The organism is Candidatus Pantoea bituminis (genome assembly GCF_018842675.1).
GTDB lineage: Bacteria > Pseudomonadota > Gammaproteobacteria > Enterobacterales > Enterobacteriaceae > Pantoea > Pantoea phytostimulans.
In genome coordinates this window covers 2,245,809-2,361,151 of the sequence record NZ_JAGTWO010000004.1, presented here as the reverse complement: position 1 = coordinate 2,361,151, position 115,343 = coordinate 2,245,809, and the positions used below count along the sequence as shown (strand labels likewise).

Annotated in this window: 105 protein-coding genes and 16 pseudogenes (2 of these 121 cut by a window edge); 73 read left to right on the top strand and 48 right to left on the bottom strand. The window is 51.6% G+C overall.

All coding sequences use genetic code 11. From position 1 onward, the window contains the following. The 8 genes from KQP84_RS14890 to KQP84_RS14855 all read left to right on the top strand — a co-directional run. On the top strand, positions 1–115 hold the final stretch of the coding sequence (locus tag KQP84_RS14890) for a DUF3261 domain-containing protein (RefSeq protein WP_215847113.1). 458 nt of this gene lie to the left of the window's left edge; only the last 115 of its 573 coding nucleotides appear in the window; its start codon lies beyond the left edge, outside the window; the stop codon is at positions 113–115. Then, positions 112–1,272 (top strand): beta-ketoacyl-[acyl-carrier-protein] synthase family protein, encoded by a 1,161-nt coding sequence (locus KQP84_RS14885; protein WP_215847112.1) that lies wholly within the window; start codon positions 112–114, stop codon positions 1,270–1,272. Before KQP84_RS14890 ends, KQP84_RS14885 begins: the two co-directional genes overlap by 4 nt. Beyond that, positions 1,262–1,738 carry a hotdog family protein gene (locus tag KQP84_RS14880; protein WP_215847111.1) on the top strand — a complete coding sequence of 159 codons (477 nt, stop codon included), beginning with the start codon at positions 1,262–1,264 and terminating at the stop codon, positions 1,736–1,738. Before KQP84_RS14885 ends, KQP84_RS14880 begins: the two co-directional genes overlap by 11 nt. After that, positions 1,735–2,466: a 3-ketoacyl-ACP reductase FabG2 gene (locus KQP84_RS14875; RefSeq protein ID WP_215847110.1), complete on the top strand. Its 732-nt coding sequence runs from the start codon at positions 1,735–1,737 to the stop codon at positions 2,464–2,466. The genes KQP84_RS14880 and KQP84_RS14875 overlap by 4 nt, the downstream gene beginning before the upstream one ends. Further along, on the top strand, positions 2,463–3,698 hold the full coding sequence (locus KQP84_RS14870) for a beta-ketoacyl-ACP synthase (protein WP_215847109.1): 1,236 nt from the start codon (positions 2,463–2,465) through the stop codon (positions 3,696–3,698). The genes KQP84_RS14875 and KQP84_RS14870 overlap by 4 nt, the downstream gene beginning before the upstream one ends. A gap of 165 nt (positions 3,699–3,863) precedes the next feature. After that, complete coding sequence (locus KQP84_RS14865; protein ID WP_215847108.1) at positions 3,864–6,074, top strand: TonB-dependent receptor; 2,211 nt, start codon at positions 3,864–3,866, stop codon at positions 6,072–6,074. Between the two features lie 137 nt (positions 6,075–6,211). Continuing rightward, on the top strand, positions 6,212–6,355 hold the full coding sequence (locus KQP84_RS14860) for a hypothetical protein (protein ID WP_215847107.1): 144 nt from the start codon (positions 6,212–6,214) through the stop codon (positions 6,353–6,355). A gap of 39 nt (positions 6,356–6,394) precedes the next feature. Further along, positions 6,395–6,592 (top strand): hypothetical protein, encoded by a 198-nt coding sequence (locus tag KQP84_RS14855; protein ID WP_215847106.1) that lies wholly within the window; start codon positions 6,395–6,397, stop codon positions 6,590–6,592. Here KQP84_RS14855 and KQP84_RS14850 read toward each other — a convergent pair. Next, positions 6,561–7,723: pseudogene (locus tag KQP84_RS14850) on the bottom strand (beta-glucosidase). The gene KQP84_RS14855 and the pseudogene KQP84_RS14850 overlap by 32 nt on opposite strands. Positions 7,724–7,878: 155 nt before the next feature. Here KQP84_RS14850 and KQP84_RS14845 point away from each other — a divergent pair. Beyond that, positions 7,879–9,339 (top strand): phospholipase D family protein, encoded by a 1,461-nt coding sequence (locus tag KQP84_RS14845; RefSeq protein WP_215847105.1) that lies wholly within the window; start codon positions 7,879–7,881, stop codon positions 9,337–9,339. Positions 9,340–9,370: 31 nt separating this feature from the next. Here KQP84_RS14845 and mdoC read toward each other — a convergent pair whose 3' ends face one another. Continuing rightward, a complete protein-coding gene (gene mdoC / locus KQP84_RS14840; RefSeq protein ID WP_215847104.1) occupies positions 9,371–10,495 on the bottom strand; it encodes a glucans biosynthesis protein MdoC in 1,125 nt (374 codons plus the stop codon). 279 nt (positions 10,496–10,774) lie between these two features. On the opposite strand from mdoC, the gene KQP84_RS14835 reads away from it, so the two are divergent. From KQP84_RS14835 to KQP84_RS14825, 3 genes and pseudogenes are all read left to right on the top strand, one after another. After that, on the top strand, positions 10,775–12,310 hold the full coding sequence (locus KQP84_RS14835; protein ID WP_215848300.1) for a glucan biosynthesis protein G: 1,536 nt from the start codon (positions 10,775–10,777) through the stop codon (positions 12,308–12,310). Further along, positions 12,303–14,854 (top strand): annotated as a pseudogene (mdoH, locus tag KQP84_RS14830) (glucans biosynthesis glucosyltransferase MdoH). Before KQP84_RS14835 ends, mdoH begins: the two are co-directional and overlap by 8 nt. Before the next feature lie 154 nt (positions 14,855–15,008). Next, positions 15,009–15,248: a YceK/YidQ family lipoprotein gene (locus tag KQP84_RS14825; protein ID WP_215847103.1), complete on the top strand. Its 240-nt coding sequence runs from the start codon at positions 15,009–15,011 to the stop codon at positions 15,246–15,248. Here the strand turns inward: KQP84_RS14825 and KQP84_RS14820 are convergent. The 3 genes and pseudogenes from KQP84_RS14820 to KQP84_RS14810 all read right to left on the bottom strand — a co-directional run bounded on the left by KQP84_RS14820 (position 15,239) and on the right by KQP84_RS14810 (position 17,509). Further along, a pseudogene (locus KQP84_RS14820) lies at positions 15,239–15,639 on the bottom strand (MysB family protein). The gene KQP84_RS14825 and the pseudogene KQP84_RS14820 overlap by 10 nt on opposite strands. Before the next feature lie 124 nt (positions 15,640–15,763). Then, a pseudogene (locus KQP84_RS14815) lies at positions 15,764–16,021 on the bottom strand (hypothetical protein); the annotation flags it as partial. 564 nt (positions 16,022–16,585) lie between these two features. Then, entirely contained in the window at positions 16,586–17,509 is a 924-nt protein-coding gene (locus KQP84_RS14810) for a Kdo(2)-lipid IV(A) acyltransferase (RefSeq protein ID WP_215847102.1), read from the bottom strand. Between the two features lie 254 nt (positions 17,510–17,763). Here KQP84_RS14810 and trhO point away from each other — a divergent pair, with 254 nt between their 5' ends. Further along, complete coding sequence (trhO, locus tag KQP84_RS14805) at positions 17,764–18,813, top strand: oxygen-dependent tRNA uridine(34) hydroxylase TrhO (RefSeq protein ID WP_215847101.1); 1,050 nt, start codon at positions 17,764–17,766, stop codon at positions 18,811–18,813. A 42-nt stretch (positions 18,814–18,855) separates the two neighbouring features. On the opposite strand, the gene KQP84_RS14800 is transcribed toward trhO, so the two are convergent. From KQP84_RS14800 to mdtH, 10 genes and pseudogenes are all read right to left on the bottom strand, one after another. After that, on the bottom strand, positions 18,856–19,428 hold the full coding sequence (locus tag KQP84_RS14800; protein WP_215848299.1) for a YceI family protein: 573 nt from the start codon (positions 19,426–19,428) through the stop codon (positions 18,856–18,858). Positions 19,429–19,432: 4 nt separating this feature from the next. Continuing rightward, on the bottom strand, positions 19,433–20,008 hold the full coding sequence (locus tag KQP84_RS14795) for a cytochrome b (RefSeq protein ID WP_215847100.1): 576 nt from the start codon (positions 20,006–20,008) through the stop codon (positions 19,433–19,435). Between the two features lie 310 nt (positions 20,009–20,318). Beyond that, complete coding sequence (solA, locus tag KQP84_RS14790; RefSeq protein WP_215847099.1) at positions 20,319–21,437, bottom strand: N-methyl-L-tryptophan oxidase; 1,119 nt, start codon at positions 21,435–21,437, stop codon at positions 20,319–20,321. Positions 21,438–21,533: 96 nt separating this feature from the next. Further along, positions 21,534–21,788: a biofilm formation regulator BssS gene (bssS, locus tag KQP84_RS14785; RefSeq protein WP_215847098.1), complete on the bottom strand. Its 255-nt coding sequence runs from the start codon at positions 21,786–21,788 to the stop codon at positions 21,534–21,536. 259 nt (positions 21,789–22,047) lie between these two features. Then, the gene (locus tag KQP84_RS14780) at positions 22,048–22,317 is read right to left on the bottom strand and encodes a hypothetical protein (RefSeq protein ID WP_215847097.1); all 270 of its coding nucleotides are present in this window, start codon (positions 22,315–22,317) and stop codon (positions 22,048–22,050) included. 147 nt (positions 22,318–22,464) lie between these two features. Continuing rightward, positions 22,465–22,710, bottom strand: a complete 246-nt coding sequence (gene dinI, locus KQP84_RS14775; protein ID WP_215847096.1) for a DNA damage-inducible protein I — start codon at positions 22,708–22,710, stop codon at positions 22,465–22,467. A gap of 62 nt (positions 22,711–22,772) precedes the next feature. Next, positions 22,773–23,819: a dihydroorotase gene (pyrC, locus tag KQP84_RS14770; RefSeq protein WP_215847095.1), complete on the bottom strand. Its 1,047-nt coding sequence runs from the start codon at positions 23,817–23,819 to the stop codon at positions 22,773–22,775. Between the two features lie 134 nt (positions 23,820–23,953). Next, on the bottom strand, positions 23,954–24,517 hold the full coding sequence (locus KQP84_RS14765) for a lipoprotein (protein WP_215847094.1): 564 nt from the start codon (positions 24,515–24,517) through the stop codon (positions 23,954–23,956). Positions 24,518–24,633: 116 nt separating this feature from the next. Continuing rightward, positions 24,634–25,281, bottom strand: coding sequence for a glutaredoxin 2 (gene grxB / locus KQP84_RS14760; RefSeq protein WP_215847093.1), 648 nt, complete (start codon positions 25,279–25,281; stop codon positions 24,634–24,636). A 90-nt stretch (positions 25,282–25,371) separates the two neighbouring features. Further along, a pseudogene (gene mdtH, locus KQP84_RS14755) lies at positions 25,372–26,435 on the bottom strand (multidrug efflux MFS transporter MdtH). Between the two features lie 393 nt (positions 26,436–26,828). On the opposite strand from mdtH, the gene rimJ reads away from it, so the two are divergent. The 4 genes and pseudogenes from rimJ (at position 26,829) to murJ (ending at position 30,653) form a co-directional block, all read left to right on the top strand. Next, positions 26,829–27,419 (top strand): ribosomal protein S5-alanine N-acetyltransferase, encoded by a 591-nt coding sequence (rimJ, locus tag KQP84_RS14750; RefSeq protein WP_215847092.1) that lies wholly within the window; start codon positions 26,829–26,831, stop codon positions 27,417–27,419. 16 nt (positions 27,420–27,435) lie between these two features. Then, positions 27,436–28,075 (top strand): annotated as a pseudogene (locus tag KQP84_RS14745) (DUF480 domain-containing protein). A gap of 1 nt (position 28,076) precedes the next feature. Continuing rightward, positions 28,077–28,997 carry a Gfo/Idh/MocA family protein gene (locus KQP84_RS14740; RefSeq protein ID WP_215847091.1) on the top strand — a complete coding sequence of 307 codons (921 nt, stop codon included), beginning with the start codon at positions 28,077–28,079 and terminating at the stop codon, positions 28,995–28,997. Between the two features lie 120 nt (positions 28,998–29,117). After that, positions 29,118–30,653 (top strand): annotated as a pseudogene (gene murJ, locus KQP84_RS14735) (murein biosynthesis integral membrane protein MurJ). Positions 30,654–30,740: 87 nt separating this feature from the next. Here murJ and flgN read toward each other — a convergent pair. From flgN to flgA, 3 genes are all read right to left on the bottom strand, one after another. After that, on the bottom strand, positions 30,741–31,172 hold the full coding sequence (flgN, locus tag KQP84_RS14730) for a flagellar export chaperone FlgN (protein WP_215847090.1): 432 nt from the start codon (positions 31,170–31,172) through the stop codon (positions 30,741–30,743). A 6-nt stretch (positions 31,173–31,178) separates the two neighbouring features. Then, positions 31,179–31,481: a flagellar biosynthesis anti-sigma factor FlgM gene (gene flgM / locus KQP84_RS14725; protein WP_215847089.1), complete on the bottom strand. Its 303-nt coding sequence runs from the start codon at positions 31,479–31,481 to the stop codon at positions 31,179–31,181. A gap of 102 nt (positions 31,482–31,583) precedes the next feature. Beyond that, the gene (gene flgA / locus KQP84_RS14720; RefSeq protein ID WP_215847088.1) at positions 31,584–32,243 is read right to left on the bottom strand and encodes a flagellar basal body P-ring formation chaperone FlgA; all 660 of its coding nucleotides are present in this window, start codon (positions 32,241–32,243) and stop codon (positions 31,584–31,586) included. Positions 32,244–32,396: 153 nt separating this feature from the next. Here flgA and flgB point away from each other — a divergent pair, with 153 nt between their 5' ends. The 11 genes from flgB (at position 32,397) to flgL (ending at position 42,348) form a co-directional block, all read left to right on the top strand. Beyond that, on the top strand, positions 32,397–32,810 hold the full coding sequence (flgB, locus tag KQP84_RS14715; RefSeq protein WP_215847087.1) for a flagellar basal body rod protein FlgB: 414 nt from the start codon (positions 32,397–32,399) through the stop codon (positions 32,808–32,810). Positions 32,811–32,812: 2 nt separating this feature from the next. After that, positions 32,813–33,217, top strand: a complete 405-nt coding sequence (gene flgC / locus KQP84_RS14710) for a flagellar basal body rod protein FlgC (protein ID WP_215847086.1) — start codon at positions 32,813–32,815, stop codon at positions 33,215–33,217. Positions 33,218–33,229: 12 nt separating this feature from the next. Then, complete coding sequence (flgD, locus tag KQP84_RS14705) at positions 33,230–33,901, top strand: flagellar hook assembly protein FlgD (RefSeq protein WP_215847085.1); 672 nt, start codon at positions 33,230–33,232, stop codon at positions 33,899–33,901. A gap of 26 nt (positions 33,902–33,927) precedes the next feature. Then, complete coding sequence (gene flgE / locus KQP84_RS14700) at positions 33,928–35,184, top strand: flagellar hook protein FlgE (protein ID WP_215847084.1); 1,257 nt, start codon at positions 33,928–33,930, stop codon at positions 35,182–35,184. A 20-nt stretch (positions 35,185–35,204) separates the two neighbouring features. Next, a complete protein-coding gene (locus KQP84_RS14695; protein WP_215847083.1) occupies positions 35,205–35,963 on the top strand; it encodes a flagellar basal body rod protein FlgF in 759 nt (252 codons plus the stop codon). Between the two features lie 17 nt (positions 35,964–35,980). Then, entirely contained in the window at positions 35,981–36,763 is a 783-nt protein-coding gene (gene flgG / locus KQP84_RS14690) for a flagellar basal-body rod protein FlgG (RefSeq protein WP_215847082.1), read from the top strand. Positions 36,764–36,826: 63 nt separating this feature from the next. Further along, entirely contained in the window at positions 36,827–37,537 is a 711-nt protein-coding gene (locus tag KQP84_RS14685; RefSeq protein WP_215847081.1) for a flagellar basal body L-ring protein FlgH, read from the top strand. Between the two features lie 9 nt (positions 37,538–37,546). After that, the gene (locus tag KQP84_RS14680) at positions 37,547–38,656 is read left to right on the top strand and encodes a flagellar basal body P-ring protein FlgI (RefSeq protein WP_215847080.1); all 1,110 of its coding nucleotides are present in this window, start codon (positions 37,547–37,549) and stop codon (positions 38,654–38,656) included. Further along, the gene (gene flgJ / locus KQP84_RS14675) at positions 38,656–39,600 is read left to right on the top strand and encodes a flagellar assembly peptidoglycan hydrolase FlgJ (RefSeq protein ID WP_215847079.1); all 945 of its coding nucleotides are present in this window, start codon (positions 38,656–38,658) and stop codon (positions 39,598–39,600) included. The genes KQP84_RS14680 and flgJ overlap by 1 nt, the downstream gene beginning before the upstream one ends. A gap of 124 nt (positions 39,601–39,724) precedes the next feature. Continuing rightward, positions 39,725–41,368 (top strand): flagellar hook-associated protein FlgK, encoded by a 1,644-nt coding sequence (gene flgK / locus KQP84_RS14670; protein ID WP_215847078.1) that lies wholly within the window; start codon positions 39,725–39,727, stop codon positions 41,366–41,368. 14 nt (positions 41,369–41,382) lie between these two features. Next, entirely contained in the window at positions 41,383–42,348 is a 966-nt protein-coding gene (gene flgL / locus KQP84_RS14665; protein WP_215847077.1) for a flagellar hook-associated protein FlgL, read from the top strand. A gap of 169 nt (positions 42,349–42,517) precedes the next feature. Here the strand turns inward: flgL and rne are convergent, their stop codons facing one another. Continuing rightward, complete coding sequence (gene rne / locus KQP84_RS14660; RefSeq protein WP_215847076.1) at positions 42,518–45,871, bottom strand: ribonuclease E; 3,354 nt, start codon at positions 45,869–45,871, stop codon at positions 42,518–42,520. A gap of 570 nt (positions 45,872–46,441) precedes the next feature. Between rne and rluC the strand changes: the two genes are divergently transcribed. Beyond that, positions 46,442–47,398 (top strand): 23S rRNA pseudouridine(955/2504/2580) synthase RluC, encoded by a 957-nt coding sequence (gene rluC, locus KQP84_RS14655; RefSeq protein WP_215847075.1) that lies wholly within the window; start codon positions 46,442–46,444, stop codon positions 47,396–47,398. 11 nt (positions 47,399–47,409) lie between these two features. Here rluC and KQP84_RS14650 read toward each other — a convergent pair whose 3' ends face one another. After that, positions 47,410–47,997, bottom strand: coding sequence for a Maf family protein (locus KQP84_RS14650; protein WP_215847074.1), 588 nt, complete (start codon positions 47,995–47,997; stop codon positions 47,410–47,412). A 139-nt stretch (positions 47,998–48,136) separates the two neighbouring features. Here KQP84_RS14650 and yceD point away from each other — a divergent pair, with 139 nt between their 5' ends. The 14 genes and pseudogenes from yceD to ptsG all read left to right on the top strand — a co-directional run bounded on the left by yceD (position 48,137) and on the right by ptsG (position 60,361). Beyond that, positions 48,137–48,658: a 23S rRNA accumulation protein YceD gene (gene yceD, locus KQP84_RS14645; RefSeq protein ID WP_215847073.1), complete on the top strand. Its 522-nt coding sequence runs from the start codon at positions 48,137–48,139 to the stop codon at positions 48,656–48,658. Positions 48,659–48,672: 14 nt separating this feature from the next. Further along, positions 48,673–48,843, top strand: a complete 171-nt coding sequence (gene rpmF, locus KQP84_RS14640) for a 50S ribosomal protein L32 (protein ID WP_013025362.1) — start codon at positions 48,673–48,675, stop codon at positions 48,841–48,843. 25 nt (positions 48,844–48,868) lie between these two features. Further along, positions 48,869–49,909, top strand: a complete 1,041-nt coding sequence (gene plsX, locus KQP84_RS14635) for a phosphate acyltransferase PlsX (RefSeq protein ID WP_215847072.1) — start codon at positions 48,869–48,871, stop codon at positions 49,907–49,909. Then, positions 49,910–50,863 (top strand): beta-ketoacyl-ACP synthase III, encoded by a 954-nt coding sequence (locus KQP84_RS14630; protein WP_215847071.1) that lies wholly within the window; start codon positions 49,910–49,912, stop codon positions 50,861–50,863. A gap of 16 nt (positions 50,864–50,879) precedes the next feature. After that, complete coding sequence (gene fabD, locus KQP84_RS14625; RefSeq protein WP_215847070.1) at positions 50,880–51,812, top strand: ACP S-malonyltransferase; 933 nt, start codon at positions 50,880–50,882, stop codon at positions 51,810–51,812. Between the two features lie 10 nt (positions 51,813–51,822). Then, complete coding sequence (fabG, locus tag KQP84_RS14620) at positions 51,823–52,557, top strand: 3-oxoacyl-ACP reductase FabG (protein ID WP_215847069.1); 735 nt, start codon at positions 51,823–51,825, stop codon at positions 52,555–52,557. Between the two features lie 152 nt (positions 52,558–52,709). After that, positions 52,710–52,946, top strand: coding sequence for an acyl carrier protein (acpP, locus tag KQP84_RS14615; protein WP_215847068.1), 237 nt, complete (start codon positions 52,710–52,712; stop codon positions 52,944–52,946). Positions 52,947–53,029: 83 nt separating this feature from the next. Further along, positions 53,030–54,271 carry a beta-ketoacyl-ACP synthase II gene (gene fabF / locus KQP84_RS14610; protein WP_215847067.1) on the top strand — a complete coding sequence of 414 codons (1,242 nt, stop codon included), beginning with the start codon at positions 53,030–53,032 and terminating at the stop codon, positions 54,269–54,271. A 122-nt stretch (positions 54,272–54,393) separates the two neighbouring features. Next, positions 54,394–55,206 (top strand): aminodeoxychorismate lyase, encoded by an 813-nt coding sequence (gene pabC, locus KQP84_RS14605; RefSeq protein ID WP_215847066.1) that lies wholly within the window; start codon positions 54,394–54,396, stop codon positions 55,204–55,206. Continuing rightward, a pseudogene (gene mltG / locus KQP84_RS25985) lies at positions 55,203–56,210 on the top strand (endolytic transglycosylase MltG); the annotation flags it as partial. The gene pabC and the pseudogene mltG, both read left to right, overlap by 4 nt. Next, the gene (tmk, locus tag KQP84_RS25980; RefSeq protein WP_309140180.1) at positions 56,211–56,846 is read left to right on the top strand and encodes a dTMP kinase; all 636 of its coding nucleotides are present in this window, start codon (positions 56,211–56,213) and stop codon (positions 56,844–56,846) included. Continuing rightward, a pseudogene (holB, locus tag KQP84_RS14595) lies at positions 56,843–57,831 on the top strand (DNA polymerase III subunit delta'). The gene tmk and the pseudogene holB overlap by 4 nt, the downstream one beginning before the upstream one ends. Positions 57,832–57,849: 18 nt before the next feature. Then, positions 57,850–58,641: a metal-dependent hydrolase gene (locus KQP84_RS14590; protein WP_215847064.1), complete on the top strand. Its 792-nt coding sequence runs from the start codon at positions 57,850–57,852 to the stop codon at positions 58,639–58,641. A 286-nt stretch (positions 58,642–58,927) separates the two neighbouring features. Beyond that, the gene (ptsG, locus tag KQP84_RS14585; RefSeq protein WP_215847063.1) at positions 58,928–60,361 is read left to right on the top strand and encodes a PTS glucose transporter subunit IIBC; all 1,434 of its coding nucleotides are present in this window, start codon (positions 58,928–58,930) and stop codon (positions 60,359–60,361) included. A gap of 50 nt (positions 60,362–60,411) precedes the next feature. Here ptsG and bglB read toward each other — a convergent pair whose 3' ends face one another. Both bglB and KQP84_RS14575 read right to left on the bottom strand, forming a co-directional pair. Beyond that, positions 60,412–61,551, bottom strand: a complete 1,140-nt coding sequence (bglB, locus tag KQP84_RS14580; protein ID WP_215847062.1) for a beta-galactosidase BglB — start codon at positions 61,549–61,551, stop codon at positions 60,412–60,414. Between the two features lie 29 nt (positions 61,552–61,580). Further along, positions 61,581–63,152, bottom strand: a complete 1,572-nt coding sequence (locus tag KQP84_RS14575) for an MFS transporter (RefSeq protein WP_215847061.1) — start codon at positions 63,150–63,152, stop codon at positions 61,581–61,583. Between the two features lie 359 nt (positions 63,153–63,511). On the opposite strand from KQP84_RS14575, the gene hinT reads away from it, so the two are divergent. The 8 genes and pseudogenes from hinT to KQP84_RS14535 all read left to right on the top strand — a co-directional run bounded on the left by hinT (position 63,512) and on the right by KQP84_RS14535 (position 69,666). Further along, positions 63,512–63,862, top strand: coding sequence for a purine nucleoside phosphoramidase (hinT, locus tag KQP84_RS14570; protein WP_215847060.1), 351 nt, complete (start codon positions 63,512–63,514; stop codon positions 63,860–63,862). Positions 63,863–63,883: 21 nt separating this feature from the next. Next, positions 63,884–64,252, top strand: a complete 369-nt coding sequence (locus KQP84_RS14565) for a YcfL family putative periplasmic lipoprotein (RefSeq protein ID WP_215847059.1) — start codon at positions 63,884–63,886, stop codon at positions 64,250–64,252. 10 nt (positions 64,253–64,262) lie between these two features. Next, complete coding sequence (gene lpoB, locus KQP84_RS14560) at positions 64,263–64,856, top strand: penicillin-binding protein activator LpoB (protein WP_215847058.1); 594 nt, start codon at positions 64,263–64,265, stop codon at positions 64,854–64,856. 16 nt (positions 64,857–64,872) lie between these two features. Beyond that, on the top strand, positions 64,873–65,655 hold the full coding sequence (gene thiK, locus KQP84_RS14555; protein ID WP_215848298.1) for a thiamine kinase: 783 nt from the start codon (positions 64,873–64,875) through the stop codon (positions 65,653–65,655). Between the two features lie 40 nt (positions 65,656–65,695). After that, a complete protein-coding gene (gene nagZ, locus KQP84_RS14550; protein ID WP_215847057.1) occupies positions 65,696–66,736 on the top strand; it encodes a beta-N-acetylhexosaminidase in 1,041 nt (346 codons plus the stop codon). A gap of 37 nt (positions 66,737–66,773) precedes the next feature. Further along, a pseudogene (ycfP, locus tag KQP84_RS14545) lies at positions 66,774–67,315 on the top strand (alpha/beta hydrolase YcfP). 212 nt (positions 67,316–67,527) lie between these two features. After that, a complete protein-coding gene (locus KQP84_RS14540; RefSeq protein ID WP_215847056.1) occupies positions 67,528–68,832 on the top strand; it encodes an NAD(P)/FAD-dependent oxidoreductase in 1,305 nt (434 codons plus the stop codon). A 292-nt stretch (positions 68,833–69,124) separates the two neighbouring features. Then, positions 69,125–69,666 (top strand): annotated as a pseudogene (locus tag KQP84_RS14535) (glycine zipper 2TM domain-containing protein). A gap of 127 nt (positions 69,667–69,793) precedes the next feature. On the opposite strand, the gene mfd reads toward KQP84_RS14535, so the two are convergent. Together mfd and KQP84_RS14525 are read right to left on the bottom strand one after the other, a co-directional pair. After that, positions 69,794–73,237, bottom strand: coding sequence for a transcription-repair coupling factor (gene mfd / locus KQP84_RS14530; protein ID WP_215847055.1), 3,444 nt, complete (start codon positions 73,235–73,237; stop codon positions 69,794–69,796). Positions 73,238–73,345: 108 nt separating this feature from the next. Further along, positions 73,346–73,555: a hypothetical protein gene (locus KQP84_RS14525; RefSeq protein ID WP_215847054.1), complete on the bottom strand. Its 210-nt coding sequence runs from the start codon at positions 73,553–73,555 to the stop codon at positions 73,346–73,348. 249 nt (positions 73,556–73,804) lie between these two features. Here KQP84_RS14525 and lolC point away from each other — a divergent pair, with 249 nt between their 5' ends. The 4 genes from lolC (at position 73,805) to cobB (ending at position 77,937) form a co-directional block, all read left to right on the top strand. Continuing rightward, positions 73,805–75,004, top strand: a complete 1,200-nt coding sequence (lolC, locus tag KQP84_RS14520; RefSeq protein WP_215847053.1) for a lipoprotein-releasing ABC transporter permease subunit LolC — start codon at positions 73,805–73,807, stop codon at positions 75,002–75,004. Further along, positions 74,997–75,701, top strand: a complete 705-nt coding sequence (gene lolD, locus KQP84_RS14515; protein WP_215847052.1) for a lipoprotein-releasing ABC transporter ATP-binding protein LolD — start codon at positions 74,997–74,999, stop codon at positions 75,699–75,701. Before lolC ends, lolD begins: the two co-directional genes overlap by 8 nt. Next, positions 75,701–76,945, top strand: a complete 1,245-nt coding sequence (gene lolE / locus KQP84_RS14510) for a lipoprotein-releasing ABC transporter permease subunit LolE (RefSeq protein WP_215847051.1) — start codon at positions 75,701–75,703, stop codon at positions 76,943–76,945. The genes lolD and lolE overlap by 1 nt, the downstream gene beginning before the upstream one ends. A 158-nt stretch (positions 76,946–77,103) precedes the next feature. Beyond that, positions 77,104–77,937, top strand: coding sequence for a Sir2 family NAD+-dependent deacetylase (cobB, locus tag KQP84_RS14505; RefSeq protein WP_215847050.1), 834 nt, complete (start codon positions 77,104–77,106; stop codon positions 77,935–77,937). A gap of 40 nt (positions 77,938–77,977) precedes the next feature. On the opposite strand, the gene potD is transcribed toward cobB, so the two are convergent. From potD to potA, 4 genes are read right to left on the bottom strand one after another with little or no spacing between them, the layout of a single operon-like run. Beyond that, positions 77,978–79,021: a spermidine/putrescine ABC transporter substrate-binding protein PotD gene (gene potD, locus KQP84_RS14500; protein ID WP_215848297.1), complete on the bottom strand. Its 1,044-nt coding sequence runs from the start codon at positions 79,019–79,021 to the stop codon at positions 77,978–77,980. A gap of 12 nt (positions 79,022–79,033) precedes the next feature. Beyond that, positions 79,034–79,810 (bottom strand): spermidine/putrescine ABC transporter permease PotC, encoded by a 777-nt coding sequence (gene potC / locus KQP84_RS14495; RefSeq protein WP_215847049.1) that lies wholly within the window; start codon positions 79,808–79,810, stop codon positions 79,034–79,036. Beyond that, positions 79,807–80,667: a spermidine/putrescine ABC transporter permease PotB gene (gene potB / locus KQP84_RS14490; protein WP_370661487.1), complete on the bottom strand. Its 861-nt coding sequence runs from the start codon at positions 80,665–80,667 to the stop codon at positions 79,807–79,809. Before potB ends, potC begins: the two co-directional genes overlap by 4 nt. Next, entirely contained in the window at positions 80,651–81,766 is a 1,116-nt protein-coding gene (gene potA, locus KQP84_RS14485; RefSeq protein ID WP_215847048.1) for a spermidine/putrescine ABC transporter ATP-binding protein PotA, read from the bottom strand. The genes potB and potA overlap by 17 nt, the downstream gene beginning before the upstream one ends. A gap of 315 nt (positions 81,767–82,081) precedes the next feature. On the opposite strand from potA, the gene pepT reads away from it, so the two are divergent. Beyond that, a complete protein-coding gene (gene pepT, locus KQP84_RS14480) occupies positions 82,082–83,311 on the top strand; it encodes a peptidase T (RefSeq protein WP_215847047.1) in 1,230 nt (409 codons plus the stop codon). 45 nt (positions 83,312–83,356) lie between these two features. Here pepT and KQP84_RS14475 read toward each other — a convergent pair whose 3' ends face one another. The 8 genes and pseudogenes from KQP84_RS14475 to rluE all read right to left on the bottom strand — a co-directional run bounded on the left by KQP84_RS14475 (position 83,357) and on the right by rluE (position 91,242). Continuing rightward, positions 83,357–84,481, bottom strand: coding sequence for a ribosomal protein uL16 3-hydroxylase (locus KQP84_RS14475; RefSeq protein WP_215847046.1), 1,125 nt, complete (start codon positions 84,479–84,481; stop codon positions 83,357–83,359). A gap of 70 nt (positions 84,482–84,551) precedes the next feature. After that, positions 84,552–85,997, bottom strand: a complete 1,446-nt coding sequence (phoQ, locus tag KQP84_RS14470) for a two-component system sensor histidine kinase PhoQ (RefSeq protein WP_215847045.1) — start codon at positions 85,995–85,997, stop codon at positions 84,552–84,554. A 2-nt stretch (positions 85,998–85,999) separates the two neighbouring features. Further along, a complete protein-coding gene (gene phoP, locus KQP84_RS14465; protein ID WP_215847044.1) occupies positions 86,000–86,668 on the bottom strand; it encodes a two-component system response regulator PhoP in 669 nt (222 codons plus the stop codon). A gap of 104 nt (positions 86,669–86,772) precedes the next feature. Continuing rightward, positions 86,773–88,143: an adenylosuccinate lyase gene (gene purB, locus KQP84_RS14460; RefSeq protein ID WP_215847043.1), complete on the bottom strand. Its 1,371-nt coding sequence runs from the start codon at positions 88,141–88,143 to the stop codon at positions 86,773–86,775. Between the two features lie 42 nt (positions 88,144–88,185). Continuing rightward, positions 88,186–88,827: a high frequency lysogenization protein HflD gene (gene hflD, locus KQP84_RS14455; protein WP_215847042.1), complete on the bottom strand. Its 642-nt coding sequence runs from the start codon at positions 88,825–88,827 to the stop codon at positions 88,186–88,188. A 35-nt stretch (positions 88,828–88,862) separates the two neighbouring features. Beyond that, the gene (mnmA, locus tag KQP84_RS14450; protein ID WP_215847041.1) at positions 88,863–90,011 is read right to left on the bottom strand and encodes a tRNA 2-thiouridine(34) synthase MnmA; all 1,149 of its coding nucleotides are present in this window, start codon (positions 90,009–90,011) and stop codon (positions 88,863–88,865) included. A 42-nt stretch (positions 90,012–90,053) separates the two neighbouring features. Beyond that, positions 90,054–90,527: an NUDIX domain-containing protein gene (locus tag KQP84_RS14445; protein WP_215847040.1), complete on the bottom strand. Its 474-nt coding sequence runs from the start codon at positions 90,525–90,527 to the stop codon at positions 90,054–90,056. Positions 90,528–90,574: 47 nt separating this feature from the next. Continuing rightward, positions 90,575–91,242: pseudogene (gene rluE, locus KQP84_RS14440) on the bottom strand (23S rRNA pseudouridine(2457) synthase RluE). A 101-nt stretch (positions 91,243–91,343) separates the two neighbouring features. Here rluE and icd point away from each other — a divergent pair. Together icd and KQP84_RS14430 are read left to right on the top strand one after the other, a co-directional pair. Then, positions 91,344–92,594 carry an NADP-dependent isocitrate dehydrogenase gene (icd, locus tag KQP84_RS14435; protein WP_215847039.1) on the top strand — a complete coding sequence of 417 codons (1,251 nt, stop codon included), beginning with the start codon at positions 91,344–91,346 and terminating at the stop codon, positions 92,592–92,594. Positions 92,595–92,761: 167 nt separating this feature from the next. Then, the gene (locus tag KQP84_RS14430) at positions 92,762–92,929 is read left to right on the top strand and encodes a hypothetical protein (RefSeq protein ID WP_215847038.1); all 168 of its coding nucleotides are present in this window, start codon (positions 92,762–92,764) and stop codon (positions 92,927–92,929) included. Between the two features lie 45 nt (positions 92,930–92,974). On the opposite strand, the gene KQP84_RS14425 is transcribed toward KQP84_RS14430, so the two are convergent. Together KQP84_RS14425 and KQP84_RS14420 are read right to left on the bottom strand one after the other, a co-directional pair. After that, entirely contained in the window at positions 92,975–93,145 is a 171-nt protein-coding gene (locus KQP84_RS14425) for a YgdI/YgdR family lipoprotein (protein WP_215847037.1), read from the bottom strand. Positions 93,146–93,392: 247 nt separating this feature from the next. Then, complete coding sequence (locus KQP84_RS14420) at positions 93,393–93,641, bottom strand: ElaB/YgaM/YqjD family protein (RefSeq protein WP_215847036.1); 249 nt, start codon at positions 93,639–93,641, stop codon at positions 93,393–93,395. 184 nt (positions 93,642–93,825) lie between these two features. Here KQP84_RS14420 and KQP84_RS14415 point away from each other — a divergent pair, with 184 nt between their 5' ends. After that, entirely contained in the window at positions 93,826–94,032 is a 207-nt protein-coding gene (locus KQP84_RS14415) for a DUF2767 family protein (RefSeq protein ID WP_215847035.1), read from the top strand. A 34-nt stretch (positions 94,033–94,066) separates the two neighbouring features. Here KQP84_RS14415 and KQP84_RS14410 read toward each other — a convergent pair whose 3' ends face one another. The 3 genes from KQP84_RS14410 to KQP84_RS14400 all read right to left on the bottom strand — a co-directional run bounded on the left by KQP84_RS14410 (position 94,067) and on the right by KQP84_RS14400 (position 96,049). Next, a complete protein-coding gene (locus KQP84_RS14410) occupies positions 94,067–95,080 on the bottom strand; it encodes a Ppx/GppA phosphatase family protein (protein ID WP_215847034.1) in 1,014 nt (337 codons plus the stop codon). A gap of 17 nt (positions 95,081–95,097) precedes the next feature. Beyond that, the gene (locus KQP84_RS14405; RefSeq protein ID WP_215847033.1) at positions 95,098–95,655 is read right to left on the bottom strand and encodes a hypothetical protein; all 558 of its coding nucleotides are present in this window, start codon (positions 95,653–95,655) and stop codon (positions 95,098–95,100) included. Positions 95,656–95,719: 64 nt separating this feature from the next. Beyond that, on the bottom strand, positions 95,720–96,049 hold the full coding sequence (locus KQP84_RS14400) for a hypothetical protein (RefSeq protein WP_215847032.1): 330 nt from the start codon (positions 96,047–96,049) through the stop codon (positions 95,720–95,722). A gap of 211 nt (positions 96,050–96,260) precedes the next feature. Between KQP84_RS14400 and KQP84_RS14395 the strand changes: the two genes are divergently transcribed. From KQP84_RS14395 to KQP84_RS14380, 4 genes are all read left to right on the top strand, one after another. Beyond that, a complete protein-coding gene (locus tag KQP84_RS14395; protein WP_215848376.1) occupies positions 96,261–96,404 on the top strand; it encodes a hypothetical protein in 144 nt (47 codons plus the stop codon). A gap of 174 nt (positions 96,405–96,578) precedes the next feature. Then, on the top strand, positions 96,579–96,803 hold the full coding sequence (locus KQP84_RS14390) for a YgdI/YgdR family lipoprotein (RefSeq protein ID WP_215847031.1): 225 nt from the start codon (positions 96,579–96,581) through the stop codon (positions 96,801–96,803). Positions 96,804–96,945: 142 nt separating this feature from the next. Beyond that, positions 96,946–97,329 (top strand): hypothetical protein, encoded by a 384-nt coding sequence (locus tag KQP84_RS14385; protein WP_215847030.1) that lies wholly within the window; start codon positions 96,946–96,948, stop codon positions 97,327–97,329. A gap of 21 nt (positions 97,330–97,350) precedes the next feature. Next, a complete protein-coding gene (locus KQP84_RS14380; protein ID WP_215847029.1) occupies positions 97,351–97,764 on the top strand; it encodes a GNAT family N-acetyltransferase in 414 nt (137 codons plus the stop codon). Here KQP84_RS14380 and KQP84_RS14375 read toward each other — a convergent pair. Beyond that, a pseudogene (locus KQP84_RS14375) lies at positions 97,765–98,426 on the bottom strand (MBL fold metallo-hydrolase). A 25-nt stretch (positions 98,427–98,451) separates the two neighbouring features. After that, the gene (gene ldcA, locus KQP84_RS14370) at positions 98,452–99,372 is read right to left on the bottom strand and encodes a muramoyltetrapeptide carboxypeptidase (RefSeq protein WP_215847028.1); all 921 of its coding nucleotides are present in this window, start codon (positions 99,370–99,372) and stop codon (positions 98,452–98,454) included. 166 nt (positions 99,373–99,538) lie between these two features. On the opposite strand from ldcA, the gene emtA reads away from it, so the two are divergent. Beyond that, the gene (gene emtA, locus KQP84_RS14365; protein ID WP_215847027.1) at positions 99,539–100,168 is read left to right on the top strand and encodes a membrane-bound lytic murein transglycosylase EmtA; all 630 of its coding nucleotides are present in this window, start codon (positions 99,539–99,541) and stop codon (positions 100,166–100,168) included. 34 nt (positions 100,169–100,202) lie between these two features. Here emtA and KQP84_RS14360 read toward each other — a convergent pair whose 3' ends face one another. After that, positions 100,203–101,150, bottom strand: a complete 948-nt coding sequence (locus tag KQP84_RS14360; protein ID WP_215847026.1) for a sugar-binding transcriptional regulator — start codon at positions 101,148–101,150, stop codon at positions 100,203–100,205. A gap of 184 nt (positions 101,151–101,334) precedes the next feature. Here KQP84_RS14360 and KQP84_RS14355 point away from each other — a divergent pair, with 184 nt between their 5' ends. The 8 genes and pseudogenes from KQP84_RS14355 to KQP84_RS14320 all read left to right on the top strand — a co-directional run bounded on the left by KQP84_RS14355 (position 101,335) and on the right by KQP84_RS14320 (position 110,293). Beyond that, positions 101,335–102,276: a D-ribose ABC transporter substrate-binding protein gene (locus tag KQP84_RS14355; protein WP_215847025.1), complete on the top strand. Its 942-nt coding sequence runs from the start codon at positions 101,335–101,337 to the stop codon at positions 102,274–102,276. A 12-nt stretch (positions 102,277–102,288) separates the two neighbouring features. Further along, entirely contained in the window at positions 102,289–102,888 is a 600-nt protein-coding gene (locus KQP84_RS14350; RefSeq protein WP_215847024.1) for a DUF2291 family protein, read from the top strand. Next, positions 102,888–104,402 (top strand): sugar ABC transporter ATP-binding protein, encoded by a 1,515-nt coding sequence (locus KQP84_RS14345; RefSeq protein ID WP_215847023.1) that lies wholly within the window; start codon positions 102,888–102,890, stop codon positions 104,400–104,402. Before KQP84_RS14350 ends, KQP84_RS14345 begins: the two co-directional genes overlap by 1 nt. A 2-nt stretch (positions 104,403–104,404) precedes the next feature. Next, positions 104,405–105,510, top strand: a pseudogene (locus KQP84_RS14340) (ABC transporter permease). Positions 105,511–105,599: 89 nt separating this feature from the next. Further along, the gene (locus tag KQP84_RS14335; RefSeq protein WP_215847022.1) at positions 105,600–106,430 is read left to right on the top strand and encodes a transketolase; all 831 of its coding nucleotides are present in this window, start codon (positions 105,600–105,602) and stop codon (positions 106,428–106,430) included. Continuing rightward, a complete protein-coding gene (locus tag KQP84_RS14330) occupies positions 106,423–107,367 on the top strand; it encodes a transketolase family protein (protein WP_215847021.1) in 945 nt (314 codons plus the stop codon). Before KQP84_RS14335 ends, KQP84_RS14330 begins: the two co-directional genes overlap by 8 nt. 2 nt (positions 107,368–107,369) lie before the next feature. After that, a pseudogene (locus tag KQP84_RS14325) lies at positions 107,370–108,856 on the top strand (FGGY family carbohydrate kinase). Between the two features lie 19 nt (positions 108,857–108,875). After that, positions 108,876–110,293: pseudogene (locus KQP84_RS14320) on the top strand (L-fucose/L-arabinose isomerase family protein). A 68-nt stretch (positions 110,294–110,361) separates the two neighbouring features. Here the strand turns inward: KQP84_RS14320 and KQP84_RS14315 are convergent. Then, complete coding sequence (locus KQP84_RS14315) at positions 110,362–111,465, bottom strand: mechanosensitive ion channel family protein (protein ID WP_215847020.1); 1,104 nt, start codon at positions 111,463–111,465, stop codon at positions 110,362–110,364. A gap of 98 nt (positions 111,466–111,563) precedes the next feature. Then, positions 111,564–112,298, bottom strand: coding sequence for a flagellar brake protein (locus KQP84_RS14310; RefSeq protein ID WP_215847019.1), 735 nt, complete (start codon positions 112,296–112,298; stop codon positions 111,564–111,566). Between the two features lie 213 nt (positions 112,299–112,511). On the opposite strand from KQP84_RS14310, the gene KQP84_RS14305 reads away from it, so the two are divergent. Beyond that, positions 112,512–112,760 carry a GlsB/YeaQ/YmgE family stress response membrane protein gene (locus KQP84_RS14305; RefSeq protein WP_215847018.1) on the top strand — a complete coding sequence of 83 codons (249 nt, stop codon included), beginning with the start codon at positions 112,512–112,514 and terminating at the stop codon, positions 112,758–112,760. Positions 112,761–112,877: 117 nt separating this feature from the next. On the opposite strand, the gene KQP84_RS14300 is transcribed toward KQP84_RS14305, so the two are convergent. Then, entirely contained in the window at positions 112,878–114,980 is a 2,103-nt protein-coding gene (locus KQP84_RS14300; RefSeq protein WP_215847017.1) for a TonB-dependent siderophore receptor, read from the bottom strand. Positions 114,981–115,154: 174 nt separating this feature from the next. After that, positions 115,155–115,343, bottom strand: partial view of an alpha,alpha-trehalase TreA gene (treA, locus tag KQP84_RS14295; RefSeq protein WP_215847016.1) — the end only. It continues 1,497 nt past the right edge of the window; 189 of the gene's 1,686 nt are visible here — the last part of the coding sequence; its start codon lies beyond the right edge, outside the window; the stop codon is at positions 115,155–115,157.

Sequence of the window (115,343 nt, the reverse complement as noted above, 5' to 3'; positions counted from 1 at the left end):
CCAGGTCGTGACGGAGATTACCTATCTACAACGCGGCGAGCGCCGTGAGCCGATCACCCTTCAGCAGCACGCGTTTGGTTACCTGATTCAAATTCAACATTTGGATGCATCATGATCTACATTTCTGCATTCGGGATGCTCAATGCGCTTGGGAACAATAATCAGCAGATTGCCGCGAACCTGATCAGCGGTATTGCGCCTGGTATGCGTGAGCATGAAGGCTGGCTAACGACGGACAAACGCTGCTGGCTGGGTGCGGTAGAGGCCAAGTTGCCTGCTATACCCGCTGCCTTTGCTGCGCATGACACCCGTAATAATCAGCTGCTGCTGGCGGCGTTAGCGCAAATTCGTCCAGCGCTGGATGCTGCTGTTGCGAAATATGGTGCCGATCGCGTTGCGATCGTGTTGGGAACCAGCACCTCGGGTGTTGACGAAGGCGATCAGCAGATTCGTGGCGATCGCCAGCACTACCATTACCAGATGCAAGAATTGGGCGATCCATCGCGCTTTCTGGCGCAATATCTGCAACTCAATGGCCCAGCCTATACCATCTCCACCGCCTGTTCTTCCAGCGCTCGTGCGCTGATCAGCGGCGAACGTTTGATTGCTGCAGGGTTGGCGGATGTTGCCCTTGTAGGCGGTGCAGATTCACTAAGCCGCATGCCGGTTAACGGCTTCGCCAGTCTCGAATCACTTTCTGAACGCCGCTGCGTGCCGTTTAGCCGTGAGCGCGATGGCATTTCGATTGGTGAGGGGGCCGCACTGATGCTGTTAACGCGAGAACCGCAGCCGTTAGCGCTGTTGGGCGCGGGCGAATCTTCTGATGCCTGGCATATGTCTGCGCCGCATCCAGAAGGTGAGGGCGCAGAGCGCGCCATGCGCATGGCGCTGCAACAGGCGGGTTTAGCGCCGCAGGATATCGGCTACATCAACCTGCATGGCACCGCGACGCCGCTTAACGATCAGATGGAAGCGTTAGTGATCCATCGCCTGTTTGGCAGTGATGTACCCTGCAGTTCGACGAAACACCTTACCGGGCACACGCTCGGTGCAGCGGGCGTGTGCGAAGCCGCGCTCAGCGCGTTGATTCTCAGCGAGAATCTGCCGTTGCCGGCGCAAGATTTTTCTGTCGCCGCTCGCGACGAAAGCCTGGCAGAGTGCGGCCTGCTGCTGCACTCTCAGCCGCTGGCGCGTCCGATTATCGCGTCCAACTCGTTTGCTTTCGGTGGCAATAATACCTGTTTAATTTTGGGACGGTGCGATGACAATTAAGGGTTGTGCTGCGGATTTTTTGCCGCATGAAACGCCTATGGTGCTGGTCGAACAGCTGATTGCGGTGGATGAAGAAAGCGTGCATTGCCGAGTGACAACGGCCAAAACAGGCGTGCTGGCTCCTTTTCTTAATCAGCAGGGTGAACTGCCCGCGTGGTTTGGCGTAGAGATCATGGCGCAAACCGTTGGTGTCTGGTCTGGCTGGCAAGCGAAACGTGCCGGAGCAATCCTTATCCAGCCAGGCATGCTGTTGGGCGGGCGCGGCTGGCGGGCAACGCAGCCCCATTTCCCGGCTAACGCAACGCTGGATATCACTATGCGGCTACTGATGCGCGACGATCGGATGGGCAGTTTTGAGGGCGAAATCCATTATGGCGATCTGCTGCTGGCCAACGGACGCCTGAATACCTATCAACCGAATGAAGAAGAGCTACAGCAACTGATGTCACAAGGAAATCAGCCATGAGAGGTTCTGTATTGGTAACGGGCGCCAGTAAAGGCATTGGCCGCGCTATCGCGCTGCGCCTGGCGCAGGACGGCTTCGAACTGGTGGTGCATTACAATCGCGACCGTGCGGGCGCTGAACACACGTTGCAGCACATCGTGGAGCAGGGTGGAACCGGGCGGGTGCTGGGTTTTGATGTTGCCGATCGCGCCGCGACCCGCAGCGTTCTGGAGGCGGATATTGAGCAGCATGGTGCCTATTACGGCGTTATCAGCAATGCAGGGATCACCCGGGATGGCGCTTTCCCTGCGCTAACAGAATCTGAGTGGGATGATGTGATTCATACCAATCTCGACAGCTTTTATAATGTGATTCACCCCTGCGTGATGCCCATGATTGGTCTGCGTCGTGGCGGTCGGATCATCACACTGTCGTCGGTTTCTGGCATGATGGGCAATCGCGGCCAGGTCAATTACAGCGCGGCAAAAGCGGGCATCATCGGCGCAACCAAAGCGCTGGCGATTGAACTGGCAAAACGTAAAATCACCGTAAACTGCATCGCGCCCGGCCTGATTGATACCGGCATGGAAGGGCTTGAACCGCGAGTCGTTGAGGAAGCACTGAAAATTATTCCGATGAAACGCATGGGCGCAGCGGATGAAGTGGCGGGATTAGCCAGCTATTTGATGTCTGACATTGCAGGTTATGTCACGCGTCAGGTGATTTCGATTAACGGAGGCATGCTGTGATTCAGCGCGTAGTTGTCACGGGCATGGGCGGTGTCACCGCTTTTGGCGAGCAATGGCAGGCGGTCGCGGCACGTATTCTTGCAGGTAAAAACGCAGTGCGGCAGATGCCGGAATGGCAAGTTTATGATGGGCTGCACACGCTGTTAGGCGCGCCGATTGATGATTTTACCTTGCCTGCGCACTATACCCGTAAACGTATTCGCGCCATGGGCCGCGTCTCGCTGCTGGCTACCCGCGCCACCGAACTGGCTTTGGAACAGGCTGGGCTGATCGATCATCCGGTACTGACCAATGGTGAAACCGGCATTGCTTATGGCTCTTCCACCGGCAGCACCGGGCCGGTGAGCGAATTCGCCACTATGCTGACTGAAAAGCACACCAACAATATTACCGGCACCACCTATGTGCAGATGATGCCGCACACCGCCGCCGTGAATGCCGGTCTGTTTTTTGGTTTACGTGGTCGTGTGATCCCCACTTCCAGCGCCTGTACCTCGGGCAGCCAGGCGATTGGCTATGCGTGGGAAGCGATTCGCCACGGCTACCAAACGGTGATGGTAGCCGGTGGCGCAGAGGAGTTATGTCCTTCTGAAGCGGCGGTATTCGATACGCTATTTGCCACCAGCCAGCGCAATGACGCACCGCAAAGTACCCCTTCGCCATTCGATCAGCATCGTGATGGATTGGTGATTGGCGAAGGTGCGGGTACCCTGATTCTCGAATCGCTGGAACATGCGCAGGCGCGTGGCGCAACAATTTACGCCGAGCTGGTGGGGTTCCACACCAATTGCGATGCGGCACATATTACGCAGCCGCAGCGCGAAACCATGCAAATCTGCATTGAGCGTGCACTGAAAAGTGCCGGGCTGGAAGCCTCACAAATTGGCTATATTAATGCGCACGGCACAGCCACCGATCGGGGTGATATTGCTGAAAGCCTGGCAACTGCAGCCGTGTTTGGCGACCAAACGCCCGTCTCTTCGTTGAAATCCTATTTTGGTCACACGCTGGGCGCGTGCGGTGCGCTGGAAGCCTGGATGAGCATTCAGATGATGCGCGAAGGCTGGTTTGCACCGACGCTGAATCTGACGCAGCCTGCACAAGAATGCGGTGCGCTGGACTACATTATCGGTGAGCCGCGTAAGCTGGAAACCGATTTTATCCAGACCAACAATTTCGCCTTTGGCGGCATTAATACCTCGCTTATCTTCAAACGCTGGCGCGACGCCTGATCAAGTGCGCTGCTTCGGCAGCGCCTTCACTGTTTTTTCATCCGTTATCAGACTGTAAATCCTGCGCTTTAGCATAAGATTTTTCTTGCATTCACTTCCGCCCCGCGCATAATCGCAAACCGCAATAATAATGATTCTCAGTATATTTACCATTAGGGAACGACGATGCGCCAACTTCTTTCAACCCCAGGATTCAAACCGACGCTGCTCGCTATTTTCGTCAGCGCCGGTTGTTTGCCAGTGATGGCTCAGACTACGACGACGAATAACGCTGCCAGTGATGCAGCAGCGGACAATAAAGAACAGACCTTAACCGTGGTGGCGACACCGGAAAATGATTTTAAAGCGGGTGGCAACGATTTGGTGCCCGCTTATCTCGATGGGCAAATTGCTCACGGCGGTCGCCTGGGCATGCTCGGCGAGCAAAAAGCGATGGACGTGCCGTTCAACGTCATCGGCTTTACCTCAAAAATGATCCAGGACCAGCAGGCGCATACCATCGCTGACGTGGTGAAAAACGATGCTGGCGTGCAGAGCGTGAAGGGCTACGGCAACTTTGCTGAAAGCTACCGCATCCGTGGCTTCCTGATGGATGGCGATGACATGACCTTTGGCGGCTTGCCCGGCGTGGTGCCACGTCAGGTAATGGATACGGCGTTGATCGATCGCGTTGAGATCTTTAAAGGTGCAAACAGTTTGCTGAACGGCTCAGCCACCGGCGCGGTTGGCGGTATGATCAACCTTGAACCGAAACATGCAGATGATGTGCCTTTGACGCGCGTCGGCGTGGATTACACCACCTCCTCGCAGGTGGGGACCAATGTCGATATCGGTCGACGCTTTGGCGATAACAACCAGTTCGGTGTGCGGGTGAACGCGGTGCATCGTGAAGGTGAAACCGGCGTAGATGACGAGAAGAAAAGAACCACCGCCGCGTCGATCGGCCTTGATTATCGGGGCGATCGTCTGCGCACGTCACTTGATGTGGGTTATCAGAAAAAGACCTTCCACGACGGTGGATTAGGCGTGAACATCAGCGGTATCGACTTTATTCCTGCGGTGCCGTCAAACTCGCATAACTACAGCCAAAAATGGGTGTACAGCGATATGGAGTCCGAATTTGGTATCGCCAAAGCGGAATACGATATCACTAATAACTGGACAGCTTACGCAGGCTTGGGCGCGCAGCATGCCCATGAAACCGGCAACTACGCCACGCCAAAGATCACCAACAGCAACGGTGATGCAACCATTGCCACCTTCAACACTAACCGCATTCAAGACAACATGAGCGGCATGGTGGGATTACGTGGCAATTTCGATACCGGCTTCGTCTCGCACAAAGTGAACATTGGCTATTCGGCGCTGACCACCAATGCCAAAAATGCTTACGGCATGGCGTTGAGCGGCGCATCAACCAATATCTATCACACCAACGATATCGCAGAACCCGCCGTGAACTTTAGCGGTGGTAATTTCTCTGATCCGCTGACCACCGCACGCTCGCGTACGCAAGGCTATTTGCTCAGCGATACCTTGGGCCTGTTTGATGATTCGCTGCTGTTTACAGTGGGTGCGCGTCATCAGAAAGTGGTGGTGCGTAACTACGCTTACGGCACGGGCGCAGAGGATGTCGCTTCGCGTTATGACAACAGCCGTTGGATGCCAACGTATGGCGTGGTCTACAAGCCGTGGGAGACCGTTTCTCTCTATGCGAACCACACCGAAGCACTGCAACCCGGTGAAGTCGCGCCACAAGGCAGCAGCAACTACGGTTCTGTCACGGGCATCGCGCATTCGAAGCAGAATGAAATTGGCGTGAAAACGGATTTCGGCCGGATTGGCGGCTCGCTGGCACTGTTTGAAATCAAGAAGCCTTCCGGCATTCTCAACGGTGACAACGCCTACGTAATGGATGGCGAACAGCGCCATCGTGGTGTTGAAACCAACATCTTCGGCGAGCCGGTATTAGGTTTTCGCTTGAATGCCAGCGCAACCTGGATCGATCCGGTCATGCAAAAAACCGAGGGTGGCACCTACGACGGCAAGCAGGCGGTGGGCGTTCCTCGCTACGATTACCAGTTGGGCGCAGAATATGATATCAAACCGGTTGAAGGACTGACCGCAACCGCCTTGCTGAACCACACCGGTTCACAATGGGCAGATTCTGCGAATACCAAGAAAATTGACAGCTACACCACCTTGGATCTGGGTTTGCGTTACCGCACCAAAGTTAACCAGAGCGATATGGTTTGGCGTGTCGGTGTTGAGAACGTAACCAATGAGAAATATTGGGCCAACATTGATGACAGCGGCACGTATTTATCACAAGGTGATGGACGTACGCTGAAAGTCGGTATGAGCTACGACTTCTAATCAACCTGAGTTTCATCGCAACGGGGCGCATCATGCGCCCCGTTTATTTTGCGAATAAATCTGATCAATCAAACGGATTCCTTTACACTGTTGCGCGCCGTACCTTAAACAGGTTCATCCCATTCTGTAGAGATTTCATGTCAGCACCTTCACCACCGGACAAACACGACGAACCTTTGCGTCAATCTTTAGACGATGCCCAGTTCGCCATTGTGGTGCTTGTTGTGACCTCAGTGACGTTGATTATCTTCGTATTGATGGTTACGCTCTGGATGAGTTGAGAGGTCAGGCGTGAAAAGGACATTCATCAGGAGAAGGCAATGGAAAACAGAGATGACAAACTGATTGCGATTATTGGCCTGCTGGCTGCGTGTCTGATTGGGGTTACGTTCCTGTTTACCATGACCTGGCTCACCGATGTGCGCCATCCCACCGATCCTTCTCTTGACGTGCAATCCTGCTCCCCAAGCCTCACCCGCCAATCTCTCATCCATCCTGATCGCGTTTTTCATATTTGATCTGTTGGCTACGTAATACCAGCGCCAGCCCCTCATGCAGGGTGCGATTACCATTGGGATCGCCTAATCCCAGCAGCGGATCTGGCGAGCGGCGATCATCAGCCCAGGCGGGATATTCCACCACCGGGTAAAGCGAAACGCCCTCGATGGCAATCCCATTTTCCAGCGCCACCGACACATTTTCACTGACTTCCTGCAACCAGGTTGCGCCTGCATTGCCTTCTGCGCCGGTTTCTGCCAGCAGCATGGGACGTTGATAACGCTGCCAGCACTGCGCGAGCAGCGTATGCAGCGGCACCCTTGAGGGATGATCGGCTTCCATGGGGAGATCCGGGAAAAACCAGTGATTGTCGGGATAATAATTCAAACCCAGGATGTCGAGACACGCTTCGCTGCCGCCTAACTCTTTATCGAGGCGACCCGCTAACATATCCCAGGCTTCGAACTGCGCCTGATGTTGCGCATTGGCATAAGGTTTACTGTCTGGGTTGTCGGGATGTGTGGCGATCTGCACCAGCGGATCGGTTAATACAAAGCGGGCGTCGGGATAGACTTCACGAATAGCGTGAATGGCTGCCAGCGAAGCGCGCACCAGCTGTCGCTTCAGCTCTTTGCCGCGATTCGCCACGTGAGGATTAAACCAGGCAACGTCAGCGCCAGCCCATGACCAAAACGAGATTTGATTGATGGGCGTAAAGAAAGGCTGCTCGATGCCGTGGTCTCGCATTAGCTGTGCCATGGCGCGGGCGAAGCGTTCGAAATGCTCGACAAATTCTGCTTTCCAGATATTGAGATGATCGGGATAGCCAAAATGCGCCAGCTCCCAGATAATTTGCAGATTATGACGCTGTGCCGCCTCGATCATCGGCAGGAAAGAGTGCCAGTCATAGACATCGGGCGTTTTCTCAATCAAATGCCAGCGAGCACCGTCGCGCGCCGTCAAAATGTGCTGTTCCACCAGCGTGGCGTAATCTTTATTTAGCAACATGTCATGACCACTGGAGATCACCATGTCCAGCCTTTTTCCTGGCGCACGACAGGCGGTGGAGCAGGGAAGCTGCCCTGAAAGAAGCTGCGAAACAGGTGGGGATGATGGCGATGTGAACCTTCGGTAAGGGATTGCTGCGTCATTTTCCTCTCCTTCCAGGCAATTGCCGGTCACAGATGGTTCGGCTAAGTCTAGACTAAAAACATCAACAGCCGTGTAGTGAAGTCGGAAGGCTCGCATAGCGTGTTTCCTCAGACCGGTGAATAATAAAAATAACTGCATCATTCAGGGAATTAACATGACCGAAGCTTTTGACCTGCATCCGACCACTCTTTGTGAGAGCTGGCTGGAACAGCGGCTTAAACCGCAGCGAGTGCACCGTGCCGACCTCAGCGGGATTCATCCGCTCAGCGATGGGCTGGACGCCTTCGCCGCCCGCTATATGCTGATTGAAAAAGCTGAACGCTCGCTCGATATTCAGTACTACATCTGGCAAAACGACATGTCGGGGAGATTGCTGTTTAGCGCCCTGTTGGACGCCGCAGAACGCGGAGTAAAAGTCCGTTTGCTGCTGGATGACAACAATACGCCGGGCCTGGATGAAACCCTGGCGCAGCTCGATCGTCACCCCAATATCACCGTCAGGCTCTTCAATCCTTTCTCATTTCGAACCCTGCGCGCGCTGGGTTACCTGACTGATTTCGCACGTCTTAACCGCCGTATGCACAATAAAAGTTTTACCGTTGATGGCATTACCACGTTGGTGGGCGGACGTAATATTGGTGATGAATATTTCGGAACCGGTAATGAACCGCTGTTTGCAGATCTCGATGTTATGGCCATTGGGCCGGTTGTAGAAGAGGTCAGCAAAGATTTTGAGCGCTATTGGAAAAGCAAACCGGTATCGCCGTTGAAAAAGGTGCTGGATGAAACCAGCGATGACAAAAGCGCGGTGCGTTTGCCGGAAGCCTGGCGCCACAGCGAAGCCGTTCAGGTCTACCTCAAACGGCTGGATAATTCTGCGTTTGTCAGCCAACTCGAACAGGGCACCCTGGAGCTGACATGGGCGAAATCTCGTTTGCTCAGCGACGATCCGCGTAAAGGTTTAGGCAAAGCAAAGCGCAAAAGCTTGCTGCCGCAGCGCATGTTGGAAGTGATAGGTACGCCGCAGCATCAATTCGATATTATTTCAGCCTATTTTGTGCCGACGCGAGCGGGCGTGGCGCAGCTACTGGCCTTAAAGCGTAAAGGGGTGAAAATCGCCATTCTGACCAATTCGCTGGCGGCGAATGATGTCTCCATTGTGCATGCGGGTTACGCTAAATGGCGCAAGAAACTATTACGTCACGGTATCGCGCTGTATGAACTTAAACCGCAATCCGCCTTGCAGGATGCGCCACACGATCGCGGTTTGACCGGTAATTCGGGTTCGAGTTTGCATGCCAAAACCTTTTCGGTCGATCAAAAAACGTTGTTTATTGGCTCGTTTAATTTTGACCCACGTTCAGCAGAACTCAACACGGAAATGGGATTAGTGATTGAAAGCGAATCGCTGGCAATGAAAACCCATCAGCGCTTCATTGATTCAATGCGCGATCGTGCCTGGACACTACGACTGGATAAGTGGGGCAGGGTAAACTGGCTTGAGTATCCGAACGAATCAGAAGAAGTGGTGCATAAACATGAACCGGGCTGTTCGCTGTGGCAGCGATTGCAGGTGCGATTAGTCTGGCGTTTGCCTATTGAATGGCTGCTTTAAAAAAGCGATCCCCAACGGGATCGCTTTTTTATTATTTGTTCTGCGGCTTACCGGAGAACAAGAAGCGCAGCAGCGGAATGCGCAGGTGAATCTCATACAACAGAAAGGCGATGCCAAACACCATTATCAGGCCAACGAAAAAGCCCAGCGTGTTGTTGCTGATGTGCGGCGTAATATAAATGCCATACAGCAACGTCAGGGGATGGTGGACCAAATAGATAAACAGCGAAGCATTGACCAGATACATGATGCGCGGCGAATGTGAGTTCAGCAGCTTATGGCCGAAGCAGAAGCAGACGTTGAGCATACACAAGCCCATCAGGGTGGAGATCAGCGCATCCAGTTCATATAACCAACCTTCACCACTGCTCATCCGCTGATTTGCGCAGTAGGCAACAAACACCACAATTGCGCCAAAGCACATCACGGGATTGAATCGTACAAATAACTGCTTCAGCGCCTTATGCTTCCACGACAGCGCGCCAAGCATGAAGAAAGGCATAAAGAACAGTGATTGCATCACCCCAATACTGAACAAGCCATTCATTAACCAGTCAGGCTGGAAAAGAAAGATCGCACGGCGGAACAGGCACCATAACAACGCCCACGCCATAACGCCTAAGGTCAGCGAACCCCAACCCACACGTTGGTAATCAATGGCGTGTTTTTGATCGCGTAACCAGCGGAACGTCAGCATGCCCAGCGTGGTTAGCACCACCAACACCACCAGAAACCACAGGTGAGAGATTAACTCCCACATCAGGTTATTAAATTTCTCGTACAGACTAAAATTATCCCAGCCAGACAATTTCTGCGTCCACTCTTTGAGCATAAAAAATTGCGGCAGAGTGATCAGCGGAATGGCAGTGAGCAGCGGAATGCCGACACGCTCCAACCGTACTTTTAAAAACCGCTGCGGCTGATAGCGCAAATAGAGCATGTAGGAGAAATAGCCGGAGATGACAAAAAAGACCTGCATACGGAAGGCGTGAATAAAATCATTAAACAGCGTCAACCATAATGAAGCGTCGGTACTGTTAACTGCCCATTTTTGCGTGGAATAAATCAGGGAAACGTGAAATGGAACCCCTAATAACATCAAATAAGCCCGAATGGAGTCGAGAAAATATTCACGTTCAGGTTTTGCTGTACTCATAAAGTTCCTGTTCGTTAGTACGTTGTGAGTCTGTTTTAGCCAGTTTCGCCCTGAAACCGGATTATGCCGGAGTGAAATTCTACCTGTGATAAACGAGGTATACTATCAGCTAAATCTGTATCGTTTAATTGTCCTAAAATCACACATCTGGCTTACGAATAAAGGGAACATTCTTGCGCATAAGCTGTCGGAAAACCGAATAATCCTTTAAGATAAGCGGGTTTGATTTAAGCACACGAAAGGGGGGATGTGCTGACTAAAGAGAAAAATAAACCAGAACTGAAAAAGGTGCGTTGGATTGGCGCTGCAGTTCTGCTGGCGTTGTACGCCAATAACAGTTGGGCGTTTAACATCGATGATGTAGCCAAACAAGCCAAAGCGTTGGCAGGGAAAAGCTTCGAAGCGCCTAAAAGCAATTTACCCTCTCAGTTTCGTGAAATGAAATTTGCTGATTATCAGCAGATCCAGTTTAACCACGATAAAGCGTATTGGGGCAAATTGCGTACGCCATTCAAGCTGGAATTTTATCATCAGGGTATGTACTTCGATACGCCGGTACAAATTAATGAAGTCACGGCTAGCGCGGTGCGTGAAATCAAATACAACCCTGATTATTTTAATTTCGGCAATGTGAAACATGACGCCGATTCGGTTAAAAACTTGGGCTTCGCGGGTTTTAAAGTCCTTTACCCATTAAATACCAAAGGTAAAGATGACGAGATCACCAGTTTTCTGGGTGCCAGCTACTTCCGCGTGATCGGTGCGGGCCAGGTTTATGGCTTGTCGGCGCGTGGTTTGGCGATTGATACCGCGTTGCCTTCTGGCGAAGAGTTCCCGCGCTTTAAAGAGTTCTGGATCGAACGTCCGAAACCACAAGATAAGCAACTGGTGATCTACGCCTTACTGGATTCGCCTCGAGCAGCCGGTGCCTACCGTTTTGTTATTCGTCCGGGTAATGAGTCGGTCGTTGACGTGCAGTCTAAAGTCTATCTGCGCGACAAAGTGGGCAAACTGGGTGTTGCGCCATTGACCAGCATGTTCCTGTTCGGTGCTAACCAGCCGTCGCCGGTTAATAATTTCCGTCCTTCGTTGCACGATTCTGATGGTCTTTCCATCCATAGCGGCAACGGCGAATGGATTTGGCGTCCGCTGAATAATCCGCGCCATTTAGCGGTGAGCACATACACCATCGAAAGCCCGAAAGGTTTTGGTCTGCTGCAACGTAGCCGCGACTTCAGCGCTTATCAGGATCTTGACGATCGTTACGATCAGCGTCCAAGTGGCTGGGTTGAGCCTTTAGGCGATTGGGGTAAAGGCCGCGTCGAGCTGGTGGAGATCCCTACTGCGGATGAAACCAACGACAACATCGTTGCCTTCTGGACACCGGAGAACCTGCCGGAGCCGGGCAAAGAGATGAACTTCAAATACCGTCTACACTTCACGCGTGACGAAAGCCAACTGCACTCGGACGACACGGCATGGGTGAAAAACACCCTGCGTTCTGCCGGTGACGTTAAGCAGTCTAATCTGGTGCGTCAACCGGATGGCAGCATCGCCTTTACTCTCGATTTTGTGGGTAAAGCGATGAGCCAAATGCCGGAAAACAGCCAGGTTGCACCACAGGTGAGTGTGGGTAATAACGCGGATGTGGTTGAGCAGAGCGTACGCTATAACCCGGTCAATAAAGGCTGGCGTTTGGTGTTGCGTCTGCGTGTGAAAGACAACAAGCAGCCAACCGAAATGCGTGCGGCGCTGGTTAGCGGCGACAAGACATTGACGGAAACCTGGAGCTATCAGCTACCTGCCAATGAATAAATCGACTTTTACACCTCAAAGTTACGTGGAATCCCTGCCGCTGGATGCGGCAGGAAAAGCCCGTTTAAGCGCCTCGCTGCAAAATGCCGAGGCGTTTCACTTCATACACGAGTCGCTGGGCCAGGATGTGGCAGCCAGCGATCGCCCTGACGATGCGCCACTGAAATCTGTTTCATCGCGGGTGAAAATGGCCTGGCCAGACTCGCTTGCTGATGGCCAACAGCTCGGCAAAGATTATCTCGATCGCACCACGCTGAAGGCCATGCCGAAAGTGAAGCGCTCGCTGATGTTCCCGGAAGCCTGGCGTACTAACCCGTTGGTGCGTGCCTGGTCTTCATTACGTGGACAAAAATCAGTGCCGCGCTACGCCAATCCAGAAGAGCAGCGTGCTGAAGAGAAGTGGCGTCACGTAGGATCAATGCGTCGCTACACTTTGCTGATTTTGACGCTTTTCCAGACCGTTGTGGCAACCTGGTACATGAAAACCATTCTGCCGTATCAGGGCTGGACGCTGCTCGACCCGATGGAGATGATCAATCAGAACTGGCAGCAATCGGTGATGCAGATTCTGCCTTATGTGCTGCAAACCGGAATTCTGTTCCTGTTCGCCATCCTATTCTGTTGGGTCTCCGCCGGTTTCTGGACTGCGCTGATGGGCTTTTTACAGCTGCTTATTGGTCGCGACAAGTACAGCATCTCTTACTCAACAGTAGGCGATGAAGCACTTAACCCTGAGCACCGTACAGCGTTGATCATGCCGATCTGTAATGAAGATGTAGAGCGCGTATTTGCTGGATTACGAGCGACCTGGGAATCCGTCGTCCGTACCGGCAATGCGGAACATTTTGACGTCTACATCCTCAGCGACAGCTACGATCCTGATATTGCCATCGCCGAGCAGAAAGCCTGGATGGAACTGGTACGTGATGTTGGCGGCGCAGGCAAAATCTTCTATCGCCGTCGTCGTCGTCGCGTGAAGCGTAAAAGCGGCAACATTGATGACTTCTGTCGTCGTTGGGGCGTCAACTACAGCTATATGGTGGTGCTGGACGCTGACAGCGTAATGAGCGGGGAATGTCTTACCGGCTTAGTACGCATGATGGATGCCAATCCAAATGCGGGTATCATCCAGTCTTCGCCAAAAGCGTCTGGCATGGACACGCTTTACGCGCGTTGTCAGCAGTTCGCAACACGCGTTTACGGTCCGCTGTTTACCGCCGGTTTGCACTTCTGGCAATTGGGGGAATCGCATTACTGGGGCCATAACGCCATTATTCGCGTGAAGCCGTTTATTGAGCACTGTGCGCTAGCGCCGTTGCCTGGTGAAGGCTCATTTGCGGGCTCAATTCTGTCGCATGACTTTGTTGAGGCTGCGCTGATGCGTCGTGCCGGTTGGGGGTGTGGATCGCTTACGATCTGCCGGGTTCATATGAAGAGCTCCCGCCAAACTTGCTGGATGAGCTTAAACGTGACCGTCGCTGGTGTCACGGTAACCTGATGAACTTCCGCCTGTTCCTGGTGAAAGGAATGCATCCCGTTCACCGTGCGGTGTTCCTGACGGGGGTAATGTCTTATCTTTCTGCGCCGTTATGGTTTATGTTCCTTGCGCTCTCCACCGCCTTGCAGATTGTGCATACGCTGATGGAACCAACTTACTTCCTGCAACCGCGACAGCTCTTCCCGGTTTGGCCGCAGTGGCGTCCTGAACTGGCGATAGCCCTGTTCTCAACCACAATGGTGCTGCTGTTCTTGCCAAAACTGTTGAGTGTGGTGTTGATTTGGTTCAAAGGCGCTAAACCTTACGGTGGCGTAATGCGCGTAACCCTTTCACTGTTTTTGGAAATGCTGTTCTCGGTATTGCTGGCGCCGGTACGTATGCTTTTCCATACCGTGTTCGTGGTCAGTGCATTCCTTGGCTGGGAAGTGGTGTGGAATTCGCCACAACGTGATGACGATGCTACGCCGTGGAGTGAAGCATTCAAACGTCACGGTTCTCAAATGGCGTTGGGTATTGTCTGGGCGGCAGGTATGGGTTGGCTGGATCTCAACTTCCTGTGGTGGTTAGCGCCGATCGTCTTCTCGCTGATCCTTTCACCGTTTGTTTCAGTGATGTCGAGCCGTGCCACGTTGGGTATTAAGAGCAAAAATGCAAAATTGTTCCTGATCCCTGAAGAGTATGAGCCGCCGAAAGAGTTGGTGGATACTGACTTCTATCTGAAGCTCAACCGCGAACGTGCGTTGGAAAATGGCTTTATGCATGCGGTATTCCACCCGGCGTTCAATGCCTTGGCAACGGCGCTTGCGACATCTCGTCACAAGCAAAGCCAGCTGCTGGAGCATGCGCGCGATCGTCGCGTCGATCAGGCATTAAGCGATGCACCCGAGAAACTCAACCGTGAACAGCGATTGCAGCTGATCAGCGATCCGGTGGTGCTGGCACGCGTTCATACCCGTTTATGGGAAAACGCAGAGAAGTATCATCAGTGGGTTGAAAGTTATCAAAAGCTGAAATTGAATCCACAGGCGTTGCCACAAAACGCCTAAGCAAAAAAGCGGCAGGGATGCCGCTTTTTTTATGGCTCAGATTCGGGTTAACGCAGCGATTTAACGCGAACTTTACGTAATTCAGTGGAAATGTGGGTGTTACTTCTGTGTGTGGATTACTAAAATAGCGTCAATTCCATTAAGAGAAACTGTTGTGAATCGTTTCCTGAAACTATCTGTTTTAACCTTGTCCATTTTGCTGTTGAGCGGTTGCGGTAGCATTATCAGTAGAACCGTGCCCGGTCAGGGACACGGTAATCAATATTATCCTGGCGTACAGTGGGATGTTCGCGACAGCGCATGGCGTGTGTTGACCATTATTGATCTGCCGCTGTCGCTGGTGTTGGATACGCTCTTACTGCCTGTTGATGCCAGTCACGGACCTTACGAATAACTGCGGTCTGAATCGCTGTTGTCGTCTTCCCACTCTTGCGCTGCCGCTTCACCTTCTTCGGTGTCCAGCGGCGGCTCCAGTTGAAACTCACCTTCATCCCACTCGTGTAACGTGTTTTCAGCCAGCCATTCCTGACGCAACTCAATCTCTTCAAAGTCACCATCAAAGATAGCCTGCGCTGCTTCTCCGCTGCGGATTGGCAAGCATTCGCCCGGTTCGCCTTCATCTTCAAAAACTCAGCCTGCCACATAATATCGCCGTCCTGCATTACATACTTTTGCAGGCCAAACTGGCTTATCGATGCATCGGCTTCATCGAGTTCGGGATGATTGGCGAGGTATTCCTCACGCGCCGCTTCAATGGCTTCTTCTAATGTACTGAACATGCTCATCGCTATTCTCCATGCCTGTTTAACGGGATTTCACAGAAGGATAGACGAAAAATGGGGGAGGGAAGTTGCTGACAGGACAACCGGCGGGAAAGTAGACGATTCCCGCCGATTCGGATTTACATTGCTTTCTGGGGAAATGCAAAACCGGACGTACTGATTCGCGAATTATCGGAGCAGAATAGCGAATACAGCACTTTATACAGGGTTTAACTTTCTTAAAATTTATCCTGGCGATGGATAATGCCTGATTCAAATTATAGAGCGTGCCGATAAAAATGACGTCTTCCTTAACGGGCATGCGCTTACATTCCTTGCGGTGTAAATAATGATAACCTTCCTGATCGGTGCTGATTGTCACGTAATAATAAATACCTTTATTCATAAAATATTCCTACGAAGGGTTTGCTGTGGGTAATCTTCTTATAATTTTTAAATGCGCAGTTAAATAAAATTAACCGTTAGGTTGAAATTACCGGCAAAAAATTTGATATTCAAATTCCATAAGGATATATAAAAGAGTTAAAAGTTTCTAAAAAAGAATATAGAGCGATGTGCCAGGACAAAGCCTTGTAAAATAAGTTAATTTTACTGGACTGATAAGCGTAGCCAAAGCATTAAGATTAATTAAATCGGAAAAGCCCTGGAATTTTAAAAAACAGGGCCGATGCTCAAGGATATTTATGGTGAATTTAATAAGTTATCTTAACGTTTCACTCAATGTTTTTATGCAAATATCTAAGAATTTGTGCGTGGCATTTAATCTTAAGCGGCAATTTCTTAATTATGATGCATAAATATCAAATATTCTTTGGTTTTTAAAAAATAGTCACTCAATTTAACAATGGACAGTATACGAAGCGGTAAATAAGTTTTTTACAGTGATAGTATAGTGAGTAATTAATTTAAAATGATTCAGGAGATGAAATATTTCCCCTCCTGAATGTAATTAGTACCGTGAAGGTTCACCCTCAGGTTTGGTTTTAAATCGACGGTGCAACCACATATATTGTTCTGGTGCTAACAATACGCCTTCTTCAACCACTTTATTCATGCGCATCGCCGTATCCACATCATTTGTAAGAGGAAAGTCTCCGCTTACGTCAGGCAAAATCATTAACTCATAGCCACGGCCATCCGGTAAACGACGCGGAACGAAAGGGATAACGGCAGGTTTGCTGGTTCGCATCAGCATATGCGTACCCGCTGTGGTTGCTGCATTCTCCACCGCAAAAAAGGGCGCAAAAACACTGCTGCGTGGACCATAATCATGATCTGGTGCGTACCAAATGATATCGCCTCTTTTTAAAGCGCGGATCATCCCCTTGAGATCTTTACGGTCTAACATGTCCTTATTCGAGCGCATGCGGCCACGCACCTGAAGCCAGTCAATCAACTTATTATCGTTCGGTCGGTAAACACCAATACCCGGATTATGAATGCCGAACATGCGTGCACCGATTTCCAGAGTTAAAAAGTGCATGCCAATCAGCAACACACCTTTCTGATCGTCTCGCGCCTGCTGGATATGTTCTAACCCAGAGGGCTTATGCCATTTATGGATGCGCCAGTCTGGCCAAAACCACGCCATACCGGTTTCAATTAACCCCATGCCAACTGATTCGAAATTATGTTTTACCATCGCTTCGCGATCGTTTATGGGCATCTGCGGAAAGCACAATTCCAGATTTCGCCGCGCAATACTGACGCGACGTTTCATAAAACGCATGCCGATACGTCCAATGCCACAACCCAAAACGTAGAGCAGGGGATAAGGAAGTAGCACGAAAACATAAAGAAAAATGACACCCAGCCAGGTAAACCAATAGCGGGGATGAAGAAGTTCACGCGAAAATTGAGGCAATTGGGTCATGTGAAATAGTATTATCCTGCGTCACGCACCTTATGGCGCCGTTATCTCGTTGATTTTCCCTATTGTGCCAGTTTTTGTCCCAGGCGGAAATATTGCGAACCGGCGTAACAAGCAGCTAAGCGTTGCAGATGAAAAGCACAACCGCCAAAAATTTACACTGCATCAAATCAATTTCCTTATGCACTTTGCATCTGGGTGTTTTCAGGTATCATGTGCGCGCTAAATTTCTCCTATTGATAACAGGAACGAACACCATGCCAGTGTTACACAACCTTGTTTCCAATAAAGAGCTGAAGGCGCGCATGTTGGCTGAAACTGAGCCGCGCACCACTGTCTCTTTCTATAAATATTTCCAAATTGCTGATCCAAAAGCCTTTCGTGATGCGTTGTATGTTGGTTTAACCGGGCTAAAAGTGTTTGGTCGTGTCTATGTGGCACACGAAGGCATTAACGCGCAAATCAGCGTGCCCGCCAGCCAGTATGAAAAAATGAAGTCATTCCTTTATGGTTTTGATCCTGCCTTGAATAATCTACGCATGAATGTGGCGCTGGATGACGACGGCAAATCGTTTTGGGTACTGCGCCTGAAGGTGCGTGACCGCATTGTGGCGGACGGCATTGAAGACAATACGTTTGATGCCAGCGACGTTGGCAGATATCTGAAAGCGGCTGATGTGAATGCCATGTTGGACGATCCCGATGCCGTGTTCGTTGATATGCGTAACCACTACGAGTATGAAGTGGGACGTTTTGATAACGCCATGGAAGTGCCCGCTGATACTTTCCGCGACCAACTGCCGATGGCGGTTGATATGTTGCAAGATCAGAAAGATAAAAAAATTGTGATGTACTGCACCGGTGGCATTCGCTGTGAAAAAGCCAGTGCGTGGATGCGTCATAACGGCTTTGAAGATGTTTATCATGTGGAAGGTGGCATCATCGAATATGCTCGCCGTGCTCGTGAGCAAGGCTTGCCCGTACGCTTTAAGGGCAAGAATTTTGTTTTTGATGAGCGCATGGGCGAACGTATTTCAGAAGACGTCTTATCACATTGTCATCAATGTGGAACATCTTGTGACACCCACGTGAATTGTGTGAATGATGGCTGCCACCTGCTCTTTATTCAGTGTCCAGCTTGTGCTGAGACCTATGAAAACTGCTGCAGTCCGCTGTGCCAGGAAGAAGCGAAACTGTCGCCAGAAGAGCAGCGCGCGCGCCGCGCCGGACGAGAAAATGGAAATAAAGTGTTCAACAAGTCTCGTGGATTGTTAAACATGACCATTCCTGCTCCGCTTAAGAAGTGATGTCATCCCGCCTGAAGCTCAGCTTCAGGCGGTTGTTGTGATCTATTGCCGAACACCTTCAACTGAAATCATCAGCTGAACTTTTTGCGAGGCTGGCCCTAAGTCTTTAGTTATGTTGAAATCTTTCAATGCGATTTCACCTTCCGCCTCAAACCCTGCGCGATAGCCGCCCCATGGATCTTTGCCTTCACCTAACAGCTTCGCTTCTAGCGTTACGGGTTTGGTTACGCCATTCAGCGTGAGATCACCAACGATCTCAAGTTCATCGCCCTCTTTTTTAACCGATGTTGATTTGAACATGGCTTGTGGATTTTTACCCACATTGAGGAAATCTGCGCTGCGCAAATGTTTGTCACGCTCCGCATGGTTGGTGTCGACACTATTGGTATTAATGGTGACATCGACTTTGTCGGCTGAAGGATTGCTTGCATCAAAGCTAAAGCTGCCATCGAAATCTTTAAACGTGCCATACAGCCAGCTATAGCCAAGATGTTGAATGCGAAACTGGATGAAGGCGTGCTGGCCTTCCTTATCAATTTTATAATTAGCAGCATTAGCGGTAACAGAACTCAACAACAAGCTCGCAGCGGTTACGGCAAGCAGAGTTTTCTTCAGCATATTAATGATCCTTTTCAGAGGGTAAAGGGATGCGCATACCTAACATCCGTTTCAGAGTGACATCGCGATCGATAAAGTGATGTTTTAGAGCAGCTAAGCCATGCAGCACGGAAAGGATGACCACGCTCCAGGCGAGCCATAAATGAATATCGCCCGCTAAATCGGCCTGTTCTCCGGCCCCACTAACTAAAGCGGGAAGCTCGAACCAGCCAAATACCGAAATCGGTTTACCGTCAGCTGTAGAGATCAAATAGCCACTCACTAAGATGGCCAGCAATAAGCTGTAAAGCAGCCAGTGGGCAACTACGGCGCTTAGGCGAACCCATGCGGTGTAACTTTTAAGGGGAGAAGGTGAGGGCGATACAACGCGCCATATCAGACGGAAAATTAAGATAAGCATTAATATTACGCCGATGCTTTTGTGTATCTCTGGCGCATCGTGATACCAGCTATCGTAATATCCTAAACCCACCATCCATAAGCCCAAAGCGAACATGGCATAAATGACTAACGCCATTAACCAATGCAGCGTGACGCTAATCAATCCAAAGTTTTGAGTGGAATTACGTAACGGCATAATTTTATTTCTGTAGTAATAAGTGGAAATAAGCATCCACAGATTGAAATAAAAAATCAATCAAGCTTACGCTTCTATAACATTATTTTGATGATGTGAAATTCATGAAATGATCATGCTTAATAAACGCAGTTTTATTGAATAAGGCTGAATTAACCCAGTCCGAAATAAATTAAATTTCAATTGGATTCACTTTTTGGGCGGTGCGAAGGCGAGTAGTGTGGGGTAATGTGAATAAGTGTCAGTTAACGTCAGTGTGCAGCATCATATTTAATGATGCTGCACATTTTATTTAAGACAAGAAAAGTCATTAAACGTCGAAACGCGTAAGTGAAAATGGCGTGAGGTCAAACGAGAAAGGTTTATCCTGCGCAAATTCGGCAGCCAGTTCACCTAATACGCTGGCAAATTTGAATCCATGCCCGCTTAGGCCCGTCATAATGAGTCGATTAGGTTCACCAGGTAATGTATCGATAATAAAATCTTCGTCTGGCGTGAAATCATAGCTGCACGCTTCGCCCCGCAGGCAAACGCCTACGCCAGGCAGGAACTGACGCAGAAATCCAAACGTCTCGTTGCCGTCCGCCGCTACGGTACCAAAAGGTTTGCGATCTTCTGGTTTTGTCATCGGTTGGCCGCCATCGTGGCGTCCCACTTTTAGGGCATTATTATCGGCGGGAAAACCGTAATACTGGCTGCCGTTTTCCATCTCAACAGTGAAACCGGGGAAGTGGTTGTTTTCACTGTAGCGGCCATCCGCCTGATACCAGGCAAAGACTTTGCGAGTAGGTGTTACCGGCAAGCCGGAAACCAGTTTAGTTACCCAGGTTCCTGCACTGATTAACATCTTCCGGGCGCGATACACGCCATCCAGTGTTGTGACCTGTTGTAGATCGCCGTCTCGACCTATTTCGCTGACCGGGCAATTAAACAGTTGCGCGCAACCCGCCTGTTCGGCGAGTTGAATATAACTGCGAACCGCTTGCTCGCATTTTAAGTAACCCGATTGAGGTTCAAATACGCCGATATAACCGTCAGGCACATTTATTTGCGGCCAACGTTTGCGCACCTCATCGGCTTGCAGAATGTGTATATCCAGTTGCCAGGCTTTGGCGCTGTCAATGACATTATTGATGAACTCCGATTGCAGCAGCGCCAGATTTAATATGCCGCTGCGGTGCATAATACGCTCGCCAGCCTGCTGTTCCAGTTCGTCCCAAAGCGCTTGCGCTCGCAATACTAATGGTACGTAGCGCTCGCCTTCACCATAAGCGTGGCGAATCAGGCGACTGTCACCGTGATGCGTGCCTTGGTCATGCGGTGGGTGGGCGCTGTCGATCATCAATACCGACAAGCCTGCTTGCGTTGCGTAATAGCCTGCTGCTGCACCGATGGAACCGCTGCCTACCACAATAAGATCGTAAATCATTGAGACGAAACTCCTGAAAGGGTCACACAATCAAAAGCATACCAGAAACAGAGACGAAAAAGGCACCCCTTAGGGTGCCTCTTGATGTGGCAGGAATTAATGTTTCTTGAGAAGTCGTTCTACCTGCTCGGCAGATTCTATCTTGGCGATGCCCGCTTCAAGGATAGAGATGAACTGCCTTGCCACATCCGTTGTTAGCCAATATGTCGGGCCAACGTCCGCCTCTTCTTCTGTTTGCTCTTGTGACGAAAGTGAGTGCAAACGAATCATCATGGCATCGTAGCTGTCAACGGTACTGATGTCCCAGCCCACCAGCGAATGGGTCTGAATCACATCTTTATTTCTGTCCATTATAACCTCCATATTACTCGTTAAACGAAGTGCTTGATGAGGTTCAATGCGGCTTTTTTATTCCAGTAGCGAGACAATTATAACAGTAAAAGACCCGCCTACTGATTAAAAAATGCGTTGAAAAACGGATAAATAGAATAACTGCTTTTATAAGACACGAAATGAAAAATAAAATGCCTGATGAAACAGGCATTTTAACCAGCAATTTGAAAGGATAAAAAATACTATTTTTGCGAGAGAAACGTCGTTCAGTATTGCATTAAATCAGTGGTTCTGACGTTGTGCCACCGTTGCGCTTCTGCAGTGATTCTGCCAGCCGGGCAAAGTGTAGTTGCAATTGCTCATCATGGTTTTGATTTTGTGCTTCAAGAGACAGATTATGCACCAGAAGCTGACTGGCACGATCGTCAAGGCAGAAAATCAGACTGGAGAAGGCATTTTCCAGCACCGTCAATCGACGTTGCTGATCACCTATTAGCGCTAAAAGCTCGCCAAATGTCATCGCTTCTTCAGGTTTATCAGTAGTCATGTTGTCGCACCTCCTGTTAAGCATGACGAGCGCAAGGATAGGGGATTGATCGATCAGAGTCTAGATGCAGCGGAGGCTTATGGCGAGGGAAGAAAAGAGATAAAAAAGCCGGATGGCGACACCCGGCAAAAAACAGCACAGTGGCGGTTAATCGGTGATGAACCAATCATCAGCGCTTTCCCAGGTTTGCTGGAGAATGTCACTGATTTGGTCACGGGACTCTTTATTACCGCCTAATACGCTGAGTTGGTTGGCGGTGGCATAACGTACTTTGACGTGATGCGTTGAATCAGGAAACTGTTCATCAATGCGACGAGCAAGCTCTTGGCTTAACGCTTCCATCGCACCGGCAGGAAGAGGTTGGGTCTTGGCAACGGTAATTTCAACACGCATAAAAGCCTCCAGATAAGATACTGTATATATTTACAGTAATTATCCTCTGGAGGCAAATACTATTACGCTTTGATACGCCAGTTTAAAGTTTCACCTGCCAGGAAAGGCACCAGAGAATGTGCACCCATTTCTATGTGGCTTTCCACTGTCCACGGCTCACGTACCAGTGTGATGGTATCTTCGTTGAGCGGCAAACCATAAAAGCGCGGACCGTTCTCAGAGCAGAAAGCTTCAAGAAGGTGCAGGGCTTCCATCTCCTCAAATACCGTGGCATAAGCCGGCAGCGAGGTTGGCGCATTGAACACACCGGCACAGCCGCAGCTGGCTTCTTTCAGATGCTGCAGATGCGGGGCAGTATCAGTACCAAGGAAGAAACGAGGGTTTCCACCGGCAATGACTTTACGCAAGGCTTCCTGATGAATATTGCGCTTTAAAATCGGCAGACAATACAAATGAGGACGAATGCCGCCCACCAGCATGTGATTGCGGTTAAACATCAAATGTTGCGGTGTAATGGTTGCGCCAAGCTTTTCGTTAGCCGCTTCAACATAATCCGCCGCGTCTTTAGTAGTGATGTGTTCCATTACCACTTTCAGTTCAGGAAACTGTTTACGCAGCGGCTCCATTACCGTTTCAATAAAACGCGCTTCACGGTCAAAAATATCGATATGCGCATCGGTAACTTCGCCATGGATCAGCAACGGCATGCCAAGTTTTTGCATGCGCTCCAGCACATTCGCAATTGAGGCAACGTTGGTTACGCCATGGCTGGAGTTGGTGGTCGCATGGGCAGGATAGAGTTTGGCGGCAGTGAACAAACCTGAGGTAAAGCCGCGCTCGATCTCATCGGGATCCAACGAGTCAGTTAAATAACAGGTCATCAGAGGTGTAAAGGCATGATCGGCAGGTAATGCTGCCAGGATGCGTTCGCGATACGCTTCTCCTGCCGCCACGCTGGTTACCGGTGGCACCAGATTTGGCATCACGATGGCACGACCGTTCACCGCGCTGGTATAAGGCAAGACCGTTTTAAGCATGTCGTCATCACGCAGATGAATATGCCAGTCGTCTGGGCGGCGAAGAGTGAGTTGCTGAGTTTGTGCAGTCATCGATGAGGCTCCGGCAGAAAGGAAACGAAAGGCACGTTTAGGCCGGGGTCTAAGCATAAGGATTCAGGCAACCGTTTGCACCTGGTTTTTTTGGCAGAATCGAGAAAACCGCGCCAAAGGGCGCGGTGAATAAATCAGTGGGTGAAAGGGATAACCAATTGACCCGGCTTTACTTCTAAACCTTTAGCGAATTTTTTCGCCAGCGACTCCGCTTTACTCCGATCTTCACTCAGGACATAAGCCGGTTTTTGGTTGAAATAACTTTTCAGCGATTGATTCAGATAAGGTGTCAGGGTTTTCATGATTGACGCCATTTTTTCTGGCTGAACTTGCGCATCAACGATTTCGAGATCACGCAGGTAGATAGCGCCTTGCTGCTGATCGAAGAACGGTTGCGCTTTCATTTTCAGCTGCATATCTGCCTGTTGAGGGCCAAAAAGAGAGCTCACGTTAATTTTGGCATTGCCTGACAAGGTAATTTTACCGGGTTCTTCACGCCCGATCTGGCTGCTGAGATCGTTTAAAACAATGTGCGCATTCACCAATCCTGCAACGCCAATATCTTTTTCGTAGTTGTTGCGCTTTTGCAGCGCCTGATTGATTTCCTGCTCGCTAATGGTGTACTGCGTAAGTTGATTACAGCCGCTTAAGATGACGGCAATAAACAGGGCGGTGAGCCCAAGAAAAGCCTTTTTCATGTGTTCCTCATCCAGGATGTTGTGGGGCTAAAACTGTATATAGCGTGCCTGAATGCGGAGCGGGTGTCATCAAGGAAGGGATGAGAAACGCGTGTGCGTTTCTCATCAAAGCAGGATTAATGCGCGATCGAAGAGAGCAAATTGACCTGTGTCTGTTTTGCCATGTTATCGCGGTAATCCGCTACGCGACTTGGCCATTCAATGCCGCTCACTAACGTCAGCGAACGCAACAGCGGAAATAAGTTAATGTCATCTTCTGATAATTCACCATTAACTGCATTGGGCTTAACAATCAGTTTGTCCAGTTGTCGCAAATCGTCACTGATGTTTTTAATGAAGCCCGGCGCATGTTGCATGAGTTCATGAAAATCGCCGATATTAGCCTGCTTTTTAACACGGAAATATTCGCGTGCTTCCGGGGTCGCGAACTCAGCAAATGGCGCTTCAGCGATACGCGGTAACAGCAACTTGTTTGCGTAACTGTTGACGTGACGCAGCCAGTCATTGATTGCCGGGTTTGTTTTACCCACAATCAGCGGCTCGCCATCTTGATTATCGATGAATCGCACGATATCCATGCTTTCAGGCATCGCACTGCCGTCCTGTTTTTGCAGGATCGGTGCCATTTTTTGACCCACCAGTTTGGTCGGCGTGGCTTCGTCATCGTTCAGCATGACAACTAATTCAATGGGCACATTTTTCAGGCCGAAAATCATGCGTGCTTTGACACAGAAAGGGCAATGGTCGTAGATATAAAGCTTCATCCCGTTCTCCTTTGTTTAGCAGGGCGAAAGACATTCGCCCTGTTTTCGGACTTGCGGGAAGTATGGAAGAGATTAGCGGATGGGGCAAACTCAGCTACTAAGAATAGCGGGTGCAACATCGCGCGGTTGAAACTGCCGCCACAGCGCCAGCAGTGTGACCAGACCAATACTGCTGAGTAAAATCCACGGTAATTCAGGCAACGATAGTTGCTGGCCCATATCAAACATCCAACCGCCGCCGCTGTATCCAATCAAGCCGCCTAACGCCAGCCCAAGGCGACTGAAACCCATATAGCTGCCACGCGATCGGGCGCTGGCCAACGCGGCGCTTAAGGTTTCACGCGCAGGTTCGGCGATAATGGAGCCGAGATAAAACACGGCGATCAGCGTAAACAAGGCGGTGAGATCGTGCGTCATGCCGATCGGCAGCAGGCTGAAGGTCATGAGTGTTAAACCGGCCATTAAACGCTGCTCAAGGCGAAAATGCTTTTCACTCCAGCGCGCCAGCGGATACAGCAGTGTCAATGACAGCATCGCCTCAATGGCATACATCCACTTCACTGCCGCAGGTGCCCCCGCCACCTGATTAACCATGACCGGCAGCATCAACATCACCTGCACCGCCAAAATGTAGTAGCCGGTTAGCGTCAAGACATACAGGCGGAAGCGCTTATCTTGCCAGACGCGTTTTAGCCCTTCGCGCATAGCAACCCGCTCCGTAGAGATGCGCCACGCAGGCAGCCAAATCGCGTTGAATAGCGCGGCGAGAACAAACACGCCAGCGCCAACCCAACAGACCAGACGGAAATCCCAGGCCAGCAGCCAACTGCCAATCAGCGCGCCAATCACCGCGCCTGCGCTGTCCTGCATCATTAACAGCGAGAAAAAGCGCCCACGTTCGCGTGCCCGCACCAATTTCATCACCAGCGCACTGCGTGGGGATCGAATAATGTGCCGCCTAAACCCGATAACATACAGGCTAACCACAGCAGCCAGGGTTCGTGTGCCAGCGCCATACAGGCAAAACCCGCTGCGCGCATCAACATGCCGATAACGATCAAGGGCTTGGCACCAAAGCGATCGGCAATCGCACCGCCAAAAATGCCTAAGCCCTGCTGAATAAGCTGACGCAAGCCAAGCGCGATGCCGACCATCAGTGCCGCCCAGCCGAGCTGCTCAACAAAATGGATAGAAATGAGGGGAAGACGACGAAAAATCCCATCACCACCAACATGTTATCAACCAAAAGAAAAACTTTACTGCGGCGTCGTGCCAGCGCAACCCGTGACATGCTGATTCCTGAGCAAGTAGATTAATAACAAAGGGAAAGAATCGGACCAGATGGTCTATTCTCCTCCGCAACATGCGGGAAAAATAGCGTTGTTTAGATGATATTTTTTATCGAGCGAGCCCGCATTTAAGGTGCTAAATCAAGACGTTTCCTGCAGAGTTATTCGTAACGTTTTACCGCAGCCCAGGCGGCGGTTATAGTGAAGTGAAACGTTAAATAGGTGTCTCTTTCTCAGCCATGTATTTCAGGAGTCAAGATGTTTGGCTATCGTTCTGCCGCGCCAAAGGTGCGATTGACCACCGATCGGCTGGTGGTACGTCTGGTACACGAACGCGATGCGTGGCGGTTGGCGGATTACTACGCAGAAAATCGCGTTTTCCTCAAACCCTGGGAACCGGTTCGTGATGAAAGTCATTGTTATCCTTCCGGTTGGCAAGCTCGCCTTGGGCTTATCACTGACATGCACAAGCAAGGCTCGGCCTTCTATTTCATTTTAATGGATGCTAATGAGACCGAGGTGCGCGGCGTGGCGAACTTCAGCAATGTGCTGCGTGGCTCTTTTCACGCCTGTTATCTCGGCTATTCACTGGGCAAAAAATGGCAAGGGCAGGGCTTCATGTTTGAAGCCCTGCAGACAGCGATTCGCTATATGCAACGCCAACAGCACATTCATCGCATCATGGCCAACTACATGCCGCACAATCAGCGCAGCGGTGATCTGCTGGCTCGCCTTGGCTTTGAAAAAGAGGGTTATGCCAAAAACTATTTATTGATTGACGGACGTTGGCAAGATCATGTGCTAACGGCGTTAACCAGCACGGAATGGACGCCGGATCGGCGCGGATAATGATGAGGAATTTTGCATGAAGATGGCTTTATCGGCGCAAGCCTTGCGTGTGATCGGTTGCCTGCTGGAGAAACAGGTCACTACGCCAGAGCAGTATCCTCTCTCTTAATGGTGTTGTCACGGCCTGCAATCAAAAGTCTAACCGCGAACCGGTCATGAATTTGTCAGAAGGCGAGGTGCAGGATCAACTGGATCAGTTGGTCAAAAAACATCTGGTCACCTCAAACAATGGATTTGGTCAGCGCGTCGCGAAATATGAACAACGGTTTTGCAACTCCGCGTTTGGCAACCTGCAACTGAACAGTGCTGAAGTCGCGATATTAACGCTGCTGTTTCTCCGTGGCGCACAAACGCCGGGCGAATTACGTACTCGCAGCGGGCGGCTGCATGAGTTTGCAGATGTCTCTGAGGTGGAACAGACGCTGGAAAGCTTAAGCCAGCGCGAAGATGGCGCGATGGTGGTGCGTCTGGCACGCGAGCCAGGCAAACGTGAAAGCCGCTATCAGCATCTATTTGCGGGCGAACAGGACGAAGCGCAAACGCACATCGACCCCGTCGAAGAGAGTGAATTAACCACACGCGTCGCCATGCTGGAACAGCGAGTCGATGCACTGCAGGCGCAGATCGCCCAACTATTACAGCAGCAGGAGCAGTGAAATGACGTTGCGCATTGGTGTGGTGGGATTAGGCGGCATCGCACAGAAAGCCTGGTTACCGGTGTTATCGCAAGCAACCGACTGGACGCTGGTTGGCGCGTTCTCACCTAACCAGGCTAAAGCCAAACCTATTTGCGAAAGTTTTCGCATGGCCTGTTTCAGCTCTCTAAACGATTTGGCTGCGGCTTGCGATGCTGTATTCGTGCACAGCAGCACCGCCACGCATTTTGATGTGGTCAAAGCGTTATTGCTGGCCGGCAAAGATGTCTGCGTTGATAAACCGTTGGCAGAAAATCTCAATCAGGCAGAAGCGCTGGTGGCCTTAGCTGAGAAGCAGAAGCGCAAACTAATGGTGGGTTTTAACCGGCGATTTGCTCCCCGTTATCAGCAGCTAAAAGCTGAAATGCCCAACGCGGCTTCATTGCGTATGGAGAAACATCGCAGCGACAGCGTGGGCCCTCACGATCTGCGCTTCACCTTGTTGGATGACTATTTGCATGTTGTTGATACCGCGCTGTGGCTCAGTGGAAAGGCCGCGACCAGCTTACAAGGGCATATAGAGACCAACGATTTGGGTGAAATGCTGTATGCCGAACATCACTTCGCTGCGGGGCGGTTACGCCTTACTACCAGTATGCATCGCCGTGCGGGCAGTCAACGCGAGCGCGTGAGCGCAGTCTGCGAGGGAAAATGTATTGATGTGCTCGACATGCGCGATTGGCAGGAAGAGAGTGCCAGCGGCTTACTGATTACACCGCCGCCCGCCTGGCAAAGCCATTTAACTCAGCGCGGCTTCAGCGGCGCGGCGCATCATTTTATTCACTGCGTGCAAAATCAGACGATGCCTGAAACCAGTGGCGAACAGGCCCTGCTGGCGCAGCGGGTAGTGGAAAAAATGTGGCGCGAGTCCGTTCGCGAATAACCCCTTGTAACACTCAGCGCTGGTGATTTCTCACCGGGCAAGTAGACTATCGCCGGGCATCAGCTGATGCCTGCGCTAAGTCTCTCTTTTGCCGAACCTTTTCAGGATGCGCCGCTAATTATGAACTTGTTGAAATCGCTGGCAGCGGTCAGTTCCATGACCCTGTTTTCCCGCGTATTGGGCTTTGCCCGAGATGCCATCGTGGCGCGGGTATTTGGTGCCGGTATGGCTACCGATGCCTTCTTCGTTGCGTTTAAATTGCCTAATCTGCTGCGCCGTATTTTTGCCGAAGGCGCTTTCTCTCAAGCCTTTGTCCCGATTCTGGCTGAATACAAAAGCAAGCAGGGCGACGAGGCAACCCAACTTTTTTGGCTTATGTTTCTGGCCTGCTCACGCTGGTATTGGCCGTCGTCACCCTATTAGGGATGTTCGCGGCACCTTGGGTGATACTGGTTACTGCCCCCGGCTTTGCCGATACTGCAGATAAATTTGCGCTCACCAGTGCGCTGTTGCGCGTCACCTTTCCCTATATTTTACTGATTTCCCTCGCCTCGCTGGCTGGCGCGGTGCTTAACACCTGGAACCGTTTCTCTGTACCAGCGTTTGCACCCACCTTGCTGAATGTCAGCATGATTGGGTTTGCGCTGTTTGCCGCGCCACACTTTCATCCGCCAGTAATGGCGCTGGCGTGGGCCGTGGTGGTCGGTGGTGTTTTGCAGTTGGGTTATCAACTGCCGCACCTGAAAAAATCGGTATGTTGGTGCTGCCGCGCGTCAACCTAAAAGATGCGGGTGTCTGGCGGGTAATGCGTCAAATGGGGCCGGCGATTTTAGGCGTCTCGGTGAGTCAAATTTCGCTGATTATTAACACCATTTTCGCCTCTTTTTTGGTTTCTGGTTCCGTATCCTGGATGTATTACGCCGATCGCCTGATGGAGTTCCCCTCTGGCGTTCTGGGTGTTGCGTTGGGCACCATTTTGCTGCCCTCGTTGGCGAAAAGTTTTTCTAGCGGCAATCACGACGAATATTCACGCCTGATGGATTGGGGTTTACGTCTCTGTTTTCTGCTGGCACTGCCCAGCGCGGTGGCATTAGGCATGTTGTCCGGCCCGCTCACCATTGCGTTATTCCAGTATGGAAAATTCACCGCTTTTGATGCCTTGATGACGCAACGTGCGCTGATTGCTTATTCAGTGGGATTGATGGGATTGATTGTCGTGAAAGTGTTGGCGCCGGGCTTCTATTCGCGTCAGGACATCAAAACGCCGGTGAAGATCGCTATCATTACTTTGATCATGACGCAATTGATGAACCTGGCCTTTATCGGTCCGCTGAAACACGCGGGTTTATCGCTGTCGATTGGTCTGGCCGCCTGTTTAAACGCTGCGCTGCTTTACTGGCAGCTGCGAAAGAAAAACTTTTTCAGCCGCAACCGGGTTGGTCTGGCTTCCTGATTCGCCTGGTGCTGGCAGTTATTGCCATGGCGGCTGCGCTGTATGGCATTCTGCAAGTGATGCCAGTATGGGAGCAGGGCGCAATGTTGTGGCGTCTGTTACGTCTGGCTGCCGTTTGTGCTGTAGGCGGTGGAACCTATTTTCTGGTGCTGGGTTTATTGGGCTTTCGCTTACGTGATTACGCGCGACGTACCGTGGCTTAAACAAATAACCTGTAAGCAGACATAAAAAAGCCCGCGAGAGATCGCGGGCTTTTTTTAGGTGCCAAAGCATGCCAGCACCGCGCTGAATCAGAACTTGCGACTCAGTGTCGATTGACCTTTTCCCATACCGTCTGGGCCGTAGAACGCCTGAGTTTGGTGCGGCTTCAACACCTCAAGCGCATCTTGGGTAAAGCGAATTTGATGCTGTAACAGCAAGCCGTTATGGACGTTGGCGTCCTGTAAACGGCGGGTGTGCTGTTGAATACTCTGCCAGCGACGCGACATGTCACTCTGACCACGATAAGGCGCCTGGGTATTCAGGCTGGCTTCAGTTGTACGGCGCATCTCGTCCAGATAATTCAGCGTGGTGAGCAGCGCGCTTTTATCTTCGGTAATACGCTGCAACAGGTTGCTGTTAATGTGGCCGGCCGACAGCTGGTGCTGCTCTTCGTTGAGCAAATCAGCCAGTGAAGACAGCACTTCCTGCATCTTATCTAATGTGGTCAACAAGTTACTCATGGGGAGTTAGTTACCCTCTAAATACGCCTTGGTGTCAGCAATCAATGCATCTGCAATCTTGCCGGTATCCATTTTCAGTTCGCCATTACGAATGGCCGTTTTCAATTCTTCAACACGCTGGACATTGATGTCCTTGCTGCTTGGTTGCATCAACTGTGACTGAGCGCTGCTCAGCTTAACCTGCGCGGCACCGGGTGTGGTTGCCTGGGTTGTTTCGTTTTGACGCACTTTGCTGCTGCTCTGCTCGTTAGTGTCGCGAGTCTGGACAGTACTAACGGGATTCAGAGGTTGTGTTCGATCGATGCTCATATTCAAGCTCCTGTACGGTCAGGGAGTCTGCCACCTGAATCAGAATAGCGTAATTGCTTAGTTGATTCTTCTATCGGCAGAACAACAGGCTTCTTTAGCGCTTTATAGGGTTATCAGAATATTCCCATCATCGCCGACCCGACCGCTAACAATTTGGCCATTTCCCATGCGTACGCGAACCCATTGTGCGCTGGTGGCGTTGTTTAACGCCTTGCCTTCGCCACTGGCATCAAATCCGTCACCGCTGGCAATAACCATCACGTTCTGCCCGGCCTTCACTCGCCACGGTTGACGCAACATCGACAAGCTAACGGGCTGACCGGGTTGAATATCACGCAGGACAACTGCATCGGCCACTGACGCGCTATCAAACAGCGTACGCGCTGGCAATGTATCGAGACGACCGGTCTGCAGTTGAAAATCTTCTTTTGTCACGCTGCTGCCGCGCGCCAATTGGCGCTTTGCCACCAAATATTGGCCGCTGACCTGAACCTGAACCTGAATATATCGGCGATTTTCATCGCAGTTGGCCGCCACGCTGATATTGCCCCACAAACGGCTGTTTCCCGGCAGGGTAAATTGTGGCGTGTCACAACTGGGCCATTGTGCCTGTGGTGTGCGCACGACCACATTCATGCCCACGGCGTGCTGTGGATCGCGGGTTTTAAAAAATTGATTCAGTTGTGCACTGAGATCGGCTGCTTTGGCTGGCAGGGCGATCGTGACCAGCAGGCTGGTCAACAGGATGAGATATCCGCGCATGGTGCTGCTCCTCACTGATGATGGTCATAAGTGTACGGAGAGAAAAAATATTCAAGAGCAAAAATAGCGACGATTTGGGGCGTTATTCAGACGATCGCCCTTGCATTCTCCAGATTAAGCTGCCAACTCGAAATTCTCATTCGCGGAGGAAGCATGCTCGACAAACTGGATGCGGCACTTAAATTCGGTACCGAAGCCCTCAACATGCGTGCTCAACGTCAGGAGATTCTGGCGTCAAACATTGCCAATGCCGATACCCCGGGTTACCAGGCTCGTGATATCGACTTTGCTAGCGAGTTGAACAAAGTGATGGCGAACGGGCGTGCTGAAGGCAGCAGCTTGTCACTCAAAGTCACTTCATCTCGTCACATAGAAGCACAAACTAACTCAGCGCCCTCGATGGATTTGCTGTATCGCATCCCCGATCAGCCCGCCGCCGATGGCAACACCGTAGATATGGATCGCGAACGTACGCAATTCGCGGATAACAGCCTGAAATATCAAACCGACCTCACCCTTATCAGTAGCCAGATCAAAGGCATGATGAGCGTGTTACAAGGGCAATAATTATGGCCTTGCTGAATATTTTTGACATTGCCGGCTCAGCGATGACCGCGCAATCACAGCGATTAAACGTCAGTGCCAGTAACCTGGCTAATGCCGACAGCGTGACAGGCCCCGATGGCCAACCTTACGTGGCAAAACAAGTTGTTTTCCAGACCGATGCTGCACCGGGCGCAGCCACCGGCGGCGTGAAAGTGGCGCAAGTGGTGAACGATCCGTCACCGGCAAAACTGGTTTATGACCCAGGCAATCCGATGGCGGATGAGAAGGGTTACGTGAAGATGCCAAACGTGGATGTGGTTTCAGAAACCGTCAACACCATGTCCGCCTCACGCAGCTATCAGGCGAACGTTGAAGTGCTGAACACGGTGAAGTCGATGATGATGAAAACCCTGACGATCGGTCAATAACGGAGAATAAAAATGGGTATCTCGGTAGGCGTTAATGAGTCATTGGATCCTAGTGTCCTGAGCTCATCCAGCAGCAGCACCGGCAACAGTGCGCAAGATTTACAAAACCAGTTTCTGACCATGCTGGTAACGCAGTTACAAAACCAGGATCCAACCAATCCGATGGATAACAGCCAGCTCACCACCCAGTTGGCACAGATTAATACCCTGAGCGGCATTGAAAAACTCAACACTACTTTGGGTTCGATCTCGGGTCAGATCACCACAAGTCAGTCGCTGCAAACCTCTACGCTGATTGGACATGGCGTGATGGTCGATGGTTCGCAAGTGCTGGTCGGCAGCGGCACCACCACACCTTTTGGTGTGTCACTGACCACCGCTTCTACGGCGACCAGCGCCACCATTAAAGATGCTAGCGGTAACACCGTCAGCACGGTGGATCTCGGTGCATTGAGTGCTGGTGTTCACACCTTCTCGTGGGACGGCACGTTGACTGACGGTTCGACTGCACCAGATGGCAAATATACGGTTTCAATTGCCGCCAGCAATGGCAGCACCCAATTGGTAGCGCAACCGCTGAACTATGCCTATGTGAATGGGGTAAGTACAACGGACGACACCACAAAACTGGATCTCGGCACCATGGGCTCCGCCACCCTTGACGAAGTACGTCAGATTCTCTGATTAACCTGTAACCAGGAGAAACAAACATGTCATTTTCCCAAGCGGTAAGCGGACTCGGCGCTGCCTCAAGTAACCTCGATGTCATTGGTAACAACATTGCCAACTCCGCGACTGCGGGCTTTAAGTCCAGCACCATTGCGTTTGCCGATATGTTCGCCGGTTCTAACGTCGGCCTCGGTACCAAAGTGGCGGCGGTGATCCAGAACTTCAACGACGGCAGCACCACCACCACTAGCCGTGGCCTGGATGTGGCACTGAGCGGTAACGGTTTCTTCCGTATGACAGACACCAGCGGCGCGGTTTATTACTCGCGTAATGGTCAGTTATCCCTCGACGAAAACCGTAATCTGGTGAACACCCAAGGCCTGACCGTCACGGGTTACCCGGCTAGCGGCGTACCGCCAACGATTCAAACCGGTGCTAACCCGGTAGCGATTAGCGTGCCGACCACTCAGATGGCTGCGCGTGCCACCACGACAGCAACACAGGTTGCAAACCTGAACTCGACAGATACCGTGCCAACCGGCGGAACCTTCTCTGCCAGCAACGCGGATACTTATAACTCTAAAAGCACCATGACGGTGTATGACTCGCAGGGTAACGATCACACCCTGGATATGTACTACGTCAAAGATACCGCTTCCAATAGCTGGACCGTGCATGCCATCGACTCCACCACCGGTGATGCGGCTGGCGATTTCAGCATGGCGTTTGATACCAACGGTAAACTGACCAGCATCACCAGCGGCGGCACGACAACAACGGATGGCACGGTTCCTTTAACCATCAACATCGCAACCGCGCCTGCCACTGTGGCAGCGAATGGTGCAGCAGCGAACCAGGTTATTTCCCTCAGCATGTTGGGCAGTGCGCAGCAGAACACCGGTACCACCACCTTTGGGAACCCTGTTCAGGATGGTTATGCACCTGGCGATCTGACCAGCTACGCCATTAATGACGACGGCACCATCACCGGTAGCTATTCCAACCAGAAAACCCAGCTGCTGGGTCAGATCGTATTAGCCAGCTTCTCCAACCCAGAAGGGTTGCAGTCTGAAGGCGATAACGTCTGGTCTGCGACCAGCTCTTCAGGGCAGGCCGCCGTGGGTTTGGCTAACACCGGTACTTTCGGCTCCCTGACAGCAGGCGCACTGGAAGCCTCAAACGTCGACATGAGCCAGGAACTGGTGAATATGATCGTGGCGCAGCGCAACTATCAAGCGAACGCCCAGACCATCAAAACTCAGGACCAGATTCTTAACACGCTGGTTAACTTACGTTAATTCGCTAACGGGATTGTTCTATGGATCACGCGATATATACCGCGATGGGTGCCGCCAGTCAGACGCTGGATCAGCAGGCCGTTACCGCCAGCAACCTCGCCAACGCTTCAACGCCGGGTTTTCGTGCGCAGCTCAACGCGCTGCGTGCGGTGCCTGTTAATGGCTGGTCGTTACCGACGCGCACGCTGGTGACAGCGTCGACGCCGGGTGCAGACATGTCACCGGGGGCGATGGATTACACCGAGCGCCCTTTGGACGTGGCGGTTCAGCAAGATGGCTGGTTGGCGGTGCGTACCGCTGACGGCAGCGAAGCTTATACCCGCAACGGCAACATGCAGACCAGCCCGGACGGCACGTTAACCATTCAGGGCAATCCCGTGATGGGCGATGGCGGTCCAATTGTGATCCCGCAAGGCGCGCAGATCACCATTGCGGCCGATGGTTCGATTACATCACTGAACGCCGGTGATGCGCCGAACGCCACGGTACAGCTGGGTCGATTGAAGCTGGTGAAAGCCACTGGAAAAGAGATGCAGCGCAGCGATGACGGCATGTTTCGCCCGACGCAAGCAACGCAGGCAACACGCGGAGCCGCGTTACAGGCTGATGCCACCATGCAAGTTATGCCTGGCGTGTTAGAAGGCAGCAACGTCAAGCCGGTGGAAACCATGGTCGATATGATTGCCAACGCCCGACGTTTTGAGATGCAGATGAAAGTGATCACAAACGTCGATGAAAACGAACAGAAAGCTAATCAGCTGCTGAACATGAGCAGCTAAGGCGCGAGGATAAAAAGATGATTCGTTCTTTATGGATCGCCAAAACGGGTCTTGATGCACAGCAAATGAACATGGACGTAATTGCCAACAACCTGGCAAACGTCAGCACCAATGGCTTTAAGCGTTCGCGTGCCGTGTTTGAAGATCTGATGTATCAAACCATGCGTCAACCGGGTACGCAGTCGTCTGAGCAGACTACGCTGCCGTCCGGTTTACAGATTGGTACGGGTGTACGTCCGGTGACTACCGAACGTTTACATACGCAGGGCAACCTGTCGCAGACCAGCAACTCGAAAGATATTGCGATTAATGGTCAAGGTTACTTTCAGATTCAGATGCCAGACGGCACCTCTGCGTATACCCGCGATGGTGCGTTCCAGGTTGATCAAAACGGTCAGCTGGTGACTAACTCCGGTTTTCCAGTACAGCCTGGCATCACCATTCCGGCAAACGCCACCAGCATTACCGTTGCGCGTGACGGGGTTGTGAGTGTGACGCAGCAGGGACAAACCCAGGCTGCGCAAGTTGGACAGTTAACGCTGAGCACCTTTATGAACGATGCCGGCCTCGACAGCGTAGGTGAAAACCTTTATCAGGAAACGCAGGCTTCTGGCGCGCCAACTGACAGCACGCCTGGCCAGAACGGTGCCGGTCTGCTGTATCAGGGTTATACCGAAACCTCCAACGTTAACGTGGCGGAAGAGCTGGTTTCCATGATCCAGACGCAACGTGCGTATGAGATCAACAGCAAAGCGATCAGTACCTCCGATCAGATGCTGGCGAAATTAACCCAGCTGTAACGCTGGTGATTACGGCCAGCTTCGGCTGGCCTGAAGAATAGACATTTATAAGGTCGTGACTCCGTGGCGAAGCAACAGATTCTCAAGCCTGGACATTGGTTAGTAGCCACGCTGCTGCTGACTCTTAACGGTTGCGCATTAGTGCCGCGCACGCCGCTGGTTGAAGGGGCCACTACGGCGCAGCCAATGCCCTCTGCACCACCTGTGGTGAACGGCTCTATTTTCCAGGGTGTCGCGCCCCTGAACTACGGCTACCAGCCGCTGTTTGAAGATCGTCGCCCACGCAATATTGGCGATACGCTGACGATCACGCTGCAAGAGAATGTCAGCGCCAGTAAAAGCTCCTCTGCGAATGCCAGCCGTGACGGCAGCAACAGCTTTGGCTTGTCCACCGTGCCAACGGCTTTGGCCGGTTTAGTCGGCGCCAGCGGCGAAAAAGCCAACCTGAGCGCAGAAGGTAAAAATGATTTCGCAGGCAAAGGCGGCGCTTCTGCCAATAACACCTTTACCGGCACGATTACCGTCACCGTGGATCAGGTTTTGTCGAATGGCAACCTGCACGTTGTAGGCGAAAAACAGATCGCGATTAATCAGGGCACCGAGTTCATTCGCTTCTCGGGCGTGGTGAATCCACGCACCATCAGCGCCAGCAACGCGGTGTTATCGACAGCGGTCGCCGATGCACGTATTGAGTATGTCGGTAACGGTTATATCAACGAAGCGCAGTCCATGGGTTGGCTGCAACGCTTCTTCTTAAACATCTCGCCGATGTAAGAGGTTACGATGAAAAAGTTAACGCTACTGCGTTTCGGTTTAGGTTTGTTGTTGGGCGTGAGCCTGCTGGCCCAAGCCGATCGTATCCGCGATCTGACCACTGTACAGGGCGTACGTGAAAACCAGCTGTTGGGTTATGGCTTAGTTGTCGGCCTTGATGGCACCGGTGACCAGACCACGCAAACGCCGTTCACCACCCAAACGGTGAACAACATGCTTTCGCAGTTGGGTATTACCGTGCCAACCGGCACTAACATGCAGTTGAAAAACGTGGCGGCCGTGATGGTCACCGCTAAATTACCGTCATTTGCCCGTCAAGGCCAAACGCTGGATGTGGTGGTTTCTTCACTGGGTAATGCGAAAAGCCTGCGTGGCGGTACGCTATTAATGACGCCAATGAAGGGCGTCGATAATCAAGTTTACGCATTGGCGCAGGGGAATATTTTAGTCGGTGGTGCGGGTGCATCCGCAGGCGGCAGCAGCGTACAGGTTAACCAGCTGAACGGCGGACGCATTACCAGCGGCGCAACCGTTGAACGCGAGCTGCAGAGCAATTTCGGCTCACAGAACACCATTAACCTGCAGCTGAACAGCGAAGACTTCTCGATGGCGCAGCGTATCGCTGATGCGATTAACGCACGTGGCGGTTATGGTGCAGCCCAGCCACTGGATGCGCGCACAGTGCAGGTGCGCGTTTCGCCAAATAATGGCGCGCAAGTGCGTCTGCTGGCCGAGATCCAGAACATCGATGTGGCGATTCCAATTGAAGACGCGAAAGTGATCATCAACTCGCGTACCGGTTCGGTAGTGATGAATCGCGAAGTGACGTTGAATACCTGTGCGGTTGCGCAGGGTAACTTGTCGGTGACGGTGAATCAGCAGCAGAACGTCAGCCAGCCCGATACGCCACTGGCGGGCGGCCAAACCGTGGTCACGCCACAAACACAGATCGATCTGCGTCAAAGCGGCGGCGCATTGCAGCGTGTTAGTGCCAGCGCCAACCTGAACAACGTGGTGCGTGCACTGAATGCCTTGGGCGCGTCACCTATCGAACTGATGTCGATTCTACAGTCGATGCAGACCGCCGGTTGTCTGCGTGCCAAAGTGGAAATTATCTAATGGTTGATACCCAATCGCTGATGAATGCGGCTTACGACAGCCGCTCACTGAATGAACTGAAGCGTCAGGCAAGCAACGATCCGAAAGGCAAAGCGTTGCAGGTGGCACGCCAGGTGGAAGGCATGTTCGTGCAGATGATGTTGAAAAGCATGCGTGAGGCGTCACCGCAAGATGGCATCTTAAGCAACGATCAGACGCGGCTTTACACTTCAATGTACGATCAGCAGCTTGGGCAGGAAATGAGTAAGCGCGGCCTCGGCCTGGCGGAGACTATCGTCAAACAGATGATGCCCGCCAAAGCGCCCGATGAAAGCGCTGGCACGGTGCCGATGAAACTGGATAACAGTTTTATTTTGAACGCCGTTCCACCCGCACAACAGCTTGAGCAAATGGTGCGTAAAGCGATGCCGCGTTTACCGGTATCGCCAACCAACTTGCCCAGCGACAGCAGTGAATTTATCGCCCAGCTTGCACAACCAGCGCAGGCTGCCAGCCAGCAAAGTGGTATTCCGCATCATCTGATTCTGGCACAGGCCGCGCTGGAGTCAGGCTGGGGGCAGCGCCAAATCCTCACGCGTGACGGTAAGCCGAGTTACAACGTATTCGGTATCAAGGCCAGCAGCGGCTGGAAAGGTGAAACCACCGATATCATGACCACAGAATATGAACAGGGCGAAGCCAAAAAAGTGCGCGCCAGCTTCCGCGTTTACAACTCCTATTTCGAAGCGTTAACCGACTACGTCAAGCTGATCGCAAATAACCCGCGCTATGCCGCGGTTGCCAACGCCTCAAGCGCCGAACAGGGCGCGCAAGCTTTACAGGCTGCGGGTTACGCTACCGATCCTAAATATGCCCAAAAATTAGTGGGAATGATCCAGCAATTCAAAAACATGGGTGAAAAGGTGGTCAAGGCTTATAGCCAGGATTTAAACGATTTGTTCTGATAAATCTGCCTCAAGTTTCACTTAAGCACGCCGATAACAACATCATAAGCCAAGGGCGCTTGTGCGCGTTGGCACCCAGATTGATGACTGCCAGCCCGGTTGACGGGGAATGTAAGGAACCGAGATGTCCAGCATAATTAACTCCGCTATGAGCGGATTGAGTGCCGCGCAGGCTGCATTAAGCACCACCAGCAATAACATCACTAATTACACTGTGGCGGGCTATTCGCGTCAAACCACTATTTTGGCGCAGGCTAATAGCACGTTGCAGGGCAGCAGCTATTACGGCAACGGTGTAAATATCAGCGGTGTGCAGCGTGAATATGATGAGTTCATCACATCACAGTTGCGAGGCTCCAGTGCGACTTACAGCGCGGTTAATACGCAATATAATCAGATTTCAAATATCGATGATCTGTTGTCGACCTCAACCACCAGCCTGTCGACGTCTATTCAAAGTTTCTTTACCAACCTGCAGAACGTGGTGAGCAATGCAGATGATCCTTCTGCGCGCCAATCCATGCTCAGTTATGCTCAGGGTTTGGTCAATCAGTTCCAGAGTACTTCTCAGTACCTGACCAACATGCAAAGCAGCGTTAATACCGATGTCACCTCAAGTGTTGATCAGATCAATACTTACACGACGCAGATTGCCGATCTAAACAAGCAGATTGCCAAACTGACTACCGGCAATGGCGATGCGCCTAATAACCTGCTCGATCAACGCGATCAGTTGGTCAATGACCTGAATAACGTCGTTGGCGTGTCAGTTTCACAACAGGATGGCGCTTACGTGGTGTCCATGGCTAACGGCCTGACGCTGGTGAATGGCAACAAATCCACTGATTTAGTGGCGATGAATTCCAGCAGCGATCCAACCCGCACCACCGTGGGCTACGTCGATAAAACCGCGGGCAACGTTGAGATTCCAGAAAAATTGCTGACTACCGGCTCGCTGGGCGGAATATTAGCGTTCCGTACTCAGGATCTTGATCTGGCGCAGAACCAGCTGGGGCAACTGGCGGCGGCGTTTACCACCAGCTTCAACGAAGTGCATAAAGAAGGTTTTGACAGCAACGGCGATCAGGGTGTGGATTTCTTTAACATCGGCAGCCCGACCGTATTGAGCAACAGCAAGAACAGCCAACCTGGCGCGACCGTGACAGCGGAGTGGAGTGACAGCAGCGCGCTGAAAGCCTCTAACTACACCGTAAGTTATGACGGCACAAACTGGACCGCTACACGCGCGTCTGACAATGTAAAAATCAGCTTAACGCCTGTGACCTCTGGCACCGACACTACGCTGAGTTTTGATGGCCTGACGCTGAACGTAAGCGGCACTGCGGCAAAAAACGACAGCTTTGTCGTGAAGCCAGTGCAAAACGTTATCGCGGGTATGTCGGTAGCGATCACTGATGAAACACAGATTGCTGCTGCGGGTGCCACTGGCGGTGAAAGCGACAACCGTAACGCGCAGAAACTACTGGATTTACAAGATGCTAATGTGGTGAACGGCAACGCGACGTTGGCACAGGCTTACGCCAGTATCGTCAGCACCGTGGGGAACAAAACCAGCTCGCTGGAGACCGCCAGCACCACGCAGGAAAACGTAGTGAATCAGCTCACCGATCGCCAGCAATCTGTTTCCGGCGTTAACCTCGATGAAGAGTACGCCAACCTGACTAAGTATCAGCAATATTACATGGCGAATGCGCAAGTGCTGCAAACCGCCAGCGCCATTTTTGATGCCTTGATGAGCATCCGCTAAGGGTAGAGGACACTATGCGTATCAGTACCAACATGATCTTTAACCAGCAGGTGCGCGGTATTACCGATTCGCAATCTTCCTGGCTGAAAGTCGGCGAACAGCTTTCCAGCGGTCGCCGCGTAACAAATCCTTCTGATGACCCTATTGCAGCATCGCGCTCGGTAGTGTTGTCACAAACGCAGGCGCAAAGCAGCCAGTATGCTGTGGCTCGCACCTTTGCCAGCCAGGGTTTGTCGATGGAAGAGAATGCGTTAAGCAGCGTGACGAGCAGTATCCAGGATGCGCAAACGCTGATTGTTTATGGCTCAACCGGTACCTTGAGTGATGACGATCGTGGCTCAATCGCAACGCAGCTGGAAGGAATACGTGCACAGTTGCTCAATCAGGCTAACAGTAAAGATGGTAATGGCCGCTATATCTTTGCCGGATATAAAACGGACAGTGCCCCTTTTGTTGATGATGCTACCACGGGCGTGACCTATGCCGGTGGAACTGACGCTATCACGCAGAAAGTGGACAGCAGCCGCACAATGACGGTTGGCCATACGGGTGATGATATTTTTATGTCAATCACCGGCAACTCCACGGCAGAGCCAGACGGTAGCGCCAGTGAAACCAATCTGTTTGCCATGCTGGACAGCGCCATCGCTGCCCTGAAAGTGCCGCAAGCTGATGCAGATGAGGCGACCCAAAAGACGTTTCAGGATGCAATGGATAAAACCAACCGTGGTTTGAGCAACTCCCTGAACAACGTATTGAGCGTACGTTCTACGATTGGTACGCAGCTCTCCGAGCTTGATACGCTGGATGCACAGGGCGACGATCGCGACGTGATTTACAGTACCCAGATGAGTGACTTAGTTGACGTTGATTACACTCAGGCGATCTCTAGCTACACCATGCAGCAGACTGCACTTCAGGCAGCGTATAAGACCTTTACTGATATGTCTCAGCTGTCGCTGTTCCAACTGAATTCCTAATCTGACCTGCAAATTTAAGCGTACTTTAACCGGATGCGCTTGTTTTCTCCCACGGCCTTCACAAGAGGCAGTGGGATTTTTTTGTCTGTGATTTCATGTGCCGCGCCACGTTGTAAGCAATAAAAAACCCCGGCAGGTGCCGGGGTTGGATTTAATGCATGTGTAATGCTTACGGCTTGGTGGCCGGCGCAGTCGACTGGTGAGTTGCGCTGTGACCGCCAGCAGAACCTCTTCCGTCAAACTGGTAAGTCGGACGTACCCAGTCGCTATGACGAACAGGCTCTGGCTGCCAAATTGGCGCAGGTGCCTTGGTCATCGGCGCAGAAGCGAAGTGCTTCCAGCGAGTGCCATCGTTTGGCACAGCAGGGGCGCTATCACGCGCTGCGACTGGTGCATGCGGTTCGCTTACTGGCGAAACGTCTGCATCCGCTGCAACTGGCGCATTCAGCACTTCTTCAACCTGTGCTTCAAGGCGCGGACTGACTTCAACGGCTGAATGCTCAGCAATCTCTGCTGGCTGCTCAGTGGCCGGGGCCGTGAACGCAGTAGAACGTTCGGTTTCGGTCGCTGGCTCAGAAACTGCATCAGGTTGCTGTACTGAAGGCGCTTCGATCACCGGAGCAGCGGGTTTTGCCTGCTCAGCAATAACTTCTGCTTTAGCTTCTGCAGCAGCAGGAATCACTGAAGGCTCTTCATTAACTGGCGCTTCGATAGCCGTGGTGTCATCAGTATTCACGATGGCAACCGGGGTTTCAGCTTGTGGTTCAGCGTATTGAACCGGCTCCTGTTGTGGTGCAACGGCTTCAGTTGATTCAACTGCAGCTGGAATTGCCACTGCAGCGGCCGTTTCCTGACGGCTGTAATCTGGCGCTTCGTTCTGAGTATCTTGTGTCGCCAGCTCTTCATTAGCCTGACTGACAGGATAACGCACCCAAACTTTACCTGAAGCCATTTCCGGTGAAGCTGCAGCAGCTTCTAATGGCATAGCAGATTGCGTTGGATAACGCTCATCACGATAGCGACGACGACGCTGTCCACTTACACGCAGATGGCGCGGTGAGCGACGTGAACGGCGCGGCATGTTGTTGCTGTCACGGCCTTCGGTATCATCCAACTGCTCTTCTACCTGCGGCGCTTCAATCAGCGGTTGAACCTGGCGCACTTCTTCTTGCTTGACTGGCGCTTCAGCCTGAACCAGCGGCTGCTCGATGGCATCACCCACACGCACTTTCTGCGTAAGCTGACGCGGTTTACGACGCGGCAGCACCTGTACGCGCTCATCTTCCAGCGCTTCGGGAGCTTCAATGATGTCAACCGATGCAACTTCAACAGGTTTTGGCGCGTCCTGTTGGGCACGTTTCTCTTCCTGACGACGACGCTGGCGCTCGGCACGCTGCTCACGGCGTTGCTGCTGCTGCTCATCACGCTGCTGGCGTGCTTCATCGCTCAGGACTGGACGCTCTTCGCGCACGTCGTTCGGCGTTGAAGGACGCTTGTTGCGGCGATTATCACCATTGTTGTCACGCGGCTCACGGTTTTCACGCGGTTCGCGATTCTCACGCGGTTCACGGTTTTCGCGCGGTTCGCGGTTATCACGCGCTTGCGCATTATCACCGTTACGCGGCGTACGCTCGCGACGATTGTTATTACGACGGTTATTACGACGATCGCCGCGCTGATTACCGTTTTCATCGTCACTGGCTTTTTTCGGCTCAGTTTCGGTTTCAACAGCAGGTGCAGGCGCAGCGGCAGGCGTTTCTTCACCGGCAAACAGCTTTTTAAGCCCACCAAACAGGCGACCCAAGAAACCGGTGCTGGCTGCTGCGTTTGCTTGCGCTTCTGGTGCCGCTTTAACAGCAGGTTTCGCTTCTGCAACTGGCGCTGCAGGCGCAACTTCAACGGGCGCTGGTGGTGCATCTGGCATCACGAAAGCAGCAAGAGCAGGCTGCTCTGGACGACGGCGTTCAGCGTGTTCTTCTTCAGACGGCATCGCCATTTCTGCTTCATGCAGCTTTGGCAAATGATAACTGAGGGTTTGTGTCTCTTCGCCAGTACGGACGCGCAACACGGAATAGTGCGGTGTTTCCATCCGATCATCCGGGACGATAACCGCACGCACGCCACCCTGACGCTTCTCAATAGCATTAACCGCTTCACGTTTTTCATTCAGCAGGTAAGAGGCAACCTGAACCGGAACAATCGCGTGAACTTCTTTGGTGTTGTCTTTCAGCGCTTCTTCTTCAATCAGGCGCAGAATAGAGAGTGACAGCGATTCGTTATCACGAATAGTGCCGGTACCGCTACAGCGTGGGCAGACGTGATGACTGGATTCGCCCAATGACGGGCTCAGGCGCTGACGGGACATTTCGAGCAGGCCGAAGCGTGAAATATGGCTGATTTGAATACGGGCGCGATCCTGGCGAACGGCTTCACGCAGGCGATTCTCAACCGCGCGCTGATGGCGAACCGGGGTCATATCGATGAAATCGATAACAATCAGGCCACCAAGGTCACGCAGACGGAGTTGACGCGCAATTTCGTCTGCGGCTTCAAGGTTGGTGTTGAAGGCGGTTTCTTCGATGTCACCACCACGCGTTGCACGCGCTGAGTTGATGTCAATCGCGGTCAGCGCTTCGGTACTGTCGATAACAATCGAACCGCCTGATGGCAGACGCACTTCGCGTTGGAAAGCGGACTCGATCTGAGACTCAATCTGATAATGGCTGAACAACGGGATTTCACCGGTGTACAGTTTAATTTTACTGCTGAAGTCGGGACGGCCCAGCGCAGCGATATGCTGACGTGCCAGTTCCAAAACTTTTGGGTTATCGATAAGGATTTCACCGATATCCTGGCGCAGATAATCGCGGAAGGCGCGCACAATCACATTGCTTTCCTGATGAATCAGGAACGGAGCAGGGCGACTGTCAGCGGCTTTTTTGATCGCTTCCCAATGCTTGATGCGGAAGCTGAGGTCCCACTGCAGCGATTCGGCTGATTTGCCGACACCAGCGGTACGCACAATCAGACCCATGTTTTCTGGCAGTTCCAGCGCTGAAAGCGCTTCTTTCAGCTCAGTGCGATCGTCGCCTTCGATACGACGCGAGATACCGCCCGCACGCGGGTTGTTTGGCATCAGTACCAAATAGCTGCCCGCCAGAGAGATAAAGGTGGTTAACGCTGCGCCTTTATTGCCGCGCTCTTCTTTATCGATCTGAACGATCACTTCCTGGCCTTCACGCAATACGTCTTTGATGTTCGGACGACCATGTGAGTTGTAACTGGCTGGGAAGTATTCGCGGGAAATTTCTTTTAGAGGGAGGAAACCGTGACGTTCAGCGCCGTAATCGACAAACGCAGCTTCAAGGCTGGGTTCAATACGGGTGATTTTACCTTTGTAGATATTGGCCTTTTTCTGCTCGTGTCCGGGACTTTCGATATCCAGATCGTACAGACGTTGACCGTCAACCAGGGCAACGCGCAACTCCTCCTGCTGAGTTGCGTTTATTAACATTCTTTTCATCGTGACTTACTCGTTATTCTTTCATGAGTGATTAAAGCTGCGGGCATAGTTACCCTGGACGAGTATCAACCGATGGCCCCGTGACTGAGTGCAATGTCGTCAATCTCACGGTTGTCGACCGCGCGGGGGCGCAAATAACGTCGGTGGCCTGTTTTTCATAAGGAATAACAGCACCAGATAGTGGAAATGCCAGAGAGAATTTGAAAACCCGTGCATTCCAAACTTCTGTCCAGGCCGCAACCCGCAGCCCGCTAAGTGCCTGATTTCGCATTACGTCTTACGCCATTGCTGCGTGTCTGCTCAATCCGGCAAAATGACTAATTTCGCTGTTTTCTGCCTTGAAACTCTCAAGGTAAGAAACTTAAGCATTATTCCATTGCTAACCTTCATATAGCAAGGCGACTTTAACAGCCTGATAAAGTTTCTTTACATTTAACTCGCTAATATGGCGGGTGATTAGGCGCATCGTTGAAAAAAACAGCATCCGATTCGCTTAAACCAGCAACACGAAAGAGTTAAGCACAGAAAAAGGGGTGGCGCTATCTGGGGACACTATTTAGAATCGCCGCCATGAAAACAGAGAATCCTGGCGTACACTTTGTCGCCATCACGGCTGAAAATGCCGGTCAAAGAATTGATAACTTTTTGCGCACCCAACTCAAGGGTGTGCCAAAAAGCATGATTTATCGCATCGTCCGTAAAGGTGAGGTGCGGGTAAACAAAAAACGTATCAAGCCCGAATACAAACTGGAAGAGGGCGATGAAGTGCGTATCCCGCCCGTACGCGTGGCTGAGCGTGACGAAGATGCGGTCTCACCCAAGCTGGCAAAAGTGGCGTCGCTGGCCGATGCCATTTTATATGAAGATGACTATTTGTTGGTGATGAATAAGCCATCAGGAACCGCAGTGCACGGCGGCAGCGGCTTGAGCTTCGGCGTAATTGAAGGCTTGCGTGCGTTGCGCCCGGAAGCGCGCTTCCTTGAATTGGTTCATCGTCTTGATCGCGACACGTCCGGTATTTTGCTGGTCGCCAAAAAACGTTCAGCGCTGCGTTCGCTGCATGAGCAGTTGCGTGAAAAAGGCATGCAGAAAGATTATCTGGCATTGGTGCGTGGCAACTGGCCTTCGCATCTGAAAGTGGTGCAGGCGCCGCTGCTCAAAAACATTTTACAAAGTGGCGAACGTGTTGTGCGGGTGAATGCAGAAGGTAAACCCTCAGAAACGCGTTTCAAGGTTGAAGAGCGGTTTGAGTTTGCGACATTGGTTAAGGCCAGCCCAGTAACGGGAAGAACCCATCAGATTCGTGTACACACGCTGCATGCTGGACATCCTATTGCGTTTGACGATCGCTACGGTGAGCGCGATTTTGATAGCCAGCTGGCATCGACGGGGCTGAAACGCCTGTTTTTGCACGCGGCTGCGCTGACGTTTACGCATCCTAATACTGGCGAAATCATGCGAATGGAAGCGCCGCTGGATGATGGATTAAAACGTTGTCTGGAAAAGCTGCGTCAGCAAAAAAGCTGACGCATTGGGCATCAGTCCAGCAAGGGATTGATGCCTGCCTCTCGCAACATCGCGTTGAGCGCAATAAGCGGTAAGCCAATTAACGTATTTGGATCACGTCCTTCAAGACGTTCAAATAAACAAATCCCCATCCCTTCACTTTTAAAACTGCCCGCGCACTGAAGCGGCTGTTCTTTCTTTATATAATTTGTGATCTCATCGTCACTTAAATCACGGAAATGTACGATAAACGGTTCGCAACACTGGATTAAACGTTGGCTGCTGGGATGGTATAACGCTAAACCTGTATAAAAGGTTATGCGATTACCGCTGGCTGCGCGTAATTGATTATGCGCATTTTCTACGGTATGCGGCTTGCCAGTAATTTCTCCATCTAACACACAAACCTGATCTGAACCGATAATCCAGTGTTCAGGATAGGTTTCTGCCAGCGCCTGGGCTTTTGCCACTGCAAGACGTTTCACCAATGTTTCGGCGTTTTCTCCGGGTAACGCTGTTTCATCAACGTTGGGTGAATCGGTAACAAAGGTCAGACCGAGTTTGGTTAATAACGCCTGACGAAAGGGTGAGGTGGATGCTAAAAGAATCGATGCCGTCATTTTTTTCAATATTGATAGCGAATTGGTGACAGTCATTTTAAACTGTGTGCCGCACTGGATGCGAATAGTGGTTGAAAGATGCTGTAAACCGGCCTTTTTCTTTGACTCTATAAGATTACAAAGTTAATATGCGCGCCCTATGCAAAAGGTAAAATTACCCCTAACGCTGGACCCCGTCCGCACCGCTCAAAAACGCCTTGATTATCAAGGTGTGTACACACCTGTACAGGTGGAGCGCGTGGCCGAGTCGGTCGTTAGTGTGGACAGTGATGTAGAATGCTCCATGTCGTTTGCGGTAGACAACCAACGTCTGGCAGTACTGACTGGTACTGCTGATGTACAAGTGACGTTGCGCTGCCAACGCTGCAACCAGGTGTTTCCGCATCATGTCCACGTAAGCTATTGCTTTAGCCCTGTTTCTTCTGAAGAGCAGGCCGAAGCGTTGCCGGAAGCGTACGAGCCGGTCGATGTCAACGAGTATGGTGAAATCGATCTGTTGGCCGTCGTTGAGGATGAAGTGATCCTCGCGCTGCCTGTCGTTCCGGTGCATGATTCTGAACACTGTGAAGTGTCCGAGGCGGACATGGTCTTTGGTAAATTGCCTGAAGAGGTCGAAAAACCAAACCCATTTGCCGTATTAGCCAGTTTAAAGCGTAAGTAATAGGAGTAAGGTCCATGGCCGTACAACAGAATAAACCCACCCGTTCTAAGCGTGGCATGCGTCGTTCGCACGATGCGCTGACCACTGCAACTCTGTCAGTAGATAAAGTTTCTGGCGAAACTCATCTGCGTCACCACATCACTGCGGATGGTTACTACCGCGGTCGCAAGGTTATCGTTAAATAAGACTTGCGCTTAGCAAGGCGATACCTTGACACGTTTGACCCTGGCGATTGATGCCATGGGCGGGGACTTCGGTCCTTGCGTGACAGTGCCTGCAGCATTGCAGGCACTGGCCTCTCATACGCAATTATACCTTCTTCTGGTCGGCAATCCCGACACCCTCATGCCATTGCTTGCCAAAACGGATTCCTCCTTACTGGGGCGTTTGCAGGTTATTCCTGCCGAATCGGTTATTGCAAGTGATGCGCGGCCCGCTCAAGCCATCCGAAACAGTCGCGGCAGCTCAATGCGCGTGGCGTTAGAATTGGTAAAAGAGGGGCGTGCGCAAGCCTGCGTCAGTGCAGGTAATACCGGCGCATTGATGGGTCTGGCAAAAATGCTGTTGAAGCCGCTGAAGGGTATTGAACGTCCGGCGCTGATGTCTGTTTTACCTCATCAGCAGCAGGGCAAAACAGTGGTGTTAGATTTAGGTGCCAACGTTAATTCAGACAGTGCAATGTTGGTGCAATTTGCGGTGATGGGCGCGGTAATGGCGGAAGAGGTGCTTGGCATCAATAAACCCCGTGTAGCGCTTCTCAATATTGGTCAGGAAGAGACCAAAGGGCTTGAAAGTATCCGCGAAGCAGCGGAAACCCTAAGAGAAACCCCGCAAATAAACTATATTGGTTACCTTGAAGCTAACGAACTCCTCACGGGCAAAACGGATGTGCTGGTGTGTGATGGTTTCGTCGGAAACGTCACGTTGAAGACTATGGAAGGCGTGGTAAGAATGTTTCTTTCGCTGCTCAAATCATCAGGCGAAGGCAAAAAGCGGTCATGGTGGTTGAAGTTGCTGGGACGTTGGATCCAAAAACGTCTGGCTAAGCGCTTCGGACATCTCAACCCCGACCAGTACAATGGCGCTTGTCTGTTAGGATTGCGCGGGACAGTGATCAAAAGCCATGGCGCAGCCAATCAGTGTGCGTTCGCCGTGGCGATAGAACAGGCAGAGCAGGCGGTGCGGCGGCAAGTTTCAGAACGAATTGCTGCGCGCCTAGACGCTGTATTAGCCAGGAGTGACAAAGCCTAGATGTTTACCAAAATTATCGGTACGGGCAGTTATTTGCCCAGCCAGGTTCGCACAAATGCCGATCTGGAAAAAATGGTGGAGACTTCGGACGAGTGGATTGTTACCCGTACCGGCATCCGTGAGCGCCGCATTGCAGCGCCAGATGAGACTGTTGCAAGCATGGGTTCACAAGCAGCCCAACGCGCGCTTGAAATGGCGGGTGTTGAAGCCAATGATGTTGGACTGATTATCGTCGCCACAACATCGTCCAGCCATGCTTTCCCAAGCTCAGCCTGTATGATTCAGCAAATGCTGGACATTAAAGACTGCGCAGCTTTTGACCTTGCTGCAGCATGTGCAGGTTTCACATATGCGTTGAGCGTTGCCGATCAGTACATCAAAAACGGTGCAGTTAAGCATGCGTTGGTGATTGGTGCTGATGTGCTTGCACGTACTTTGGATCCCAACGATCGCGGCACTATTATTCTGTTTGGTGATGGCGCTGGCGCGGTCGTTCTCGGACCGAGCGAAGAGCAGGGCATTATTTCAACCCATCTGCACGCTGATGGTCGCTATGCCCAGTTGCTGACCTTACCCTATCAGGATCGTGCGAAGCAGGATCAACCCGCCTATCTTACGATGGCAGGTAATGAAGTCTTTAAAGTTGCGGTTACTGAGCTGGCGCATATCGTTGATGAAACGTTACAGGCCAATAATCTCGATCGTGAGATGCTCGACTGGCTGGTGCCCCATCAGGCAAACCTACGCATTATTAGCGCAACGGCGAAAAAATTAGGTATGACCATGGATAAAGTGGTCGTAACACTGGATCGCCACGGCAACACCTCTGCGGCGTCGGTGCCAAGCGCACTTGATGAAGCGGTACGCGATGGCCGTATCAAACCCGGACAACTCATTCTGCTGGAGGCTTTTGGTGGCGGTTTCACCTGGGGCTCTGCGCTGGTTCGCTTTTGATTGACAGGAACTGAAAATGACGCAATTTGCTTTTGTTTTCCCAGGTCAGGGCTCACAATCTGTGGGTATGCTGGCTGATTTGGCCGCAGCCTATCCGCTGGTGGAAGAGACTTTCCGCGAAGCGTCTGACACGCTGGGCTACGACTTATGGCAGCTCGTTAGCCAAGGTCCGGTCGAAGAACTGAATAAAACCTGGCAAACACAGCCAGCGCTGTTGGCGGCATCGGTCGCTATCTATCGCGTATGGCAGCAGCAGGGCGGTGAGCAACCGGTTTTGATGGCAGGGCATAGCTTAGGTGAATACTCTGCGCTGGTTTGTGCTGGCGTACTGAATTTTGCCGATGCCATTAAATTAGTTGAGTTGCGTGGCAAGCTGATGCAAGAAGCTGTGCCGGAAGGTACGGGAGCAATGCAGGCGATTATTGGTCTGGATGATGCGGCAATCCGCCAGGCGTGTGAAGAAAGCGCGCAGGGACAAGTTGTTTCGCCAGTAAATTTCAATTCGCCAGGTCAGGTTGTTATTGCCGGCAATAAAGAAGCCGTTGAACGTGCTGGTGCGGCATGCAAAGCTGCAGGCGCTAAGCGTGCGCTGCCGTTACCGGTTAGCGTCCCTTCGCACTGTGCGTTGATGAAGCCCGCTGCTGATAAATTAGCCATTGCGCTGCAAGACATTACCTTTAATGCACCGTCTGTTCCGGTTATTAACAACGTAGATGTTAAAGCTGAATCGGATGCAGATGCGATTCGTCATGCATTAGTTCGTCAGCTTTATAGTCCGGTACGCTGGACAGAAAGTGTCGAGGCGATGGCATCTCAAGGCGTAACACAGTTAATGGAAATGGGTCCAGGTAAAGTCCTGACCGGTTTGACCAAACGTATTGTCGATAGCCTGACTGCTGCAGCCGTTAACGATACTGCCTCGTTAAAAAGTGCGCTAGGACAGGAATAAGAGGAATAACATGAGTTTTGAAGGTAAAGTTGCGCTGGTAACCGGCGCGAGTCGCGGCATTGGCCGTGCGATTGCGGAAACCCTGGCGGCACGCGGTGCTAAAGTGGTTGGAACCGCAACCAGCCAAAGCGGTGCCGATGCAATCAGTGCTTACCTTGGTGACAACGGTAAAGGTCTGCTGCTGAACGTGACAGACGCCGCATCGATCGAAAGCGTTTTAGAGAAAATTCGCGCTGAATTTGGCGAAGTGGACATTTTAGTCAATAATGCAGGCATTACGCGTGATAATCTGCTGATGCGCATGAAAGACGATGAGTGGCAGGATATCTTAGATACCAACCTCTCTTCCGTCTTCCGTCTTTCCAAGGCGGTTTTGCGTGCCATGATGAAAAAACGCGTGGGCCGTATAATCACCATTGGTTCCGTTGTTGGGACCATGGGTAACGCGGGCCAAGCAAACTACGCTGCAGCAAAAGCGGGTTTAATTGGCTTTAGCAAATCACTGGCGCGTGAAATCGCGTCACGTGGCATTACGGTCAACGTCGTGGCACCGGGCTTTATTGAAACGGACATGACGCGGGCACTGAACGAAGATCAACGTTCTGGTATTTTGGCGGAAGTACCTGCAGGTCGCTTAGGCGACGCGCAAGAAATCGCCAATGCTGTTGCATTCTTAGCCTCTGACGAAGCAGCCTACATCACGGGTGAGACGCTGCACGTCAATGGCGGCATGTACATGGTCTGATAATCACGAAACCATTTGCATTATTTGCGGGAAAAACCGCAAAATAACGTAAATCGTGGTTAGACCAGCCGGGATTTTGTTGCATCTTTTTCAACATTTTATACACTACGAAAACCATCGCGAAAGCGAGTTTTGATAGGAAATTAAATAGTATGAGCGATATCGAACAACGCGTTAAGAAAATCATTGGTGAGCAGCTGGGTGTGAAAGAGGAAGAAGTAACCAACTCTGCATCTTTCGTAGAAGACCTGGGTGCCGATTCTCTTGATACCGTTGAGCTGGTTATGGCTCTGGAAGAAGAGTTTGATACTGAAATTCCAGACGAAGAAGCTGAGAAAATCACCACCGTTCAGGCAGCGATCGACTATATCAATAGCCACAAAGCCTAATGAATACCGTCAGGCGGTCACTCGACCGCCTGAGTTTTATGTTTGTCCCACATAGTTCTTATTTCCCTCCCTGGAGGACGAACGTGTCTAAGCGTCGTGTAGTTGTGACTGGTCTTGGCATGTTGTCTCCTGTCGGCAATACCGTAGAGTCTACCTGGAGTGCTCTCCTTGCCGGTCAGAGCGGCATCAGCCTGATCGACCATTTTGATACTAGTGCCTACGCAACACGCTTTGCGGGCTTAGTGAGAGATTTTAATTGTGATGACTACATCTCGCGCAAAGATCAGCGCAAGATGGATGACTTCATCCAATATGGTATCGTTGCTGGCATTCAGGCTATGCAGGACAGCGGTTTAGTTGTAACCGATGAAAATGCTGGTCGTATAGGTGCGGCAATTGGTTCCGGAATTGGTGGATTGGGGTTGATCGAAGATAACCACACTTCACTCGTAAACGGCGGCCCGCGTAAAATTAGTCCGTTCTTTGTACCTTCAACCATTGTAAACATGGTGGCGGGACATTTAACCATCATGTACGGCCTTAAAGGCCCTAGCATCTCTATCGCAACGGCATGTACGTCTGGCGTACATAACATCGGTCATGCTGCGCGTATCATTGCGTATAACGATGCTGACGTTATGGTGGCCGGCGGTGCTGAAAAAGCCAGTACACCGCTTGGTGTTGGTGGATTCGGTGCGGCGCGTGCGCTCTCTACTCGTAACGAAAACCCGCAAGCGGCAAGCCGCCCGTGGGATAAAGATCGTGACGGTTTTGTACTTGGCGACGGTGCTGGCATGGTCGTTCTTGAAGAGTATGAGCATGCTAAGAAGCGTGGCGCTAAAATCTATGCGGAAGTCGTCGGCTTTGGTATGAGCAGCGATGCCTATCATATGACCTCTCCGCCAGAAGATGGCGCTGGTGCTGCTGCCGCTATGGTAAATGCACTGCGTGATGCACAACTCTCACCAGAGCTAATCGGCTATGTCAACGCACACGGCACCTCTACGCCAGCGGGTGATAAAGCGGAAGCGCAGGCAGTGAAATCTGTATTTGGTGAAGCAGCGAAAACCGTCATGGTGAGCTCAACTAAATCAATGACAGGTCACTTACTGGGTGCTGCAGGTGCCGTAGAGTCAATTTATTCGATTCTCGCACTGCGTGACCAGGTAGTTCCACCAACGATTAACCTCGATAACCCGGATGAAGGCTGTGATCTCGATTTCATCCCACATACGGCACGTCAGGTAAATGGTCTGGAATATACCTTGTGCAACTCCTTCGGTTTTGGCGGTACCAACGGTTCGCTGATTTTCCGTAAAGTTTGATCTACCTGCTCTGCTAAAAAGGCCCGCAATGCGGGCCTTTTTTATATTTAGTCACGCTCTGGTACTGATCACATCATTCTGAATCGTTAAGATAGAACAAACAGGCAACCGGAGGATGATGGATGTGGATTAACGGTATCGAGCAAAATCAGCTTCCTGCCAGTGATCGTGCGGCACATTTCGGCGATGGGTGTTTTACCACCGCTGCTATAAAAAACGGGCAAATCCTGCTATTAGAACGGCATTTACAACGGTTAAAAGAGAGTTGCGAACAGTTGTGGCTTTACGATGTGGATTGGCAACAGCTCGAAAATGAAATGCGCAATGCTGCTCAACGTCAGCAGCAGGCGGTATTAAAAGTGATCATTAGCGCGGGCGTTGGCGGGCGGGGCTATAGCCGCATCGGTTGCGGTAAGCCTACGCGAATAATAGCCTTGTCGCCTTGGCCACAGCACTATTTTCAACTGCAGCAGCAAGGTGTAAAGCTTGCTATTAGCCCCATTAACTTAGCGCGCAGCACACAATTTGCCGGGCTAAAGCATCTTAATCGTCTTGAGCAGGTGATGATTCGCGCTCATCTTGACCAGACAGATGCGGATGAAGCCTTGGTGCTTGATACTCAGGGCTGGGTTGTGGAATGTTGCGCGGCCAATTTATTTTGGCGAAGAGGTGACGCTATCTTTACCCCGACGCTGGAAACGTCTGGCGTTAACGGAATTATGCGCCGCTACCTGCTATCGCAACTGAGTGCAGCAGGCCAAACGTGTCAGGTAGTTCAAAGCAAGCCTGCAGAGATTTTAGCGGCAGATGAAGTGATTATTTGTAACGCGTTAATGCCGGTTTTACCGGTCAGACAGATAGATGCGGTGAACTTTAACCAACGCACACTGTTTAACCAGTTGCAGAAAAGCTGTAAAAAAATGGAAGAAACATGAGCCGAAGTAAAAAAATTCTTACCGGAACAGTGATGATTTTGGGTCTCGCGGCTGCCTTTAGTTACTGGCAGGTTAAACAATTTGCGTCGACCCCTTTAACGTTGCATCAGGAAACCATCTACACGCTGCCGGCAGGCATCGGACGAGTAGCATTAGAAGCGCAGCTTGAAAGCCAGCATATTATTCCGCACAGCATCTGGTTTGGTGCGTTGCTTAAGCTGGAACCCGAATTAGCAACCTTTAAAGCGGGAACTTACCGGCTAGAGCAAGGCATGACTGTGCGCAGCTTGCTGCAGCTATTAGCAAGCGGTAAAGAGGCGCAATTTCCTCTACGGTTTGTTGAAGGGCAGCGGCTCAAGGAATGGTTGAGTGCGTTACGCACGGCGCCCTATATCAAACACACTTTACAAGACGATCAGTTCGTGACATTAGCCGACAAGCTCAAGGTTGAACAAAGTCAGCTGGAAGGTGGTTTTTACCCGGATACCTATCTCTATACTGCAAACACGAGCGATATGGCGATACTTGAGCGGGCACATACGCGAATGAGTAAAACGACGGATGAAGTGTGGAAAGGGCGTGCAGACAATCTGCCTTATAAAAACCAGCAACAGCTGGTCACCATGGCTTCGATCATTGAAAAAGAAACGGGCGTGAGCGAAGAGCGTGCCCGAGTCGCTTCGGTGTTTATCAACCGCTTACGGACTGGCATGCGTCTGCAGACCGATCCTACGGTGATTTATGGGATGGGTGATAACTATACCGGCACTCTGACCCGTAAAGATCTCGATGCACCAACCGATTACAATACCTATACCATTAACGGTTTGCCGCCAGGGCCGATTGCGATGCCAAGCAAAGCGTCATTAGACGCAGCGGCACATCCAGAAAAAACCAATTACCTCTATTTTGTTGCTGATGGCAAAGGCGGGCACACCTTTACCACCAATCTCGCTAGCCATAATCGTGCCGTTCAGGCTTATCGGCTCGCGTTGAAGGAAAAAATGAAAAGTAAGTTTATCGTCATTGAAGGTCTTGAAGGCGCCGGTAAAACCACCGCTCGTAATGCGATTGTTGAGACGCTGCGTGAGAAAGGTATCCAGGATATTGTTTTTACACGAGAGCCAGGCGGAACACCTTTAGCTGAGCAGTTGCGCGTATTAGTTAAGCAAGGCATTGAAGGCGAACAGGTTACAGATAAAGCAGAATTGCTCATGCTGTACGCAGCCCGCGTTCAGCTGGTTGAAACGGTTATCAAACCAGCCTTAGCGCGTGGTGCCTGGGTTATTGGCGATCGGCACGATCTCTCTTCCCAAGCTTATCAGGGCGGTGGACGTGGTCTTGACGTTGAGCTAATGCGTACCTTACGCGACGCGGTGCTGGGTGATTTTCGTCCCGATCTGACATTGTATCTGGATGTCACGCCCGAGATTGGTTTACAGCGTGCGCGTGCGCGAGGCGAGCTGGATCGCATTGAACAAGAATCGCTGCGATTCTTTGAGCGTACCCGTGAGCGCTACCTCATGCTGGCTGAAAACGATCCCACAATCTTAAGCGTAGATGCGACTCAACCCCTTAAAGAAGTGACCGCGTCACTTCAAGCGACGCTGTCTTCCTGGTTAACAGGGCAACCTACATGAGTTGGTTTCCCTGGCTGAATCAGCCTTATCGTCAGGTCATCAGTCAACATCAGGGGGCCGCGGACATCATGCGCTGTTAATTCAGGCGATTGATGGCATGGGTGATGACGCCCTGGTGTGGGGAATGAGCCGCTGGTTGATGTGCCAACAGCGAGAAGGGCTTAAAAGTTGTGGTCATTGTCACGGCTGTCAGCTAATGCAAGCCAATACGCATCCTGACTGGTATCGGCTGGAAGCGGAAAAAGGCAAAAGCACGTTGGGCATTGATGCGGTTCGGCAGGTAACCGAAAAAATGTACCATTTTGGTCAGCAGGGCGGCGCGAAAGTCGTCTGGTTACCTGATGCCGCGCAATTGAGTGAAGCAGCAGCGAATGCCTTACTCAAAACCCTGGAAGAACCGCCCGCGAACAGCTGGTTTTTCCTAACGAGTCGTGAACCTTCTCGCTTATTAGCAACGCTACGCAGTCGCTGCATGACGTTGCATTTATCGCCTCCTGATGAAGCGCAAAGTCTGCAATGGCTGAAAAAACAGTCGCCGCAAAACGATGAATTACTGTTATCGGCGTTGCGTTTAAGTGCGGGCGCGCCTGCAGCTGCGATGACTTTACTGGAGCCGAGCCGTTTACAGGCGCGTCAAAAACTCTGTGATGGATTAGCTGGTGCGCTCCAGCAAGATATATTGCAATTGCTATCCGTGCTCAACGGGGATGATGCAGCTGTGCGTATTGGGTGGTTGTTGTCTTTACTGTTAGACGCCATGAAGTGGCAGCAAGGCGCAACCCAGTGGTTGAGCAATGTTGATCGTCAGGATGTGGTCGCGCTATTGGCGCAGCACTTTTCTGCCAGTGCTCTTAACACCAGCGCCCGCGACTGGATGCAATGTCGTGAACAGCTTTTGCATGTGGCTGCCGTTAACCGCGAATTACTGTTAACCGATTGTTTATTAAGCTGGGCTGATAAACTTAAGCCTGCTCTGGTCGGCTAAAACCAAACGAGAAAATGTATGTTTATTGTTGATTCCCATTGCCATCTTGATGGCCTTGATTATGAAAAACACCATCGCGATCTGGATGATGTGATCGCTAAAGCCGCAGCGCGTGACGTCAAGTTCATGCTAGCCATCGCTACCACACTGCCTGGCTTCCACACGCTTAAAGCGCTGGTCGGCGATCGTGAAAATATTGCGCTTTCCTGTGGTGTTCACCCACTCAATCAGGAAGATGCTTACGATGTTGAAGAGTTTCGCCGTCTGGCTGCTGATCCGCGCGTCGTCGCATTGGGCGAAACAGGGCTGGATTACTATTATCAGCAAGAAACCAAAGCGCAGCAGCAGCTTTCGTTTCGCGAACATATTCGTACCGGTATTGCACTGAACAAACCGATTATCGTGCATACCCGCGATGCGCGTGAAGATACGTTGGCGATTTTGCGTGAAGAGCAGGTTGAGCGCTGCGGTGGTGTTCTGCACTGCTTTACTGAGGATCAGGCTACAGCGGCCAAACTGCTCGACATGGGTTTTTATATTTCCTTCTCGGGCATCGTGACATTCCGTAATGCTGAACAACTTCGCGAAGCCGCGCGCTATGTCCCTTTGGATCGTATGCTGGTTGAGACAGATTCTCCCTATCTCGCGCCGGTGCCATTCCGTGGCAAAGAGAATCAGCCCGCTTACACCCGCGATGTCGCTGATTACCTTGCCGTGCTTAAAGGGGTCGATATTGAAACCCTGGCAGCCGCGACGACCAAAAACTTCTCTGACCTGTTTCATATTCCGATGAGTCGTCTGGTCGATTAGTCCTTTTTATTTTATACGCTGTAATTAATCTGTATCACGCCAGGCTGGCCTTGAAAATTGTGACAAGGCCAGCTTTTTATCGCCTATAATCCGCGCGAGTCAGTAAGAAATTCCTTAAAGCAGAGCGGTCTGTTTCTGGAAACGTGATAGCCGTCAAAGTACCCGTTAGTGATTTATTTTACCCTTCGTAATAAATCAAAGGCGTATAACGCCAACCGGTAAAGAATCCTCCCTCTTTGCCACGCGCACTGCGCGAAAACGCACTCATACTCAGGAGCTTCAGGCTATGTTTAAAAATGCTTTTGCCAACCTTCAAAAGGTCGGTAAATCGCTCATGCTACCGGTATCTGTTCTGCCGATTGCCGGTATTTTATTAGGGGTTGGTTCGGCTAATTTTAGCTGGTTACCTGCCGTGGTTTCGCATGTCATGGCAGAAGCGGGCGGATCGGTATTCGCCAACATGCCACTGATTTTTGCGATTGGCGTTGCACTTGGCTTTACCAACAATGACGGCGTTTCTGCGCTAGCGTCAGTGGTGGCTTATGGCATCATGGTGAAAACCATGGCGGTGGTAGCACCGTTGGTGCTTCATCTGCCTGCGGCAGAAATTGAGGCCAAGCATCTCGCGGATACCGGGGTATTAGGCGGGATTATCGCGGGTTCTATTGCCGCCTACATGTTCAACCGCTTTTATCGCATCAAACTGCCTGAATATCTTGGCTTCTTTGCCGGTAAACGTTTTGTACCGATTATCTCCGGCTTAACGGCTATCGCCTTGGGTATCGTACTCTCCTTTATCTGGCCTCCTGTCGGTACAGCGATTCAAACCTTCTCGCAATGGGCGGCATATCAAAACCCAGTTGTGGCTTTTGGTATCTATGGCGTCGTTGAGCGCGCATTGGTGCCGTTTGGTTTGCACCATATCTGGAACGTTCCTTTCCAGATGCAAATTGGTGAATTCACCAACGCAGCCGGTCAGGTCTTCCATGGCGACATTCCTCGCTATATGGCAGGTGACCCAACTGCAGGTAAACTTTCAGGCGGCTTCCTGTTCAAAATGTATGGCTTACCTGCGGCAGCGATTGCGATTTGGCATTCAGCCAAGCCGGAAAACCGCGCTAAAGTGGGCGGCATCATGATCTCCGCTGCGCTGACCTCGTTCCTGACAGGTATCACCGAACCGATCGAGTTCTCGTTCATGTTCGTGGCGCCGATTCTGTATGTTATCCACGCTATCCTGGCGGGTCTGGCATTCCCAATCTGTATTTTGCTCGGCATGCGTGACGGCACCAGCTTCTCACACGGTTTAATCGACTTTGTGGTACTGAGCGGCAACAGCAGCAAAATCTGGCTGTTCCCTATTATCGGTATTATTTACGGTCTGATTTACTACACCGTGTTCCGCGTGTTGATCGCTAAACTGAACCTTAAAACGCCAGGCCGCGAAGAAACGATCAGCGAGCAGTCTTCGGCAACCGGCACTGAAATGGCGGGTAAATTGGTGACAGCGTTTGGTGGTAAAGAGAACATCACTAACCTTGATGCCTGTATTACGCGTTTACGTGTCAGCGTGGCGGATGTCACGAAAGTTGACCAAACTGAGCTGAAAAACCTTGGCGCCCGTGGCGTAGTGATTGCAGGCTCAGGCGTTCAGGCCATTTTCGGAACTAAATCCGATAACCTGAAAACGGATATGGATGATTACATCCGCAGCTTATAAAAGCTGGAAAAGAAAAAAGCCCCGATTGGGGCTTTTTTTATGCCTGCTGTTTACAGGTAAACGCGCAGATATTCAGTCAGACAAAGCAGCGCCATCGCCTGACCATAAGGCATTGAAGTCAGCGGTACGTTGCGATAGTAATCCAGGTCTTTCCCCATCGCCGTACCAAATGAGACCTGTTTCAATTCACCTGCATCATCGATATTGGCGATCACGCCACGTAGCGCTTTTTCCGCCATTTCGCCATACTCAGCCGGTAAGTAACGTTTACGCACCGCTTTGAGAATGCCATAGGCGAATCCAGCCGTAGCCGAGGCTTCTGGGTAGCTCTCAGGATCATCAAGTAAGGTTGGCCACAAGCCGCTGCTGTGTTGGCAGGTTCGTAATGCTTTTACCTGACTTTCCAACACCTGCTGTAAAAACCGACGCGTAGCATGATGTTCCGGCCAGTTCATCATCTCCAAAAAGTCAGGAATGACAATGGTTAACCAGCTATTTCCACGCGCCCAGCGCGCATTAGCAAAATTATGGCGGCCATCAAAACTCCAGCCGTGAAACCAGAGTCCAGTTTGACGATCCATCAGGTATTGGGTGTGCAGCAAAAACTGATAGCTGGCTTCTTCAACCCACTCTTCGCGATTAAGCAGTTGACCGATTTTTGCCAGAGCCATCACGCTCATCATCAACGTGTCGTCCCACAGCTGTTGATGATTCTCGTTGTTATAAACGATATGTTGCAGGCCGCCTTGCTCAGTGCGCGGCATTTCATACATCACCCATTCAGCCCAACGCTCCAGTACAGGCCGCCAGGCTGCATTGCCAGTTTCCTCGTAGCGGTAGGCGAGCGTCAGGAATGGGCAAACAGTATTCACGTTTTTTGTTGGCGTGCCTTCAGCCAGTCTTTCGGCGAACCAGTCATCGATTACTTTCAGCGTCTGTTGATCGCCCGTCTGCTGATAATAGTGCAGCATACCGTACAGGCCGATGCCATGTGTCCACTCCCAACCCGCCCAGCCTTTGGTATCAATCACGCGACCATCATCAAGGCGCAATAAAAATTCGCCCGTTTCATCGGTGATGTTGACTAAATTTTGCGTCAATTTTTGGATCAGCTGCACCAGTTCGCTGCGTGGCAGCAAATGTTCAGGTTGACGCAACAGGGCGCTTTGTTTCACAGGAAATACAGTCATGGTTCATTCCTATCTTTTTAACGTCGAGGTCAAGGGGAAAGTACAGCACGCTGATTGGGCAGCGGCGGGGCAGCGGGCTTATCTCGATTGAGAAAACCAATGTTGTTATTGCCCCATAAATTTTCGTAAGGCATGCCAGCCAGTGTTTCGACAATCTGGCGTGCTTCAGGCGTGATGCCTTCAGGTACTACGCGATTCGCTTCGCGCATTTTTAGCGTTTCTTCACGCAGCACAGTATGTGTCTGCAGGTTGAGCTTGAAACGCAAAGAGACGAGGAAGCCGCAGGCCAATACACAGACCGTACCAATACTGAGAATCGCTAAAATGGTATGGCTGACGCCAGGCACCTGGGTTGCTTGTCCCGATACAAAGCCAGACAATTGCAGAACGATACCGACAAACATCACCGCACCGGCCTGAGAGGCTTTACGCGTTAATGTCATAATACCGGCGAAGATACCTTCACGACGCTGACCGGTGATCACCTCATCAACATCGGCGATATAGGTATAAGTATTCCAGGGAACATAATTGATACCGCCACGGCCCAAACCGGCTACGGCTGAAATCAGTAGCAGTAACGAGAAGTTATCGTTCATGCCGGCGTACCACAGGCCTGCGTATGAAAGCGCTGCAAGACCAAACAGCACCACCACTAATCGGTATGCGGGTGCTGGTCCCATACGGATACAGAGCGGAATCATCCCCATTACCGCAATAAACTGCAGAACTGCCATAGTACCCATTAAATTGGAGGCAATTTGCGCACTTTGCATCAGCACAAACACTACATACCAGGTAAAGACGGCATTAAACACGTCCTGCGCGATGTAACCGCCAAGATACATACCAAGATGCTGACGGAAAATACGAATGCGCAGCGTTGAAGCCAGTTCAACATATAAGCGCTTCAGACTCTGCATCAACGTCAGGCTTTGCTTCTCTTCTTCTGCACGTCGTGATTCTTCAGAAAAATCACTCGCATCGCGTTCCCAGGTAAAGAGCCACACCAGTGTTAGCACCACTGCGCAAATCACTGAGAAGACCAAACTGGCGTAGAAAAAGGATTGAGGATTATCTTTGCCTAGCGCACCCAACAAAATGCCCGGCAGGAAGGCGGCAAGAATTGCTGAAAGCTGAGCCAGTGCGATACGAGCACCTGAAAAACGGGTTTTTTGTTTGAAGTCATCCGTCATTTCTGGCACCAGCGTTTCGTAAGGTACCAAAATCATGGTGTAAACCATGTCGAACAGCAGGTAGGTACAGAGGTACCACCAGAAGTTCATGTCACTAATCCACATCAGGCTGTAGCTAAAGACACACGGAATACCCAGCATGATAAAGAATTTGCGACGGCCAAAACGTTTACCTAGCCAGGTTGAGCCAAAGTTATCCGTCAGGAATCCCATTAATGGGCTGATTACCGCATCGAGCACGCGTGCTGCGGCAAAGATCAGGGTCGCTTCAATAGGCGTTAAGCCGCAGAAGGTGGTGTAAAAGTATAACAGCCAGGCGGCGGTCAGCGCCGTGGTGCCCGCTCCGAGAAAATCTCCGGAGCCGTAGGCCAGATAGTGACCAAGACCAATTTTACGTGAGCGCATCACGGGTGCTCCTTGTATGTAAAAGTCTGTACATCCTTCATCGTTCCGGACTTCTTTCTCGGATTGGTTAGAAAGTAGAGCCGTCAGCGCGGGCAAACCTTCGCGATTTGGCAACCTCTTACGTGGACTTGGCAAAATAACAAAGAAAAGGGCGATTAAATTCTAATTTATAAAACAGTGTTTCATTTTTGTCGGCGATTACGCATCAGAAGCGTGGGTGGCGTTGCAAGTGAGAAGGTGGAGCGAAGAAATGGTTTAAAGGCAGGCAATCAATCCAATAAAAGTGGTCCTGAGGTTGAAAGAAAACAAATTTGTCCCGCATACTGATTGATTACGACTCAGGCTAAAGGAAGTGCATCATGGCTGAAGAAACGATTTTCAGTAAAATTATTCGTCGCGAAATCCCCGCTGATGTGGTGTATCAGGATGAGTTGGTCACGGCGTTCCGTGATATTTCACCTAAAGCACCCACGCATGTTCTTATTGTTCCTAACGTATTAATTCCTACTGCTAACGATGTCACCGAAGCCCACGAGCACGCGTTGGGTCGCATGTTTACGGCTGCGGCTAAAATTGCGCGTGATGAAGGCATTGATGAGAATGGCTACCGCCTAATCGTTAACTGCAATAAACATGGCGGGCAGGAGGTTTATCATATCCATATGCATCTGCTGGGTGGCGAACCGCTTGGCCCAATGCTTTCTAACTGATCCTTTGAACGGAAACGTGCTATGCGCCAATGGCTAATCAGCCTGCCGTTCTTGCTCAGCCTGGCTGGCTGCAGCAGCGACAAACCGATGATTGACACCTCGCAATCGCTGGTGATGGAGTCTGCGGTGCTGTCGGCAGGCATCATCACTGATGATCCTAAGCTTGACGAAGAGGATGGCCAGAAACGTGCCAGTAGCGTGCTCTATAATCAACGCGAAACACCGGTGATTGTGCACTATCGTTATTATTGGTATGACGAAAAAGGGTTGGAGATCACGCCGCAAGAACCGGCTCAAACCGTTACGGTTCCGCCACTTAGTAGCCTTGCTGTTACTTCTCAACTCGGCAACCTGACCGCCAGCAAGGTTCGTCTCTATCTTTATCTCTGAGGACTGTTACGTGATTCGCAGTGTAAATCGTACTGGAGTGCTACTGATGGCGCTCATTCTTACAGGTTGTGTGGTGAAACAGCAACAGCCTGCTCCGGTTGAACCGACTCAACCCGTTGAGCCGACTCAGCCTGTTCCTGCGCCGGAACCGATTCCGCAACCGCAACCGATCCCGCAGCCGCCAAAGCTTAAAACCATCAACTGGGATGCCAGCGTGCAGCCACTGGTTGCGCAGATGCTGAATGCCGCAGGCCCTGAAGCCGGCAGCGTATTGCTGGTGGATCGCATTAAAAACAGCACCAATGGCGCACTGCAAAGTGAAAAAGCCACCGATTCGATTCAAAATGCATTGAATAACAATGGCAAATATACGCTGGTCTCTTCCGATCAAATTACCCAAGCGAAACAGACGCTGGGATTGCCGGCAGACGATAGCTTAAATTCGCGCAGTAAGGCGATTGGCCTGGCGCGTTACCTTAATGCGCAATATGTGTTGTACAGCAACGCGCAGGGTGATGTGAAAACGCCAACGCTACAGATGCAGTTGATGTTGGTGCAAACCGGCGAAATTATCTGGTCTGGCAACGGCGTCGCTCAGAATTAATTCTGCAATGCAGCGGATGATTGCCCGCCATTTAGGTGAAAGTGCTCTGGCGCGTGTGACCCCGCTAGCGGGGTTAACCGGACAAAGCCAAGCCATTGAATGCGCGCAGGGAAAGTTTATAGCACGCCCTGCGCCGCAGCCTGCCATCCCGTTTGTCGATCGTCAACGTGAATATCGCCTTTTGAACAGGCTGCACGCTGGCGGTTTAACGGCCAAACCGCTGGCAGGTGATCGATATGGCCTATTGTTAGCCTGGCAGCAGGGCGAAGCGATGAAACCTGAGGCATTCTCTCTACATGTGCCACAAATCGTTGCGCTGTTACGGCATTTGCATCAGCAGCCGTTAACCGGTTATCGCCTCAAACTCTTGCCACTGTTGTGGCAATACTGGCAGCGTTGTCGCCAGCGCAATCTGCCCTGGCTGCAAGCGCTTCAACGCTTAACGCGGATTGGCGAACCTTCGCCGCTGCGATTAGCCCCGCTTCACATGGATGTTCATGCCGGAAACATCATTGTGGCGCATGAAAGTCTGCATCTTATCGATTGGGAATATGCAGCTGATGGTGATATCGCACTGGAACTGGCAGCGGTATGCGCTGCCGATCCCACGCAACAGCTTCGTTGGTTAACAACCTATGCACAAGCCGCGCAATTACCCTTTGCGCAGCTACAACGGCAGGTAAACCACTGGCAGCCATGGCTGCGTTTACTCATGGCTAGTTGGTATCAGTTACGCGCTGAGCAAAGCGGCGAAAAAGCTTTGCAACAGATGGCTCGTGAGAGCTGGGAACAGATTTAATCGCTTTATGCTGATTGCGTAAAGTCACAGGATTTAGGTCATGACTACACATTTACCCGGTCCGCTGATGCTGGACGTGGAAGGTTACGAGCTGGATGCAGAAGAACGCGAAATTCTCAAACATCCTTTAGTGGGCGGGCTGATTTTGTTTGCCCGCAATTACCACGATCCTGCCCAGCTTGCAGAGCTGGTGCGGCAAATTCGCGCAGCTTCACATACGCGATTAGTGGTTGCAGTAGATCAGGAAGGCGGTCGCGTTCAACGTTTCCGTGAGGGATTCACGCAATTACCTGCGATGCAATCTTTCGCTGCGCTGCATGACGGGCAAACCGCCGGTGAATTGGCACAGCAGGCGGGCTGGCAAATGGCGGCAGAAATGATCGCTTTAGACATTGATATCAGTTTTGCGCCCGTTCTGGACATTGGTCATATCAGTGCGGCCATTGGCGATCGCGCCTTCCATGAAGATCCTGAGATTGCGCTAGCCGTGGCGCGTCGCTTTATTGCTGGTATGCATGAAGCGGGAATGAAAACCACCGGCAAGCATTTTCCAGGACATGGTGCCGTGAGTGCCGACTCGCATAAAGAGACGCCACGCGATCCGCGCGATGAAGCGACGTTGCGACAGCACGATATGGCGATATTTCGTACCCTGATTACTGAGCAGGCGCTTGATGCCATTATGCCCGCTCACGTTATTTATACTGAGATCGACGATTTGCCTGCCAGCGGTTCGCCGTATTGGCTAAAAACCGTGCTGCGCAAAGAGCTGGGTTTTGAGGGTGTCATCTTTTCCGACGATTTATCGATGGAGGGGGCAGCGGTGATGGGAAGCTACCCTGAACGAGCACAGCAGTCGTTGTCTGCAGGTTGCGATATGATTTTGGTGTGTAATCAGCGTCAGGGCGCTATCAGTGTGCTGGATAGTTTGACCGTGATCGAAGCTGAGCGGGTCTCTCAGCTGTACCATCGAGGAACGTTTACTCGCCAAAGTTTGCAAGCGAGCTCGCGCTGGAAAAACAATGCACAGCAGTTGAGTTCGTTACAGCAGCGCTGGCTGGCTCATAAAGCGTCGAGGTAAATTCACAGCCCGGCGCATCATCACGTTGAGGAAAACCATGATTATTTATCTGCACGGTTTTGATTCCAATAGCCCGGGCAATCACGAAAAAGTGTTGCAACTGCAATTCATCGATCCCGATGTGCGAATGATCAGTTACAGCACGCGTCATCCTAAACATGACATGCAGTTTCTGCTAAAAGAGACGGACAAAATGATCACGCTGTGTGATGACGATCGTCCACTGATCTGTGGCGTGGGGCTGGGTGGCTATTGGTCTGAACGCATTGGCTTTTTATGTGGTATCCGGCAGGTAATCTTCAATCCCAATCTTTTCCCTTATGAAAACATGGAAGGGAAAATTGATCGTCCTGAAGAGTATGAAGATATTGCTACCAAGTGTGTAAGCGACTTCCGCGAAAAAACCGTGATCGCTGTTTAGCTATTTTGTCACGTAAAGATGAAGCGCTTGATGGTCAACGCATCGCGCAGGTTCTGCACCCCTTTTATGAAATTGTGTGGGATGAAAATGAAGGCCATAAATTTAAGAATATCTCTCCCCATCTTCAGCGAATAAAAGCTTTTAAAACATTAGGTTAATAGTTAAGGCACCTCTCAGGTGCCTTGATTTTATGCGTAATATTCTGAGTTTTAGCTCATAAATTTGATGTAAATCAATTTTGCTGTGCCCCGCACTTCGCAGCATGTTATTCTGCCTTCAGATAGCGATTTTAACTTCGCCAACCCTATGTTTATTAAGGTTTAATTTAACCATTGATTAACTATTGGTTCACAATTTGAGGGGGTCATTGTTGACTACATCTATTAAGAAAATTGTCATCGTCGGAGGCGGCGCCGGCGGTCTTGAAATGGCAACACAGCTTGGCCATAAACTGGGCCGAAAAAACAAAGCTGAGATCATTTTGGTCGACCGCAATCACAGTCATTTATGGAAACCGCTGCTGCATGAAGTGGCGACTGGCTCCATGGATGAAGGGATTGATGCGCTGAGTTATCTGGCACACGCCCGCAATCATGGCTTCCAGTTCCAGCTGGGTTCCTTAACCGACATCAACCGCGAGAAGAAGGTTATCTCTCTGGCAGAAGTGCTGGATGCACAAGGTGAAGTGCTGGTTCCACAGCGCGAAGTGCCTTACGACACTTTGGTGATGGCGCTGGGCAGCACCTCAAATGATTTCGGCACGCCGGGCGTAAAAGATCACTGCATTTTCCTCGACAACCCGCATCAGGCACGTCGTTTCCATAATGAAATGCTTAACCTGTTCCTGAAATTCTCTGCAAGTGAAGGTCAGACTGGACAGGTCAATATTGCCATTGTCGGTGGCGGTGCAACCGGCGTTGAGCTCTCTGCCGAGTTGCACAATGCGGTTAAGCAATTACACAGTTATGGCTACAAAGGTTTGGGCAGTGAAGCGCTGAACGTGACGCTGGTTGAGGCGGGCGAACGCATTCTTCCTGCCTTGCCACCGCGTATTTCGGCAGCGGCGCACCAAGAGTTGACCAAGCTTGGCGTACGCGTGCTGACGCAAACCATGGTGACCAGTGCCGACAAAAAAGGTCTGCATACCAAAGGCGGCGAATATATCGAAGCGGACCTGATGGTATGGGCGGCAGGAATCAAAGCGCCTGACTTCATGAAAGAGATTGGTGGGTTGGAAACCAACCGCATTAATCAGCTGGTGGTAAAAGATACGCTGCAAACCACCTTGGACGATGATATTTATGCCATCGGCGATTGTGCTTCCTGTGCGTTGCCATCCGGTGGGTTTGTGCCACCACGTGCACAATCTGCACACCAAATGGCTTCACGTGCGATGGAAAATATTCTGGCGCAGCGCAATAACAAGCCCTTGAAAGCCTATGTCTATAAAGATCACGGCTCGCTGGTATCACTGTCGCGCTTCAGTACGGTCGGAAGCCTGATGGGTAACCTGATGCGTGGATCGATGATGGTAGAAGGACGCATTGCGCGTTTTGTCTACATTTCCTTATATCGTATGCACCAGATTGCGCTCCACGGATACTTCAAAACGGGTCTGATGATGTTAGTAGGCAGTATCAACCGCGTTATACGTCCACGCCTCAAGCTGCATTAAGATGATAAGGCGGCTTACCGCCTTTCATATTGCTATTACGCTGATTTCAAACTAGAAAATTTCATTTCTCCGTTGAGATCAGCGCTTTCCCGCCTCGTTCGGAACTCTCCTAAAAGCTGGACCTGAAGGCTCTTGTATAGATTTCCTCCATTTATCTGATGTTGCAATTTCGGTCCATCTGTAAAACTTCATTCAACAAACACGGCGGGTCGCGCACGCCGAGTTAGGCCTCTGCTGTGAAGGATGCGACAGCGGCAGGAATGCGCGGTAACACTTTCAGGAGGAACTTCCTGTGAATAAATCAATGTTAGCGGGTATCGGTATTGGTGTGGCAGCGGCGCTGGGTGTTGCCGCCGTAGCGGGTATGAACGTGTTTGACCGCGGGCCGCAATATGCGCAGGTGCTGTCAGCAACGCCAATTAAAGAAAGTATCAAACAGCCGCGCAAGGAATGTCGCAACGTAACGCTGACTCATCGTCGTGCGGTGCAGGATGATAACCGTATTGCGGGCTCAGTGTTAGGTGCAGTCGCGGGGGCGTTTTAGGTCACCAGTTCGGTGGCGGTCGCGGTAAGGATGTCGCAACCGTAGCAGGTGCGGTTGCAGGCGGTTACGCAGGCAATCAGGTTCAGGCCGGAATGCAAAACCGTGATACTTACACCACCACGGAACAGCGCTGCAAAACGGTTTATGACAAGCAAGAAAAAATGCTGGGATATGACGTGACCTATAAAATAGGCAATCAACAGGGCAAAATCCGTACGGAAAACGATCCTGGTACGCGTATTCCACTCGACCGTAATGGCCAGCTGATTCTTAACAACGATCAGGCTTGATTGGGCAAAGATTTGCCGCGTTAGCGGCCACACAGCAAACAATAAGAGAAGCGCATCAGGGATGATGCGCTTTTTTTGTTTCACATCAGATATTACTCCGAGCAATGTGAATCAGTCCCTTTCAACATTAAGCCCGGTTCTGCGCCAGCTGCGCCACGAATCCCTGCACCCATTCCATACGAACCTTGCGCTCTGCCAGCTCACGGGTAAAGCGTAGACGCGTTGGGCCATCAAGCTTCCACTGCTTGGGATCTTTCTGCAATAAGCTAATCAGCCATGCAGGATCCACGCTGTTTTGCGGAGCGAAATCAAAGAAGCCGCCTTTGTCGCTGGCTTCGATTTTACGCACGCCCAGCGTTCGCGCATTAAGCCGCAATGCGGCGATATCAAGGAGATTTCGCGCCGGATCGGGTAACAAGCCAAAGCGGTCAATCATCTCTACCTTCAACTCTTGCAGCTCAGATTCGTCTTCGGCGCTGGCGATGCGCTTGTAGAGTGACAAGCGGGTATTCACATCCGGAATAAACTCTTCCGGCAGCAGGGCAGGCATGCGCAGCTCGACTTCGGTCTGATTGTTGGTCAAATCCTCAAGCGACGGCTCACGGCCCTCTTTCAGCGCATCCACGGCATTCTCTAACAACTCCATATAGAGCGAGAAGCCCAGGGTTTCCATTTGCCCGCTTTGCTCTTCACCCAGCAACTCGCCCGCGCCACGAATTTCTAAATCGTGGGTGGCAAGTGCAAAACCAGCTCCCAAATCTTCTAGCGAAGCAATGGCTTCGAGACGCTTTTTGGCATCGGTGGTCATCGCTTTGGGCGGCGGCGTCATCAGCCAGGCGTAAGCCTGATGGTGCGATCGTCCGACGCGACCACGCAACTGGTGCAGTTGAGCCAAACCGAAATGATCTGCACGCTCAATGATAATGGTGTTAGCCGTTGGAATATCGATACCGGTTTCAATAATGGTGGTACAGACCAGCACATTAAAACGCTGGTGATGGAAATCATTCATGACCCGTTCCAGATCGCGCTCGCGCATTTGACCATGGCCAATGGCGACGCGTGCTTCCGGGACGAGTTCAGTCAAGCGCTGTGCGGCCTTTTCGATATTTTCGACGTCGTTATAGAGATAATAAACCTGTCCACCACGCAGCACTTCACGCAGGATCGCCTCGCGAATCACTAAATTATCAAACTCACGCACAAAAGTTTTTACTGCCAAACGACGTGCAGGAGGCGTTGCAATGATCGACAGATCGCGCATCCCGCTCATGGCCATATTCAGGGTACGCGGAATCGGTGTGGCGGTGAGCGTCAGAATATCGACATCTGCACGCATCGCCTTGATGCGCTCTTTGTGTCGCACACCAAAGCGGTGCTCTTCATCAACGATCAACAGACCTAAATCACGCCATTTCAAGTCAGTCATCAATAACTTATGCGTACCGATCAGGATATCGATTTTGCCTTCACTGGCTTGTTCTAACACCTGTGCTTGCTCTTTGGCCGTACGGAAACGTGAAAGCATTTCAATGCGTACTGGCCAGTTAGCAAAGCGATCGCGGAAATTATCATAATGTTGCTGAGCCAGTAACGTCGTGGGCACCAGCACCGCGACCTGCTTGTTGTTTTCAACCGCCAGAAACGCCGCACGCATCGCGACTTCGGTTTTACCAAACCCAACATCACCGCAAACCAGACGATCCATGGCCAGCGGCTGACACATGTCGCTCAATACCGCATTGATGGCCTGTGCCTGATCGGGCGTCGTATCAAAAGGAAAAGCTTCACAGAACAGCTGATATTGATCGCGGTTGTGCTTGAAGGCGAAGCCTGTTTTGGCGGCGCGTTGGGCATAAATATCCAGCAACTCAGCCGCCACATCGCGTACTTTCTCCGCCGCTTTTTGTCGCGCACGTGACCAGGCATCGCTGCCTAATTTGTGCAGCGGCGCATTTTCGTCTGCGCCACCGGCGTAACGACTAATGAGATGCAGCGATGAAACCGGGACATAGAGTTTGGCGTCGTTGGCATAAGAGAGCATCAAATATTCGGCCTGAATGCCGCCCGCCTCAAGCGTGGTCAAGCCAATATAACGGCCCACACCATGCTCCAGATGCACCACCGGTTGACCCGGATGCAATTCAGCCAGGTTACGAATCAGGATGTCGGGATTTATGGTGCGACGTGTATCCTGGCGGCGGCGACTGACGCGTTCGCCAAGCAGATCACCTTCACAGATCAGCGCACGATGGCCTTGCGTATCAATAAAACCACGTTCACTGGCACCAATCATAAAGGTGTAGCGCTCTTCACTCGCTTCATCAAGACGATGTACCAGCTGCGGCCGAAGTTTGATGCGAGCCAACAGCTCTTGCAGGCTTTCGCGACGACCTTCGCTCTCTACCGAGAACGTTACCGCGCCGTGGAATTGCTCCAAAAACTGGCGTAGATGATCCAGCGGCGCTTTGGCCTGGGCCTGCACGGTTAAATCGGGAAGGGGCTGATAACCAAGATTGGTATTCGCGGCTTTTTCGGGTAACTCATCGTTGGTCATTTGCACACGCGGCCAGCTTTTTAGCTCGCCCATCAGCGCATCCGGGCGCAGCCAAAGCGTGACGGGCTCAAGCAGCGGGCGCATCGGATCAACACGGCGATTCTCATAGCGCGCATTGGCGTCTTGCCAGAAACGTGAGGCGCTGCCTTCCAGATCGCCACAGTTAACCAGCAGCGTGTTATCCGGCAAATAGCTAAACAGCGTAGGCAAAGGCTGATCAAAAAACAGCGGCTGCCAATATTCGATACCGGCGGGGAAGGTGCCTTTACTCACCTGCTGATAGATGTGTTCCGGTTCACGGCGTACGTCAAAAATTTCGCGCCAGCGGCTGCGGAACAGTTCAATCGCGGCTTTATCGCTGGGAAACTCATGTGCGGGCAGCAGGTTGATTTCCGGCACCGCTTCGAGCGTGCGCTGGCTATCAACGTCAAACAGACGCAGGCTGTCGATTTCATCATCGAAGAAGTCGATGCGATAAGGCTGTTCGCTGCCCATCGGAAACAGATCAAGCAGCGCACCGCGCGTGGCGTATTCACCATGTTCCATGACTTGATCGACGTGACGATAACCGGCTTGCTCCAGCTGATCGCGTAGGCGATCGCGCGACAGTTTTTGCCCTTGTTTCATCACCAAAGCGTGGCCATGCAAGAAACTGTGCGGACACACACGTTGCATCAGCGTGTTGACTGGAAGAATCAGCATGCCGCGCTGCAAGGTCGGTAATTGATAAAGCGTGGAAAGCCGAGCCGAGATAATGTCCTGATGTGGCGAGAAGCTATCGTAAGGCAGCGTTTCCCAATCAGCGAGATGGCTAACCGGCAGGTCAGTAAACTGGCGGATTTCATCCAGTAAACGCAAGGCGGTTTGTGTATCCGGCGTAATCATCAGCACCGGGCCAGCATGACGCTCGGCGATGTTGGCACACTCGACCGCGTGCGCGGCGCCGATCAGCTGACCGAGCTGGCGCGTATCACCGGATTTTACGGGCAGGGTATAGCGAGTCTGTTCGGACATGGGATCTCGAGGTTTCTCCATTTTTACCAAGGCGTAATCATTCCATATTACGCCAAGGGGATCACCTCTGCGGCACAATTTTAGTGCCGCGTAGCCTCTGAATGGGCTTTATTTTGTAGATTGCTGTGTGTAGTGCATACGCGGGCGGTCAACATTGGCCCAGCACAGATCACGCTCAAGGTGATAACTGTGATTGCCGTCGTCCCACTTCACGTAGTATCCGGTTGGCGCATCTCCTTGCTCAAAGACGTTAACGACTTCGCCTCTGATCTCCCCTGATTTGTGTTTAACAATACTGCCTTTGGGAAATTTGAACATGGTCGCTACCTCTTTACGTCTGCGCGATATTTAACCTCTTATCGTCTATCTGATTGTAGTCTACCGCACCCGCTGCCGGATAATCGTACAATTAGCATCATCTTTTTGTCGCATTCCTGCCGATGAACGTTGCTGATGACGTATTCTGACGCAACTTTGCCGCAGACTCAGAGGGTTAGAGGTTTCATAAAGCAAGCGGCTCCTTTATCATCCCACTACTCATTTTCAGGCAACCGCACATTGGATTCCATGTATCAACCAGTCGCGCTATTTATCGGTCTGCGCTATATGCGCGGACGAGCATCGGATCGCTTCGGTCGCTTTGTCTCTTGGCTTTCTACTATTGGCATTACGCTCGGTGTATTGGCGTTGGTCACCGTGCTATCGGTGATGAACGGCTTCGAGCGAGAGCTGGAAGGCAATATTCTCGGGCTGATGCCGCAAGCGTTGGTCACCAGCCAAAAAGGCAGCATCAATCCGCAACAGCAACCTCCCGACCAGCTTAAGCTACAGGGCGTTAGCCGCGTTGCGCCGTTAACGACTTCAGATGTGGTGCTACAGAGTGCACACAGTGTCTCGGTTGGGGTGATGTTAGGTATCACCCCCGAGGAAAAAGATCCGCTGACACCTTATCTGGTCAACACGCAGCAAAGCGTGCTGAAATCGGGGCAGTACAACGTGATTCTGGGTGAACAGCTGGCCAACCAGCTGGGCGTTAAGCGCGGCGATCAGCTACGTTTGATGGTGCCTTCAGTCAGCCAGTTCACGCCGATGGGGCGCGTGCCAAGCCAGCGTATCTTTACCGTTGCCGGCACATATGCAGCCAATAGTGAAGTCGATGGCTACCAAATTCTGGTGAATCAACAAGACGCGTCACGCGTGATGCGCTATCCGGCGGGCAATGTTACCGGTTGGCGTCTCTGGCTGGATAAACCGCTGGAGGTTGACAGTTTGAGTCAGCAAACCCTGCCGGAAGGCATGGTATGGAAAGACTGGCGCGAGCGTAAAGGTGATCTGTTCCAGGCCGTACGCATGGAGAAAAACATGATGGGGCTGCTGTTGAGCCTGATCATTGCTGTTGCCGCCTTTAACATTATTACTTCGCTCGGCTTGTTAATCATGGAGAAGCAGGGTGAAGTGGCGATTCTGCAAACCCAAGGCTTAACGCGCCGTCAAATCGTTGCGGTGTTTATGGTGCAGGGCGCCAGCGCTGGCATCATCGGTACGCTGTTGGGCACCTTGCTCGGCGTGCTGCTTGCCAGCCAGTTAAATAACCTGATGCCAGTGATTGGCCTGTTCCTGGATGGCGCAGCGCTGCCGGTTGATATCAATTTATGGCAAGTGGTGACTATCGCTTTCTGCGCCATGGTCGTTGCGCTGCTTTCTACGCTTTATCCTTCCTGGCGCGCTGCCGCCGTACAACCCGCTGAGGCTTTACGTTATGAGTAATTCTCCTTTGTTGCAGTGTCGCGATCTGTGCAAACGCTATCAGGAAGGCAGCGTGCAGACGGATGTGCTGCGCAATGTGACTTTTCGCCTGCAACCGGGCGAACTGATGGCTATTGTTGGCAGCTCCGGTTCAGGCAAAAGTACGCTGCTGCACCTGCTGGGCGGCCTGGATGCGCCCACCTCGGGCGATGTCGTGTTCGAGGGTAAATCACTCAACGAAATGTCGTCGTCGGCCAAAGCTGAACTGCGTAACCGCGAATTAGGGTTTATCTACCAGTTTCACCATCTTCTGCCTGATTTTAGTGCGCTGGAAAACGTTGCGATGCCACTGCTGATTGGCAAAATCCACAAAGCAGAAGCGCAAGCGCGCGCGCATGAAATGCTGAAAGCGGTAGGACTTGCACACCGTGCGAGCCATCGCCCCTCTGAATTATCGGGTGGTGAGCGCCAGCGCGTGGCTATCGCGCGTGCGCTGGTGAATAACCCGCGTCTGGTAATGGCTGACGAACCTACTGGTAACCTTGATGCACGTAACGCTGACGCTATCTTTGAACTGTTGGGCGAACTGAATGTGCGTCAAGGCACAGCCTTTTTGGTGGTGACGCACGATCTCCATTTAGCTAAACGCATGACGCGCCAGATGGAAATGCGTGACGGACAGTTGAGCGATCAACTGATCTTTTCAGGAGCGGTGTAATGGGTTCTTCGTTATCGCTGCTGTTGGGGCTGCGTTTTAGCCGTGGCAGACGTCGCGGCGGCATGGTATCGCTGATTTCGGTGATCTCCACCATCGGCATTGCGTTGGGTGTCGCAGTATTAATTATCGGCTTGAGCGCGATGAACGGGTTCGAGCGTGAACTCAATAACCGCATTTTGGCTGTGGTTCCTCACGGTGAAATTGAGGCGGTCAATCAGCCATTTCAGCGTTGGCAGTCAATGATTGCACCTATCGAACAGGTTCCCGGTATTGCCGCCGCCGCGCCTTACGTCAATTTTACCGGCTTGATTGAAAGCGGCGCAAAACTTCAGGCGCTGCAGGTAAAAGGCGTGGATCCTGCTCAGGAACCGCGTTTAAGTGCGCTGCCACGTTTTGTGGCTGACAATCAGTGGTCGACGTTTGCGGCAGGCAAACAGCAAATCATCTTAGGCGGTGGCATCGCAAAATCGCTTAATGTGAAGCAGGGCAGTTGGATCACCATCATGATCCCCAATAATGATGGCGACAACAAACTGTCGCAGCCCAAGCGTGTGCGCCTGCAGGTTAGCGGTATTTTACAGCTCAGCGGCATGTTGGATCACAGCCTGGCGCTGGTGCCGTTAGCGGATGCGCAAAAGTACCTTGATATGGGTGAAAACGTTTCTGGCATCGCGTTGAAAATGGATGATCCGTTTAAGGCCGTGAAGCTGGTCCGCGATGCGGGTGAAGCCACGCATTCGTATGTCTATATCAAAAGCTGGATCGGTACGTACGGCTATATGTATCGCGATATTCAAATGATTCGCGCCATCATGTATCTGGCGATGGTGCTGGTTATCGGCGTCGCCTGCTTTAATATCGTTTCCACGCTGGTGATGGCGGTGAAAGACAAGAGCAGTGATATCGCCGTGCTGCGAACGTTGGGTGCAAAAGATCGACTGATTCGCGCCATCTTTATCTGGTACGGTTTATTGGCGGGACTGCTCGGCAGCGTGAGTGGAGTCGTGGTTGGCGTGCTGGTGGCGTTGAATTTAACCTCGCTGGTACGCGGCCTGGAAAACATAACCGGTCATCATCTGCTGGCCGGCGACATTTACTTTATCGATTTTCTGCCGTCTGAACTGCACTGGATAGATGTGTTCTCGGTGCTGATAACCGCGATTATATTAAGTCTGGTCGCCAGCTGGTATCCGGCAAGACGCGCCAGCCGTATCGACCCGGCGCGGGTTTTGAGCGGACAATAAAGGCCTGAAAGATGCGGCGCGCCAGAATGAATCTGCGCGCCGCGCACATTTTCAGGCTCAGCAGCATAGCGCTGTCATGCGCAACCGTTATTATCGGGCTTATAAGCCCCAAAATTTGTTTATAGCGGCTCACCGAAGCCGCTGCACAAGGAGCCTTTATGCGCACACCACGTCGACGCTTACGACTCGCCCGACTCAAAAAGACCCGGAGAAAGGTGCATCAACGCTTTCGCCAACGCATTTTTGAGCGCGATCGTCAGGCTGAAATGGCTGCACATCCTCTGCCGCATGTGGTGGTTCTGACGGGCGCTGGCATTTCAGCGGAATCGGGTATTCGTACTTTTCGCGCCGCCGACGGGTTGTGGGAAGAGCATCGGGTTGAAGATGTTGCGACGCCGGAAGGTTTTCGACGCGATCCGGCTCTGGTACAACGTTTCTATAATGAACGCCGTGACCAACTGCAGCAGCCTGAAATCCAGCCAAATGCTGCGCACATTGCGTTAGCTGAACTGGAGCAGGTATTAGGCGATAACTTTTTTCTGGTAACGCAGAATATCGACAACCTGCATGAACGTGCGGGTAATTCACGTGTGTTGCATATGCATGGCGAATTGCTGAAAGTGCGCTGTGCTACCAGCGGGCAGGTCATCGAATGGACCGGTAATGTCACCGCAGAGGATCGCTGTACCTGCTGCCAGTTCCCTTCAGTGCTGCGTCCTCATGTGGTGTGGTTCGGGGAAATGCCCATCGGCATGGAAGAGATTTATCAGGCGCTGGAAAACGCGGATATGTTTATCGCTATCGGCACGTCAGGGCATGTTTATCCGGCAGCAGGATTTGTGCATGAAGCCAAACTGCAGGGTGCGCATACCGTTGAGCTGAATCTGGAGCCAAGCCAGGTTGGTAACGAATTTGCCGAAAGCCATTACGGCTTAGCCAGTGAAGTGGTGCCCGAATTTGTGCATACGCTGTTACGTGGCTTATACAAATAAGCAGTCCATAACAGGGCGGCAGCGCTGCCGCCCGTGAGCATTAACGACCCGCCTTCAACTTCTGAAACAGCGTTTCGTACTGGATGCTGGCATCACCCACGTCATTCTGCCATTCACCCTTTTTGATCACCTCAGCAGAGGGATAAAGCGATGCATCTTCTGCGACGGCTTTTGGCAACAACTTTTTGGCTTCAAGGTTAGGGGTTGGATAACCAATGGTTTCGGCGACTTTTGCTGCAACTTCCGGACGAAGCAGGAAGTTAATCAGCTTAAGTGCGGCCTCTTTATTTTTGGCGTTCGCAGGAATCGCCAGGTTGTCCATCCAGAAAATCCCGCCTTCTTTCGGCCAAATAACCTGCAATGGTGTGCCAGCCTGGCGAGCCACATAAGCGGAACCGTTCCAAATCATGCCCAGATTCACTTCGCCTTCCATATAAGGATTGCCCGGATTATCGGAGTTGAACGCCAGGACGTTTGGCATCAATTTTCTTAACTCTTGGTAAGCGGCGTCGATCTGCTTAGGATCGCGAGTATTACCGGAATACCCGAGTTTGCGCAGCGCCATTTGAAACACTTCGCGGGCATCATCGGTCAGCAACAGGCTTTGCTTATACTCTGGTTTCCACAAATCAGCCCAGCTAGTGACGCTTTTCGGATCAATCTCGTCTGAATTAAGACCGATTGCCGTCGCACCCCAAATATAGGGAATGGAATAATCATTGTTCGGATCAAAAGGCTTATTCAGCAGGTTTGGATCCAGATTTTTAAAATTGGTTAGCTGTGACTTATCAATCTTTTGTAGCATGCCTTCGTTACGCATTTTTGCGACGAAATAGGTTGAGGGCACCACTAAATCATACGCGCCCTCTTTCCACGTTTTAAGCTTGGCATACATGCTTTCATTGGATTCGTAGGTAGAATAAATCACTTTGATGCCGGTCTCTTTAGTGAACTGCTCCAGCAGTCCCGGCGGCACGTATTCAGTCCAGTTATAGAAGTAGAGCGTTTTGCTATCGTCCGCTTGCGCGCCTTGCACACTCAACGCCAGCGCCCCAGCCGCCAGCCAGTGAGACCATTTCATCATCATTATTCCCCTTTAGGTTTTAGTTTTGTCACGCAGCAACCATTGGCTGCCAGCGACTAACAGCAACGAAAGCAGCATCAAAATTGTGGCGAGTGCATTCACTTCAGGTGATACGCCCACCTTGACCATCGAGTAAATTTTAAGTGGCAAAATTTCAAATGTTGGTCCGGTGACGAACGACGAAACCACCACGTCATCCATCGACAGGGTAAAGCTCAGCAGCCAACCAGCCGCAACCGCAGGCATCGCCAGCGGCAGAATAATTTTACGTAAAATAGTGGTTTCGCTGGCACCCAAATCTTTTGCGGCTTCCAGCATCCGTACATCAAATCCTTTGAGCCGCGAATAGACGGTAATGACCACAAAGGGTAAGCAGAAGGTGATATGGGAAAACAGCAGCGACCAGAAGCCAAGCGAAATACCCAATAACATAAACAGCACCAGCAGCGAAATAGCCATCACGATGTCAGGTGACATCATCACGACAAACAACATGCCGCTGACAAACGGTTTACCGCGAAAGCGATAGCGATAAAGCGCGACGGCGGTTAGCGAGCCAATAAGCGTGGCGCAGCTGGCAGAGAGCACGCCCATTATCAGCGAATGCTGTGCTGCCTGGATCAGGCTGTCATTGTTCATCAGCAGGCTGTACCACTGCGTACTGAAACCTTGCCAGTTGATACCGAAACGTGAGGCGTTAAATGAGTTAACGATCAAAATCACAATCGGGATATAAAACCCGGCGTAGATAACGGTCATAAAACCGCCGCGTAGCAGGCGAGCCATCATTCCAGTTCCGCCTTTTTATTCAGCAGGCGCGCTACGCGCCAGTAAATCAGCAGTAACAGCCCCATTAAAAGTGTCATCACGATGCTGGTGGCTGCGCCAAAAGGCCAGTCGCGAATGTTCAGGAACTGGCTTTTTATGATGTTACCGATGAGCAGGTTTTTCGCGCCGCCCATTAAATCAGCGACATAAAACAGCCCCATTGCCGGAATCAATACCAGCAAGCAGCCTGCGACAATGCCCGGCATAGTCAGCGGTAAGATAATGCGGAAAAAAGTCTGCAGCTTGCTGGCGCCTAAATCGCGTGCCGCCTCCAGATAACTTCTATCGAGTTTTTCCAGGCTGGAGTAGAGCGGCAGCACCATAAACGGCAGCAGGATATAGACCAGACCCAAGATCACCGCTTCCGAGGTGTACATAATGCGAAATGGCTTATCGATTACCCCGATCCAGAGCAGAAAGTCGTTGAGCCAGCCGCGAGTGCTGAGAAAGATTTTCAGGCCGTAAATACGAATCAGGGAATTGGTCCAGAAGGGCACGATCAACAGAAACAGCATCAGCGGACGCAGGCGTGCAGGCAATTTAGTCAGACACCAGGCGAAAGGATAACCCAGCAACAAACAGAAGGCGGTGGCGATAAACGCCATATTCAGCGAGTGCAGCAGCACTTCGGCATACAAGGGATCAAGTAAACGCGTGTAATTACTGAAGGTAAATACCATGCTGACAAAATGCGCATCGTCACGGGTTAAAAAGCTGGTGACAAAAATCATCAGGTTAGGCAAGAAAACGAACAGCGCTAACCAACCGACGATCAGCGCGATAACGCTCTTCTGGAAACGATTACGCATCAGTTTCATACGGCAGCACTACCTCCCAGCTTGCGACCCAATTCACTGCCATCTTTTGATTCAGCGAGTGGTCAAAGTCAGGATCGTCTTCATTGAAAAATTCGCTCACAGTGACCAGTTTGCCATTCTCAAGCTCAACGGTGGATTCCAGCGTCATCCCTTTGTAGTTGCGTTCACGTACATAACCGATCAGCCCTTCAAACACACTGTCGTCGTGAATCTCTTCAACGCGCAAATCTTCTGGGCGCAGCATGACATGCAGTTTGTCGCCGGGCTGCACCGGGAAAGGACAATGGATATCGCATTCGCGACTTTCTACGCGCGCACGCACGCGCGGCGCGTTTTCGCTGGCGATAACTTCAGCGTCGAAGACATTAATTTCGCCTATAAAGCGGGCGACAAACAGGTTTTTAGGCTCTTCGTAAATCTCTCGCGGTGTGCCGTCTTGTTCAATTTTGCCATCGCGCATCACCACAATACGATCGGACATGGTCAGCGCTTCTTCCTGATCGTGCGTCACGAAAACAAAGGTGATACCCAGTTTACGCTGCAAAGCTTTCAATTCGTTCTGCATCTGCTTGCGCAATTTGTAATCCAGCGCCGAAAGGGATTCGTCCAGCAGCAAGACTTTCGGGCGATTCACGACGGCGCGAGCAATAGCAACACGCTGCTGCTGGCCACCTGATAATTGATGAGGGCGGCGATCGGCAAACGCATCCAGCTGAACCATGGCCAGCACCGCGTTAACCCGTGTGGTTATCTCGGCTTCGGGCGTTTTCTGCATGCGCAGACCAAAGGCGACGTTCTCGAATACCGACATGTGCGGAAACAGGGCATAACTTTGAAACACCGTGTTAGCGTGGCGATGCTCTGCAGGTGTATCTGTGATGTCGTGATTGTCTAAGGTGATGCGACCGCTGTCGGCTTCTTCCAGCCCGGCAATCAGGCGCAAAATGGTCGTTTTGCCGCAGCCTGACGGGCCGAGCAGAGTGATAAACTCACCGTGACGAATCGTCAGGTTGAAATCTTCAATGATGGATTTGCCATCGAAAGCTTTACTGATGCCAGAAAGCGTAACCAGCGCCTGGTGTGCGCGTGTTTGCGTCATTTTAGTCTCAGTCTGTCAAAGGGCGAACAGGTAACAGCATAGCCGCATAACACGACCAGCCAGCAAGGAGGGCGGGATGATACCTGAAAAAAGGCGCAATGCCATGTTTTGCCGCCCCTCAAAAGCGATAAAACTGAGTAAGGTGAACATGTTGCGAGACTTGCCGCAATAAATGCGCTTTTCAACAAGATTTTGTGCATGTTGACTTCCCGAAACAGCCCAGACAGCGTTAACCTGTTTGATAATGATTTGACGCAACCTGGCGTCTGGCTGGTCCGTTAATAATAACCGACGGCAATTTCTTAAGGATGGCAAATGGAACAGTTACTTGAGCGCTTTTTAAGTTATGTGGCAGTGGAAACCCAGGCAAAACCGCAGGCGCGTCAGGTGCCCAGCAGTGAAGGCCAATGGACACTGGCACGGCAATTACAGGAGGAGTTACTGGCGCTGGGTTTTGTTGATGTCACGCTTAGCGATCACTGCTGCGTCATGGGCACGCTGCCCGCTAATGTTGACTGGCCAACGCCGGTCATTGGCTTTATTTCGCATATGGATACTTCGCCAGACTACACGGCAAAAAATGTCAATCCGCAAATCATTGAAAACTACCGCGGCGGCGATATTGCGTTGGGTAATGGTGATGAGGTGCTGTCACCGGTTATGTTCCCGGTGTTGCATAAACTCACAGGACACACGTTAATCACCACCGACGGCAAAACTTTGCTGGGTGCCGATGACAAAGCGGGCATTGCAGAAATCATGACCGCAATGGCGCGCCTGACAAAAGGGGATATTCCACACGGTGCGATTCGCGTGGCCTTTACCCCAGATGAAGAGATTGGCCGTGGAACGTCTTACTTTGATGTAGAGGGCTTTGCCGCCGATTGGGCGTATACCGTGGACGGCAGCGATCTGGGTGAGTTTGAGTATGAAAACTTTAACGCGGCCTCGGCGACGGTAAAAATCACGGGCAATAATGTGCATCCCGGCTCAGCGAAAGGCGTCATGGTCAATGCGCTGGAGTTAGCCACGCAGTTTCATCAGGCGGTGCCGGCTAAAGAGAAGCCGCAATATACCGAAGGCTACGAAGGTTTCTATCACCTGCACCAGATGAAAGGCACGGTAGAAAATGCCGAGCTGCTGTACATCATTCGTGATTTTGATACCGAAAGCTTTGAGCAGCGCAAACAGGTGCTGGAACAGATCGCTCAGCAGATAAGCCAGGGTTTGCATCCGGATTGCTCAGTGAAGGTTGATATCACCAACAGCTATCGCAACATGCGTGAGAAAGTCGAGCCGTTTCCCCACATTATTGATCTGGCGCTGCAGGCCATGCGTGATTGTGGCATTGAGCCGAACGTAAAACCGATTCGTGGTGGAACGGACGGATCATCACTCTCCTGGAAAGGTTTACCTTGTCCAAACCTGTTTACCGGCGGCTATAACTACCACGGCAAACATGAGTTCGCGTCACTGAATATTATGGCGCAATCGGTGGAAGTGATTGTCCGTTTGGCTGAGTTGGCGGGTCAGAAACAGCATTAATGAAGCTGTGCGCACCGGATGAAACGGGTGCGCACATTCAGGCAATTACTCGCCGCTGAAATACCAGTAACCGGCATTCACCAGCGCCGCGATCTGTGCCAGCACTGAAGGATCGTCCAGCGCGTCACCTAACTCTTCCAGCGTAATATCTTGATGATGCGCCAGCACCGTCAAGACTTCCGGGTGCGAACATTCGATACGCTCACCGTTGACGAAAACCGCATCGCCAATGGTTAACACGCGCAAGCCACCCAAGCGAGAGAGTATATCGCCCTGCTGTAGCGCATCGTAAACTTCATCAGGCTGATACGGCGGCTCCGGTGGCGCAACATCCAGCTCATGGCGTGATTGTGAAATAAATTCACCAAACCATTGGGCAAAATGTTCCGGCTGGTTGATCACATCCAGCATCACCTGACGCACGCCTTCAATTTCTTGCGGCAGGATCTGTGAAGGGCAATCACGCGAAGGAACATCAGGATCGGTAAAGCGATAACTGCCCAATTCGTTAGCCAGCGCGTAATCGGCAAAACTACTGATCAATTCTCGGCCGCTTGGGGCACGGAAGCCAACCGAATAGTTAATGGCGTTTTCCAGCGAATAACCTTCATGCGGGAAACCTGGCGGAATATAGAGAATATCGCCGGGTTCCATCTCTTCATCGATGATGGCATCAAAGGGTTCAACCTGAAGCAGGTCTGGATGGGGGCAATGCTGCTTCATCGGCACTTTTTCACCCACACGCCAGCGGCGGCGTCCGGTGCCCTGAATAATGAAGACATCGTACTGGTCGAGATGCGGGCCAACGCCGCCGCCCGGTACAGCAAACGAAATCATCAAATCATCGATGCGCCAGTCAGGCAAAAAGCGGAAAGGGCGCATTAGCGCTGCAGAGGGTTCATGCCAGTTATTAACGGCCTGCACCAGCAACGACCAATTGTTCTCACCCAGATGATCAAAACTTTCAAACGGACCGTGGCTAACCTGCCATTTGCCATCCTGATGACTGACCAGGCGACTGTCGATTTCATTTTCCATTGCCAGACCAGCCAGCTCATCAGGAGAAATGGGATCAATGAAGTTTTTAAAGCCACGCTTTAATACCACCGGACGTTTTTGCCAGTAGCGTTGAATAAAATCGGGCCAGTTGAGATCGAGCTGATAGTCCATAGAAGGTTCCGCTTAGGGCTGTAAATGTCGCAAGTATAACAGCCCGAACGCCTTTCTACTCGCGGCGATGTCAGACTTCCTGGCGTTGAAAAATGACTTCCATTCGTGTGCCACCCAGCGAACTGCTTGAGGCAATAATCTTGCCGGCATATTGCTCAAGAATGTCTCGCGCCACCGCCAGACCTAATCCCTGTCCGGGCCGCAGCGTGTCGGCGCGTTGTCCGCGCACGAAGACCAGGTCGCGCTTACTTTCTGGTATGCCAGGACCATCGTCATCAATATAGATATGCAAAGACTTCTCGGTTTGATGCGCGCTGACTTCGATGAATTCCAGACAATATTTGCAGGCGTTATCCAGCACATTGCCCATCACTTCCATAAAATCATTTTGATCGCCAAAAAAGGTCAGCTCAGGTGAAATATCGAGCGTGATTGCCACGCCTTTGCGCTGATAAACCTTGTTGAGAGCGGAACACAAGCTGTCGAGCAAGCCTGAAACTGAATGTAGGTCGCGCTGCAAAGGATTGTGATCGGCCTGCATGCTGGCGCGATGCAGGTAATAGCCAATCTGTTGTGAAATCCGACTAATCTGTTCCAACATCACTGGCTCAGCCTGCTCAACCGTCAGTTCCTTGCCGCTGCGTAACGATCGTAAGGTACTTTGCAGCACCGCCAGCGGGGTTTTCAAACTGTGCGTGAGATCCGACAAGGTGGTGCGATAGCGCGTATAGCGCTGCCGTTCATTGGTTAATAACAAGTTGAGATTGCGCACTAGGCTTTGCAATTCCTGCGGCGGGTTATCAGCCAAATTTTCACGCTGACTGGTTTCCAGCTCACGTACCTGCTGAGCAAGATGACCGATAGGACGCAAACTCCAGTGTGCGGCCAACCACAGCAGTGGAATAATTAAAATCAAATTGGCCGCTAACACATAGCTAAACCATGACCACACGACATCGGAATGTTGTAATTCCTGGGGAATGGAATCGACCACCACGATGGTCAGTGCGGGCAAATTGGTCGTGGCATCATAACGATTCACGGCTACCGAGTGAGTAAAGGTATCGTCGCTATCGGTATCCCAGGCGTGAAGCCGTCGCTGCGCTGAAATATTGTTACCCATCGCTGCCAGACTGGTGCGATTGCTGGTATCGATTTCGTAGAAATCAGGCTTGAGCAGCCAGTCACGGTGAATCTTATTGCGAATCTCAGGCACATCGCGCTGCTGCCACAGCAGCTTGCCTTGTTCGTCATAAATAAATACCAGCGTCGGGAAGTTCAGCGTCATGCGCTCGGGTTGAGCAATGGTGAGCTGATTCTCTTTCCACTGAGCCAGCGTAAAGAACAGATTGCTCTCACCGCGCATCACGCGATAGGTATTTTTATCAAAACTCACGACATAGCCAATCACAGCGACCATGCCGTAGGAGAGGGACAGGAAAAGTACGATGGCCGCTGACGCTAACAGGAAGCGAGCGCGCAGCGAAATAGGGCGGTAGCGTTTAAGCCAGGACATGTTTACAGGTCAAAGCGATAACCTTGCCCACGCACGGTAGCGATCACTTCGGTGGGATGCAGCGCCAGAATTTTTTTGCGCAGACGGCCCATCAACACGTCAATGGTATGACTTTCGCGCAACTCGGCATCGGGATAAAGCTGTAGCATCAGCGAATCTTTGCTGACCACTTTGCCTGCGTTACGAATCAGCGTTTCAACAATCGTGTACTCAAAGGCCGTCAATTTAACCGGCTGTTCGTTAACGGTGAGTTCGCGACGGGAGAGATCAACCTGAAACGGTGACATGTCGATGATTTGCGAAGCGTGACCGCTGTTACGGCGCATCAAGGCTTGCAGTCGTGCGGCGACTTCTTCGATATGAAAAGGTTTGGTGACGTAATCGTCAGCACCGGCTTCTAGCGCTTCCACTTTGGCTTGCCAGCCTTCGCGGGCAGTGAGCACTAAAATCGGCTGACGCACTGAATCACTGCGCCAGCGGCGAATCAGTGACATGCCATCTTCATCCGGTAAGCCCAGATCAACTAACGCGATGTCCGGCAGATGTTCCTGCAGAAAGTAATCGGCCTCTTTGGCGTCTTCGGCGGCATCAACCTGATGACCCATATCACGCAGTTGAACCGCAAGATGGTGGCGCAGCAGGGCATTATCTTCCACAACCAGAACACGCATAGAATTTCCTTACCATCAAAACGAAACGAATTGAGAGAAGTATACGCGAAGTGAATTAAACAGCAGGTTAACGCAGGCGGGTACGCACCCGCCTGCGTGAGGCATTACTTCAGGTCATCAACCATTTGAATAGCGCGGCCAATATAGTTGGCTGGCGTCATCTGCTTCAGGCGAACTTTTTCTTCTTCTGGCAGCGCCAGGCTGTCGATAAAGGCTTGCATACCGGCAGCATCAACACGTTTACCGCGGGTCAGCTCTTTCAGCTTTTCATAGGGCTTTTCGATACCGTAGCGACGCATCACGGTTTGGATCGGCTCAGCCAACACTTCCCAGTTGTGATCCAGTTCGTCGAGCAGACGATCGCGGTTCACTTCCAGTTTTGAGATGCCTTTTAACGTCGCCTGATAAGCGATCAGCGCATAGCCAACGCCCACACCCAAGTTACGCAGTACGGTTGAATCGGTCAGATCGCGCTGCCAGCGAGAAACCGGCAGTTTGCTGGCCAAATGCTGCATTACCGCATTGGCCAAGCCCAGGTTGCCTTCAGAGTTTTCGAAGTCAATCGGATTGACCTTGTGCGGCATGGTTGACGAACCAATTTCACCGGCAATGGTTTTCTGCTTGAAGTGGTTCAGCGCCACGTAACCCCAAACATCGCGATCAAAATCGATCAGAATGGTATTGAAACGCGCAATGCAGTCAAACATCTCAGCGATGTAGTCATGCGGCTCAATTTGGGTAGTGTACGGGTTCCAGGTAATGCCCAGCGAGGTGACAAAGTTCTCGCTCAGCTGATGCCAGTCAACTTCAGGGTAAGCCGCAATGTGGGCGTTGTAGTTGCCCACGGCACCGTTGATTTTTCCCAGCACTTCAATGCGACCGAGTTGACGCAGCTGACGCTCCAGGCGGTAAGCGACGTTAGCCATCTCTTTACCCATGGTAGAAGGCGTAGCCGGTTGACCATGCGTACGTGAAAGCAGAGGAATGTCACGGTATTCGTGCGCCAGACCTTTTACAGCATCAATCAACTGCTGCCAGTAAGGCAGGATCACATCACGGCGCGCGGTTTCCAGCATCAAAGCGTGAGAGAGATTGTTGATATCTTCAGAAGTGCAGGCAAAGTGGATAAATTCAGAAACGGCATGCAGCGCAGGCACGTCTGCCACTTTTTCTTTCAGGAAATACTCAACCGCTTTAACGTCATGGTTGGTAGTACGTTCGATGGTTTTGATGCGTGCAGCGTCAGTTTCGTCGAAATTAGCCACAATCGCGTCAAGGAAAGCGTTTGCGTCGGCATCAAATGCAGGAACTTCCTTGATCTCTGCGGTATCAGCCAGTTTTTGTAACCAGCGTACTTCAACCTCAACGCGGAATTTCAGCAAACCGTATTCGCTGAAAATCGCACGCAGCGGGCTGACTTTATCGCCGTAACGACCATCGACAGGTGAGACGGCGGTCAGAGAGGATAATTCCATCAGTGCAACTCCTGAATCATTAAACAAAAATGCCGCACTGACTTAGTAAGTCAGTGGCAGCCGGGATAAAAGGGTTTTTGCTTCACGCAGCAGACGCTGGCGCGAAAACATCAGCTGCAGGCGGCCACCGCCAACCTGCTGCCAGAGCACCGCTGCACGAATACCCGCCAACAACGTCGCGCGTACTTTGCTTTGCAACAGTGGATTCTGTAATACCGTTGGTGAACCCGTCACCTGAATGCGTGGGCCGAGCGGGCTGATGACATCGACATAAATACCGGCCATAGCGCTGAGAATAGTTTCAGACTCCAGCTCATAGTGCGCCAGTTGACGATCCAACTGTCCAATACGCTGGGCCAGCGTCGCCATCGCTTGCTTGTTAGCGCTGAGTTTGCGCTCCAACACCATCATGCTCAACGTGTAACGCGTCAACTCCGCGCCTGAGCCTTGACGGCTGCTGCTGTTCAGTACCGCCATTAACGTTTCCAGGCCGAGGCGCAGGTTAGCTTCTTCGTTACCAAACACCGCCAGGGTCGAAGAGGGATTCAAATCCAGCACGCTGCGCAGCGATACGGCAAGTTCTTCCGACGGGCAATGTCCCTGATGCGCGAGTAGCTGCACCAGATGCGCGGCCTGGCAAATGCCGGCCAGCGCAACGGTAATTTCTTGATAATTCTTAGCCACGGTTACTCCTGTGTACGCGTCGTTAAGGTCGACGTTTAAGCGGCAACCCACGGCAGGCGCTCTTCGATAATACCGCCGCCAAGGCAGATTTCGCCAAGATAGAACACCGCTGACTGGCCCGGCGTGACCGCAGCCACAGGTTCGTCAAAGCGCACTTCAATACGATCATCGCCATGCGGAATAATTTCACAGGGAATGTCAGCCTGGCGATAGCGCGTTTTCACGGTGCAACGCAGTGGCGCAGTGATGGGCTGACGATTTACCCAGTGCAGCTGTTGTGCAATCAAACCCACCGACATCAGACGAGGATGATCGCCCCCTTGGGCGACAATCAGGCGATTGCGCTCAACGTCTTTGTCGACTACATACCAAGGATCGTCTTTGCTCTCTCTCATGCCGCCAATGCCGAGACCTTTGCGCTGACCCAACGTGTGATACATCAAGCCCTGATGTTCACCGACAACGTCGCCGTCAACGGTTTCAATTTCGCCCGGCTGAGCCGGCAGGTAGCGCGCAAGGAAGTCACGGAATTTGCGCTCGCCAATGAAGCAGATGCCGGTGGAATCCTTTTTCTTAGCAGTAATCAGATCCAACTCTTCGGCGATACGGCGAACCTCGGGTTTTTCCAGTTCGCCCACCGGGAACAAGCTTTGTGCAATCTGCTGGTGGCTGAGCGTGTAAAGGAAATAGCTTTGATCTTTATTACCATCGAGGCCGCGCAGCAGGTGGCTTTGGCCATCAATGTCCTGACGACGCACATAGTGACCGGTGGCAATGAAATCCGCGCCCAGATCTTCTGCGGCGAATTCAAGGAAAGCTTTGAATTTGATCTCTTTGTTACAGAGGATATCCGGGTTCGGCGTTCGGCCCGCTTTATACTCTTCAAGAAAATGCTCGAAGACGTTATCCCAGTATTCCGCAGCAAAGTTAACTTTATGCAGCTTCATGCCAAGCTTGTCGCATACAGCTTGCGCATCGGCCAGGTCGTCCGCGGCGGTGCAATACTCCTCACCGTCGTCCTCTTCCCAGTTCTTCATGAACAGACCTTCAACCTGATAACCCTGCTGTTGCAGTAACCAGGCGGAAACGGAAGAATCAACGCCGCCGGACATACCGACGATCACTTTTTTCTGGCTGTTGTCCAGGTTGCAGTTTTGAAGAGTGTTCCGGGAAATATCAGACATCACAGGCTCGCATAACGATAAAAAAACAGGCGGCGCATTCTATCATGCGTCGGCGTGGCGCGCACCTTCATGAAAAGGCCAGTTAAACGGGCTGACCAAATGTAAAGGATAACGCGCACCTTGCTGCCATAAGCGTACGCTTTCTGCCACCAAAGGCGAGCGCAGGTTAGAGGCAGAGAGAATCTGCGCTGGCGGCAACCACCAGCAGCAATCTATGTCGCTGTCCTGTGGCGCGGTCGGCAGCTTTTCAGCGAGATCCAGACCAAAAAGGAAACGCACAAAAGGTGTATTGTCCGGTGCGATCCACTGTTGAACGCCGAGGAAATAGTGCATCGGTTCATCGATGCCGGTCTCTTCATACAGCTCACGCTGTGCAGCGGCTAACAGCGTTTCATCGGCCTCTAAATGACCCGCCGGCTGATTCCAGGTTGCGCAACCGTTGATCTGCTCTTCAACCACGAGCAGTTCACCTTGGGCGTGAACCAAACAGGCCACTGTGACATGAGGTTTAAACATTGAATCTCCGCAATTGTTAACCTGACGTTATCAAAACGGCAGGGCATTTAGGGCGTTTCAGTGACATCGCACCATTCGCCAGAAGGCAAATCATCCAACGTAAAATTCCCCATCGCATAGCGAATCAGGCGCAGTGTAGGGAAACCGATATGTGCTGTCATGCGGCGAACCTGGCGATTACGCCCTTCATACAGGGTAATTTTAAGCCACTGCGTGGGGATGTTTTTGCGTTCACGAATAGGGGTTGACGCGGCCATAACCACGTTGGTTCGGCGACTTTTTCTATACCTGCGGGCAGCGTCAGGCCATCTTTCAGATTAACGCCATCGCGTAGCGGTTGCAGATCGCTCTCTTGCGGCTCGCCTTCAACCTGCACAAAATAGAGCTTGCCGGTGCGCTTGCCAGGCTGCGTAAGCGCGGCCTGCAAGGCGCCATTGTTGGTGAGCACCATCAAACCTTCACTGTCGCGGTCCAGCCGACCTGCGGCGTAAACATCGCTAACGCTTACGTAATCTTTCAGCGTGCGCCGTCCCGCTTCGTCAGTAAATTGCGGTAACACGTCAAAAGGTTTGTTAAAGAGTATGACGCGCCGCGGTGCATCTGGGCGCGTGGGCGATCGCCGTACCGGACGTGCTGGGCGGCTGAATCGTTTATCCTGGTGAATTCGTTGAGAAGTTTTTCGCATAGGCTTTGCAGTCAGAAACAATCGGCGCATTATAACGCGAAATTGCGGTGATTGGCGTAGCGGAAATATTCAAGTAGTATTGATCCGCATCTTACAAATCATTAACAAAAAATCGCTCGAAGGAGAGGTTGATGGAAAGCAAAGTAGTTGTTCCGGCGGAAGGTCAAAAAATCACCCTGGATCAGGGAAAACTGGTTGTCCCAAATAACCCAGTGATTCCTTATATCGAAGGTGATGGTATCGGCGTTGACGTATCACCTGTCATGCTGAAAGTGGTTGATGCCGCTGTGAAAAAAGCCTACAACGGCGAGCGAAAAATTTCCTGGATGGAAATTTACACCGGTGAGAAATCCGTTGAGCTTTATGGCCAGGACGTTTGGCTGCCGCAAGAAACCCTCGACTTAATCAAAGAATATCGCGTTGCCATCAAAGGCCCGCTGACCACCCCAGTCGGTGGCGGTATTCGTTCTCTGAACGTTGCCCTGCGCCAGGAACTCGACCTGTACGTGTGTCTGCGTCCAGTGCGTTACTACAAAGGCACGCCAAGCCCGGTTAAACGTCCAGAAGAGACCGACATGGTGATCTTCCGCGAAAACTCAGAAGATATCTATGCCGGTATCGAATGGAAAGCGGGTTCTGCGGAAGCAGATAAAGTGATCAAATTCCTGCGTGAAGAGATGGGCGTGAAGAAAATTCGCTTCCCAGAGCAGTGCGGTATTGGCGTTAAACCGTGTTCAGAAGCAGGCACCAAACGTCTGGTTCGTGCAGCGGTTGAATACACCATCACCAACGATCGTGATTCACTGACGCTGGTTCACAAAGGCAACATCATGAAGTTCACCGAAGGTTCTTTCAAAGACTGGGGTTACCAGTTAGTGAAAGAAGAGTTCGGCGGCGAACTGATCGATGGCGGTCCGTGGATGAAGTTCAAAAACCCGAACACCGGCAAAGAGATCATCGTTAAAGATGTGATCGCCGATGCGTTCCTGCAGCAGATCCTGCTGCGTCCAGCGGAATATGACGTTATCGCCTGTATGAACCTGAACGGTGATTACATCTCTGATGCCCTGGCGGCGCAGGTTGGCGGTATTGGTATTGCGCCGGGTGCGAACATCGGTGACGAATGTGCGCTGTTTGAAGCGACTCACGGTACTGCGCCGAAGTATGCAGGTCAGGACAAAGTGAACCCTGGTTCAGTTATCCTGTCCGCAGAAATGATGCTGCGCCACATGGAGTGGTTCGAAGCAGCTGACTTGATCGTAAAAGGTGTTGAAGGCGCTATCGCTAACAAAACCGTGACTTACGATTTCGAACGTCTGATGGACGGTGCCAAACTGCTGAAATGTTCAGAGTTTGGTGACGCAATTATCGAAAACATGTAATTGCTGTCGTCCCAAAAACCCCGCGATGGCTAATGCGATCGCGGGGTTTTTTTATGATTATTTTCTTGGCCTCTATTTTTGGTTCCAGTGCCGCCATTATCAAGCGCGTTGATAATGTTATACAATCTGCCACCAAAGCTACTAGGCCGGTGTGGAGAGAATTAACCATGGCGAATCAGCAATATCTTTTTTGGGTAATGGCGGGGGCGTTGACGCTGTTATTTCTGGTGGTCTCGGTGTTCGTGGGTATGTCACGGACAGCAAAGCACGGCTACATTACCTTCGGCGTTATGTTTGCGATATTAGTCGTCGGCGCATTCATTATTAGCCGCTAGCGCTTGGGTACGATAAAAAAACCGGCGCCCAGGCCGGTTTTTTTATTATGACTGCGGCTGTCCTACCGGACCCGAACCCAGGGTGCCACCCGGTGATGCCTGACCACTTGGCGCATGTGGACGTCCATCTTCTTTCACCGCGCTGCTACGATGTGAACAACCTGCCAGAGCAGTAAGCGTTGCTACAACCAGCAGTAATGCTGAAGCCTTCTTCATGTGACCACCTTTTTGGAAAGTTAACGAAAGTGTTTCTAAAATTTCGAAGTTTTAAGCATAGACAACGAAACCATTCCATCCAGTAAAATGTGTTTATTTTTCATGGGTTTTATCTGAAAGGAGAGGCTTTATTACTGGGGGTGAAAGCAGAATGGAAATCAATTTTGGAAAAAGGCGTAAGCAGAATGGGAAACACAGACAAGCAATAAGATAACGGAAGCCACAGGCTTCCGTTAATAGAAGGGGATTATTTACGTCCCAGCAGGAAGCCGATGAAGACACCGACGCCTGCGGCTACAGCTAATCCAGCAAACGGATTCGACTGCACCTGATCTTTGATGCAATCAGCCGCATCGCGTGCAGCATAGCTAGCCTGGTTTGAATAGCGACGTGCGGCACCCTTAGCTTGATGCTTAGGTGAATTGGTCGCTTCACCCCACTGTTCTTGCGCTGCACCCGCTGCTTCTTTTACTGCGTCTTCAATTTTTCCTGACATCTTTATCTCCTTGGTTTTAGTTACACCTCAAAGCGTAGCAAACGTGGCTGATTCTGCGGCGAAAGAAAGTAAATGAATCACTAAAAATCATTTCCGGCTGTGAACAGCGTTAACTTTGCAGGCTAAGCGTTTACTGTCTAACCTTTTCGAAGCAGCTCTTTTCAACAGCGAAAACGGAGGAACCATGAAACGTGATGTGCTGAATGAAGACGATTATGATGAAGTTTGTCGGGTGATTGGCGATGCTGTGATTATGCTGGCAGAAGCAGGCCATGACACCAAACGAGACGAAATATTCGACTTGTTAAAACGCACCCGGCATCATCGCGCACGCAGTGAACGCGATGAGCAGAAAATGCTTGAACATGCGATTCGCTTGATAAAACCCTGAGGTTAAAAAACCGGTATTCAACCGGTTTTTCTTTTTACTGCAGCAGCACACCTTGAATTAAATTCGCCTTAACCACTTCCACCTGATTAATCTTCAGGGCCTGCATATAACCTTCTACCAACAATAAATTACTGACATCAGTTGCACGGTAGTCACCGTTTAGTTCGCTGTCGCCTTTCCAGACTTGCTGTTTCGACAATGCTGTCAACGCCGCTAAGGTGTAGCGATTCTGTTTGTCAGGCAGCTGGTTTTTAATGGAAAAGCCATGCACGCCACCAATACCAATCACACGACGCGTAGAAGCGTCTTGTTTGATCTGTGGCGAAACATCGTTACTGGCGTAAAATTCAACGAAACGCAGCACCGACTGGCGCCAGGAACCAATTGGATTAGGCGATCCCTGCGTAGGCGCATTTTTTAACACGCTCAGGATAAAGTTTTTGAGCGTGACTGAAGCCAGTTTGCCTTGATAAACATCAGCAATCGGTTGACCTTGCTCTGGGCGATACGCTGTCATCTGCATTGACCCGCCGCCAATATCCCACACCAGCAAATCCTGATCCTTAACCTGCGGATCATCTAGCGCAGCTTTAGCGGAAAGAAAACCCAGTTCGGCTTCCTGCTGTTGGGAAATGATGCTGAGCTGAACGCCTGCCTGACGGTTAAAGCGGTCAATCACAGCCTGACCATTATTTGCCGAGCGAAACACGGCCGTGGCAACGCCCGTCATCCGTTGAGGATGATAGCGGCGAGCGTGGCTGACTAATTGCATCAGCGCATCCAGACCTTGCTGCTCAATGGTTACATCGAGCTGATTATTGCTGGCATGTGACAAGGCATCGTTGTAACCCACAGGCCGCTGATCTTCATACAGCACTTTTTCAATGCGATGGTGACAGACATCGACCTGTGCAACCGCAATTTTAGTGGTGCCGGAACCCATATCAATGCCGGCACGCGTTTGCAGGCAGTTGGCCGCCTGCGTAGAAAAAGCAAAAAACAGTGAGGCAAAAAACAGCGGTAAAGCAGGGCGCGCAAACAGTCGCATATCGATTCCTGGGTTATTTAGGGCGAAATCAAGGGTGCAGACGCGGGATACCAGCTCACCAGAAAATGACGTAAATGATCAAAGCACCATTCTGCATCTTCCGCTTGTTGGCAATAAAACTGGATGGTGATTTTTTCGTAGTCGCGCTGACGTTGACGCAGTGGTGACCAGCACCAGTCCAGCACCGATCGCGCATAATTCACCAGCGAACCGGCAGCCATAGCGTGCTGCGTTTCTTGTTCTGTCAGATAGCTGTAAAAGGCGTGTTCAAGCTGAAGCGCTTCTTCATGCGTGTGCCGCAGTAAATCTGGGCGAAAAGCCACATCGATGAAGCCGTATACTGCATCGCTTTTTTGCTGCCAGTCGCAGGTTAGCGTCATGAATTTGCCATCCTGCAAATTCACCTCTTCCAGCAGACGCCGCAGATTAGCGGAATGGCGAATAACAGCAATCTCTTCAATGCGATCGGTTTCTAGCGTGAGATCAATTCCGCACGGATTGACGGAGCCATCGGCATTATGCGTAGTGGGGAAGGGGAAATCGATATAACCGTTGTTATCCAGACGCTTTTCCATAAGAAGGATGACCTGCCGCTTGACGTTTTCTGACAATAAACCATCTGGCGGCAGGATTCACCCTTTAAGGGCACGTCCAGGTAATCTGCGTGTCTTGATGAGGATTTATAAGACGAAACTGTTTATTGGAAAGCCTTTGGGCGTAATAACCTTCACGCGTAACGGCGGAGGGCACATATTTGAAACGATCCACTGATTTCAATGTCCCACTCTCCACGGTGACGTTGTCTTTACTCACGGTGAAAGCGTTGACCAGGTCAAAAATAAGGGCATTTGTTTGTCCCATGGGTCGACCATAGATAGTTGAAACTTCTCCCGGACAATCAACGCCTTGTGGGCCAGATGAACATCCGGTGAGAAAAATAAAGAGTGTTAAAATGCCGAGTCGCAACATGATCCTGTTCCTGCTTCAATCCCTGGGAATCCGGTGGCGCTGATTTTATCGCGTTGCGTCACTAATAGCTTGATCATAGCAGTTTTAAAGCAGGTTCCCATTTGCTATTTGTTTAATAGGTAAGCAACAGGAATGTAAAAGGGTGACTTTGGTAACAGTTAAACGGTATTCTTGCCATCTTTGCGCGACAGTTAAGCAAAACCAGGGATAAATGATGAAAGAAGAAGAAGCCAGTCTAATGATTATTCAGCACGCGATTGAGAAGCTTGACGTTGAAAAAAGCAGCAAGTCAATGCGTGTGCCGGTGCAATTCGTGAAGTCATGCAGGCGTATGATGATGATTATGCTGGATTAGCACTGATGTTAGTTGCGGCAGAGGTCGCAGCGGAATAATTATTTAGAAGTCTGCATCGTAGGACGCGGTGCAGACTTTTGCTGCTTCTTTCCTTACGCTTCAATTCCACCTTTTCCTGGTCTCAATTCCACCTTGCTGTGCTAAACCTGATGATTCTCAACCAAGGAGAATCCGATGAAAAAGACATTGATGCTGATTGGCGTGTTAACCAGCGGGTTAGTGCTGGCAGGTTGCGCAGATGATCATATCTTGCACACGCATGATGGTCGCACCATCGTGGTGGAAGGCAAGCCGCAGGTTGATGATGATACCGGCCTGATTACTTACAAAGATATTTACGGTCATGAGCAGCAAATTAATCGTGACCAGTTAACAGAGATGTCTACTGTTAATCATTAATTAGCCATGCGGCTTGACGCTGCAGTGATGTGAGCTGCACATCTCGGCCCGTTTCCTACGGGCCGTTCGCCTTTCTTCTCTGTTCGATTATGTTAAGCTAAAAAATCCCAACAAAATCATAAATCTTCAGCGGAGAGACCCAATGAAGGCTGCAATTATTGCCGCAACACTTTTGGCCTGCCACATTGCCCCGGCCTGGAGTGAAAGTGAGTTCCAAATCAACTGTCCAGGTCGCCCCACTATGACCGTTTCCCGCGCCGAATATGGGCTTAGCACCGTGATGTGGCCGAAAGGCCATTTTCAGGTCGCTGCGGGCCAACAACGCACACGCCTGCAAGATGGCGATAAAGTGGCGATTACCCGCTTTCGTAATGGCGATCAGCTGATTGTTAATAAAAGCAGCGATCAGATGTTTTTCGTCTATCGCGACAGCGATAAACTGCTGCCCTGTAGCCGTACTGACAAGCGCGATGTCGATATCATCAGCCTGGAGCGCTACGACGACAGCCAACATCCTAACTCTTAATCCGTCGCGACAGGAGCACGCATGCAACTGAACATCACTGACAAGGTTACGCATCACGATTTAGATGAGATCCGCTTAGGCTTAAACGCGTTTAATAGCCGATTTATTAATATCGATGAAGTCAAATCTATTGGCGTGTTTGTCAGCAATGCGCAGGGCAAAAAACTGGCCGGATTGACCGGCTCAACCAGCGGTAACTGGCTGCGCATTGATATGTTATGGGTGAGTGAGGCGATGCGCGGGCAGGGCGTGGGCAGCCAGTTGATGCAAGCCGCAGAGGAGGAAGCGCGCCGCCGCGGTTGCTTGTATGCACAAGTTGATACCGTGAGCTTTCAGGCGCGCCCTTTCTACGAAAAGTTAGGTTATACGCTGCGGTTTAGCCTTGATCACTATCCGCGCCATCATCAGCGCCACTATTTAAGTAAAGCCCTGTAATCAAAACAGCGGCTGCTGGCGCAAATCCAGCGGCTGTTGCTCCGCTTCATCTATCGCCGCTAACCAACTTTGTAACGTCACCTTTTTCCACGAAAGATGCCCGCGCGTGGTGCTCATCAGCACCACATCAGGCCGTAGCGTGCGGAAAAACTCCAGCGACTTTTTCAACTCAGCAGGATTGCTATCCGGCACCAATACGCTGATCCAGCGCTCGTGCGACCGTGTAATGGTATCGCCGACAAAAAGATAAGTCAGGCCCAGCGGCGAGTGATAGAGAAAGCTACAGCTGCCGGGTGTATGGCCTGGCGTGGGCAGCAGATGAAAATCACCAAAGTGGGTTTCCTGCTGGCTGAAGGTGTCGTCAGGCTCAACAAAACGGCTGATAGGCCCGAGCGAACGATTATGGCAATAGAGCGCGCTATTAAAGCGTTGCTGAATTATTGCCGCACCGGGTGCAGATTCATGCCAGTGCGTTAGGTAGTGACGGATCACGCCGCCGGCATCGGCTAACACTTCATGGTCGAGGGGTTTTCTACACGACCAATCAACAGGTTGCCGCGTGGATGACGCAACATAAACCCGTGCATCATTAAATCATTAACGGCATCTTCCACCGGAAATTCCGGGGTTGAGATCCACAAATCGTCATACAGCGGCTTCAATGTCGATCTCCCAAACTACAAAAATTTAGCGCAAAACAGGCTGTCCAGTCGCTTGCAGCTGCGCCTGACCTTGCATCACCTGCAAGCGAGCGCTGGCACCCAACGGCAACGTTACGGTGTCGGCCGCGTGGCCAAAGGCAAGATCGCTGATAACGGGCAGTCCGCTTGTATCACGGACGCGTTGCCAGACGGTAGAAAAATCAAAGCCGTTGTCATAATCAGACAGCGCGGTGCTGGTAAAGCTACCCGTCACAATCGCCTGCTGGCGTCCCAAAATGCCGCATTGTTGAAGCTGAATGAGCATACGTTCGATACGAAAAGGGTGCTCATTGACATCTTCAATCACCAGAATGCCGTTTTCGATTTGCGGCATCCACGGCGTGCCAATCAGCGAGCAGATCATCGCCAGATTCCCACCCCACAGCGTGCCTTGCCACTCGCCGCTGTCCGGCGTATCGCTTTGCCACGCCACATTGACTGTAGGTGATGAGACCGCCTGCCAAAAGTGACGCAGCGTAAATTCAGATAAAACCTCTGCGCCAAAGTTTCCCGCTAACATTGGGGCGCTAAACGTAATTAACCCCACTTGCGCTAACAACGCTAACTGAATGGCGGTGAAATCGCTGTGACCACACAACGCCAGCGGTTGATTGAGTAAACGACGCTGCAAACCAATGTAATCGATCGACTCCAGCAAGCGGCTGGCACCATAACCGCCGCGCACCGCCAGTACGATATCCGGCAGTGTTTGCAGCTGCGCTAGCTGATTAATATCGGCCAGTCGCTGCTCATCGTTGCCGGCAAAACGCTGGAACCGACGCGTAATCACGGCGTCATTTTCTACCTGATGCCCGGCATCACGCAAACGTTCGACACCGCGTAATGCGGCAAGCTGGTTGTGACAATAACCGGAAGGGGAGATGAGACGAATTTGACGGGGAACCATAATGCTTTCCTGCTGTTAGCGGGGATCATTCTCACGCGATAATGACGAAAAGTGACGATGAAGTCATCCCGCCACCCCTTTTTTATGCATTTAGGATAAACGGTAATTTTGCTCTACCGCACGCCAGGTATGATAGCCAGCGTAACTCCTGCAACGAGATTAAAAATTGCTGAAAATTCGCCACCTTATGCTCTCGGCTTTATTACTCTCTGGCTGTGCCAGCGAACCGCCAAAACCCCACGTCAAAGAGAAGAACACGCCGTTAACGCAGGCAGCGCCTTCGAATGTTAATGACGCCTGGGCGTTCTTTACCGAAGATGCCGCCAGTCATTATGGTGTTGATGAGAAGTTAATCAGCGCCATTATTAGTGTCGAATCGGGTGGCAATCCAACGGTAGTAAGCCGTTCTAATGCAGTGGGTTTGATGCAGATTAAAGCCTCTACCGCAGGACGTGAAGTCTATCGCACCCAAGGACGTCGTGGTCAGCCGAGCAGCGCCGAGCTGCGCGATCCGGCCAAAAATATCGATATCGGTACGGCGTATTTGAAGATCCTGCAGGATTCAGTATTGTCGGGTATTCGCGATCCCTTGACACTGCGTTATGCCACCATCGTCTCTTACGCAAATGGCGCAGGCGCATTACTACGCACCTTCTCACGCGATCGCGATCGGGCCATTGCAATGATCAATGCCATGTCGCCAGATGAGTTTTATCAGCATGTGCAAAACAAACATCCGGCTGCGCAGGCACCGCGCTATCTTTGGAAAGTGACAACCGCTTACCGCACGATTTAATTCTAACCGGACAGGGCATCAACGGCTGTCCGGTTTACGCCATCAATAACCGCGCCGTCGGATAATCCACGATAAGTACATTCACATAACCGCCACGCAGTGCGCCGCGAATCGCAGGCGCTTTATCTTTTCCGCCCGCCAGCGCCACGACCTGTGAACACTGCTTAACCTGCGCCAGCTCCATACCAATCACCGGATCTTCGTCCGCCGTTAAAACCGGCTCGCCAGCAGCATCAAAATAGTGCAGACAAATATCGCCCACCGCGCCGCGTTCGGCGAGCGTGCGCAACATCTCTTCATCGTAATAGTTGCCAGAATTACGCAACAGTGCCGAAGGTTCCAAATCGCCAATCCCGACAATGGCTAAATCGACTTCATCAAATTTTTGCAGCACTTCCGCGACATCGGCATTGGCTGATAAACGCTGGCGATCGCTGACTGAATGTTCAATCGACTGTGAAGGCAATAACCAGGCCGGACAATTCAACAGGGCGGCAAGATTCTGCGTTAAAATCGTTGCCTGCACATTGCCGTTGGCACCCACGCCACCCAGCAATTGGATCACACCTTTACAGGGCGAATTCAACGGATGCAGCGCATCCACCATGGCGCGAATAGTCCCGCTCCAGGAGGAGATGCCAATTAGCTCATCAGCACGTAAACGCGTCTCCAGATAGTGCGCTGCCGCTGAACCAATGGCCTGCTTAATCTGCAGTGCCGACGCGTTATCCGGTACATCTACCACGATCGCCTGCGGCAAGCTAAAGCGCTGCTCGATGGCCTTTTCCAGTTCAGGAAATACATTGGCAGGCGGCACCACGCTGATCTTCACCACACCTTCTTTCACGCTGCGATTAAGAATGCGTGAGACAAACGATTGCGACAATTTTAGCGACTGGGCAATCTCTGATTGCTTCATCCCTTCGACATAGTAAAGCGTGGCAATCTTTACCATCAGCCGCTGTTCATCCTGTTTAGCCATCGATTATTCCTTCTCTGATTCTGCCCGGTATTGTTAACCAGGGCGGCAAAAATCACAACGCAGGACAAATTGTGATCGTTTTCGCTTTTTGACGATCTGGCATTGGACGATACGCCAAGGCAGGCGCATATTCAGTTTGCATATAAAATCGCAATTGAATATTTATTCAAGCGGAGAATAACCGATGAACGTACCTCTCGTCAAAATTACCCTACTGGCTTCAATGATGGCATTTTCAGCCGCTTCGCTGGCCGCAGATAAAGGCTTGCTGGCAATTATTACCCCTTCACACGACAACCCATTTTTTAAAGCCGAAGCCGACGGCGCGTTAGCCAAGGCCAAAGAGCTGGGCTATGCCACGCTGGTCGCCTCACACGATGATGATGTGAACAAACAGAATCAGCTGATCGAAACCGCTATTGCCCGCAAAGCCAAAGCGATCATTCTGGATAACGCCGGCGCGGATGCCACCGTTGGTCCGGTACAAAAAGCCAAAGATGCTGGCATTCCGACTTTCCTCATTGATCGTGAAATCAATAAAACCGGCATAGCGGTGGCGCAGATCGTCTCCAATAACTATCAAGGCGCGCAACTCGGTGCAGAAAAATTCGCCAAGCTGTTAGGCGGCAAAGGGGATTACGTTGAGCTGCTGGGGAAAGAGTCCGATACCAATGCAGGCGTGCGTTCGCAGGGTTATCACGATGTGCTGGATGATTACAGCGACATGAAAATGGTGGCGCAGCAAAGCGCTAACTGGAGCCAAACCGAAGCCTTCAGCCGCATGGAAACCATCCTGCAAAAATATCCCAACATCGTTGGTGTGATCTCCGGTAATGACACCATGGCGCTGGGTGCCGAAGCCGCGCTGAAAGCTGCAGGCAAAACCAAAGTGATTGTGGTCGGCTTTGATGGCAGCGACTACACGCGTGATTCCATCCTCAATAAAGGCAACATCAAAGCCACCGTGCTGCAACCTGGCTGGGATCAGGCACAAATGGCCATCACGCAAGCGGATTACTACCTGAAAAACGGTAAAGCGCAGAAAGAAGAGAAGCAGTTAATGGATTGCGTGCTGATTGACGACAGCAATGCATCGAAACTGAAAAACTTCAATCTGGCTAAATAAGGCGGAGTGCGCATGAAGCGGATGCTGATTCTGTTCGGGGCGATGACATTTCTAAGCGCCTGTACGGTGGTGGATCTGGATGCAGACGGCAAGCCGATCCTGCCAAAAGATCCTAACGCCAAACCGGGCTACACCGATCAAACGCCGCAGCAGATCGCGGAGGAGAGTTGGCAATCTCGTGTAATGGAAACAGCAAACGGCCATGCGCTGAGCTGGGCTGATATGGAAACCAAAAGCCAGACGGTGAAAGCGGGCACCAGCGAAAGCGTGTTCGTGCGTGCCAGCGGCATCGTCACGGCTTTTGATACCAGCAATGCCCGGGAACATAAATTAACCGTCACGATCAACGGCAAGCCGGTGAACATCAATATCGGCCCGGTATTGCGCAGTAATGGCATCCGCGATGCCGCCGGTTTCCGCTTTGAAGAGTTCACGAATCAGGTGCAGTACGCGCAACTCACCCGCGCGTTAAACCGACATGCGGTGAAACAGTTGCCCAAGGTCGATGAAAGCTGGGTCAACAAACCGGTGCAAGCACTGATGGCGGTGACAATGCAACGCGGCAATGTTGATGATGTGGTTGCGGTTCAGCTGAAGCCGGGGACTCCCTGATGAGCAATGACATCATTCTGCAGGCGAATAACATTTCGATGCTGTTTCCCGGCACTTTAGCGCTGGATCGGGTTGATTACCGCGTCTGGCGCGGCAAAGTTAATGTGATTATCGGCGAAAACGGTGCGGGTAAATCGACCCTGATGAAAATTCTCGCCGGCGTTCAGCAGCCAAGCAGCGGTGAACTGCTTCTTAATGGCGAAAAAGTGACGCTGAATAGCACGCGGGATGCAGCACGTCACGGCATCGGTATGGTTCATCAGGAGTTAAACCTGTTTGAAAACCTGTCGGTGGCAGAAAACGTGTTTCTGGGCCGAGAATTGCAAAGCGGCATTCGGCCAATTAATGAAGCGGAGCAGGAGCGCCGCACAGCCGCACTAATGCAGCGGCTGGATCAAAAGATCTCGCCCAAAGAGCGCGTGGGTAACCTCAAGGTTGGGCAACAGCAGCTGGTGGAAATTGCTAAAGCGCTGGCGGAAGACGCAGATATTCTGATCCTCGATGAACCGACTTCGGCGTTGAGTAAAACCGAAGTGGAAATTCTGTTCCGCGTAATCCGCGAACTGACGCGGCAGGGCGTTTCGGTCATCTATATCTCGCACCGGCTTGAAGAGCTGATGGCGATTGGTGATGTGATCACTATCCTGCGCGACGGACGTTTTCAGGCGGAAGCCAACGTCACTGAAATCGATGTGCCGTGGATTGTGCGCGAAATGTTGGGCAGCGAACCCGTCACTAACTTCCTGCCAGAAGAGCGTGATTTTGGTGCGCCGATGCTCGAAGCGCAGCACATCACCTGCGTTAGCCCAAACGGCAATACGCTGGTGGATGATGTGAGTTTTCAGGTACGCGCCGGTGAAATTGTGGGTATTTATGGCTTGATGGGCGCGGGTCGCACCGAACTGTTTGAATGTCTGTTAGGTAGCCAGCGCAATTACCTCGGCAAGCTGTGGCTCGACAGCAAACCGCTGCCAACCCGACTACCTACCGCCGATCGCATCCGCATGGGCATGAGTCTGGTGCCCGAAGATCGCAAGCGCTCCGGTATTTTCCCGGTCTCGTCTGTGGCCAGTAACCTCACCATTGCCAGCCTGTGGCGGCGGTTATCGCATCGTGTGGCTATCGCTCAGCAGCAGGAGCAGGAGGCGGTTGCCCGCACGGTAGGGAATCTGGCGATCAAAGTCTCCTCACCCGAGGTGGCGATCAGCGCGTTAAGTGGCGGTAATCAGCAGAAGGTGGTAATTGGCCGATCGCTGTTGACCAATCCTCGTTTGCTGCTGCTGGATGAACCCAGTCGCGGCATTGATGTTGGTGCCAAAGCGGAGGTATTTCGCATGATGGTGCAGCTCTCAAAACAGGGCATTGCCGTGCTGTTTTCGACCTCAGATCTCAAAGAAATTATGGCGGTGGCCGACCGTATTTTAGTGATGTCCGGCGGCAAACTCACGGCTGATATTCCGCGTGATCAAGCGGAAGAGTCAGCGCTGGTTAAAGCAAGTGCGCAGGGGTTTTAAACATGAAAACCAATCCAGCCGTGGCGCTGGCCACTCAACCCGTCAAGGCGTTTAATTCGCGCGAAAGCTTTCTGCTACTGCTGCTGAAGCTGCGCACCTTTATTGCGCTGATTCTTATCGTCGGCTTCTTTTCCATTACTGTGCCGGACTTTCTCGCGGTGGGCAGTATGGTGATCATGGTGAAACACATCGCCATTAACGCCTTTCTGGCGCTGGGTATCACTTTTGTCATTATCACCGCCGGCATCGATCTTTCCATCGGCGCCACGCTGGGTCTATGCGGCATGATTGCGGGTTGGCTGATCACTAAAGGCATTGTGCTGCCGTGGTTTGGTATCGCGATTTTCCTGGATGTCTGGCTCATCGTACCGATTGTTCTGCTGGTCGGCGCCTTAATTGGCGCAGGTAACGGCTGGATCATCACCCGCTATAACGTGGCCCCGTTTATCTGCACGCTCGGCACGATGTATATCCTACGCGGTGCCGCGATGTTGACTTCCGGTGGCGAAACCTTTCCCGGTCTGCAAGGCAATCCGCAACTGGGCAACACCGGATTCGATAAAATCGGGGCAGGCAATTTCCTCGGCTTACCTTACGCCATCTGGATGATGGTTGTGCTGGCGCTGGTTATCGCCTATATCGCCCGTCGGCTGCCGTTTGGCCGTCAGGTTTATGCCATTGGTGATAATGAACGTGCGGCTGAGCTTTCAGGCGTCAGGACTAAACGGGTCAAAATATGGGTCTATACGCTGTCCGGTTTTTGCGCCGCGATAGCGGGCATCGTGGTGTCGTCGCAACTGGTGGCGAGCCATCCCGCTAACGGCACCGCCTTCGAAATGAATGCGATTGCCGCAGTGGTGTTAGGTGGAACCTCGCTGGCGGGGGACGCGGCACTATTCTCGGCACCTTAATCGGCGCTTTCGTTATTGGCTTTCTGGCTGATGGATTAATCATGATGGGCGTGAGCGAATTCTGGCAGATGGTGATCAAAGGCATCGTCATTATCATCGCCGTTATCATTGATCAGACGCAGAATCGTATGCAGCAAAAAGCCGCTGTGGTTGCGCAGAAAGCGCTGATAGAGGAGGGCGGTGAAGCAAAAGGTTAATCGGTAACGGTGCAAGCCACGCTTGCTTGCACCTTTTTTGGCTGCTATGAATATATATTCATAAGCGATTTAAAATTCAGAGGTAGTGTATGAATCCTTTCAATCTCTCGGTGGATGAGCTGAAAAGCAAAGCGCGTGCGATACGCCGTCGCATTATACAACTCAACGCGGGCAGCCCAGCGGGCGGCCATACCGGTGCTGATTTATCGCAGGTCGAAATTCTGACGGCGCTCTATTTCCGCATTCTGAATTGCGCGCCCGATCGCACAGAGGACGATCAGCGCGATATCTATATCCAGTCTAAAGGGCATGCGGTAGGCGGTTATTACTGCGTGTTAGCCGAAGCGGGCTATTTTCCCACGGAGTGGCTGCCGACCTATCAGCATGCCGATTCGCATTTGCCGGGCCATCCAGTGCGGCAGAAAACCCCCGGCGTGGAGTTGAATACCGGCGCGCTGGGACACGGTTTACCGGTGGCGGTTGGCATTGCCATTGCTGCCAAGAAAGACAACAGCAAACGCCGTATTTTTGTGGTCACTGGGGATGGCGAGCTGGCGGAAGGCAGCAACTGGGAAGCGGCGCTGGTGGCGGCCCATTACGGTCTCGACAACCTGATCATCATCAATGACAAAAATAAACTGCAATTAGCGGGCAGTACCCAAGAGATCATGAACACCGATCCGCTGCCCGAAAAATGGCGCGCCTTCGGTCTTGAGGTCAGGGAATGCAGCGGCAATGACATGGCTGCGGTAGTCGAAGCCATTGAAAGCCTGCCGCAAAACGGCAAGCCGCAGGTCATCGTCGCCCATACCGAAAAAGGGTTCGGCATCTCCTTCATTCAAAGCAAACCCGAATGGCATCACCGTGTGCCAAAAGGGGAAGAGATAGACCTGGCCATGGAGGAACTGAAAGATGAGTAATGCACAACATTTAGCTAGCGTGATGGTGACCGCATTTATCGATGCGGTGAACCGTGGCGTGGATCTGGTACCGGTGGTCGCAGATTCAACCTCAACCGCCAAAATTTCGCCTTTCATCAAAGCATTCCCGGATCGTCTCATCAATGTCGGGATCGCCGAACAGACGTTGGTTGGCACCGCCGCTGGCCTGGCGCTGGGCGGTAAAGTCGCCGTCACCTGCAATGCCGCGCCTTTTCTGGTCTCACGTGCCAATGAACAGGTCAAAGTTGACGTCTGTTACAACAACACCAACGTCAAACTGTTTGGCCTGAATGCCGGCGCCAGCTACGGCCCGCTCGCCAGCACCCACCACAGCATTGATGATATCGCCGTTATGCGCGGCTTCGGCAACATTGAGATCTACGCGCCTTCGTGCCCGCTTGAGTGCCGCCAAATCATTGATTATGCGCTGGAGCATGTGGGGCCAGTTTACATCCGGCTCGACGGTAAAGACCTGCCACAACTGCATGAGGAGAGCTATCGATTCAAGCCTGGTCAAATCGATCAATTGCGGGAAGGCAAAGAGATTGCACTGGTGGCGATGGGTTCCACGGTTCACGAAGCAGTTCACGCCGCGACGCAACTTGCTGAGCAAGGTATTTCAGCCGGTGTGATCGCCATTCCATCGATTAGACCTTGCGATACCCAACAACTGCGCAACCTGTTAAATCACTATCCAGCGGTGATTACTGTTGAAGAGCACAACGTGAATGGTGGCGTCGGCAGCCTGGTCGCAGAAGTCTTAGCAGAAGGTGGTTGTGGCATTCCCTTGCTGCGTTTGGGCATTCCAGACGGGGAATACGCCATTGCGGGCGATCGCGCCTCAACCCGCGCTCATCACGGCATTGACGCTGCCAGCCTGGTAAAAAATGCATTGCGCATCTGCGCAGGAGCGTAAGCATGACAGAACCTGTGATTCTGGCGATTGACGAAGGCACCACCAATGCAAAAGCGATTGCGGTTGATCGTCTGGGCAAGGTGGTGGCACGCGGCAGCCAGAGTTTGACGCTGGAACATCCGCAGCCGGGGCTGGCGGAGCAGGATCCCATGGCCATCTGGCAGGCAGTTAAGCAGGCGATCACACAATGTCTGGCGCAGTGTGCTGGCGCATCCGTTGCGGCGGTCGCGATCAGTAATCAGCGTGAATCGGTGTTGATTTGGCAGCGTAGCAACGGCACGCCGCTCACGCCGCTGGTGAGCTGGCAGGATCGCCGATCCGAATCGTTTTGTCGCGATCTGCATCAGGCAGGAAAAGCGCCGCGCATCACCGGTCTGACCGGCCTGGCGGTTGACCCGATGTTTCCTGCTGCCAAGCTCACCGGCATGCTGGCAGCCATTCCCGACGGCGCAGCGCGTGCAGCTGCGGGCGAACTGTGCATCGGCACTGTGGAGAGCTGGCTTACCTGGCAACTTACTGCAGGCGACTGTTTTATTACCGATCATGCCAACGCGGCACGCACCCAGCTTTACAGTTTGCACCGTAATGACTGGGACGATGAGCTGCTGGCCCTTTTTCAGCTGCCGCGCGCGGCGCTTCCGACCATTACCCCTCGGCCAGTGAACAGGGTGTGGTGGCCGTGAATGACATTGCGGGTTTATCACCGGGCACACCAATCCTGGCGCGTATCGGCGATTCTCATGCGGCGTTACAGGCCCAACGCCGGGGCGACGCAGAAGTGGTAAAAGCCACTTATGGCACCGGTTCATCACTGATGATGTCAATGGCAACGCCATTGATGACCGAAAATGGTTTGAGCACCACCGTGGCGTGGCATGACGGCGAGCTGCGTTATGCCTTTGAAGGCAACATTACTCACACCGGTTCGGGCGCGGCTTGGCTGGGTAAAATGTTGGGTATTCAAGATCCACGCGAGTTGACTGCGCTGGCAGAAAGCACCGTTGATAATCAAGGCATCTATTTTGTTCCAGCACTCTCGGGACTGGGCGCGCCCTGGTGGGATCTCAAAGCCCGCGGCATGGTGTGTGGGCTGACAGATGCCGCCACACCCGCGGTTTTAGCGCGCGTCGCGTTAGAGTCGATCACCTTTCAAATCGCTGACGTGTTCTTCGCCATGGAGCAAGCCAGCGGCCAGCACCTTCCCGCGCTCTGCGTGGATGGCAGCGCAACTGAAAACGGCTGGCTGATGCAGCTACAGGCCGATGTACTACAGCGTCCGCTTCATCGCGTGCCAACCGCTGAAGTCTCTGCGCTGGGGGCCGCTTTGCTGGCAGGAAAAGTGCTGGGTTGGTGGCAGCAGGGCAATGAAATGCAGGCGCTTCAAGGCGGCAGCGTAATTCTGCCGCGTGAACACCACGCGCAAAAAATGCAGGAAAACTATAAAGGCTGGCTCGATGCGGTGGCCCGTTGCCGCTATCAGCCACAATAACTTTCTTCGGAGCAGAGCAATGTCAAAACTTCCTCAGCAGTTGACCTTCGGCGTCATCATTGGCAACCGCGGTTTTTCCCCAGCTATTTGGTGGGCGAAGCGCGCCAGCAGGCGGTAGCGCTGTTTGAAAAACTCAATATCAATACCGTGATGTTGAATGAATCGCAAACCAACCTCGGCGGTGTTGAAACGCGCCAGGAAGCCAAAACCTGCGCCGAGCTGTTCCGCCAGCATCGTGACAATATTCACGGCATCGTGGTTTTACTGCCTAATTTTGGCGATGAAAAAGCGATTGCGGAAGCGTTGCGTCTTTCGGGACTGAATGTGCCGGTGTTGGTGCAGGCAGAAGAAGATAATCTCGATAAAATGGGACTGGCGACGCGCCGCGACAGCTTCTGCGGCAAGATCTCGCTGTGCAATAACCTGCGCCAATATGGCATTCCTTTCAGCTTAACGCGTCAGCACGTTTGCGCCTTAAGCGGTGAAATATTCATGCAAGATTTGCAGCGTTTCACCCAGTTGTGCCGGGTCGTCCACGCCATGCGGCGGGTACGCGTTGGCGCGATTGGTGCGCGTCCGGCGGGGTTTAATACCGTGCGATACAGTGAAAAATTGCTGGAAAAGATGGGCATCGCGGTAGAAACCCTCGATCTGTCAGAAATTTTTAGCCGCATCAAGCGGCTGCGTGACGATGATATTCGGGTAGCCGAAAAGCGTGAAATTCTTGAAGCGAACGCCGACGCGCGCGGCATCCCCGATGAAAAGCTGCAAACTATGGCGAAGCTGTTTGTGGTGATCAGCGAGTGGGTGAATGAAAATGATATCGATACCACCGCAATTCAGTGCTGGACGTCGTTACAGGAGAACCTTGGCATCAATGTCTGCTCCATTATGAGTGTGATGTCAGGCCAACTGATGCCCAGTGCGTGTGAGGTTGACGTAATGGGCGCGCTGTCGATGTATGCGCTGGCCAGCTGTTCGCTCAATCCCGCGTCGTTAGCGGACTGGAATAATAATTTCGGTGACGATCGCGATAAATGCGTGCTGTTCCATTGCGGCAACTTTGCCAGCGCCAGCCTGGAATCACCGACCATGGGAACCGCCGATATCATTGGCACTACCGTCGGAAAAGAGAACACCTGCGGCGCGGTGCATGGACGAATGAAAAGCGGGGACCTGACCTATTTCCGCCTCTCGACGGATGATTTTAACGGCGAGATCAAGGCTTACGTCGGAGAAGGGTTATCCGTTGACGATCCACTGGACACAGTGGGATGCCGCGCTGTGATTCAGGTGCCTCAACTGGAAAATTTACTGGCGTGGATCTGCCGTAACGGTTTTGAGCATCATGTGGCGATGAACCATTCAGCCACTGCCGCGGTGTTGCAAGAAGCGTTCAGCAACTATCTGGGCGTAAGTTGTTATCAGCACAGTTAAGGTTTCAACGCCTCATCCCTAAGCGAAAAAGGGATGAGGCGATTTTTCACCTGCCTTGCCATTGAGTTTTACTCATTGGCGACCGCCTTTAAATCGACTTGCGGTAAGCTGCCGCCGCTGAATTCGACCTGACGAATTGGGAAAGCGAAACGAACGTTGCGCTCTTCTAACGCGGCCATTAGCTGCAAGTTAATTTCCTGCTGAATATCCATATATTTGTTGTAGTCGGCATCAAGGACAAAATAGACCACTTCAAAGGTCAGTTTGGAGTCATCAAAAGCCAGAAAATGCGCACGATCGAAACGTGTCATCTCAATGCCCTGAATAATGTCTTTGACCAACGTGCTGATTTCACGCACCTGCTTTGATGACGTGGCGTAGCTGATACCAAATTTGAACACGATGCGGCGCTGCTGCATGCGTTTGTAGTTATGGATTGTCTGCTGCAACAGAATGGTATTCGAACAGACAATTTGCTCACCGCTCAGGCTGCGCAAGCGCGTCGTCTTCAAGCCGATATGTTCAATCGAACCGGCAATGTCGCCAAACACCACAAAGTCGCCATGTTCGAACGGACGATCTAAACCAATCGCCAGAGAAGCAAACACATCACTCAGCACCGTCTGAATCGCCAGTGCAATGGCAATACCGCCAACGCCTAAACTGGCGACCAGCGCAGTAATGTTAATGCCCATATTCGACAGAATGGCGAGCACCATCATCACCCACACCAGGATGCGTAACAGAATACCCAGGATCACGGTGGTGACTGGATTACGCACATGCAACGGATCGCGCAGCAGGCTCTGAAGCCACAGCCGAATACCGCAATCGATCCACAACGCAAGTTGCACAATAAAGGCCAGAAACCAGCCATGCGAAATGGTGTTGCTCCAGGTTGATGGCAGATCAACGAATTTCAGCGCAATCAACAGGGAAAAAATCAGCAACAGCGTCTGACTGGTGCTGCGTAATATCTCCACCACAATAGCAGTTGCACGAACGTGGCGGTGCTCGCTGTAGCGTGCGATACGGTTGGATATGAATCTAATCAGTGAACGGAGGATCCAGTAGATAACTAGCGTGGCGACCACCACGATAGCGCTGTTAATCCAGAAGGTTTGGTTAAAAAATATCGATTGAAAATGACGTGATGAAAGCCAGTTTTCCATTGGGGAGAATCTCCTTGCTGGGATCCGGTTTGAGGGAATAAGCAAGAAGAAGCATAGCCTGGATGCGCCAAATGTGTACGGCACATCCAGAAAGGAACTTATTGAAAACGATTAGCTTTGTCGCGTGCCAGGCGTTCTAAGGCAAAAATAACCTGCTGCAACTGCCGTTCCTGAAGCGGTTCGATAGTGGTAAAACGGAAACTCAGTCGCGGCGTGATGCGCGTTTCGTTTTTGCTGGAGACCAGGCTGCGCTCGCCAATATGCATCAGCTTTGCCCCCACTTCGAAATGACCATATTCGCCCAGCTCGACCCGGAACGACTTGAATGCATCGCCAGGTTTTAACGCTTCAGGCAGCGCTTCATCAACCAGCACGCCAATACCGCCTAGCGAGAGATCCTGCAAACGAAAACGGGCTTTCTGCCCATTTGGCCATTGCGTATGACACCAAAATTGCGGTTCAAGTGGTGCATCAATGCGGAAAAATTCCCGGCGTTGAATCTGCCACAGCAACGCAGGCAGCCCAGCGCTAAATGCAGGCAAGCCTTCATGTTCAGTCATCTCCAGCGCGGCAAGACTGAACTCTACTTTGGCACCCTTGGTTTCAGCCGAAATACTCACTTCGCGACAGTTCAGCGCGTAATCGTTGTCCAGGTTATTACTGCCTAAATCGAACACGATACGATCTTCATCTGCGGCTAACATGCGGCTGATAAATTGCCCACGGGAAAAGGTCACCATGAGCGGTGTTTGATAGCGCAGCAGCTCCTTCATTACTCCCAGGACAGCTAGCGTTCCTCTTTTGAGGTATTGTTCGTTATCGGATTCTTTCACTCACTGGCTCCAAATGATTGCTTCGTCATCATTTCTGTTTCCTTTGCCACTTGTCCGTTATCGACCTGCACAAAAAAGCTTTAGCTTGCTAACTAAATTTTTTAACTGTGACACAACAGGCAAAATTGAAAAGTGTGTCTATACTTATTGCGGTAAACCGCTTGATTAATCAGGCGAACACAATGTAATCAGAAAAAACGCAAGGAGTAGTTAATGGGCATTCTTTCATGGATCATCTTTGGTTTAATCGCCGGTATTCTCGCTAAATGGATTATGCCGGGCAAAGACGGCGGCGGCTTTATTCTTACCATTGTGCTCGGTATCATCGGTGCAGTTGTTGGTGGCTGGATCAGCACCCTGTTTGGTTTCGGTCGTGTGGACGGATTCAACTTCGGCAGTTTCGTGGTTGCGGTAATTGGTGCCATTGTGGTGCTGTTTATCTACCGTAAAGTGCGCAGCTGACGTTCAGCGTCAAAGACGATCTAAACAAAAAAGGGGACGAAGTGATTCGTCCCCTTTTTCATGTTTTGCGTTTAGCGCCTTACGCTTAAAACCGTATGTTTGTCATCTCAGTGGTGATTAAAAATCCACTCCCACCGTCGCCATCACCGTACGTTCTGCGCCCCAGTAACAATAACCGGTGCCGTAACAGGCCGCGACATAATTGCGATCGGTTAGGTTATTAGCATTAACCTGCACCCATGTGCCTTTCAAGCTGCTGTTCCAGGCCCCTAAATCTGCGCGTACCGAAGCATCAAACAGCGTAACGGAAGGCAAACGCGTGGTGTTTTCGTTATCAGCCCACTGCTTGCCGATATAACGCACACCCGCGCCCGCGCTGAGACCGTAATCGAACTGATAATGTCCCCAAAATGAGGCCATGCTGTTTGGCGTCACGTAAGGTGTGTGCCCATCGTTGCCATCCACTGAATCTTTGAAGCGCAAATGATTAAGCGTGTAGCCCGCGATCGTACTGAATCGTGGGGTGATCTGATTACGCGCCTCTAGCTCAATACCTTGCGAATGCACTTTGCCAGAAGGGGTGTAAGTTGCCGTGATCACATCGCGGTTAGAGACATTTTTTTGCATCAAATCATAGATCGCTAAGGTGTAGAGATCGCGCGTGCCGTTCGGCTGGTACTTCAGACCCGCTTCATATTGCTCTGCGGTGGTGGGTTTTAGCAGATTATTGTTGATATCCGTCAGCGCGGTTGGCGTAATCGCCTGACTCCAGCTCACGTACGGCGATAAGCCGTTATCAAAGGCATAAAGCAGGGCTGCGCGCCCGCTGATGTGATCGTCCTGACGACGATCGCTGCCGCTGTTATTAGCGACGATGCGGTCATAGCGGCCTGAAAGATCGAGATGCCAGCGATCCAGCTTCATCTCATCTTGCAGATAGAGACCGGTTTGATAATAGCGACGCGTCGCTTCTGTCCAGCCGTAGCCCGGCATCGCACCCACCTGTTCACCGGTTACGGCATTCAGCGGGTTAGCATCACCAGACGCTTTACTGATCTCATTCTTGTAACGGTGAAAATCGACACCCACATTAACGCGATGCTCCAGCGCGCCCGTTGCGAACTCCGCCTGCAAGCGGTTATCGGTAGCCCACGCAGAAAGCGATGAACGTTCACCTGAATAATAGCGGTTCAGTAAATCGCTGTTCGCTGTGTTCCACCCAATCTGATACACCTGATCGAGATCGACATTCGAGTGGCTATAGCTGCCGGTTGAAGAGAAAGACCAGATTTCATTAAAGCGATGCGAGAAGTCGAAGCTGTAGATTTGCTCATGGCGCTTGAACTGGTCGAGATCGCTGTTGCCTTCGTAAAAACCGTTGCTGAGTTTATATCCGTTGTGTTCGGTAATGCTGCCTTCACCCGGCACTGATCCGTGATAACCACCAGAAGGATCTTTTTGCAGATAGGCTTTCAGGATCAGATGCGTATCTTCATCCGGCTGCCACATCAGCTGCGGCATCAGGGCATATTTTTCTTCGCGGGTGTGATCGTATTGCGTATCGCTGTTGCGCATAATGCCAGTCAGGCGAAATGCCCATTGATCGTTGATTGCATTGGTGTAATCGAAAGCCGCGCTGGTGGTCGCGTTGGATCCTGCTGAAAGCTGAAAATGTCCCTCTTCGCGGTATTGTGGACGCTTGGTAATCATATTCACCAGGCCGCCCGGCACGGTTTGACCATAGAGCGCCGAAGAGGGGCCTTTGATCACGTCAACGCGTTCGAGAAACCAGTTATCCACCTGCATGACATTGAAACTGCCGCCGTCGCTCATAACACGCAGGCCGTCGATAAAGGTGTTATCGACATCGCCGCCGTGGAAACCGCGCAGCGAAATGGTGTCGTAACGCGTCGCCGCACCGGCAAAATTGGTGAAGACGCCTGGCGTATAATTCAGTGCCTGATTGAGATCCTGTGCGCCCTGATCCTGAATCTGCTGGCGAGTAATCACCGATACGGATTGGGGTGTGGTGATCAATGGTCGATCGCTTTTAGTCGCGCCCTGGCTGGTAGTCGCCAAATACCCCTGCGTTGGCGATTCGGCGCTTTCTTGTGGTTGTGCTGTGACAATCAACGTTTCAGCCGCGAAGGAAAATGTCGGAGCAGTAAGCGCCAGCGCACAGTAAACCGCGCTGCGTTTCACAGGAGAAGGCAGTGTCATTAGCGATCCTTTCAGGTCAGATTAAGGCAAGGAAACAGTATGGTAAAGATTCTCATTGTTATATTGAGAATCATTACCATTTGTTAAATTGAGTGCAATTCTGCCTGCCGACGAAAGGAAGTCAAGGTAAACAAGCTGATACTGTCGGTTTGATCCGACAGTATCAGATTAGGATCACTGCGTTGAAGTGGAGCTCTGAGGAATGTCGTGGGCGCTGTTACAGGTTTTGTCTTTTGGACAATACTTGTCGAGCAGCATCAGCGTGACGCCGTTGGTCCAGCCAAAACCATCCTGTAGCGGATATTCACCGCCACCGCCGCCACCCAGGTTTTTACCCTCAACCACATACTTTTCAACCAGTTT

Excerpts from the sequence above, each read along its gene's own strand:
- KQP84_RS14860 (WP_215847107.1), top strand. The coding sequence starts at position 6,212 with ATGTCAGCACCTTCACCACCGGACAAACACGACGAACCTTTGCGTCAA.
- flgB (WP_215847087.1), top strand. The coding sequence starts at position 32,397 with ATGCTCGACAAACTGGATGCGGCACTTAAATTCGGTACCGAAGCCCTC.
- KQP84_RS14885 (WP_215847112.1), top strand. The coding sequence starts at position 112 with ATGATCTACATTTCTGCATTCGGGATGCTCAATGCGCTTGGGAACAAT.
- flgK (WP_215847078.1), top strand. The coding sequence starts at position 39,725 with ATGTCCAGCATAATTAACTCCGCTATGAGCGGATTGAGTGCCGCGCAG.
- acpP (WP_215847068.1), top strand. The coding sequence starts at position 52,710 with ATGAGCGATATCGAACAACGCGTTAAGAAAATCATTGGTGAGCAGCTG.
- tmk (WP_309140180.1), top strand. The coding sequence starts at position 56,211 with ATGAAAAGTAAGTTTATCGTCATTGAAGGTCTTGAAGGCGCCGGTAAA.
- bssS (WP_215847098.1), bottom strand. The coding sequence starts at position 21,788 with ATGGACAGAAATAAAGATGTGATTCAGACCCATTCGCTGGTGGGCTGG.
- KQP84_RS14445 (WP_215847040.1), bottom strand. The coding sequence starts at position 90,527 with ATGTTTAAACCTCATGTCACAGTGGCCTGTTTGGTTCACGCCCAAGGT.
- KQP84_RS14740 (WP_215847091.1), top strand. The coding sequence starts at position 28,077 with ATGACGTTGCGCATTGGTGTGGTGGGATTAGGCGGCATCGCACAGAAA.
- flgA (WP_215847088.1), bottom strand. The coding sequence starts at position 32,243 with ATGCGCGGATATCTCATCCTGTTGACCAGCCTGCTGGTCACGATCGCC.
- KQP84_RS14780 (WP_215847097.1), bottom strand. The coding sequence starts at position 22,317 with ATGACTACTGATAAACCTGAAGAAGCGATGACATTTGGCGAGCTTTTA.
- cobB (WP_215847050.1), top strand. The coding sequence starts at position 77,104 with ATGCGCACACCACGTCGACGCTTACGACTCGCCCGACTCAAAAAGACC.
- flgD (WP_215847085.1), top strand. The coding sequence starts at position 33,230 with ATGGGTATCTCGGTAGGCGTTAATGAGTCATTGGATCCTAGTGTCCTG.
- yceD (WP_215847073.1), top strand. The coding sequence starts at position 48,137 with ATGCAAAAGGTAAAATTACCCCTAACGCTGGACCCCGTCCGCACCGCT.
- mdoC (WP_215847104.1), bottom strand. The coding sequence starts at position 10,495 with ATGAGTACAGCAAAACCTGAACGTGAATATTTTCTCGACTCCATTCGG.
- flgG (WP_215847082.1), top strand. The coding sequence starts at position 35,981 with ATGATTCGTTCTTTATGGATCGCCAAAACGGGTCTTGATGCACAGCAA.
- KQP84_RS14845 (WP_215847105.1), top strand. The coding sequence starts at position 7,879 with ATGACCGAAGCTTTTGACCTGCATCCGACCACTCTTTGTGAGAGCTGG.
- lolE (WP_215847051.1), top strand. The coding sequence starts at position 75,701 with ATGGGTTCTTCGTTATCGCTGCTGTTGGGGCTGCGTTTTAGCCGTGGC.
- KQP84_RS14525 (WP_215847054.1), bottom strand. The coding sequence starts at position 73,555 with ATGTTCAAATTTCCCAAAGGCAGTATTGTTAAACACAAATCAGGGGAG.
- KQP84_RS14650 (WP_215847074.1), bottom strand. The coding sequence starts at position 47,997 with ATGACGGCATCGATTCTTTTAGCATCCACCTCACCCTTTCGTCAGGCG.
- KQP84_RS14880 (WP_215847111.1), top strand. The coding sequence starts at position 1,262 with ATGACAATTAAGGGTTGTGCTGCGGATTTTTTGCCGCATGAAACGCCT.
- KQP84_RS14680 (WP_215847080.1), top strand. The coding sequence starts at position 37,547 with ATGAAAAAGTTAACGCTACTGCGTTTCGGTTTAGGTTTGTTGTTGGGC.
- grxB (WP_215847093.1), bottom strand. The coding sequence starts at position 25,281 with ATGAAGCTTTATATCTACGACCATTGCCCTTTCTGTGTCAAAGCACGC.
- phoP (WP_215847044.1), bottom strand. The coding sequence starts at position 86,668 with ATGCGTGTTCTGGTTGTGGAAGATAATGCCCTGCTGCGCCACCATCTT.
- mfd (WP_215847055.1), bottom strand. The coding sequence starts at position 73,237 with ATGTCCGAACAGACTCGCTATACCCTGCCCGTAAAATCCGGTGATACG.
- nagZ (WP_215847057.1), top strand. The coding sequence starts at position 65,696 with ATGACTACACATTTACCCGGTCCGCTGATGCTGGACGTGGAAGGTTAC.
- KQP84_RS14475 (WP_215847046.1), bottom strand. The coding sequence starts at position 84,481 with ATGGACTATCAGCTCGATCTCAACTGGCCCGATTTTATTCAACGCTAC.
- fabG (WP_215847069.1), top strand. The coding sequence starts at position 51,823 with ATGAGTTTTGAAGGTAAAGTTGCGCTGGTAACCGGCGCGAGTCGCGGC.
- KQP84_RS14345 (WP_215847023.1), top strand. The coding sequence starts at position 102,888 with ATGAGCAATGACATCATTCTGCAGGCGAATAACATTTCGATGCTGTTT.
- KQP84_RS14810 (WP_215847102.1), bottom strand. The coding sequence starts at position 17,509 with ATGACCCAATTGCCTCAATTTTCGCGTGAACTTCTTCATCCCCGCTAT.
- rne (WP_215847076.1), bottom strand. The coding sequence starts at position 45,871 with ATGAAAAGAATGTTAATAAACGCAACTCAGCAGGAGGAGTTGCGCGTT.
- KQP84_RS14330 (WP_215847021.1), top strand. The coding sequence starts at position 106,423 with ATGAGTAATGCACAACATTTAGCTAGCGTGATGGTGACCGCATTTATC.
- KQP84_RS14400 (WP_215847032.1), bottom strand. The coding sequence starts at position 96,049 with ATGTTGCGACTCGGCATTTTAACACTCTTTATTTTTCTCACCGGATGT.
- KQP84_RS14385 (WP_215847030.1), top strand. The coding sequence starts at position 96,946 with ATGAAGGCTGCAATTATTGCCGCAACACTTTTGGCCTGCCACATTGCC.
- KQP84_RS14590 (WP_215847064.1), top strand. The coding sequence starts at position 57,850 with ATGTTTATTGTTGATTCCCATTGCCATCTTGATGGCCTTGATTATGAA.
- KQP84_RS14355 (WP_215847025.1), top strand. The coding sequence starts at position 101,335 with ATGAACGTACCTCTCGTCAAAATTACCCTACTGGCTTCAATGATGGCA.
- pepT (WP_215847047.1), top strand. The coding sequence starts at position 82,082 with ATGGAACAGTTACTTGAGCGCTTTTTAAGTTATGTGGCAGTGGAAACC.
- pyrC (WP_215847095.1), bottom strand. The coding sequence starts at position 23,819 with ATGACTGCACAAACTCAGCAACTCACTCTTCGCCGCCCAGACGACTGG.
- KQP84_RS14875 (WP_215847110.1), top strand. The coding sequence starts at position 1,735 with ATGAGAGGTTCTGTATTGGTAACGGGCGCCAGTAAAGGCATTGGCCGC.
- flgL (WP_215847077.1), top strand. The coding sequence starts at position 41,383 with ATGCGTATCAGTACCAACATGATCTTTAACCAGCAGGTGCGCGGTATT.
- KQP84_RS14430 (WP_215847038.1), top strand. The coding sequence starts at position 92,762 with ATGGCGAATCAGCAATATCTTTTTTGGGTAATGGCGGGGGCGTTGACG.
- phoQ (WP_215847045.1), bottom strand. The coding sequence starts at position 85,997 with ATGTCCTGGCTTAAACGCTACCGCCCTATTTCGCTGCGCGCTCGCTTC.
- KQP84_RS14395 (WP_215848376.1), top strand. The coding sequence starts at position 96,261 with ATGATGAAAGAAGAAGAAGCCAGTCTAATGATTATTCAGCACGCGATT.
- KQP84_RS14410 (WP_215847034.1), bottom strand. The coding sequence starts at position 95,080 with ATGCGACTGTTTGCGCGCCCTGCTTTACCGCTGTTTTTTGCCTCACTG.
- flgN (WP_215847090.1), bottom strand. The coding sequence starts at position 31,172 with ATGAGTAACTTGTTGACCACATTAGATAAGATGCAGGAAGTGCTGTCT.
- KQP84_RS14855 (WP_215847106.1), top strand. The coding sequence starts at position 6,395 with ATGGAAAACAGAGATGACAAACTGATTGCGATTATTGGCCTGCTGGCT.
- KQP84_RS14300 (WP_215847017.1), bottom strand. The coding sequence starts at position 114,980 with ATGACACTGCCTTCTCCTGTGAAACGCAGCGCGGTTTACTGTGCGCTG.
- KQP84_RS14565 (WP_215847059.1), top strand. The coding sequence starts at position 63,884 with ATGCGCCAATGGCTAATCAGCCTGCCGTTCTTGCTCAGCCTGGCTGGC.
- potB (WP_370661487.1), bottom strand. The coding sequence starts at position 80,667 with ATGAAACTGATGCGTAATCGTTTCCAGAAGAGCGTTATCGCGCTGATC.
- KQP84_RS14425 (WP_215847037.1), bottom strand. The coding sequence starts at position 93,145 with ATGAAGAAGGCTTCAGCATTACTGCTGGTTGTAGCAACGCTTACTGCT.
- icd (WP_215847039.1), top strand. The coding sequence starts at position 91,344 with ATGGAAAGCAAAGTAGTTGTTCCGGCGGAAGGTCAAAAAATCACCCTG.
- KQP84_RS14380 (WP_215847029.1), top strand. The coding sequence starts at position 97,351 with ATGCAACTGAACATCACTGACAAGGTTACGCATCACGATTTAGATGAG.
- KQP84_RS14305 (WP_215847018.1), top strand. The coding sequence starts at position 112,512 with ATGGGCATTCTTTCATGGATCATCTTTGGTTTAATCGCCGGTATTCTC.
- KQP84_RS14630 (WP_215847071.1), top strand. The coding sequence starts at position 49,910 with ATGTTTACCAAAATTATCGGTACGGGCAGTTATTTGCCCAGCCAGGTT.
- flgJ (WP_215847079.1), top strand. The coding sequence starts at position 38,656 with ATGGTTGATACCCAATCGCTGATGAATGCGGCTTACGACAGCCGCTCA.
- bglB (WP_215847062.1), bottom strand. The coding sequence starts at position 61,551 with ATGACTGTATTTCCTGTGAAACAAAGCGCCCTGTTGCGTCAACCTGAA.
- mnmA (WP_215847041.1), bottom strand. The coding sequence starts at position 90,011 with ATGTCTGATATTTCCCGGAACACTCTTCAAAACTGCAACCTGGACAAC.
- thiK (WP_215848298.1), top strand. The coding sequence starts at position 64,873 with ATGATTGCCCGCCATTTAGGTGAAAGTGCTCTGGCGCGTGTGACCCCG.
- KQP84_RS14360 (WP_215847026.1), bottom strand. The coding sequence starts at position 101,150 with ATGGCTAAACAGGATGAACAGCGGCTGATGGTAAAGATTGCCACGCTT.
- flgM (WP_215847089.1), bottom strand. The coding sequence starts at position 31,481 with ATGAGCATCGATCGAACACAACCTCTGAATCCCGTTAGTACTGTCCAG.
- KQP84_RS14765 (WP_215847094.1), bottom strand. The coding sequence starts at position 24,517 with ATGAAAAAGGCTTTTCTTGGGCTCACCGCCCTGTTTATTGCCGTCATC.
- pabC (WP_215847066.1), top strand. The coding sequence starts at position 54,394 with ATGTGGATTAACGGTATCGAGCAAAATCAGCTTCCTGCCAGTGATCGT.
- KQP84_RS14415 (WP_215847035.1), top strand. The coding sequence starts at position 93,826 with ATGAAACGTGATGTGCTGAATGAAGACGATTATGATGAAGTTTGTCGG.
- ptsG (WP_215847063.1), top strand. The coding sequence starts at position 58,928 with ATGTTTAAAAATGCTTTTGCCAACCTTCAAAAGGTCGGTAAATCGCTC.
- KQP84_RS14420 (WP_215847036.1), bottom strand. The coding sequence starts at position 93,641 with ATGTCAGGAAAAATTGAAGACGCAGTAAAAGAAGCAGCGGGTGCAGCG.
- flgC (WP_215847086.1), top strand. The coding sequence starts at position 32,813 with ATGGCCTTGCTGAATATTTTTGACATTGCCGGCTCAGCGATGACCGCG.
- KQP84_RS14575 (WP_215847061.1), bottom strand. The coding sequence starts at position 63,152 with ATGCGCTCACGTAAAATTGGTCTTGGTCACTATCTGGCCTACGGCTCC.
- potA (WP_215847048.1), bottom strand. The coding sequence starts at position 81,766 with ATGACGCAAACACGCGCACACCAGGCGCTGGTTACGCTTTCTGGCATC.
- flgE (WP_215847084.1), top strand. The coding sequence starts at position 33,928 with ATGTCATTTTCCCAAGCGGTAAGCGGACTCGGCGCTGCCTCAAGTAAC.
- KQP84_RS14795 (WP_215847100.1), bottom strand. The coding sequence starts at position 20,008 with ATGCCGTTACGTAATTCCACTCAAAACTTTGGATTGATTAGCGTCACG.
- KQP84_RS14865 (WP_215847108.1), top strand. The coding sequence starts at position 3,864 with ATGCGCCAACTTCTTTCAACCCCAGGATTCAAACCGACGCTGCTCGCT.
- lolC (WP_215847053.1), top strand. The coding sequence starts at position 73,805 with ATGTATCAACCAGTCGCGCTATTTATCGGTCTGCGCTATATGCGCGGA.
- hinT (WP_215847060.1), top strand. The coding sequence starts at position 63,512 with ATGGCTGAAGAAACGATTTTCAGTAAAATTATTCGTCGCGAAATCCCC.
- KQP84_RS14335 (WP_215847022.1), top strand. The coding sequence starts at position 105,600 with ATGAATCCTTTCAATCTCTCGGTGGATGAGCTGAAAAGCAAAGCGCGT.
- ldcA (WP_215847028.1), bottom strand. The coding sequence starts at position 99,372 with ATGGTTCCCCGTCAAATTCGTCTCATCTCCCCTTCCGGTTATTGTCAC.
- KQP84_RS14390 (WP_215847031.1), top strand. The coding sequence starts at position 96,579 with ATGAAAAAGACATTGATGCTGATTGGCGTGTTAACCAGCGGGTTAGTG.
- dinI (WP_215847096.1), bottom strand. The coding sequence starts at position 22,710 with ATGCGTGTTGAAATTACCGTTGCCAAGACCCAACCTCTTCCTGCCGGT.
- potC (WP_215847049.1), bottom strand. The coding sequence starts at position 79,810 with ATGATGGCTCGCCTGCTACGCGGCGGTTTTATGACCGTTATCTACGCC.
- potD (WP_215848297.1), bottom strand. The coding sequence starts at position 79,021 with ATGATGAAATGGTCTCACTGGCTGGCGGCTGGGGCGCTGGCGTTGAGT.
- purB (WP_215847043.1), bottom strand. The coding sequence starts at position 88,143 with ATGGAATTATCCTCTCTGACCGCCGTCTCACCTGTCGATGGTCGTTAC.
- KQP84_RS14315 (WP_215847020.1), bottom strand. The coding sequence starts at position 111,465 with ATGGAAAACTGGCTTTCATCACGTCATTTTCAATCGATATTTTTTAAC.
- rimJ (WP_215847092.1), top strand. The coding sequence starts at position 26,829 with ATGTTTGGCTATCGTTCTGCCGCGCCAAAGGTGCGATTGACCACCGAT.
- fabD (WP_215847070.1), top strand. The coding sequence starts at position 50,880 with ATGACGCAATTTGCTTTTGTTTTCCCAGGTCAGGGCTCACAATCTGTG.
- KQP84_RS14695 (WP_215847083.1), top strand. The coding sequence starts at position 35,205 with ATGGATCACGCGATATATACCGCGATGGGTGCCGCCAGTCAGACGCTG.
- trhO (WP_215847101.1), top strand. The coding sequence starts at position 17,764 with ATGCCAGTGTTACACAACCTTGTTTCCAATAAAGAGCTGAAGGCGCGC.
- rluC (WP_215847075.1), top strand. The coding sequence starts at position 46,442 with ATGAAAACAGAGAATCCTGGCGTACACTTTGTCGCCATCACGGCTGAA.
- rpmF (WP_013025362.1), top strand. The coding sequence starts at position 48,673 with ATGGCCGTACAACAGAATAAACCCACCCGTTCTAAGCGTGGCATGCGT.
- KQP84_RS14405 (WP_215847033.1), bottom strand. The coding sequence starts at position 95,655 with ATGGAAAAGCGTCTGGATAACAACGGTTATATCGATTTCCCCTTCCCC.
- solA (WP_215847099.1), bottom strand. The coding sequence starts at position 21,437 with ATGATTTACGATCTTATTGTGGTAGGCAGCGGTTCCATCGGTGCAGCA.
- lolD (WP_215847052.1), top strand. The coding sequence starts at position 74,997 with ATGAGTAATTCTCCTTTGTTGCAGTGTCGCGATCTGTGCAAACGCTAT.
- KQP84_RS14350 (WP_215847024.1), top strand. The coding sequence starts at position 102,289 with ATGAAGCGGATGCTGATTCTGTTCGGGGCGATGACATTTCTAAGCGCC.